This window comes from Flammeovirga sp. EKP202, assembly GCF_014534745.1.
Lineage (GTDB): Bacteria > Bacteroidota > Bacteroidia > Cytophagales > Flammeovirgaceae > Flammeovirga.
The window spans coordinates 57,672-173,014 of sequence record NZ_JACVVP010000012.1; the positions used below are offsets into that span (position 1 = coordinate 57,672).

Genomic DNA, 115,343 nt, shown 5'->3' on the forward strand with positions numbered 1-115,343 from the left:
TCATACCTTCACCTTTCACGATTTCCGTGTCAGTAGTACGACGTCCTTTTGTCATATAATATAGACCTAATACCATATCCTGAGAAGGTACGGCGATAGGTTTACCATTGGCTGGGTTTAGGATGTTATGCGATGCTAACATCAATAGAGATGCCTCTAATACAGCTTCATGTCCAAGAGGAACGTGAACGGCCATCTGGTCACCATCGAAATCGGCGTTGAAGGCTGTTGTTACTAATGGGTGTAATTGGATCGCTTTACCTTCGATTAATTTCGGTTGGAAAGCTTGGATACCCAATCTGTGAAGTGTAGGGGCACGGTTTAGTAGTACTGGATGACCTTTCAATACGTTTTCAAGGATATCCCAAACTACTGGATCTTTACGGTCAACGATTTTCTTCGCTGATTTTACCGTTTTTACGATACCACGCTCGATCAACTTACGAATAATGAACGGCTTGAATAATTCAGCTGCCATATTCTTAGGAAGACCACACTCGTGTAATTTAAGCTCTGGACCTACTACAATTACAGAACGACCTGAGTAGTCCACACGCTTACCTAATAAGTTTTGACGGAAACGACCTTGCTTACCTTTCAACATATCTGAAAGTGATTTCAACGGACGGTTACCATCAGAACGCACTGCATTAACTTTACGTGAGTTGTCAAATAATGAATCAACTGCTTCTTGAAGCATACGCTTCTCGTTACGTAAGATAACTTCTGGTGCTTTAATATCGATCAGACGCTTCAGACGGTTGTTACGGATGATTACTCTTCTGTACAAGTCGTTCAAGTCTGACGTTGCAAAACGGCCACCATCTAGAGGTACCAATGGACGTAATTCTGGTGGAATTACAGGAACCATACGGATTACCATCCATTCAGGGCGGTTTTCAATTCTAGTTTTCGCATCACGGAATGCTTCCACTACACGAAGACGTTTTAATGCTTCAGCTTTACGTTGTTGCGAAGTATCGTTGTTCGCTTGGTCACGTAATGCAGCCGCCATGTCTTCCAGTTTAGTACGAGCTAAAAGCATTTCTAATGCCTCAGCACCCATCTTAGCGATGAACTTATCTGGATGATCGTCTTCTAATTGTCGGTTTTCGCTTGGTAGCTTATCCATGATGTCAAGATATTCATCCTCTGTAAGGAAGTCCATCTTTGCGATGCCGTCGGCTTCTTTTACACCTGCTTGGATTACTACATAGCGCTCGTAGTAAATGATTTGATCAAGTTTCTTCGTTGGTAAACCTAATAGGTAACCAATCTTGTTCGGTAACGAACGGAAGTACCAGATGTGAGCAACAGGAACAACTAATTGGATGTGTCCCATTCTTTCACGACGCACCTTCTTTTCTGTTACCTCAACACCACAACGGTCACAGATAATACCTTTATAACGGATACGTTTGTATTTACCACAGTGGCATTCCCAGTCCTTTACAGGTCCGAAGATACGCTCACAGAACAAACCTCCCATTTCCGGCTTATACGTACGGTAGTTGATGGTTTCTGGTTGAGTCACTTCACCGTGAGAGCTTTCCAAAATTGATTCTGGAGAGGCCAAACTCACTGTTACTGAAGTGAAATCGTTATTGATCTTTTTGTTTTTTCTAAACGACATTTGCAATTTGCGGTTTTCTTGAATCTGCAAATATAGAAACTAATAAGCAAAAATTCCATTATACACAAAGAAAATAGCTCTAATTTTTAAATAAATAAAAATTAAAATTACAACATACTGAAAATCAATCAATTTCAAGGTGAGTGTAAATTCATAATTTTCTTTAACAGAAAAAGTTTGGGTTGGGTTTTACTTATTACTTTATTACAGTTCTATGAAAATAACTCTTTTATTGTCAAGTATTAATCAATTTGCAGATTATTATTTCTGACTTTTGTCAATAAAAAAGGGCCTTCTAAAAAGTAACCACCAACTCTTCTTTCAAACTCAAATTGATTCTTTCCTTTCCTTCCGCCATTAATACTGCTGTAAAATTTTGTTCATCGACTTGATGACGGTCTTGAAAAGCATTAAGCGAATCTGTATTCGTAAAAAACTCTACAGCAGCCATTACGCCTATATCATGATTCGAAAAGAAAAAGAATTGCGTTCTTCCTTGAGGTGTTTTTGTTTTTGAAACTATGGTAAAGTCTTTTTTCAAATCCTTGTTACTACTTTTAAAAAACCTCTCATCTCCAGTAACTTTGTTAGTATATAACAATTTCTTATCGTCTATTTTAAAGTATGGGTTGAATTGATTGAATAAGTACACGAAATCATTTTGGTTATAAAATCGACCTACATAAATGAGATTGCCATTTTTAATATTGGTAAAAGAAGTATTCGTTGCATATTTAATAAAGAGTTCTTTATCCCACTTCTGAAAATACCTTCCCAAATCATAAGTCGCATGTTCTGCCATTCGTGTCGAATAATAAAGGTCTGTAATTCGGGTTTTGTCTTTCAATTCAGGATGTTCTTCAATTACTTGTAAATACTCTTCTATATTATTGATATTAAAATCTCGTGTCCAACCTTCATTTCCAGAAATAGTTTTTCCTCTATATCCAAAAGCATCACCTATATATAGATGTGTAGGCTGTTGGCTATCCATAAATTCCTGCCACAATGGAGAAATTGCTTCAGGTCTATTCCACCAAAAACTAAAAAATAACACCAACACCATAACACCATAAGGCAAGTATTTTGACACCAGCACAAGTTGTTTTTGCAAGTGGTCATTTGGTGATTGATTGTGAGTGTTTTTTTCAAAGTGTACTCCATACTGCCCTTTTTCAATTAATAACTTCCATTCGTCATTGACTCCATCAGAATCATAATAAGTAGCTAACTTCTTTCTAAGGTTATACACATTTACTCTTACCCTTGAATTACTTTTCGCTTCGGGATCACCTCTAAAAAATTCTATTTCAATCACTCCTTCCTTTAGTGGAGTATTCTTGAATGTCGCTTCAGAAAGGTATTTCAATAATGCGATCGATGTCGGTGCATTTTTAAAAGTATTACTCTGAAGTATATGATCTACAATTTGTTGTTGTTGCTCTTTGGTTGGTATTTGTTGCCTCATAAAAAAAGGATAAAAATGATGAAAAAATAGGGGCAAATCATGTTTTTAACGATCACTTTAACCGTTATAGTGACCGTTATGGTACTACTGAAGGTATAGTTTCTCTTCCAATAGTCTGTTATTTGAAATCAAATCACAAAGTATTATGAAGATAGAACAACAAATTAATTTCAAACGACAGATAGTACCTTTTTTCGGTCTATTTGTAATTTACTCCCTATTTTTTTTAGCATCTACGACTGCTCAAAATACTCAGCTAACAGAAATTAGATATTTAACAGGAACGGATAAAGATCATACGACACCTTGGGATTTCTACTGTTCATCGGGTCAAAACAGTAAAAAGTGGACGACTATTGAAACGCCTTCGTGTTGGGAACTCCAAGGATTTGGACATTACAATTACGGTCACGATCCTTTTGAGAAAAGAGTCAATGAATATGGTTTATATAAACATCAATTCTCTGTCCCGAAATCTTGGAAAAATAAAACAGTCAAGATTGTATTTGAAGGAGTGATGACAGACGCTGAGGTTAAAATCAATGGAAAGTTAGCCGGTGCAATTCATCAAGGAGCATTTTATGAATTCAAATATGATATTACGAATCTGCTTAAATATGGAAATGAAAACCTCATTGAAGTCAAAGTAAACAAAGCCTCTAGTAATGAATCCATCAATCATGCAGAACGTAAAGCAGACTTCTGGATTTTTGGCGGCATCTATCGACCTGTATATTTAGAAGTGTTACCTCAAAAGCACATCAACCGAGTAGCTATCGATGCAAAAGCAAATGGACAGATTACTGCTGATGTGTTTTTAGGGAAAAATACAGAAGGTGATCTAAAGGCTAGCCTATTGGATATAAAAGGTAATCTTGTCCAAAAACTTGACCTTGACCTTTCAACATCAGATCAGAAATGGCAAATAAAAACGCTTGCAAGTAACATTAAAACATGGAATCCTGAATCTCCCCACCTCTATCAATTAGAATTGTCATTATTCAATAAAAAAGGGCAACTACAACATCAAATCAAACAACGCATTGGCTTCAGAACAGTAAAACTCTATGAAGGTGATGGTATTTATGTGAATGGTCAACGTATTAAATTTAAAGGAGTCAATCGACATTCTTTTTATCCCTCTTCAGGAAGGACTACAAGTAAGGCATTAAGTATTGAACATGTTGAAATGATGAAAGACATGAATATGAATGCGGTTCGTATGTCACATTATCCTCCTGATGTTCATTTTTTAGATGTATGTGACTCCTTAGGACTTTTTGTCATTAATGAAGTTTGTACATGGCATTCTCCCTCATTAGATACAGAGGTAGGTGAAAAGATTGTAAAAGAAACAGTAGTCAGAGATGTCAATCACCCTTCCATTTTGCTTTGGGCAAATGGTAATGAATCGGGTTGGAACACTGAATTAGATGATGACTATGCACTATGGGATATTCAACAACGTGAGGTGATTCACCCTTGGAACATTTTTAATAAGACCAATACCCTTCATTATTTTCATTTCCATGGCTTAGCAAATGATGGTCCTGCAACTGACAAGATCTTTTTCCCTACCGAGTTTTTACATGGGCTGTATGATGGTGGGCATGGAGCTGGCTTGGAAGATTATTGGGAAAAGATGTGGAATATGCCCAACAATGCAGGTGGGTTCCTTTGGGATTTTGCAGATGAAGCTGTCGTCAGAACAGATAAAAATGGTGTTTTAGATACAGACGGTAATCACGCTGCAGATGGAATTATTGGACCTTATGGAGAGAAGGAAGCGAGTTATTTTACCATCAAAGAAATATGGTCTCCTATTTTCATTGAGGACCGTACAATCAAAAATGATTTCAATGGAATTTTTAGAATTGAAAATCGATATCATTATACTTCCCTAGCGTCTTGCAAAATGACAGCAAAATTGATCAGTTTCAAAGGAAACAAGAACAAGGTAATCGAAGAAAAAGCTATCCAACTTCCATCACTAGAGCCTAGTGAAAAAGGTGCTTTCAAAGTCGAAAAAACGGATTCATGGAATAAAGCTGATGCACTTCATCTTACCGCTTATGATCCTAATGGTAAAGAAATATTTACTTGGTCTTACCCAATTAATGCACCTGAAAATATCAATCAAAAACTAATTGAGGAAAAAGGTGACAATTCAAAAAAGGCCTTAAAAGTAAAACAGGAACAAGATAAAATCGTCATCACTTCAAGCTCATGTGAGTTCACTTTCTCCAACCAAACTGGCAAATTAAAAAAAGTCACTAAAAATAATCAAGTTATTCCTTTATCAAACGGCCCTATTCTTTTAGGCAAAAAAGATAAGGTAGACACTGTTAAGGTTATTCCAACAGAAAACTACGTTGATATTATTGCTGTTTTCGAACCAAAAAATAAAATGCCAGAGTGGACCAAAATTGTGGTATTAAGTTCTGATAGTATTAAGTGGAGAGTTCATCAAAATGGATTACTCGACCTTGAAGTTGAAATGAAAGGAAAGAAAAGAACAAAAGAGGTGTTAGGCATTTCTTTTAATTATAAAGAAGAAGATGTAGCGGGGATGAAATGGCTTGGAGATGGTCCTTACAGAGTTTGGAGAAATAGAACAAAAGGTACTCGTTTTCAAGTTTGGGAAAATGACTACAACAATACAATTACAGGAGAATCGGGTTTTGTGTACCCAGAGTTTAAAGGTTACTTCTCTCATTTCTATTGGGCTGAACTGAAAAGTAAATCAACGAATGGCTTTAAAGTGTACTGTCATTCGCCTAATGTATTTCTAAGAATGCTTACGCCTGAAAACCCAAGTGGAGATCCAAAAGGTAGAGTGAGTCCATTTTTCCCTAAAGGCGATCTCTCTTTTGTCTATAATATCCCTGCCATTGGTACTAAATTTCAAGAATCGAGTAGTACCGGACCTCATGGCAATGAAGAAATCTATTATGGAAATAGTGACGATCCATTAAGAATTAAACTGACTTTTGAATTTTAAAAAATGATATTGAAATGAATCAACTAACAAAATTTTCGTGGTTACTTATCCTTTTAGGAATAACTATAGGTTGTAAAAAAACGACTCCTAAGGCATCTGAAGAATACAAACCAACATGGGAATCCCTATCGAAACATGATGCTACTCCCGAATGGTTTCAAGACGCAAAATTTGGTATTTACTTTCACTGGGGGCCTTACAGTGTTCCTGCTTATGGTAGTGCATGGTATCCCTGTAATATGTATATCAAAGGATCCAAAGTCAATAAATTTCACGAAGAGCATTTTGGAAACATCAATGAGTTTGGGTATGAAGATTTCATCCCACTATTCACTGCTGAATATTTCGACCCAGAAGATTGGGCTGAATTATTTTTACAAGCGGGAGCCAAGTTTGCTGGTCCTGTAGCACAACATCATGATGGTTTTGCAATGTGGAAAAGTGAAGTCAATCCTTGGAATGCTCAAGAAATGGGGCCAAAAAGAGATATTTTAGGTGATATGTTTCATTCACTGAAAAAAAGAAATATCAAAACACTGGCTACTTTCCACCATGCACGTAATGGTCAAAGAAATGCATTAACTCCTGAAAATTGGGGTAGAAATGGCTTCAACTCCCACTATCCTTACCACCCTGATTTACCTACTTCCACCAAAGATCCTAAATTGAAAATGTTGTTTGGGAATTTTGATACCGAGAAAGAGTTCAATCAATATTGGTTAGACCAAGTCAATGAAGTAGTGGATCAATACCAGCCCGACATGATTTGGTTTGACTCTTGGCTCAACTTTATTCCTTCTTCTTACAGAAAAGAAATGTTAGCTCATTTTTTCAATGAAGGAGCAAAAAATGGTCAAGAAGTAGTCAGTTGTCACAAGCAAAATGATTTACCGATGGAATGTAGCGTTTTAGACTTTGAACAAGGTGGAAGGCGAGATATCTACCCTACTCCTTGGATGACGGATATTACATTGGGTGAACATAAATGGATATATGTTGAAGGGCACCCTTACAAATCCTCTGCTTTGGTGCTAAGAAATATGATTGATGTATGGAGTAAAAATGGCATTGTGCTGCTGAACGTATCCCCTAAAGCCAATGGAGTGATCAATCAGGAACAAAGAAGTATTTTAAAGGACATTGGGGATTGGTTCAAAATTTACGGAGAAGCCGTGTACGGTACTCGCCCCTATTATGTTTTTGGTTATGGTAATGCAAAACCCTCACAAAGCTCTCATGATGGTCAATCTGCAAAAGTAAAGTATACTGCCAATGATGTCCGTTTTACTATCTCTAAAGACAACAAATCAGTGTACTTGTTTGTATTAGGCAAACCCAAAACAGGAAAAAGAATGAAAGTAAGGCCACTTGGTCTACATCGAAACTGTACACCTACACCTATCAAAAAGATGATTGATTTAGGAACAGGTAAAGAAGTCGAATGGGAAATGAAAACGGATAATTTTTATTTCACGATTCCTGATGCACAACATCATGCGATTGCCAACGTGTACAAACTGGAATTAGAATAAAGATGAAAATTGATTTTTTTTAAAAGATTTTGTCAATCTCTAGATTTCAGTTTTCTATAAAATAACTCTTTTATCAATATGATTTTTTCCTAACTTCTCATATTGGTCTATATTTGAATAGAAAATTAAAATGTGTCTTTTTAATTAATCAATTACAAAATGAAAAAAATCAATCTCTTTTTCTGTTTCTTACTTTTTAGTTTATGTTCCTTTGGACAAAAAATACCAGGAAACTTCTATTTAGACTTTGGAGCAACAATGTGGCAAGATGATAAGGGACTTGAATTAGAAACCCAATCCAGATCTATCTCTTTGGCCTATATGTATGAATTAGTATTGGATCAAAATGGGCAATTTACTTTCAACCCAGGAGTTGGTTATACTGCCGATAATTACTTTTTAAAAAATGGTGTGACGCTTTACAACAATGGTAGTCATACAGAACCTGTTGGTGCTATTGACAGCAATCAAAAATTACGCAAAAGTAAGCTTGTTGGTAATTATGTAGACGTACCCTTAGAATTTAGATTTAGAAATCACCCCGGTAGAAATGCTTTCCGATTAGCTGTTGGAGCAAGATTAAGTCTTTTAGTCGATGGTCATACCAAAGTAAAATATGAAGATGAATTTGGAAATGTTCGTGTCTCTAAAGACAAGGGAAATTTTAATTTAAATCGTTTCAAAGCAGGTTTAGTCGGAAGAATTGGTTACGGGTGGATTAACTTCTTCTGTTATTATGGCCTCACAAACACTTTTGAAAGTGATAAATTATTAAATACAGATGGAAATGCGTTCACCGGTACTGACAGACCTATTACTATTGGTATTACTGTTTCGAATTTCTAGATTAAAATACCTTTACTGGAAAGGCTACTTCGACAAAATTAGGGTCGAAGTAGCCTTTTTTATTTCTGTATTCTATAATTATCATAAGATTATAACCACAAAAAGAATAATTTAAATAAATTCGTCACTGAACCTGTATTATAAAACCGTCAAATGATTTATATTTACTAAACATGAGTTCTAAAGAGTTGGTAATCAAAACGAACAGCATAGATGATTTAGCATCGGCAGCTCAACAAGTAATTGACTTTACTAAAGGCGAATCCAATGTCTGGCTTTTTCATGGTGAAATGGGAGCTGGAAAAACGACTTTCATAAAAAGCATTTGTAATATACTTGGTGTTTTAGACCACGTAAACAGCCCTACATTTGCACTAGTCAATGAATACATGACAGATAATGCCGATACTATCTACCACTTTGATATGTATAGAATCAAAGATGAAACAGAAGCATTTGATATAGGTTTTGAGGAGTATATTTACAGTAAAAACCTTTGCTTGATTGAGTGGCCTTCAAAAGTAGAGCGACTATTGCCAGAAGACTGCATTGATATTGATATCAAAGTAGTGGATGAACACTCAAGAGAAATTACAATTAGATTAAATTAAACTTTCTTCTCTAGATAACATATGGGAAAGCAACGTGAAGGCTTCGAGAAAGCTACTGAGAGTTATTCTCAATTCCACCCTCAAGAGGTGATGGAAGGGCCTGTATCCAAAAAAGGGAATCCCCTTAAAATTGGTTTACCAAAAGAACTAAATCCAGATGAAAAAAGGTGTGCTTTGCGACCTGGAGCTGTTTCTATATTAGTCAACAACGGAGTTGAAGTTTTAGTTGAATCCAAAACTGGCCAGCACGTCAATCACCTCGATCAAGAATATGCTGATGCAGGTGCTACTATTGTGTATACGCATAAAGAAGCCATGGAAGCTGACCTTGTCATTAAAATTGCTTCTCCCACTGTAGAAGAAATTTCTTATATGAAGAAAAATAAAGCCATCATTTCGGCCATTCATATGAGGGATATTCAAAAAAGCGTACTCACGGCTTTAAACGCTAAAAAGATCACTGCATTGGGTTTTGAGCTTTTAGAAGACAAAGTAGGTGGTTTACCTTTAGTAAGAGCGATGAGTGAAATTGCAGGAAGTACAGTCATGCTGATTGCTGCCGAATATTTAAGTAGCTACAATGGCGGTAAAGGTATTATTTTAGGAGGAATTACAGGTGTACCTCCATCAAAAGTAGTTATACTTGGTGCCGGTACAGTTGCTGAATATGCTGCAAGAAATGCCATAGGTATGGGAGCTGAAGTGAAAGTTTTTGATAATGCCATCTACAAGCTTAGAAGACTAAAAAAAGAACTCAATCTTCCTCATTTATTCACCTCTGCTTTTGATAGTACTTCTATTCAAGAAGCTTTAAGCAGAGCAGATATTGTCATCGGAGCCGTGCATACACATGGCACCAGAACCCCTTCGATTGTAACCGAAGAAATGGTGGCAAGTATGAGAGAAAATTCGATTATTATTGATGTCTGCATTGATCAGGGAGGGTGTTTTGAAACGTCTGAACCTACCAATCATAGACATCCTGTTTATAAAAAACATGGAGTTATCCACTATTGTGTCCCTAACATTGCATCTAGGGTATCAAGAACGGCGACTGCTGCAATCAGTAATATCTTCACAACTACCTTGATGAAACTCAATGATGAAGGAAGTGTAGACACAATGATGCGAAGACATTCTTGGTTTACCAAAGGGGTTTACACCTACAAAGGGTGTGTGACTAATCAAATGATTGCAGAAAAATTTGATCTCCCACTTAAGAATTTAGATTTAATTCTTGCTGCTGGAATTTAAAACCCTTCAATTTGAACAGTTTCACAACTGCTTATATAATTCCATTTTGTATTAAAAAATTAGATAAAAAATAAGGTAAGAGGAAGTAATACATCTTCACTCTTACCTTATTTTTTATTCCTGATTCAAAGTTGTTTTTCCATTCGCACAAAAAGAATTCCTTTTCTGACGAATGAAGTATCTGTTTGGTGTAAGCCCTCTCGTTCATACAAGATTGTTGCTGTAGCTCTAGCATTACACCATAATAAATTTGCTCCACCTTCTTTGGCTACTTTCATCACATGTTTCAACAACATGCTACCATAACCTTTTCCTTGCTCCTCTTTTAAGGTTGCAAATTTTCGGAACTGTACATTCTTATCTGGATCCATAAATAGGGAAATCACTGATGTCAGTACCTCATTTACAAACAATCCCAAATGTTGTCCCCTTTCATCATCTGGAATTTTCACATAGGATAGAGGCTCATTGGGCCACATTACCTTATGTCTTAACGCCCAAGTCTGAGGGGCGGTTATTTCTTTAATTTCGATTTTCATACGGTTAAAAAAAGCGACTGAAGAGCCGCTTATCCTCTTCTATATTTTGTTGCTTAGAAAGCGACTTCAACTCTAATGACCCATGGAGAATTAGTATAAGAAGTTTTTTCATCATAAGAGAAGTCATAAAGTGCAATAATATTCACACCGCCTTTTCTACCAATGCCTTGTGAAATACCGCCACCCAATAAAAACTGATCTCTCCAAATACTATCTTTTACTGTCTCTCCTTTATTATCCCTATATTCTCTATTATTACTAAAACCATAATATTCTGCTTGAGGGAAAATCCTTAACCCATCTTTTAACGGGATCATATATCTCATAAATGGTCGAATACCATAATTGTTTTCTTTATAGGAAACATCTTTTCTCTCAAAGTACTCATAAACAAAGCCCATACCTACTTGAAAGTTTGGTGTCACCATGTATCCAACCATAGGTAAAATAGCAACCTGTGTATGTATATTAGAAAAACCTAATCCCAATCCACCTCCAAAGAAGATTTTATCTTTTAAAGGAAGGTCTTTATGGCTTTTGTCTTTAAAAGCATCCACGTCTGATTCTGTTGGTTTCTTGTATTCTGACGATGGTTTTGCCGTTTCTGTAGAATCTTCAACATAATTATATACTTGAGCTGATGCTGAAGTATAAATTAACATAGAGAGCAAAAGTGCTAGGGTAGTTATAATGTTTTTCATATCAAGTATTTCTATTTTTACTCAAATTAATTAAAATTTTAGCCAATTTCATGAAGTGATCCACCAATTTCTGTAGATTACTAAGATAAAATAAATGATCTCCACCATGAAGACAAATACAACTCCACAATATACTCAAGATCCTTCTTTTAAAACGTTAAAAAAAATCAGTACTGTGATGGATGAAGCGATCAGAGTTCCAGGAACCAAATTCAGAATTGGCTTGGATCCTTTTATTGGTATTATTCCAGGTGTTGGAGATACTTTGTCCATTATAATTTCTGGTATTTCTTTGTATACTGTGGCCCGAAATGGCGTTCCCCCAAGACTCATCATGGCCATGACATTTAATTTGATCATCGATTATTTGATTGGGTTAGTACCCGGCATAGGTGATTTTATTGATATTTTTTACAAGGCCAACAGAAATAATACACAGATGCTCATCAACTATTATGAGAAAAATCCAGAAGCCATTGATCAAGTACAAAAAGGTTCTTCCGGATTAATTGTCTTTGCAGGGTTAATGTTTCTCCTCATTGTTGGAGTAGTCGGAATCTGTTTCTACTTTATTCGTCTGGTTATTTTTCAATCTATGGGTTGGGAATAAAATTACATTTCCAAAAGATACTCTACCAATTGATACACATTGGTGTAGGGTTCTCTTTCATAAAATTTATAATGGGTGTTTACGCCATGAGTATAAGATTCTTCTAACTTTTTAGCCCGTTGAATTGCCAAGGGAGTTAAATCCTTTATACTTTGATAGTTTTTACCATTTTTATGATAACGAGCAACATGATTTTGTTGAATATACTTGATAAGCATTCCACACTTTGCAAAATGTTGATTTACGTCCAAGTCTTCATAATGCAGTAAAAACCAAAGTTCAAAGCAGATATTAGAAATAATAATTTCGATGTCATGCTCATTGGCTAACTTAATGACGTCTTCAATATGCTTATGAAAATCCCGATCGAATACCAACCAAATTGTCTCATAGGGGTTACCTTTGACCAATGCTCTTTTTTTCTTGATGATAGCCTCCCGAACAAGGCCAAGCGGGCTATGACTTTTAGGTTGATAAACCTCTACATCAACAGCTGTCAATGCTCTTCTTTTCTGACCGTCGTGCTTTAATCCATTAAAATAATTAGGTTCTGTTTTCGCTCCCTCACATAATATAAGGACTCTTTTTCGAAGTGATCTAGTTTTATCTTTTCTTCTATTCCTCATCATCTGTAGGGTTAAAGTCAAAATCCAAAGCCATTTGATTAATGGAAGGTGTACCTCCAAATTTCCCCGTCAGGTACCATTCCTCTAATGGTAATTCTCTTTTGAGATTTGGAATATCAGAAACAGAAGAAATTTCGGTAATACCATCCTCTGACCTTTCAGAAATAAAAATCTGATCAAAACGGAAGAGTTGATCATTTAATAGTGATGCATCGTGCGTTGAAAAAATGAGTTGTGCCCTATGAGGATTTGTCTTAGGATTATGAAATAGTTTGATTAATGCTCTCGTTAAATGAGGGTGCATACTCTGATCCAATTCATCAATAGCCAAGGTGTCTCCGGCCTCTAACACTCTTAATATTAGTCCACCTAAAGCCACTAATTTTCGTGTTCCAATCGATTCTTCCTTCAAGTCAAATGAAATAGGAGGATCATCCGAATAAGGCAGCTTATGAATGGTTTTGATTTGATACCTTCTTCTCCCCTCAAAAAGTCCCATCAATTCACTGTCTTCTTGAAAAACCTCAATGCCACTCACTCCTGTATCTGCATGACTTACTAGTTGACAGAGATTTTTCAAAAACCTTTGAGAATCATCATTGACAATATGCTTTGCAATACCTTGCAATAAAGCATCGTCATACACTGAACGGTATAAAATATAAGCCCTTAAATGATTCTTGAAAAATTGCCAAGGTGCTACCAATTGTTCTAAACCTAATTGAGCCCCTTTGGAAAGAAAAAGTTGATAGGGTAAAACATGTCTTGCAATGGTCTGCTTATCGCCTTTTAATTTCTTACCGAAACTAGTCAACTCCCCCTCATTCCTCTCAAAAAACTTTACCCTTCTAGAATTTGGATAAGCATACAATGCCTCATGAGTCACTTGATCCACATCCCTTGACATTTCATATTCGTATTGAATACCGTCATTCGCAATAAAGCGAATATAAAAATCAGTGGGAAGTTCTCTTGATAATCGATCTAGACGGAAGGGAACATAGGCTTTTGCACCTTCTCCAATGGCACTGTCATGTCCCTCTTGTACCATCACTGTCAACGCTTCTAATGCTCTTAATAAATTACTCTTTCCTGAAGCATTGGCACCAAAAACAACTGCTGTTGCCAAAGTCTCTGTCTGTTTGTAATTGGGATGGATAAATAAACGGTCTTCAGTTCCTGTTTTACGTACTCGCCCAGAAGGTAAAAGAGATAATACCTGCTCATCTTTGATAGACCTAAAGTTGGAAACAGAGAATTCTATTAGCATTGTTTTTTGAATGAATAATTATGGATTAAAAAGGAACAATTAGGCTTTGTTCCTCCGTTAATTTACAAAAAAATAAGGTATAACGCTTCAACATTAAAGCATTATACCTTACTCTTCTATTTTTGTGGTTCTGATTGTGGTGCGGTGGGTAGACACATAGGTCTGCCCCTACGGATTAATCAATGATTTCACCCAACAATGTACCACCTGTACAGTCGTGAATCTTCACTGTTGCATACTCACCCAGTTTTGCATTTCCTTTCGGGAATACAACCACTTTGTTGTGAGAGTTTCTTCCTTGGAAATGCTCTTTTGAACGTTTTGAGTAGCCATCAATCAATACCTTCTGTACTTCACCCACATTCAATGCGTTTCTTTCTGCTGAATGCTGTCTCTGTAAAGTAACAATTTCCTGAAGTCTACGCTTTTTGACATCCAATGGAATATCATCTTCGAATTTCTTTTCTGCTAAAGTACCTGGTCTTTCAGAGTAGAAGAACATATAGCTATAATCAAACTTCACATATTCCATCAATGATAATGTATCTTGATGTTCCTCTTCTGTTTCAGTACAGAAACCAGCAATCATATCTGAAGAAATACCACAATCATTACCAAATACCTCACGGATTTTATCAATTCTATTAATATACCACTCACGGTCATAGGTACGGTTCATGATATCCAATACTCTTGAGTTACCCGATTGTACTGGCAAGTGAATGAAGTTACAGATGTTTTCGTGCTTCTTCATTGTGTAAAGCACATCATCCGTAATATCTTTTGGATGTGACGTAGAGAAACGAATTCTTAATTCAGGAGAAACTCCGGCTACCATTTCCAATAGCTGAGCAAAGCTGACAATTTCAACGTCTTCCTCTTTAAGTTCTTTTTTCTCTAAACGAGCTTTATTGTTTTCCTCATCAGACCATTTGTAAGAATCTACGTTCTGACCTAATAAAGTCACTTCTTTGTATCCTTGATCGAATAGTTCTTGTGCTTCTTTTACAATAGAGTGTGGGTCTCTCGAACGCTCACGACCTCTAGTGAAAGGTACTACACAGAAAGAACACATGTTATCACAACCTCTCATAATAGAGATCATCGCTGAGATACCATTTGAGTTCAATCTTACAGGAGCAATATCTGCGTACGTCTCATCTCTTGACAAGAATACATTTACTCCTTTATCTCCTTCGTCAACATCGCCTACTAATTTTGGAAGATCACGGTAAGAATCGGGACCCGCCACGATATCTACCATTTTTTCTTCCTCAAGAAGCTGTGTTTTCAAACGCTCCGCCATGCAGCCAAGTACACCGATAATCATACCCGGCTTACTCTTTTTGACTCTATTGAATACTCTCAAACGTTGACGAACTGTTTGTTCTGCTTTTTCACGGATAGAACAAGTATTCAAGAATACAAGGTCAGCTTCTTCTACGTTAGAAGTCGTTCCGAAATTGTTTTTCTGCATAACAGAAGCTACAATCTCAGAATCCGAGAAATTCATTTGACAACCATAGCTCTCAATATAAAGCTTACGTTGTCCTTCATTTGCCGTATTTTCTGTGACTTTTACCTCACACGACACTGATTTTTCATCAACCTGCTCACCGACAAGGTTGATATCTTTAATCAAATCGCTCATTCTTTAGGAATTTAAGACAGAAGGTTGAGGATTTTCAGTCCTCCTATATTCTGAGCTTAATCTAATTGTTATTAAATATGAAAGTGATTGATTTACAAAACCTTAAAAGGCTCAAAAACCAACCCCTTATTTCTTAATCTCTTCAGCTTTAAATAAAGCCGAATGCAAAATTACTATTTGAAGTGAGAAGTGTCAATTATGTTTACAAATGATTGACTTTCAATGTAATTTAGAATTAATAAAAATAAACAACCCTTACTCATTTACCGAACGTGCTCATTGTTAATTTTATCATAATAAACCTTAATTGTTGAATAATTCTTCAAAAAAGGGGGGCATAATCATCATTATTATATTACCTCATTGTATTAAGGTATTATAATTGCGAAATTTATTTTAAATAAATATTTGAACTACTAGAGCACTTATACTATTAACGTGAAATCCTTTTCCTACCAACTTATCACTACCCTCTTCCTATGTATCTTCATTTCGACTTTATCACAAGCACAACATACTTTACATCGAATGAATATACATGCTTGGGCCGCAAGTGAATCACCAAAGATTGATGGCGATTTAGATGATGCCGTATGGTCTGACCCATTGCATATGAGTAACCTTACTGCAAGTGCGAACAATGTATTGTATAATGCAGATCCTGCTAAATATATATCTGAAGGTTATTTCACTCAGAATAGCCCTTACAATAATCAACCTTCCGCTTTTAAATCAAGAGTTCAAATCGCTTATGACGATTATGCTATTTATGTAGCTGCTCAATTGTATGATCCTGCCCCGGATTCAATTCGTACGAATATGGGTGCAAGAGATTCAGGAGGAAACGGAGCTGATGTTTTTGTTGTTTCATTTGATACTTACAACACACAACAAGATGCGTTTGAATTTGTCGTGACTGCTTCGGGAGTTCAAAGTGACCGAAAGAGAGGAACATCAGGTTGGGATGGAAATTGGAATGAGGTCTGGTCAAGTGCTGTACAAATAAATGATGAAGGTTGGGCTGTAGAAATGGCAATTCCTTACAGAGCATTAAGAATGCCCGATTCAAAAGAACAAATTTGGGGATTAAATTTCTCAAGAGGAATTTCTCGTAAAGGAGAGACTTCTTTTTGGAATCCTGTAGATGCTAATAAATCAGGTTATGTAAATCAATTTGGTACACTAAGAGGAATCTATGATGTAAAACCTCCTCTTCGCCTTACGCTTTCTCCTTATATCAGTAATGTAGTGGTAGGAAAACAAGGAAGCGACAAAATGGCCAATACATTTTCTGGAGGTGCTGATTTAAAATTAGGTTTGGGGCAAAGTTTCACATTGGATGTGAGTTTAGTACCTGACTTCTCTCAAGTGCAAGCGGACAATGATGTTCTAAATTTATCAGCTTTTGAAGTAAAGTTTGGTGAATTCAGGGACTTCTTTACACAAAATACTACAATTTTCAATAAATGGGGACAGTTCTATTCAAGAAGAATTGGACAAAGTCATCATTCTCCAAGCAATGATTTATTGGAGGAGCATGAACAATATATTTATAAGCCTTCTGATGCTCCATTGATCAATTCCATTAAACTGACGGGGATTACCGAAAAAGGATTAGGTGTAGGAGTATTAAACTCCATCACAAACGAGAGTTTTGCCATTATTGAAGATACACTTACTGATGGTCTTAGAGAGGTGAAAGTAGACCCTGTCACTAACTTCAATATGATTTCTTTGGAACAAAGTTTACCCAACAACTCCAAAGTAGGATTTATGAATACGAATGTGATGAGGGGTTCAGGGTATAAAAATTCCAATGTCACTTCTGGAGAATTCAGCCTATTTAATAGAACAAATACCTATAGAATTAGAGGTTTTGGATCGCTATCGCAAGAATACCTTCCAGTAGATGATGATCCATCAACAGAAGATCAAAAGTTAACAACACTTGGCCATCGTATCAATCTAAGTGGTGGAAAAGTGGCTGGAAAATGGAGATATTGGGGATCTACAAACATTGAATCTGATACTTATAATCCTAATGATTTGGGCTACAACAGTTCAAACAATCAGATTTATGCTTCGGCCAATGTTTCTTACAATATTTTTGAACCTAAAGGTTTTTATAGACGCTATTGGGTACGATTGAGTGCCAATGAAAACTGGCTGTATAATCCTCGTACTTTTATTTCAAGAAGAGCTTGGACTGATGGTTGGATGCAATTCAATAACTTATGGAGTGTTTACTATGACTTTTCTGTCCAACCAGGGTTGTCCTATGATTATTTTGGGCCTAGGGTAGAAGGTTATCGATTTAAACAATATCCTTCTAATTGGGGAGGTTTAACCATCAATACAGATGGTAGACAAAAGTACTCTGTAAGTCTCAGAACAAGCTACTGGCAGCGTCAAGAGTTTAATCAGTTTGATACTTACTATCGATACGGTCAAACTTTTAGAGCTTCTGATAAATGGGATATCAACCATTCCATTTCATGGAACAACAAACAGAATGAAAAAGGGTATGCTACCACAGTTCGTGATGAAAATGATGACGTAGAAAACGTGATTTATGGCGACCGTAATGTAACTACCTTAGAAAATAATTTCTGGACACAATACACTTTCTCTCCGAAGATGTTTGTGAAGTTCAGACTAAGACATTATTGGAGACAAGTAGCATACAGTGAATTTTTCAACCTTACGCAAGATGGAGACCTGTCTGAATCTGACTACTCGGATATCAATGAGGATGGCGAAAAAGAACACGATGCGAATTACAATACTTTCAACATGGAGTTATCTTACAGTTGGGAGTTTTTACCAGGAAGTTTCTTTACTGCCTTATGGAGAAATCAACTAGGTTCATCTTCTCATAATTCACATTACGGATTTAATGAAAACATCAACGAAATGTGGAAAGAGGCACAAGTGAACACTGTTTCTGTAAGAGTAATGTATTTCTTGGATTATCAACAGGTGAAAAAAGGATTTAGTAGAAATTAATTTTTCCTTCTATCATCATATAAGAAGCACTTGATTCCGTCAATATCAAGTGCTTTTTTATTAAAAAATAAACCCCTTAACTGCTTTTCACAATTAAGGGGCTTACCATAATTTCAATAGATGGTTTATTAAAATTTCATCTCAGCATTTAATGCATCTAGCATTCCTTTTGCTTTCAATAAACATTCTTCATACTCTAATTCTGCATTGGAGTCGATCGTAATCGCACTACCAATTTGGAAGGATAAGTATTTATTTCTTGCATTGTAAAAGGCACTTCTGATCACTACATTAAAATCAAAATCTCCTTCTGGAGTGATATAACCTATAGAACCAGAGTATAAACCTCGTTTCGTTCGCTCATACGTTTCAATCAATGCCATTGCCATCACCTTTGGTGCTCCGGTCATACTTCCCATTGGAAATGCATTTTTCAATACTTTCGCAAAAGGAATACCTTCCTTGATTTCTCCTTCAATTGTTGAAATCATTTGGAAGACGGATTTGAAACCATAGATTCCAAAAATCTCCGGTACTTTGATCGTTCCTGCCTTACAAGTTCTAGCTAAGTCATTTCTCACCAAATCCACAATCATCATATTTTCTGCCACTTCTTTTTCATCATTACGAAGCTGTACTTTCAATTGATGATCTTCTTCCTCAGTCTTTCCTCTTCGGATTGTTCCCTTAATAGGCTGAGAAATTACTTTATTGTCTTCTTTTTTCATGTAGCGTTCCGGAGAAGAACAAGCGACAAACTTGTTTTTCACTTTATGGAATGCTGAAAAAGGAGCAGGTGACAATGCTGAAATTCTTAAGTACAAATCAAACGGATCAATCTCCGCTTCTCTTGCCAAGAATTCCATACAGATATTGACCTCATAAACATCTCCTTCTACGATATGTTCCTGTATTCTTTCTACAGTATCGATATAGATTTTATGAGAGATTTTTGGACTCACTTCTCCACCCCAGCCATCAATTGAAGGTTGAGGTACTTCTTGTTGAGAAACTTGATAAAAAATAGCTTCAGCATCACCGTCTGAAACAATTTGAACTTCATTTCCTTCAAAAATGAATAATGTTTTAGGGATATAGAAAAAGGCATTTGCCATATCAATCCCATCTTGATGGTCAGAACATAACAGTTCTACCTCATTTTTAAGGTCATATCCCCAATGACCAAACAACCAACTTTTGTGTTGATTATGGAATTTTTGAACGCTTTCAAAAGAGTTTCCTTCCTCAATATCACAAACTTTTTTAGCCCCAACAGCTAATAGGTGCTTAAAACCTCCATTAGGGTAATCTATTCCGTGATCGTACAAGTAGGTGCAGTAAGTTTCATCCTTACCCCAATTCCATGCTTGCAGACGAAATGACTCCACATCTTCGACTTGAAAACGCATTCTTTTTTCTTCTATTTCTTCCAAAAACATCACAACACAAAATTAATCATTTATAATTGATCTTTACACAGTTTAATCAATTAAGAATCTGTTAACTGAAAATTGCTAATGCATTCGATCTCCTCGGACATCCATTGTTTTGAGTAGTTCCGCTTCAAATTTCAAAAACTCTTGCCAGCGAATGTCCACTTCCTCTCTTGGTTTGTACTTTCTTGCCAACTCAATAAATGTGACATAATGCCCTGCCTCGGATATCATCAATTCATAATAGAAACTCTTCAAGTCTTCATCATCCAAGCCTTTCCAAAGTAATTTGAATCGCTCACAAGATCTCGCCTCAATCAAAGCACTCACTAAAAGCTTATCCACCAATTGGTCCATTCTTGATCCTCCTTTTTTGGCAAACTTCACAATCGAATTCACATACTCATCTTTACGCATACGCCCCAAAGACAAACCACGTTTACGAAGTTGCTTTACCACTCTCTCAAAATGTTCCCATTCTTCTGCAACAATCGGCATCAAAGTATCCACCACATCATCTAATTCAGGATAGTTGACAATAATCGACATACTTGCTGTAGCCGCTTTCTGTTCACAGTATGCATGATCAACTAAAATTTCCTCAATATTGTTTTTCTCCACCATGCTTACCCACTTCGGATCAGTCGGTAATTTGAGGTGAAGCATGTGTCCTTGCCCTTTGAATTCTTCTTCCATCGGATCAATAAAATGTTAAGTGTGAGTATTAGAGCATGTTTGAAACATCTCTTTTAATAAAAATATATTCCAAACATGCTCTTAAAGTGCGAACTTACTTCTTTTTTAGAGTTTTATTGAATAGAAAGAGCTTTAAATAGTATCTACATATAAATGATAGTGTTCTCTTATTCCATATAATCAAGTTTTGTTAGTATAAACTTCGCTCTCAGCGAAATCAATACTATCACTTACCTCTGTAATTAGTTTCCTAAAACGTGACTTTCACCCACATTACTCCTTAAAAATCATTTATAACTAATTTTAAACTAGTCTTTTAATTTTTATTTATTAATTTTGCCACACTTTACACTTTAGGGGTGTTCGTTAAATCGAACTGAGAAATACCCTTTGAACCTGATGCGGTTAGTACCGACGAAGGGAAAAGTCATTTCTACTCTTGCACGCATTCCGTGCATTCCCTCCTAAGGTTTATTGATTGTATTGATTTTGAGTTTTCATCACTCATGATAACTCCTACATTTCAAATTTTATTGAAGAAATGAATATCACTGTAAACAATAAGTCTGTTTCACTTCCAAGTGCTTACTCTATAGCACAATTATTAGAGCACATGAACATTTCGGTGGCACGTGGTACTGTAGCGGTCGCCATTAATGATGAAATCATTTCCAAAGAGGCATGGGAAAACCACGCTATCTCTGAAAATGATCATGTAACCATAGTCGCTCCTGCACAGGGAGGATAATTTGATTGAAGAATAAAACTGAAGAATTAAGAACATTGGTGATCTTTCACTTCTATTCTTTACTGATTTCTCAAAACAAAATTGATTTTTTGGGATTGGTAAATCAGATGTTTTTATGAATTAAGCATAGGAAACACCCCGATTTTCTTAATTCTTCACTCGAATAAACACTTACGAAATAATGAAAAAGCAAGACAAAATCCCTAGTCAGGAAGTCATCAGCCGTGCTCCTTTCACTGGATCGAAAAAGATCTATGTAGACGGTGAGATTCACAACATCAAAGTAGCGATGCGTGAAATCGAGCAAGCGGACACGAACCACAAGTTCCTGAACAAAGTAGAGAAAAACCCACCAATCACAGTTTATGATACATCTGGACCATTTACTGATCCTGACATCGAGATTGATGTAAGAAAAGGTTTAGACAAACTTCGTAAGGATTGGATTCTTGACAGAGGTGATGTGGAGGAACTTCCAAAACTATCATCTGAGTATGGTATCGAGCGTCTAGAAAATTCTGAGTTAGATCACTTACGTTTTGAGCACATCAAAAAGCCTTTGAAAGCGAAAAAAGGTCAAAATGTTTCTCAAATGCACTATGCTCGTAAGGGTATCATCACTCCAGAAATGGAATACATTGCTATTCGTGAAAACCAAAGAATTGAAGAGCAAGAAGGTAAATTCGGTACGCAACACCCTGGTAATAGCTTCGGTGCAAACACTCCTGTAGGTAAAATCACTCCTGAGTTTGTTCGTGACGAAGTAGCAGCGGGTCGTGCTGTAATTCCTAACAACATCAACCACCCTGAGTCTGAGCCAATGATTATTGGTCGTAACTTCTTGGTGAAAATCAACGCTAACATTGGTAACTCTGCGGTTACATCTTCTATCGAGGAAGAAGTAGAAAAAACAGTTTGGGCTTGCCGTTGGGGAGCTGATACAATCATGGACCTTTCTACAGGTAAAAATATCCACGAAACACGTGAGTGGGTTATCCGTAACTCTCCAGTGCCAATCGGTACAGTGCCAATTTACCAAGCGTTAGAAAAAGTAAATGGTAAAGCAGAGGACTTAACTTGGGAGATTTTCCGTGATACGTTGATCGAACAAGCAGAGCAAGGTGTCGATTACTTCACAATTCACGCAGGTGTATTATTACGTTACGTTCCAATGACTGCGAAACGTGTGACAGGTATCGTATCTCGTGGTGGTTCAATCATGGCGAAATGGTGTTTAGCACATCACAAAGAAAACTTCTTGTACACTCACTTCGAAGAGATTTGTGAGATTATGAAAGCATATGACGTGGCCTTCTCATTAGGTGATGGTCTTCGTCCTGGTTCTATTGCTGACGCAAACGATGAGCCTCAACTTTCAGAATTGAAAACATTGGGTGAGTTGACTAAGATTGCTTGGAAGCATGACGTACAAACGATCATTGAAGGTCCTGGTCACGTTCCAATGCACATGATCAAAGAAAACATGGATGCTCAGTTGCAAGACTGCTACGAAGCTCCTTTCTATACATTAGGTCCATTGACTACGGATATCGCTCCTGGTTATGACCACATTACTTCAGCAATTGGTGCCGCTCAAATCGGTTGGTACGGTACAGCAATGCTTTGCTATGTAACACCAAAAGAGCACTTAGGTTTACCAAACAAAGCTGACGTAAAAGAAGGTGTAATCACTTATAAAATTGCAGCACACGCGGCGGACTTAGCAAAAGGTCACCCAGGTGCTCAATACCGTGATAACGCTATGTCAAAAGCTCGTTTTGAATTCCGTTGGGAAGATCAATTCAACTTATCGTTGGACCCAGATACTGCTCGTGAATATCATGATGAAACACTTCCTGCTGAAGGTGCAAAAGTTGCTCACTTCTGCTCAATGTGTGGACCAAACTTCTGTTCGATGAAGATTACTCAAGATGTTCGTGATTTTGCTGCGAAGCAAGAGAAAGAAGAAGGGTTGAAGCAGAAGTCTGAAGAGTTTAAAGAATTAGGAGGAGAAATCTATCACTAAAATGAGAGAAGAGGTTAGAGGGAAGAAGGAAGAGTTAAGAGAAGCTGAGGTGCGTGAAAACGACAATCACCTCTTACCTCATACTTTTTCCCTCAAACCTCCGATTATAGGTTTAACCAAAGAAAGTTTTTACGACTCTGAAGCGGATCAAATTGTTCGTTGGCTGAACAATGGCATTGACATTATTCACCTTCGAAAACCTAATGCCACTGAAGAGGAGATCAAAAACTTACTAGAAATTATCCCTGCTCATTTTCACTATAGAATAACTATTCACCAACATTATCATCTTACTAAAGAATATAATGTAGGTGGCATTCACTTTAAGGAATCTCAAAGGAAGGAATTAAAGTTAGAAGCGTTAAAAGATTGGAAAAAGAAAGGGTTACGATTGAGTTCCTCTGTACATCAGATGGACGAGATTTCAGAAATCCCGACACTTTTCAATTACTTGTTTCTGAGTCCGGTATTTGATAGCACTTCAAAAATCGGGTACAATTCCAACAAAGAGATTCTGAAAAGGATGAAAAAGGAACGTTTTCCGCATCATCAAATCATTGCATTAGGAGGTATCACTCCTAAAACTCTTTCAATGTTAGATGGGTCTTCATTTACAGGAGTAGCAATTTTGGGATACTTATGGAATGCTTCTTCAGCAGAAATCAAAAATAAAGCCTTCGAATTACAATCGTCATGGAAAACACTCGACCTAATGCCTTAATACTTGCAGGGTTTGATCCCTCAGCCGGAGCTGGCGTATTGTCAGATGTCAAAACTTTTGAAGCACATGATGTTCATGCCTTCGGAATTTGTACAGCCCTGACCTATCAGACCGGTGAAGATTTTATAGGGATGAACTGGGTAAGTGCTGATGTGATTACCGCACAGCTTTTACCGATTATAGAACGCTACCCTATTCATGTATTAAAAATCGGTATCGTTGAGAATTTCCAGTTGATGAGCCATTGGATTGACCTTATCAAAGGATTTTACCCGATGTGTAAAGTAGTACTCGATCCTGTATTGAGTGCGAGTGCAGGCTTTGATTTTCATAATGAAGCAACCATTCGTCAGTTGGACAAAGTTTTAAAGAAAGTGGACGTAATCACTCCCAATTGGAAAGAGATGCAACAGCTTTCTGACAACGATCCAATAGAAGAAGCCATCAAAATCAGTCAGTCAACTCACGTTCTTCTAAAAGGAGGACATCATCCCACAGAAAAAGGTACTGACTCACTGATTTACAAAGGTGAAATCACCAAAATTGAAGGTCGTGAAATGGAGATTTTCGAAAAACATGGTTCAGGTTGCGTATTGGCATCGTCCATCAGCAGTTACCTCGCCCATGGAAAATCTATTGAAGAAGCTTGCCGTTTAGGTAAAATTTATATCGAAGATTACCTAGCAAGTGACCTCAGTAAATTTGGACAGCATCATTTCATAACAATATCATGATACACAAACTACATTACATTTCGACTGAGAAAAAAGACAAAAACCACCTCGTACATATTCAAGAGGCGTGTGAGTCGGGTTGTCGCTGGATTCAATTAAGAGCCAAAGACATCAGTACTGAAGACTATATTACTCTAGCGAAAAAAGCGAAAGTAATCACAGATCTTCATAATGCTATTCTTCTCATCAACGATCGCCCCGATGTGGCCAAGGCTGTAAATGCAGATGGCGTACATGTAGGGAAAGAAGATATTTCTCCAGCGGAAGCAAGAGAAATTTTGGGAGAAGGAAAGATTGTAGGAGGTACAGCCAATACCATTGAAGACATTCAAAGGTTGTACGATTACGGTGTAGATTATATTGGATTGGGGCCGTTTCGTTTTACACAAACGAAGAAAAAATTGAGTCCAATCTTAGGTTTAGAAGGCTATCAGTCACTTTTAGACCAATGCAAAGAAAGAGGCATCGATACACCAATTATTGCGATTGGCGGTATTGAAGTGACAGATGTGGAAAGTATACTAAAAACGGGAGTTCACGGCATCGCTGTTTCAGGCGTCATTGCCAATGCCATCAATCCTGCTGGTGTAGTCACTGTTTTAAAAGATATTTTGAACAGAACTACCTCTCCTGTTTTATAAAAAAATCGAAAAAAAAATTATCCTCATGGATCAATTAAAAATAGCTGATAAAACTTTCAATTCTCGCCTTTTCACAGGTACAGGAAAGTTTATGTCAAATGATCTGATGGAGAAATCTTTAATTGCTTCAGGATCAGAATTAGTCACTGTTGCTCTAAAAAGAGTAGACGTTGACAATCCTGATGATGATGTATTAAAGCACCTTCAACACGATCAGTTCAATTTATTACCAAATACTTCTGGTGCTAGAACGGCCAAAGAAGCTGTCTTTGCAGCACAATTAGCACGTGAAGCACTAGGAACCAACTGGGTAAAATTAGAAATTCACCCCGATCCTAAATATTTAATGCCTGATCCGATTGAAACACTACAAGCGGCAGAGGAATTAAAGAAATTAGGTTTTGTGGTATTGCCTTATATCCATGCTGATCCGGTTTTATGTAAAAGATTGGAAGAAGTAGGATGTGATGCAGTAATGCCTTTAGGTGCTCCAATTGGAAGTAACAAAGGACTGAAAACATTAGATTTCTTAGAAATCATCATTGAACAAAGTAACGTTCCTGTTGTTGTTGATGCAGGTATCGGTGCCCCTTCTCATGCAGCACATGCCATGGAATTAGGAGCAGATGCAGTTTTAGTCAACACTGCCATTGCTGTTGCCGGAGACCCTGTTGCTATGGGTAAAGCATTCGGTCAAGCAGTAGAAGCAGGTAGAGCGGCACACTTAGCACAAGTTGCTCAACCAAGAGTAACTGCTGAAGCTAGTTCGCCATTAACAGGATTTTTGAACCAACTTTAATGTTGAGGTAAGAGGTAAGACGTTAGAGGTAAGAGGTAGAGATTCAGATTTCTCTCTCCTTTTCCCTGTTTCTCTTCCCTGTTCCCTCTTCCCTGACTTATGTATCAAGATTTATTTTATCAACATAATTGGGATGAAGTAAAGGCGAGTATCTACGCCAAAACCGCTCATGATGTGGAGCGTGCTTTGGGAAAAGAGAAAAGAAATTTAGAAGATTTCAAAGCCTTAATTTCTCCTGCGGCTGCTCCTTATTTAGAGCAGATGGCACAATTAAGTCATCAGTTGACGAAAAAGAGATTTGGCAACACGATTCAGATGTACACACCAATGTACCTTTCGAATGAGTGTCAAAACATCTGTACGTATTGTGGTTTTTCTTTGGACAATAAAGTAAGAAGAAGAACGCTTTCGGACGAAGAGATCATTCGCGAAGCAGAAGCTATTCGTGATATGGGTTTTGAGCACATTCTTTTGGTAACAGGTGAAGCCAACAGAACGGTGGGCGTAAAGTACATTAAGAACGCCATCAAACTGATGAAACCTTATTTTTCTCATATCTCAATGGAGGTACAACCAATGGACCAAGATGAATATGAAGAATTGATTGAGGCAGGTTTGAATACCGTTTTGGTATATCAAGAGACTTACCACAAGGAGGATTACAAAAAGCACCACCCGAAAGGAAAGAAATCTAACTTTGACTACAGAGTTGATACACCGGATCGTTTAGGTAAAGCCGGTATTCATAAGATTGGTGTCGGTGTTTTGATTGGTTTAGAAGACTGGAGAACAGATTCATTCTTTACCGCTTTGCATTTGGACTACCTTGAGCGTACCTATTGGCAAACGAAATACTCTATTTCATTTCCTAGATTAAGACCTTTCTCAGGAGGTTTGGAGCCTAAAGTGGAAATGAATGATAGAGAATTGGTACAGCTGATTTGTGCTTACCGCTTATTTGATGAAGAAGTTGAACTTTCTTTATCGACAAGAGAACACCCTATCTTCAGAGATAATATCATCAAGTTAGGTATTACTTCTGCTTCAGCAGGATCGAAAACAAACCCTGGAGGCTATGTAGTGGAGCCGGAATCATTGGAACAATTTGAAATTTCAGATGAAAGATCTGCTGAAGATTTTGCTGCCATGGTGAAAAGTCAAGGTTACGAAGTAGTTTGGAAGGATTGGGATTTAGCACTTCAGTAGTAACGTAGCCTGCTACGTTTAATACTTGGGAAAATCCACAGAAAATGAAGATTTAAGAACTTAATTATGTTGACGAAAGAAGAATACAAACGATACGACAGACATATCAGGTTAAAAGAGATTGGAGCAGAAGGACAGGAAAAGCTGAAAAATGCTTCTGTTTTGGTGATTGGTGGAGGTGGATTGGGATGTCCAGTATTACAATATCTTGCGGCAGCAGGAATTGGACATTTGATTATTGTTGATCATGATGTCGTTTCAGTTTCTAATCTTCAACGTCAAGTACTTTTTTCCACTTCTGACATTGGCAAACCCAAAGCAGAAGTGATCAAAGATCGCCTCATTGCAATGAACCCTGATTGCAATGTGGAGGTGATTCTTCAGCAGTTTTCTAAAGAAAATGCTTTATCCATCATCAAAAAAGCAGATGTGGTGGTAGATGGAACAGATAATTTTTCATCGAGATACCTTATCAACGACGCTTGTGTGATAGAAGACAAACCATTGGTTTCCGCCTCTATTCAGAGTTTTGATGGACAACTTTCTGTATTCAACTATAAAGGTGGTCCTACGTATCGCTGTATTTTCCCTAATCCTCCATCACAAGAAGAAGCTCCAAATTGTAATGAAATTGGAGTAGTTGGTTCTATGGTGGGCATTATGGGAACCATGCAAGCCACAGAAGTGATTAAGTTGGTCACAGGAGCAGGAAATGTATTAAGCGGACAACTTTTGTTGGTAAGTGGCTTAGATATGCAATTTCAAACATTGAAATTCAAGAAAAATCCAAAAGTTGCCAACATATCAACATTAGGTGATTATAATTTTGATTTTTGTGCGATTCCTGATGACGAAATTGAGATAAGTTATGAACAAGTGGAGCAACTACTCACCGACAATGTTGATAACTCAGTGTTAATTGATGTCCGCGAAGAATACGAAAGAGATATTGATGATATTGGCGGGATCAATATCCCATTAGCTGAACTGGAAGAAAGGATAGATGAAATTCCGGAGGTGGATCATATCATTTTCTATTGTCAATCGGGGAAAAGAAGTAGAAAGGCGATAGAGATATATCAATCTACATTGAATACTACTGCCCAACTTTTTAGCCTAAAAGGAGGAATGGAATTACTCTAAAAAGAACGGTTTTGTGCACCTAATATTAACAATAATACAAGTCCAAATAATATTTTCTGTTTAACGAAGATTAACCTTCCTTAGCTATTAAAAATTTTTATCTTTGCGGAGTGAAAGAAAATCTAGTAATAACACCGACTTACAACGAGATTGAAAACGTAGAACTAATCATACGTGCTGTTATGAATCTCGAAACTTCATTTGACATGCTGATTGTTGACGATGGATCACCCGATGGTACAGGTCAAAAAGTCAAAGAGTTAATCAAAGAATTTCCTAACCGCCTTTTTTTAGAAGAAAGAACGGAGAAAAATGGATTAGGAACGGCGTATATACATGGTTTCAAATGGGCATTAGAGAGAGATTATCAATTCATTTATGAAATGGATGCCGATTTTTCTCACAATCCAAATGATCTTGAAAAGCTGTATAAAGCCTGTAAAGAAGATGGTTTTGATATGTCGATTGGTTCTAGATACAAATCAGGTGTCAACGTGGTCAATTGGCCAATGGGAAGAGTACTGATGTCTTACTTTGCAAGTAAATACGTTCAGTTTGTGACGGGTCTTCCAATCAACGATACTACAGCCGGCTTCAAATGTTATACTAATAAAGTGCTAAATACCATCCTTACAAAGGACACGATTCACTTTGTAGGCTATGCTTTCCAAATTGAAATGAAGTTCAAAACGTGGATGTACGGTTACAAAATTAAAGAGGTACCCATTGTATTTACAGATAGAACAAGAGGCACTTCAAAAATGAGTACAAGTATTTTCAAAGAAGCATTTTTTGGTGTAATAACACTAAAAATCAGAAGCTACTTCAGAAAGTTTCAAGCGTAAATAAGAAGAATTATATACCTCTTAAAAGGTTATTATATATAGAAAACTCCCACTGAAATGAATGCATTTCGGTGGGAGTTTTTATTTGTCTAGAGACTTGATATTATTTATTCTTAAACTTGCCAATACCCAAAAACTTATAGACTTGAGCTTTGTATTTCCTTACGTGTTTGTCAAACTTATATTGAATCGCCAATCGTTGTTTCTCTTCTGGGTTCATCGTACGTCTATGCCACCCAATATGATCAACAATCTGATAATCAGTCAATAGAGAAGTAAATCCTAATTTTGAGTAAGCAGCAGAAATTGTCTGTTCGATAGGTCTTTCATAAGAAGAGTAAGGAGCCACTTTTTTGTAGTTTTCCAATTTTATCAAACTTGGAGAGAAAGATAACGGCTCTTCTTCAATGTGATAGTAACTCTTATTTTCAATCGTCACTTTTTTATTTTCATCGATAAGGCGCTCTACCTCTTCCTTATTTCTCAACCAAAGTGATAAATACTGGGGGTGCTCCACTAAAACTTTGACAGATTTTTCTATAAATCCTTTTTCCAAGAAGATCCAATCATCTTCCATATGGAAAACATAATCGCTTTTTACCGTAGCGTAAGCCTTATCAATACTATTGAGCTGACCTAGTCGCTTACCATTACAGATATATCTAAAGTAAGAGGGTTTATCTTCCAGTAATTTTTGAAGTTCCTTTTCTTTATTAGAGTCCTCAATAATGATGAATTCATCGATGGGATAAGTATTCATTTCAAGGAAACTATCTAAAGTCTCACTTAATAAATCCAGGCGTTCGCAACTTGTTAAAACAACGCTGACGGATACTTTTTCTTTATTACTCATAATATTTCTGTATTCCATTATCACAAAACGCTAATTTATTGTCGATTGCATTCTGTAATAATTCATCATTAACGCCTAAATTTCCTCTTGATCTTTCTTCATGATAGATATGATAAGCAACAGCTCCAAACCTGAAATTAATTCTCTTAATTCCTGAATTCAGCATTCTTACCACAAACTCACTGTCTTCTCTACCCCACCCTTTAAAATCTTCATTAAAGCCATTGATACGGTCAATATCTTCTTTCCAGAAACCCATATTGCACCCTTTGGTACCAATATCAGTTTTCTTTCTCTTAGAAAATAGTGACGATAAAAGTGGACTATTAATCGCATTAAGATGGTTTTTGATGCCTTTGCTAAAGAAGGACATCGAAGATTTATTTTCTTTCTTCAACGCTTCACTCGCCTCTTCGCTGATCATTACTCTACTACCTTGGTAATAGCGACCTTTCTTGACCTTAAGGATATAACTTTTAATAAAGTCTTTGCCAAGAATCATATCACCATCCACCATGATGATAAAATCCTTTGATGCTTTTGCTATGGCTTTATTTCTAATTTCAGCTAATCTAAAACCACTGTCTTCATGCCATACATGATGTATATTGAGTCTATCTCTGAAAGAATCGATCAGTTCTTTGGTCTCCGAAGTAGAACCGTCATCAGCAATGATCACTTCATCAGGAAGGACAGTTTGTGCGGCCACACTTTGAAGTACTAAATCTAACTCTTGTGTCTTATTATAAGTAGTGATGACTAAAGAGTTAGACACACTTTTATTTCTTTCAAACAGCTTAAAATATTTATAGAAAACGCCCATTGTATTGGACATTGAAATCAAAATACCTCTCCAACCATATAGAAAACCTCTCTTCAAGAAGTAATTATCCAAGAAAGAAACAAAGGTTTTGAATACAATCATCCATGGACCACTATTCTTTCTTCTGTAATGTTGGTCTGCATAGAGATCTGAATAGTATTGAAGTTTTTGCAATAATTCAGAAGCATTATCAAATGCATCATGCAAAAGTTTACCTTTCAGGTTGACTACTTTTACGTTTTCTAGATTAATAGACTCATGCACCTGTACATCGTGGTAGCGTGTCGCAGTTCTATTAAACAGTCTGATTATTTTATCATTATTCCAGTTACAGCCATTGACTATTTTGCCTTTATAAGCATTTAGTCTATGAACTTTTCCTACTTGATTGTCTTGCAATTTCAGATTCGAAAGTTCATTAATGAGCTGTTCTGTAGGATATTCATCACTGTCTATTGATAAAACCCAATCGTTTTTAGCATGTGATGCTGCCAGATTTTTTAATGGACCAAAACCAATAAATTCAGAATGATGAATTTTTACATTATCGAATTGTGCTGCTATCTCTAAAGTTTGATCAGTAGAGCCATTGTCAAGCAAAATAATTTCTTCAAATGCATCAAGGCTTTTCAGGCACTTTTCTATGGTCGGTTCTGCATTTTTTACAATGATAGCAACAGTAATATTTTTAATTTTCTTATCTGTCATACCCTTGCAGTTCTTGAAGCTTTCTATATTCTCCTCCTTCTTTTGCAATCAACTCCTTGTGCGTACCCTCTTCTACAATCTTACCTTTATTGATCACCACAATTTTGTCTGCTTCCATAATGGTACTCAATCTATGGGCAATCACTAGAGAAGTACGTCCTTTCATTAAGTGCTGAATGGCATCTTGTACTAACTTTTCAGATTCAGTATCCAAAGCTGAAGTTGCTTCATCCAAAATCAAAATATCCGGATTACTAACTACGGCCCTTGCTATACTTAACCTTTGTCTCTGACCACCTGAAAGACGGGATCCTCTATCACCAATGACCGTTTGATAGCCATCTTCCAATGCCATAATAAAGTCGTGTGCATTGGCAATTTTTGCTGCTTTGATAACGTCTTCCTCCGTAATAGAGTCCATACCGAAAGCAATGTTGCTATACACCGTATCATTAAATAAGATAGACTCTTGCGTCACTACACCCATATGAGAACGTAGTGAAGACAATGTATAATCTTTAATATTTAAGCCATCAATTTTTACAGCTCCTTTTTGAACATCATAAAAACGTGGAATGAAGTCAGCAATTGTAGATTTACCTCCACCGGAGCCACCTACAAGGGCTACTGTTTGTCCTTTCTCAATGCTAAAATTGATACCATGAATTACTTCTTTGTCTCCATAAGAAAAACGAACATCTTCTAACTCAATGTTTTTCTCAAATGACTTCAATTCCTTAGCATCTGCTTTATTTACAATCTCAGGTTTGGTATCAATCAATTCAAAAATTCTCTCTGTAGCCGCTACACCTCTTTGAATACGGCTAATATTACCCGTCAAACTTTTTACGGGGTTCAACACTTGAGTGAAAATACCTAAATAGGCTAAAAATTGACTGGCAGAAAGCGTAGGATCTTCTCCTAAAACTAACACACCACCATAGTACAACAACACGCCAATAAAGAATACCCCTAAAACTTCTGATGTTGGAGACGCTAATTCAATACGTCTTACCACTTTGAAGAAAGTATTGACATAATCATCATTGTGCTTTTTAAAAGCTTTGTTGACATAAGGTTCGGCATTGAATCCTTTGACAACGCGCATCCCTACAATAGATTCATCCAAAACGCCTAACAACTCACCATTTTTCTCTTGTAGTGAATGTGTTTTCTTTCTTAAAGATTTAGAAATCAATGCAATCATTCCACCTGAAATTGGTAAAATCAAGAACACGAATAAAGTCATCTGATAAGACAACATTATCAATGAAACGAAGAATATGATGAGGGCTACAGGATCTTTGATAAACGTAATCACAGAAGCCAAAGAGTTTTCGGTTTCTGTCATATCCGTTGTAGATCTTGCTATAATATCTGATTTTTTCTTATCGGTTAAGTAGCCAATATCCAGTGTTAATACTTTTTTAAACACTGAAGTTCTTAGATGAGAAATTGTATTTACTCTAAAGTTTTCAGCGATCATTTTTTCCACATATCGCATGATGTTCGTTAGTAACGATGCACCTACAGTCACTAAACAGATCATCATCAAAGCATATAGCTTTCCATTTTCATTCATCAACAAGCCAAATTCTTGATAGAAATAATCTTTCAAGAATTCTATTGAGCCATCAAAGTTCTTCAGCTCTAATAATACACCGTTTACTTTGAAGGATTCTTCACTTGTAAACAACATATCAAGTAAAGGAATTGCTAAACCAAAATTTGCTAAACTAAAAACACTTACTAAAACAGTCACAAAAAAATAGGGAATTAAAAAACCGGAAAGGCTCCCTGCATATGTCAGCAATCGCTTGTACGTTTTCATGTATTTTTATTACAATCTTTTTCAATAATAATTTCACACAAATGTAATGATTGTATTTCTATTAGTAAGTTAATTTTTGGGAGAATAGGAGGTGAAATGCCTGTTTCTTATATTTAAGTACTAAATCAAAATTATTTTGAGCTAATTCTCATTATTGTTGTGCGATGACTACCTTCAAAAAACTTGCAACAAACATTGTTATAAGGTTTTGCATTGTGATTATATCCACAAAAAATAATGCTTAATTGCCGTCAAATTCCTTTTGTTTTAGTTTCAAATGCAATTAATACAATAAAGATGAAAGAGAGAGTAGCACTCATTATTGGTAGTACAGGACTTATCGGGAGCCATACCTTACAAAACTTAATTCAAAATGATAGTTTCACACAAGTAATTTCAATATCGAGAAAGCCACTCAAGGTCAATCACAAAAAACTTAAAGAAATCATTATTGACTTTGACAAACTTGATACTGTTGAACTTAACACTCCTATTGATGCCGCTTTTTGCTGTTTAGGAACCACTATGAAAAAAGCAGGTAGTAAAGAGGCTTTTTATAAGGTAGATTTCACGTATTGTATTAATTTTGGGAAATTAGCGTTGCAAAATGGTGTAAAAAGTTTCCAAATTATTTCTTCGATGGGAGCTAACGCAGACTCTTTATTTTACTACAATCAGGTGAAAGGAAAAATGGAAAATGAATTGGCAAACATGAATTTTCCTACACTAAATATCCTTCAACCTTCGTTGTTATTAGGAGAAAGATCAGAAACTAGAGTTGGTGAAGACTTTGGCAAAATCATGAATCAAGTATTCTCTCCTTTTATCCCTAAAAAATATAAAGGTATAGAAGGTCGTAAGGTGGCTAATTTTATGATGCAAAAGGCTATGGATACAACATTGAGTGGAGTCAATAGATTCACCTCAGATCAAATGCAATAATTCTCATTTCAACTTCGCTATAATCTACGCTTCATTTTATAATATCTATTACTATCTGACAAATATGTACCCCAAGATTAAAGCCATTGGGTTAGGCATTTTTTTCTACGTATTGTGTTTTTTTCAACTCAACATACACTGCCTGGCTCAACACCACAAAGGGCTTGCACCTTCTACTGATAAACATTGGGCTTTATCTTTTCAAACAGGTGTCAGCAATTACTTTGGTGATCTTACAAAAAGTGCTTCTCCCACTGCCATTGACCCTAGCCTTTCGGGGATATATATAAGCGGTGCCTATGAGAAGAGATTTTCACACCGTTTCATTTTGAGAGGTGAAATCTCATGGTCCAGAATCAATGGTGATGACGCTCAAACTGCCGATATTGGCACTTTTGAATACAATAGAAATCTACATTTTAGAAACGATATTTTTCAACTTTCTGCTCTCGCACAAATTGACATTTTTCCTCACTTTGGGCATTATACGGAAAGAAAAAGAGTCACTCCATATGTACTGACCGGATTGACCGCATTCTTACATAATCCCAAAGGCAAAACGACCAACGACTTCGGTAGTACATGGGTAGATTTGGCCCCTTTAGGGACAGAAGGGCAAGGAGGTGAAATTTATAAACCAAAATACAATCAGGCGGGATTAGCAATTCCATTAGGGATTGGTGTCAACGTCAAAGTTACTGACCGTATCGATGTAGGAGTTGAATGGGTCAGCAAATATACATTTACGGATTATCTAGATGATGTAAGTTTACATTATGTTGGCGATGCCCATTTTGGAGATAATAAACTTGGCGCTGCAATGGCCGACCGCTCCCAGGAAAGTGTTGCCGTTTTGACTGGTGAACAACGACAAGTTCCAGATGAAAAATTCGGACCTGGGGAGAAAAGAAGTAGCAATAACAGTAATGATGGATTTTCAAATTTTTCAGTTCGTGTTCGCTATATTCTGTCAAAAAATAGACCTCCTAAATCATTATCCTGGTTACATAAAAACAATGAATTTTATAAACCGACGTTGCATGCAGAAAAATTAGAAAAAAGTACTCATGAGCCTTCTGAATTTATGAAATACAAGGATAGATATACTATTCAGAATTTAGCCATCAATACAGCTGGGTCTGAAAGGTCACCTTATTTTTACCAAGATGGTTTGATCTATACTACTGATAGAAACGACAGGAAGCATTTCAATAAACATTATAGAAAATCCTACTATAATTTTTACTTTGCTCCATTGCATGACCTTTATAGAAACGAACAAACAAGGCCAATTGCCATTGACAGTAGTGCTTTCCATCATCATCATCATCATTCTGCTTTTCAAATCGATGACCACCATATGATTGCTACGCTGTATGAGGCTGATGTTCCGCACTTAGAAGTCGCTCAACACAAACTCTTTTTAATTGATGTATTAGGCGAAAATATTTGGTCTAACATCAGAGAACTTCCTTTTAACAACGAGCATTATTCTATCTCTGAACCTTCTTTCTCTAGAGATGGCAATACGTTATATTTTGTCTCGGATATGGAAGGTGGCTACGGAGGCACTGATATTTATGTAAGTTATAAATACAACGGTCAATGGACTTATCCTATCAACTTAGGGGAAGTAGTCAACACTCCAGGCGATGAGGTTTCCCCTTACATTCATCCTGATGGTACTTTGTATTTTGCCTCTGATGGACATGATGGAATGGGCGGTCTTGATCTTTATGAAGCATATACCAAAAAAGGAATCATATTCGCCGTTGCTAATTTAGGTGCACCCATCAACTCTACACATGACGATTATGGATTGATTTTGAATTCCGTCAAAAGGACAGGTTATTTTACTTCCAATCGCTTAGGAGGTAAAGGTGGAAATGATATTTACCAATTAAATGTCAATGGTATTAACCTCTCAAGAATGTTGACAGATGAGCATGAAAACTTGTTTACTATTGAAGCTATGAAACTAAAAGGAAAAGTGGTTTCAAAAGATACAAAAGTCGCTTTACCTCGAATTCTTGTCAGTTTAAAAAATCTAGAAACCAATGCCTTGATAACGAAAAGAACGGATGAAAATGGTAATTATGATTTTGATATTTCTAATGAATCCAATTACGAAATCTTCCCTTCTGCTTTTGGTTACAAAAGAATGAAACCCACCAAAATTTCTACTGTTGGGGTTTTCGGTAAAGATGTTATTGAGAAAAAGTTGGTGATTGAACCTCTTGCTCAAAAAGTGAAATTATATGGTCAAGTAACCAATAAAACAACTGGTGAACTTCTGAAAAACATTGAACTTGTTTTTATCTCTCCTAATGAGGATGAAAATATTTATGTAAAATCAGATAATGAGGGGAATTACACAATGGAAATCGATAAGGATAAAAAGTATTATTTCTTTGTGGAAGAAAAAGGCTTTTTAGAAAAGAACTATCAGATTCCAGATTTATCAAAATATAGAACAGTTACTTCTATGAAATATAACATTAGGCTAGAACCTAAGGAATAATCATAGATCTTTAGAGCATAAAAAAGAGGGAAGAAATGGTTTGTTAATTAACCACTTCTTCCCTCTTGTTTTATTTTTTCTACTAATAATTTAATACCAAATTATCAATATCTAGTTTACTACCCACAGCACCTGTAAAAGTATCACCTAAAGCACTTGATGAGAAAACTATTAAAATATGCGTTGGAACATCATTAGGGTCAGCAAAACCGACTTCTTCTTCACCCGGATTTTGATTTAGTCCCATAAACGCTGGTGACCCTGCCGGAAGTTCACCATATTGCATCTCTAAAGTAAGCGTTGTCCAATCAGAAACAGTATCACCGCTTCTATGCCAAGCTGTTCCCAATCTATAGCGCTGTCCATCTACCCTTTTTTGGAGAATAATGTAGATATCACATTGATCATTTCCTGTTGAAGGGTTGCGGTTTTCATAATAATCAGTTCCTGGATTATATCTATAATCAACATTGACAGAAGAAGGTCTTCCACCGAATGTGATGCCGAATTTTGTATTACTCCTTGGGTTAGCAGCGTCAGGAGGAAGATCATCTGTAAAATAACCTGCAAACAGAGAACCTGCTGCAATATTATAAATAGGCACACTGATACTTTCCAACTGAGCATATTTTCCTCCATCTCTATCTTGAGGAGTAGTGTTACCACCATCAACAAATGAAGCAACAGCACCTCTATTGGCCGTATCCCAAATTCTTGAAGTTAACTCGTCTGATTGAGGCGTTGGTGTACTATAAGTATATTTATTGAAGAGCCAAGTTATTTCTGTTTCATACCAAGAATCAAAATTACTATTCTCTATTTGAACTTCAGCGGTTTGACGGAAAGCTTTCACTTTCCAGTTTACCTTAGTACCGTCTTCTGCAGTCACTACATAAATCACGGTGTCTGAAAAGTTTGCTATTTCCCCAACCATAGGGTTAACTGTTGCTAAAGAAGAAATATTAATGTTTGTCGTTTTAAGGCTATCAAGGTTGATAACTTCATTCACGGGTACTAATATTACTCTATTCGCTGAGTCTATTTGAGACGTTCCTGATTGTCCCTCTACTTCAAATGCTGTAATTTCAGCCTTTGGTGATAATCCAAAATAGTCCCAATCAATGCATGAGGAAAGAGAAAATGCTAAGGCACTAATTATTAATAATCGTAATATTTTCATCATTCAATGTTTAGAAATAGTAGGCTACAGCCAGTTTAATTTGTAATAAGTTCACTCTAAAATTGAGATCAAAATCAGTTCTTTGAGACTCCTCTGTATAATTTGTCACTGCTTTTCTATGTTCCATTTCTAACCCTAGTAGCCCCACTGAAGCTTCAAAAGCAAAACCATCTGCTATAAAAGCCGCAAGACCTGGCTGGATACCAATTCCAAGTAATACTTTATCGGTCATAGTTTTATTAAGGTCAGTTCCTGATTCTGTTTGTCTCATGGTTCTTGATGCTCCTACTTGTAGTGAGGTTTGATTGAAAATACTAAAACGTCTTGAACTTGAGAGAGGAATATAGTTTCTGATGAAAGGGGCAAAAAAGTAACCGTGTGAAATAGACTTCAATTGTGTTCTAACACTGTTAGAAGTATAAATCTCATTTTTATTTTGGCTTGAATAAGAAAACTCCATCCCTACCATAAAAAAGTCTTTAATAAAATATCCACCTTGAACACCTACTTCAAAGTCACCATTATCTTGTTTGTGCAGTTGTCTTATAAACTGATCTTCATTTTCAGCACTACTTGATGACAATTGTACAGTCAAGGAAGTATACCATTGACCTTTAGATTCGTTGTGGTTAAAGTCCATATCTCTTGGGTCTGGATCTTCTTTTATTTCACTTTGTGCATAAATAGATTGAATACTCATCAATAATATGAGTACAGTTAATATGTGTTTCATAAATTAGAAATAGATAAGAGTTATTAGAGCATGTCTAAAATCTAAATTTTAAGGAGTGAAGCACTTTATCTTTTTGAATAATAAGGAGATTAATTTCAAATAAAATAATGGTTTTACTTATGTTGGTGAAATAAATACACCCCTTACATAAGATAGGTCTTCACCGATAGAGAGCTTTATAAAGTGCAAGCTAAGCACTGTAGTTTTAATAAACGGTTTGCTACTTTAATATAATCAAAATTGAAGTATTTGTAAACAAAGCCGAGTTATTGTTTCTTCTTTATTCTTGGTTCAGTATAAATAGGCCAGAAAGGTATTCTGTAAAGCAATCTATACTGGAAATTTATCCTTGAGCGGTCGTCTTTATTATGATACCATCCTGGTATATGGGCTTTTGTAATTGCCGTTGCAGGAAAATCTTTTTTGATAACATAGGCGAAGCCGAAATCAGCAGTTAAGTTTTTGATCAATACTACTTTTATACTAACAGTGATTTCATACCAATCCACATTCACATTTTTCTCTGTTAAATGTTTTAGTGTAGCACCTTCATCCCAATACCCATTACCTGAGCTATAAAAATCTGCAGACTGATCAAAAGTGGAATTCGCATATTTAAAGCCAAATGATAATGCGTTATCAATCGACGACCTCTTCATTACGTTGTACTCTACACCAAATCGGTAAAATGCCCCGTTACTTCTGTACCTAAAAAAATCAGCATCAGGATTTTCTACTGTTCGATCCATTCTACCATATTCTCCAGTAATAAAGAAATCATTTCTGATCATCAAATCAGCATATAAAGTGTAAGCACTCATATTAGGTTCTGCCATGGACTGTACAAGTGGTCTCATGTCAGTACCCAATCGCATTCCTGACAACACTAAAAATTGAGACCCTTTGGGTTGTCCATTCTTATTCAACGGCCAAGGTTCCTTTATGATGCCTGTAGTATCTTGAGCATATTCAGAAGAATCTGACGTAGCATCTCCAGCTTCATTTTGAGCATAAAGCGTCAAAGTACCTCCTAGAAGGCATAGCGTTATCGTTAATATTTTAGATAAATAACTTAACATTCGGAATGTTTGGGTTAGTATTTACTGTTGTTCTATCTATTTGCATCTTCTTAAAGTGAGGGCCGGCTGGATAATTAAATTCCTTGCCTGTGGTACCTGCACTATCTAAAAGCACATCACCTACACCATCAAAAAAGATACAACCTGTTTCATCATCACTGATTGTGGTCGTAGTATTAAAAACTACCTTCAATTCTTGATCTGTATTCACGCCTTCGCCACTTTGTCTTCTAAAAACAAAGGTTGTGCTATCACTTCCTTCTAAGGGAAGGTAGATTGTACTAAAACGATCCGAACCATCATAGATAGGATCTTCAAATTCTTTTCCTTTTACAAAAATTGATGAAAAAACTTCTTCTCTTGCGTTACCTGTTACAAGGTCGAAATAAGTAACAATTAGGTTTTTGCTTGCTGATTTATCTTCTGAGTTACAAACATCTATCACAAATCGGATATTTTCCGTAATCGTATCAGCAATCACTGATGGCCAAGCAACGGTCACCGAATCAAACAATGCACCGAACTCTCCAACATAAGCATCTTGTCCCGCGCCTCCTTCAGTTGGAGATACTTTCAAGTTTGTGATCTGCTCAAAAGCACCACAATCAGGACCATTTACTTCAACAGATGTTTCATAACTTATATAGGTTGTATCTGCCAAGCCAGGCATTACAAATGAAAATCCTGTTTCCCTTGCCGTCACTTTCAATGGCAATAAATATTTACCATTTGCCATTTTTGTGATTTCAGAACCACCTATTCCATTTACAAACTCAAAATCTTGATCAAGGACTGTTGAGTAATCATTTTTATCATAAAAAGCTCCAACTGCATAAGATGATGGATTGGAATAAGCATCGCAATCTCTACAAGATGGGGTCGCTAAAAAAATTGATAGGGGTATTAAAGACCATAACCCTCTTTTGATTAATTTCATCAAGTTCATACAACAAATTTAAGGAGCAAAACGCAATTTAAAAGGATTTTCCAGTTAGGATTGTGTTTTCGTAGTACAAATCAATTAAAACTTAAGATTTGACAGTTATCTCTTTATTGTTGACACTTTAGTTCATAAAAAAAGCGACTCCGAAGAGCCGCCTAATCAATTTAGAACATGCTTGAACCTCCCAAAAAGAGGATAAGCATTTCTTTTATAACGTGAGAGTTACTGATTTATTTCAATAATTCATAAATACCTGCTACACCTTGTCCGCCACCAACACAAGCTGTTACCATACCGTATTTCTGATTACGTCTTCTCATTTCATTGAAAAGTTGCACTGAAAGTTTTGCACCTGTACACCCTAGTGGGTGACCTAATGCAATCGCTCCACCGTTTACATTCACAATACCTGGATCGATATCAATATTTTTCAATACTGCCAAAGATTGTGCTGCAAAAGCTTCATTCAATTCTACTTGCTCAATGTCTGACAATTTCAAACCTGCTTGAGCTACTGCTCTTGGAATAGCCTCTACCGGACCAATACCCATAATTCTTGGGTCTACCCCTGCCGATGCATAAGACACCATTCTTGCGATTGGCTCCAATTTCAGTTCCTTTACCATACGTTCAGACATTACCATCACGAATGCTGCTCCGTCTGAAGTTTGAGAAGAGTTACCGGCTGTTACTTGTCCTCCTTGTTTAAAGGCAGGCTTTAAGCGACCTAAGCCTGAAGCATCAGATTTACGTGGTCCTTCATCCGTATCCACTACAAATTCTCTTGTCTTTTTACGATCACCTTCCAAATACGTTTCTTTCACTGTAATTGGAACGATCTCATCTTTGAATTTTCCATCAGTAATCGCTGCCAAAGCTTTCTCATGTGATTTTACTGCAAATTCATCTGCTTCGTCACGGTCAATGCCGTAATCCTTCGCAACTTCTTCTGCCGTAAGACCCATGTTTAAATAATACTGAGGTGTTTCCGTGGCAATTTTGTAGTTCAACCCTGTCTTGTAGCCCATCATTGGTACCATAGACATGGATTCTGTACCACCTGCAATAATACAGTCCGCCATTCCTGCACGGATCTTGGCCGTTGCCATTGAGATCGTTTCTACACCGGAACCACAGTATCTGTTCACCGTTACACCTGGTACTTTTAAGTTATCTGGAGCAAAAGCAAGCAATGAAATCATTCTTGCCATTTGCATACCTTGTTCTGCTTCTGGAATTGCACAACCTACAATGAGGTCATCAATTCTTGTGGGGTCCAAAGCCGGTACGCTCTGAACGAGATGTTGGATGACATCTGCTGCTAAATCGTCAGGGCGTGTGAATCGAAATCCACCTTTTTTCGCTTTGCCAATCGCTGTTCTATATCCTGCTACTATGTAAGCTTCCATTGTTTTATGATCAGTTGTTTAATGGTGATTAGTAAAATTAGTTTCTTAAAGGTTTCCCTTTGAATAGAATACTTTGGATACGCTCCAATGTTTTCTTCTCGCCTGATAAACTCAAGAACGCTTCACGCTCTAAGTCCAATAAATATTGCTCAGAAACTAAAGTTGGAGCTGAAAGATCTCCACCATTGATCACATAATTTAATTTACGAGCAATCTTAGCATCGTGGTCTGAAGCCCAATGTGCGTATTGCATTCCTGCAACACCTGCCTCAAACAATGCCATACCGCCACGGCCTTGTACTTTAATATCTCTTCTAGGATTAGCTTGTGCATAACCTAAGGCTGACAATTCCAATACACGTGTTTTGGCATCTGCAATCACACGCTTACGGTTAAGAGTTACTCGAGATTGAGCATTCATAAAGCCCATGTTTCTCATTTCCTCTGCTGAAGTTGCCACTTTTGCTGTCGCAATGCTCATAAACGCATCTTGCAGACGGTTGTACTCCGGATCACCTTCTTTTAATGAATCCGATACTCGAAGTGCCATTTCTTTGGTTCCTCCACCTGCAGGAATCAAACCAACACCTACTTCTACTAATCCCATATAGGTTTCAGCATGTGCTTGAATAGCATCACAGTGCATTGATAACTCACAACCACCACCTAGTGCTAGACCAGAAGTTGCCGCCACAACAGGTACTGAAGAGTAACGAGCTCTCATCATTGTTTTCTGGAACTGAGCAATCATCAAGTTGATTTCATCATATTCCTGATCACAAGCAAACATAAATAGCATCGCTAGGTTGGCACCTGCTGAGAAGTTGGCCGATTCATTACCAATTACAAGGCCTTTCCAACCTTTCTCTTCCGCAATTGAGATTGCTGTATTTACCCCCTCAAGGTTTTCAGCACCTAAGGCATTCATTTTGGTATGGAACTCAAGGTTCAAAACGCCATCTCCAATATCAAATAATGTTGCTCCTGCATTACTCCATACTACATTTTCACCACGTAATGTTTCTAACATCACTAATGATTCTGTACCAGGAACAACTTTGTAAGATTTAGAAGGAATATCATAGTAGAAACGTTTGCGGTCTTCATTTTTATAGAATGAAGTATGGCCTGCTTCCAACATTTCATAGACCCAAGCTGCTGCCTTTTCACCTGCAGCTTCCATTTTCTCCACTGTTTCTTTCACGCCAAGAATATCCCAAGTCTCAAATGGACCTAATTCCCAAGCGAAACCAGCTGCAACTGCTTCATCAATTCTGAATAATTCGTCTGCAATTTCTGGAATACGGTTCGAGCAATAACGGAATACGTCATAGAAAGTCTTACGGTAGAAATCACCTGCTTTATCTTCAAAACCTAGTAAAATTGGAAGACGTTCTCTTAGGTTGTCAATGTCTTTTACCGCCTCAAGTGCTTTGAATTTCGCTCTAGTTTTTGGCTGGTATTCAAATGTTTCAAGATTCAATTCAAGAATAACTTTTTTGCCATTCTCGTCTTTTGTCTTTTTATAATAACCTTGTTTTGTCTTATCACCAAACCACTGACGGTCATTTAACTCGCTCACGATTTTTGGTAAAACAAAACGCTCTTTTGATTCATCTTCTGGCAAACCTGCATGCAAGTTGTTCGATACTTTCACCATTGTATCCAAACCAACCACATCACTTGTACGGAATGTTGCCGACTTCGCTCTACCAATCAAAGGACCTGTCAATTTATCTACTTCACCTACAGATAATCCCATTTCTTGAATAGTGTGCATACCCGACATAATTGCATAAACACCAATACGGTTGGCAATAAATGCAGGAGTATCTTTACACAATACCGTTTCTTTTCCTAGATGAACGTCACCGTAATGCATCAAGAAGTCAACAACATCTTGATCAGTGCTTGGTCCAGGAATAATTTCTAATAGACGTAGGTAACGTGGAGGGTTGAAAAAGTGAGTACCACAGAAGTTTTTCACGAAGTCCTCACTTCTACCATCGCACATAAACTTCATCGGAATACCTGATGTATTTGATGTTATTAATGTACCTGGTTTACGGTGTTGTTCTACTTGTTCAAATACTTTCTTTTTAATTTCAAGGTTTTCTACCACGACCTCAATCACCCAATCACATGAAGCGATTTTTGGCATATCATCCGTGAAGTTTCCAGTTGAAACTAAACGCTCAATCCCTTTTTTAAAAATAGGTGCAGGCTTAGATTTTAGAGCGGTTTTTAGAGCATCATCAACAATTCTATTACGAACTGATTTTGTTTCAAGGGTTAATCCTTGTGCTGCTTCTTTCTCTGATAATTCACGAGGCACTATGTCTAACAATAATACCTCTACGCCAATATTGGCAAAGTGACATGCAATTCTAGATCCCATAACTCCGGAACCCAGAACCGCCACTTTATTGATAGTTCTGTTTTTCATCGGTTTACCGATTGGTGTTGTTTATTGTATTTATTTTAATTGGGTGTAAACGCTTTGAAAGTAAAACTACTTTTTATTCACGTTTTCCTCAGTTATTCCAAAGCCTTTGAGTTGATCTCTGATCTCATCAAACATTTGCCCTTTCGGGTCTTTGATTACTTCGTTAATGCTATCCATCACATTAAAGAAGGTTCCTAGTTCTTCAGGAGTAATTTTTTCTTCTACTCTTCTTTGAAAAACTTTTACGGTCTGTTTCGACATCTCACGCTTCATCTGACCGTAATCTGTTAAACGAATAATTACTTTTCGTTTATCTGTTTTGTCTGCTACCCTCTCAATGAGTCCTTTTTCTTCAAAGTTTTTCAACATTCGAGTAAGGCTTCTTGCCTCCATACCCATCAAGGGAGCAATTTTTGTAGCAGGAGTTCCGTCAACAGGGTCAATATTTAAAAGCACAAAACCGATGGAGTGGGAAATTTCATAATCTGCACCTAATAAATTGTACATTTTTGAAATTGCTAACCAAGTTGCTTTAATGCTTAAATCGACCGACTTTTTCTTTTTTTCAGTTCTACGTAATTCGCCCATGCTTTCATAATAATTTTGTGATGTGTGTGTGTTTGTGTTATTGGTGAGATGCATAGGAATATTTTACGTCTAAAATACGCTTATCCTCTCCTTCAATTCCAAATATATAAATATTTAGTATGCAAGCATAACATTTTTAAAAAAGTTTTATTAAAATTTATTTAGAAATCTATTAATTATCACAAAAGATCTATTACAAAACATACAATTAAATAAAGGTTTCAGAGCTTGTTTAAAACAATTAGTTACATTTGTGTGCTATATTAGTTGTGACAACAACTTTTATCAAAAACATCGGAATAATTTCAATAGAAAGCTGAATGAAAGAACTCGCTTATCTTAATAAATATATCATACGCTATGGCTTTAGGTTAACATTGGGGATCATTTTTATGATTATCTCCAACATATTTGCTATTGCCCCGGCACAAGTGGTACGCTATGCATTAGACTTAGTTGTAGACACCTTAAAAACACAAACTTTACTGAAAGGAAGTGGCATTTATGACAGTTACATTAATGAATTTTTCCAAATCGTATTGCTTTATGGTGGTGTAATCGTAGGTATGGCGTTTATGAGAGGAATATTCTTATTCTTTGTTCGTCAGACTATCATTGTGATGTCTCGTTTAATTGAGTTTGACTTGAAGAATGACATTTTTGAACATTACCAAAAACTACCTTTAAGTTTTTACAGAAAAAATAATACGGGTGACTTGATGGCCAGAATTTCTGAAGATGTCAGTAAAGTAAGAATGTACCTGGGACCTGCCATTATGTATAGTATTAATATGGTGATCTCCTTCATATTGACTATTTCTATCATGGCAAGCATCAATGTGGAATTGACAATTTGGGCCTTATTTCCTCTTCCATTACTTTCTATCAGTATTTATTTTGTCAATAATATCATCAATAAAAAGTCTGAATTGATTCAACAGCAATTGTCTGCCATGTCAACTTTTGTACAAGAAGCATTTTCAGGTATTAGAGTATTAAAAGCCTTTGTCAGAGAGAAAGAATCACTCCACAACTTCACTGCTACTGCTGAAGAATACCAAGATCGTCAATTAGAATTAGCGAAAGTAAACTCTATGTTTTACCCGTTAATGCTCTTTTTGATTGGGTTAAGTACAATCTTAACTGTGTATGTAGGTGGTTTAGAAGTTGAAAAAGGAGCCATTACACCAGGCGTTATCGCTGAGTTCATCATGTATGTAACGCTTTTAACTTGGCCAGTGACATCATTAGGATGGGTAACTAGTATTGTACAAAGAGCTGCCGCCTCTCAGAAAAGAATCAATGAGTTTTTAAGTATAGAACCTGAAATCACTTCACCTACCAACAAACCTTTTGAAATTAAAGGTAAAATCACTTTCAAAGATGTTTCTTTAGTCTATCCTGACTCAGGGATCAAGGCATTAAATAAAGTATCGTTTGAAATAGAAACAGGTAAGACATTAGCAATTTTGGGGACAACAGGTTCAGGTAAAAGTACTGTAGCCAACTTAATTTCTAGATTATATGATCCTACAGAAGGAAAAATTTTGATAGATGATCATGACCTCAAAACATTGAATCTTCATGACATCCGTTCTCAAATCAATATGGCTCCTCAAGATGTATTTTTATTCTCTAATACATTGAGAAATAATATCGCTTTTGCCAAAGCAGATGCTACTGAGGAAGACATCATTAGAGCAACTAAAAATGCGGGGCTTTGGGACAACATCCAAAATATGGACAACGGTCTTGACACTATTGTAGGAGAAAGAGGAATTACGTTATCCGGAGGACAAAAACAAAGGGCTACCATAGCCAGAGCTATTTTGGGTACACCGAGTATTTTGATTTTAGATGATAGTTTATCTGCGGTTGACACCAATACAGAAAACGAGATTTTAAACAATTTACAAGAGGTGATGAAGGATAGAACTTCAGTAATTATCTCTCATAGGGTTTCATCTGTAAAATTGGCAGATAAAATTATTGTACTTCACGAAGGCAATATTATAGAGCAAGGAACTCATGATGAGCTACTTAAAATTGAAGGACACTATCAATCACTTTACCAACAACAATCAGAGAGCAATAATTAAAGAATATTTGCAAATTATTAATTAGATTTGTTTCGATTCATAAGACAAATTAAACATTGAGTACCTGAAAAATGGTGTTCTGATTTACCCGTTATAATGATTCAAATTTTTATAGTCTAATGATGGCTATAAGTAAAGACCTAATTTTAAATTAATTTTAGCTTACATCATGTAAAGTTGATTTTCAATTTGTAAATTATCTGACATATCCTGTAAGCCGACAACGCTATCTTTTTAAAATTTGAATACTCAAAACCAAATACATAAAATCTCTGAGAAAGAATTCAAAGAGCTCTTTGATAAATACTATGATAGTATAAGGAGTTTCATCTTCTATAAAATTGGCGATATCGACCTTTCTGAAGACATTGCTCAAGAAACTTTTGTGAAATTTTGGGAGTCAAGAGAAAAAGTAATTCTTGATACTGTAAAAACTTACCTCTATACCATTGCAAATAACTTAATGCTCAACCATATTAAACATGGAAAAGTTGTACTTCAATTTGAGCAAAAACAAAACAAAAAAGATGGGGAAGTAGAAACAAACCCTGAATACAAAATGGAACTTGATGAGTTCCAATCTACGTTAAATAAAACCATCTCCGAGATTCCTGACAAAAGTAGAACCGTTTTTTTAATGAATAGAATTGATGGACTTACCTATACTGAAATAAGCGAGAGGTTGGGGGTCAGTGTCAAGGCCATTGAAAAAAGAATGTCGAAAGCCTTAAGTATTCTTAGGAAGGAATTGGATATTAATATCTAAAACAAGAGTCCAATTTATGCTTAATAGTTCAATATAAACCGGTTGTAGAAAGTTTAGAAATCATAAATGAGAGTTAATTTCATTAGAAAACTTTAATTGATTTTTGTATGTTTGCCATTTCTGAGTAGAGTCCTCTTACTCAGAGTAATATTTAATAACAAATAAACAAACAATAATAATATGATCAATCTTGTATTATTTGGCCCTCCAGGTGCAGGAAAGGGAACACAAAGTGATATGATTAAAGAAAAGTATAATCTTGTTCACTTGTCAACTGGAGATCTTCTTCGTGGTGAAATCAAAGCAGGGACTCCTCTTGGAATCAAAGCGAAAGAATTGATGGATCAAGGTCAATTAGTGCCAGATGAGGTTGTGATCGGAATGATTGATTCTAAAATCAAAGCAAACAAAGAAGGTAACGGTTTCATCTTTGATGGTTTCCCTCGTACAGTTGCTCAAGCTGAAGCTTTAGATGGTTTAATGTCTGAAAATGGCATCGCTATCTCTGGTATGGTTGCTCTTGACGTTGATGAGGAAGAATTAACAAAGAGAATCTTGAAGCGTGGAGAAACTTCTGGTCGTACTGATGACCAAAACGAAGACTTGATCCGTAACCGTGTAAAAGAATACAACACGAAAACGGCTCCAGTAGCTAATTTCTACGAAGCACAAGGAAAATATAAAACAATTGGCGGTGTAGGTTCTATTGAAGAGATCTTCACAAACTTATGTGCAGCTATCGATAGCTTATAATCAATATATTTATATTGCAAAGAAGGGGTATTACGCAGGTAATACCTCTTTTTTATTGGCTTAAAAAATATTCTACTCTTATTTTATTATTTAATTCATTGGTTTTTATACTCTTATTCCAATCAGTTGTTAATAATAGTGATAGGATTTAAGTTCTTTCCCTACCTTTGCAGTTCGGCTTGAAAGTGAGTATTGCATCAATGCATTTTTGTCCTGTGCACTCCCCTCTCTTAAAAGCCTTATTATTCGACATTTAGTATAGAAAAAATGGCTTCATCAAATTTTATAGATTACGTAAAAATATTCACACGTTCAGGTTCAGGCGGATCTGGAGCAGTATCTTTTCGTAGAGAAAAACACGTACCGAAGGGTGGTCCTGACGGTGGTGATGGTGGACGAGGTGGACATATCATCTTAAAAGCTGATAAACAACTTTGGACTTTATTACACCTGAAATACCGTAAACATGTTCATGGTAACAATGGACAAAGTGGTCAAGGTACAGGTAAAAGTGGTTCTGAAGGGGAAGATATTATCCTTAATGTGCCTTTGGGAACAATCGCCAAAGATGCAGAAACGGGTGAAAAACTTTGTGAGTTAACAGAGGACGGTCAAGAAATCATCTTAATGAAAGGTGGTCGTGGCGGTTTGGGTAACAGAAACTTCAAAACGGCTACCAACCAAACTCCTCGTTATGCTCAGCCGGGTGAAGACTGCCAAGAAGCTTGGGTGATTCTTGAGTTAAAAGTATTGGCAGATGTGGGTCTAGTAGGATTCCCTAATGCGGGTAAATCTACTTTACTTTCTGTACTTTCAGCAGCAAAACCTGAAATCGCAGATTATCCATTTACGACCATGGTTCCTAACCTAGGTGTAATTTCTTACCGTGATAACCGTTCATTTGTTATGGCGGATATTCCTGGTATTATTGAAGGAGCCGCAGAAGGAAAAGGTTTGGGTATTCGATTCTTAAGACATATCGAACGTAATTCTGTTTTACTTTTCATGGTCCCTGCCGATAGTGAAGACGTAGCTCATGATTATCAGGTATTAGTCAATGAGTTGACGAAATACAACCCTGAGTTATTAGATAAAAACCGTCTTTTAGCCATCACGAAAAGTGATATGCTAGATGAGGAATTAGAGGAAATGATCTCTGAAACTTTACCTGAAGGCATACCTTATGTATTTATTTCTTCTCTTGTTCAGAAAGGTATTCCTGAACTAAAAGATATGCTCTGGGAAGCCATCAATGACGGCGTAGAAGAAGAGGTACAAGAGTTTGTAGAAGAAGATTACGAACCTCTCCCTGATGCAGACTACAATCCTTATCAAGATCGCATTGATTTGGAAAATGAGTCAGATGAAGAGGAGTAAAAATAATAAGAGGCAATTTCGAAAGAGATTGCCTTTTTTGTTCTAAAGATATTTTTGCTTTATCAACTCTTTACGCAACTGAGCAATCGCCAAACCCATATGATTCTCTACTGTTTTTACAGATATATTCAATTCCTCAGCAATCAATTTATAACTCTTCCCTTCATTTCTATTTAGTGTAAAAACTTTCCTTCTCATTTCTGGCATTGACCCGATCATGTTTTCCAAAATCAAGGCAAACTCATTATTAATTACAATATCTTCTGTAGAATTAGAAGTGGGATGTTGATGTTCTTCAAGACTTACATGGGAAAATTGTTCGTTGTTTTTCCTTGCATTTTTCTGATAATAATTGATGGAATTATTTTTAACTGTCTTTGTTATATAAGCCTCCACATTAATATCAAGAGGTAATTCCTTCCTTTTAGTCCATAATTTGATAAATGATAAATTAATAACATCTTCAGCATCTGCTTGAGGAAGTATTGATGATGCAACGCGAAGTAATTTGTGGTTTAGTTTTTCGTATATCTCTTTGAAAGCCCTTTCATCATCATTGATAAATGACCTCCAAAATGGTTCTAGCTGTAGTTTCATTATAATACAAAGCTACTGTTTTTTTATTCCAGCTATGGAAACCGTGCATTAAATCAATCCATTGTATCATTACCCTAATGTTACATGATTTACCCTTCTGTTAAATTGAAAAAAGTGATTGGGGGTAGCTGTTCTTTTTTCTTGTTCTATTAGTGAGAAGCAAAAAATATGATAGAAAACAGAGAAAATATATTAATAGCTAAAAGCCTTTCAGGAGAATTGAGTGAGGAAGAACAAAGAGAGTTTAATCAATTATTAGAAAATAACTTCACTTTGAAATGTGAGTATGACCTTCTGAAAAAAGCTTGGGGCACGTCAAATAACCAAGTTGTTTCCAAGGAAAAACAAAACAAAACCATCAATTGGAGATTTGTCGGTGGTATAGCCGCTTCCTTTTTAGTATTAGTAATGACTACTCTTCTTATCAATAAGAATGACAAAGAACAAGAGCAGATGATTACTTATCAAACGGGAATTGGGGAAACAAAAGAAATTATTTTAGAAGATAATTCTAAAGTGACCCTAAATGCGATGAGCAAGCTATCCGTTCCAGAAAAGTTTAAAGAAACAAGCAGAGAAATCTATCTTGAAGGAGAAGCATTTTTTGAAGTAACTAAAAATAAACATCAACCTTTTCGTGTAGCAACTGCCACTGTTAATGTTGAAGTGTTGGGTACCGTTTTTAATGTTAGGAGTTATCCTGAAAGTACTAACGATCAAGTTTATCTATCAAGTGGTAAAGTGGCTTTGACAAATGAGGCGTATCAATATGAAATGTCACCGAATCAACTTTACAACTTCAATAAAAACCAAAAATCCAACCTAATTAAAATTCAACCTAAAGGACATGAAATAGATTGGTTAAGTGGAGATATCAACTTTAATAGTTCGCCCATCACTGAGGTGATCAAAAGAATAAAGAGGAATTATAATATACAGGTGGATGTGAAAGGAGTTACTTCCGAGGATATTATAACAGCATCATTTAACAAGAAACAATCCGCGGAAGAAATTCTGCAATTGATTGGAATAATTACAGACAAAAATCTAATTAAATTATCTAACAATAGATACCAATTAAAATAAAAAAGGCCTTACTGCGCCAACAGTAAAAGCCTTATTCTAATTAATCTCGTCCATAAATTTATGTATTTTTTTACTAGAACCAAAAAAGCGGTAGGAGTATTTATTCTATCGGCAGGACTCTGTATTGCCCAAAATTCTGTGGCAAATGCAGAAAATCACTTAAAACTAAGTGCCCCTTTTCATTACCATAGTGATGAAACTACTTTAAAAGAAGTAGTCGTAAATCTTAAAGAAACGTATGGTGTGAATTTCGCTTATCCAGAGAAAATTGATGATAATCAGATGATTTCAATTTCTTTGGAAGGAACATCACTAGAAGAAGTGATTCAACAATTGACTCAACAAACGGGTTTAAAAATTCAAGTTGTTGGAAATACAGTCATCATTAAAAACAACACTTCTTCAAAAGTTGAACAACAAGAAGTTCAAACAAAAAAAATCAAAGGAGCTGTATTTGATGAACAAGGTGAACCAATTTTAGGGGCTACAGTTTCGGTTGTAGGAACCACTATTGGAGCCATCACTGATATTCATGGTGAATTTATGTTAGAAGTACCTAACGATGGAGAATTGAAAGTGAGTTACGTAGGTTTCCATGATCAAATCATCAGTATTGGTAATCAAACTTCGATCGAGATTTTCCTAAAAGAAAACTCTAAAGAACTGGAAGAAGTCGTTGTAATTGGTTACGGTGAAACGAAAAGAGGAGACCTTTCTTCTTCAATCACCACTGTGAAATTAGACGATATAGAAACTAACCTTTCACCATCACCAAATGAAATGTTACAAGGTCAAGTGGCCGGTGTAAATATTCAAGGTAACGGTGCTCCGGGTAGTGCATCAAGAGTTTCGATTCGTGGTGTATCTTCTATCAATGGAGCAAACGAACCTCTTTATGTTGTGGATGGTGTGCCTTTATCTAGTAATTCTGCTTCGACGCTTACAGTAGGTGATTATCGCCAAGATCCTTTATCGATGATCAACCCTAATGATATTGAGTCTATTGAAGTATTAAAAGATGCCGCAGCTTCTGCCATCTATGGTTCAAGAGCGACGAATGGTGTGATCTTGATTACTACGAAAAAAGGTAATGAAGGAAAAATCAAAGTAAACTTCTCAACAAAAACAGGTTTCCAAAACCTTCCAACTTCAATCGATATGTTGGATTCTGATTCTTATATCAGCCTTCAAAGAGAAGCTTCAAACAACTACAACAACGATATGGGCTTCAAGCCAGGTGATAATGGTTTTGTAGATGTCAACAATGTATTAGGTAATGTACCTGAAAACCCTCAAACATTGGATTGGTTGGGAATGGTGACTAATCAAAATGCTTTAATTACCGACAACAACATTTCCCTTTCAGGTGGTGGAGAAAATCATTTATTCTACATCTCAGCCAACTATTTCAATCAAGATGGTCTTTTACCTGGTACAAACTTAGAGCGTTTCTCACTAAGAGCTAACGTGGAAATGGATCTAAGCAAATGGTTAAAAGTGGGTGCTTTGATGAACATCTCTCAATCAACAGGTTATGCACAAGCCAATGGTAATGTTGGTACAGGTGTATTGAGAAGAGCTATCGAACAAAGACCTTATGACAGTCCTTATTTAGAAGATGGTTCTTATGCCATTGGTGGTCAGCATATCTTAAGACACAATGGTGTGCAAGTATTAGAAAATGAAGAGACGGTCAATAAGAATGTGATGAACTTGATGACTTTCTTTGCGGAAGCGAAATTAGCGGAAGGATTAAAATTCAGATCGACGGTAAACAGTGAGACTAGAAATGTCAATTCTTACAACCACCAAAGTATGTTGCACCCTTATGCATATGGCATGGGTAAAAGAACAGAGAGATCAGATGATATCCATAGTTTATTGATGGAGAATTTCATGACGTACAATAAAGAGATTTTCAGTAAAATGAATATGTCATTAATGGGCGGTCACTCTTTTAACTCTTACCAAAACAAATATGTGCAAGGATATGGTGAAAACTTCCCTTCTGATGATTTCACTAACTTAGGATCTGCAACACATACAACCTCAACGGCAGCTATTTCATACAACTACCTGAATTCATTTATCTCTAGAGCAAACTTCAACTACGATGACCGTTACTTATTAAACGCCAATGTAAGATATGATGGTTCATCAAAATTTGCTCAAGGTAATCGCTACGGTGTTTTCCCATCGGCATCAGTAGGTTGGGTACCGACAAACGAAAACTTTTTCCCCGAAGTTGAAGCAATCAGTTCTATGAAAATTAGATCAAGTTATGGTCTAACAGGTAACCAAGCAGGTATCGGAAACTTCAGTTATATCCCTACTGCTGTTGGTGGTTACAACTACAATGGAGGTACAGGTATGATGGTTACAAACATTGGTAACCCAGACTTGAAGTGGGAAACTGCGACACAATTCAACATTGGTACTGATCTAATGATGTTCAATGGTCGTTTAAAAGTGACTTATGATTACTTTATCAAGGATACTCATGATTTATTATTTGACCGTCCAACGTTGGCTACAAGTGGTTTCACTACTCAAACGGTAAATATTGGTTCAATGAGAAATACAGGTCATGAAATCAATATCTCAACGGTGAACATTGAAAACAAAGATTTCTCATGGACTTCAGACTTTAACATCTCTAGAATCAGAAATGAGGTGACTCAATTAGTTGATGATAGTCCTTACAGATACGGAAGCTGGAACGTATTAAAAGTAGGTGAGTCAATTGGATCATTCTACACTGTAAAAACGGATGGTATCTATCAAACAGTAGACGAAATTCCAGAGAAATTATATGCTCAAGGTGTACGTCCTGGTGATTTCAGATACGAGGATTTGAATGGTGATGGCATCATCAATGATGAAGACAGACAAGTGACAGGTTCTGCTTTGCCTGATTTCTATGGTGGTTTGACCAACACATTCAAATACAAAAACTTCTCATTATCGATTTTAGCTACATTCTCAGTAGGTAATGATGTGGTAGCAGACTGGAGAAGAGATTCAGATCACATGGGTGCAATGGATTACAATCAGCTAAGATCGAGCTATGAAAACAGATGGACTGGTCCAGGTACAAGCAACGACGTTCCAAGAGCAACAAAAGGTGGTCAGAACCACTTGTTCTCAGATTACTACATCGAGGACGGTTCTTACTTAAGAATTCAGAACGTCACTTTTGCTTACAACTTACCAAATCACATTGCTTCAAAAGTAGGATTAGGAGGAGCACAGATTTCAGTTTCAGGTCAAAACCTTTATACATTCACAAAGTATAGTGGATTTAGCCCAGACGCATCTTCTTCTTTAGATGCAAAGTCTTACGGAGTTGACTTCCTTCAAGTACCTAACCCAAGAAGTATCATTTTCGGATTGAACTTACAATTCTAAAAACGACCAATTAGAAAAAATGAAAAAGCTAATCAAATATATAACAATTGCCCTTTTTGCGGCAACTTCATTTTCTTGTGATCATTATCTAGATGTTAGTCCTCCTGATGCTGTTGCTCCGGATGAAATCTCAGATAGTAACTACCAGTTCTTCCTTAACGGTGCTTTTAGACAAGCAACGCCAGATAGAGATCAATTTTTCACTGCAGATGCTCGTGGTGGTAATTATGATTATACCAACTTATCGGGTATGAATTCTACTTGGGGTAAATTGATCCTTGGAGGAACAAACATTGACGATAACCTACCCACTGCGGATGGTATTTGGGCAAGACAATACAAAACGGTTTATAATGCTAATGTGATCATCAATGCCTTTTACAATGGTATGATTACAGATAATGAAACCAATAGAAGCATTAGAGCGGAAGCTTTATTCTTAAGAGCATTGTCTTATTATAATTTAATGGTGAATTTCAGTGGAGTACCTTTAATCAGAGAAAATACAACTGAAAACTTACCTAGAAATACAGAACAAGAGATCATTGAAGCTATTATCGAGGATTTAGAAGATGCTCAAGAAAGCCTTAACTCTTTTGATGGTGCGACACATTATGTTTCAGTTGAGGCCGTAAAAATGTTAAGAATGAGAATTGCACTTTGGGAAGGCGATCATACTACTGCTCACACTCTTGCTGAGCAAGTAATCAACAGTGATTTATTCCAATTAGATACTGATTACGGTAGAATTTTCAGAGCGGTTGAAAATAGTAACGAAGTCATTTTTGCATTCAGCAACAGAGTGGAAGAGCAAAATACTCGTTTCTCTCAATTGTTCTGGCCTTATGGTACGGATTGGAGTGGTTCTTACTTCGTCAGACCTTCTCAAGATGTTATCCAAAATCTTTTTGAAGAGGAGGACAAGCGAAAAGAGGTCAACATGCAGGTGATTGACAATGATACTCAAGATGATATTGTTTCTAAATACCACAGTGTTCAGCCCATTATCATTTTCAGAATTTCTGAAGCTATTCTAGCAAGTGCCGAAACTGCTTCAAGTACTTCTGAAGGGCTTGTAAGATTGAATCAAATCAGAGAAATCAGAGGGTTAAGTCCGCTAAATGCATCAGATATTGCAGGTAAAGAATGGGTTGATGTTGTATTAGAAGAACGTCAAAGAGAGTTCTATTCTGAAGGAATGCACCTTTATGATCTTATCAGAACGGACAAGGCAATCAACCTTCCTAACATTCAGAATAAGAACCAATATTTATTACCAATTCCTGCATCTCAAAGAAACTTATCTCAAGGTGTACTTGAGCAAAACCCTGGTTATTAATCATGAAAAAGTTAACAATATTCTTATTGAGTCTATTCCCCTTAGTGGGAATGGCTCAAATTCAAAGACATGCTATCACCCAAGAGGTGACTCCAACAAAATCACTGACTTGGGAAGAAAAAAATATAGCTGAGGGCATCGTGTTAAAATCCTTTTTAGGATATATCGATGATTTCAAAAGTCAACAATCCATCAATGTTTTGGAAATTGACCTTGATAAATCAGATAAAAAATTAGCCATTTCCCATGTCTATGATTTAGATCGGTATATGACTATTGATTCAATGAGTATGCGTGTAGATGCTATTGCCGGTATTAACGCCACTTACGCTGATGCATTTAGAGAGAAAGGTCACGACCGTACGATTAGTACTGTAAAAGTAGATGGAGAGGTATTACAAACTAATGTTCTTCCATTTGATCATATCTATTCTTGGAAAGAAGAAGGGTGTTTTTACTTTTCAAATGATAGAAAAAACATAGGTATTCTTAGAGGAAATAGAGCCGTATATCAAAACCTTCCTGTTGAAAATGTGATTTCAGGTTCACCGATGTTGATCGAACATGGAATTCCTGTAGGATATGATTTTGTACCGACTGATTTACCAGAAGTACCATCAACAATTGACTCTTTAAATACATTGGATTATGAAAATCCATATCGTCATCAAGGAGTTAGACATCCAAGAACTGCAATTGGTTTTGTGGGAGAAAATAAAATTGTGATGGTAACCATCGATGGTAGAGCACAACAAGCAGAAGGTATGTCTTGTGCTGAAGTCACAAAATTGATGTATGATTATTTAGGATGTGAAGATGCTTTGAATTTAGATGGAGGAGGTTCAACAACCATGTGGGTGAAAGATTTCCCTGGCAATGGTGTTGTCAATTATCCTTCAGGAAGTAAAAACGAGGATGGAACTATTAACCACGAAGGATTAAGACCGCTATTAAACGGTATTGCGATCCTTCCGTAAAGATTTCACTTAAATCGTTAGTGAATATGTAGACGATAATAAATTTTGAAAATTAAATTAGGAACAAAAAGCAGCTAAAATTTAGCTGCTTTTTTTGCTATTTAAAACTAATCTATTCTAATATCAATTTTATTTCAACCAAGCCGCCAACATCCAAATCGTCTTCTCTTGCTCGCTGATCAACTCAGAAAGTAATGCTACTGTACCTTCATCGCCAGCGTCTGACGCTTGTTCAATTACTTCTCTCTCTATTTTCAATAATGTTGATAAGTTGTTTACCACCAACTCTACTGATGCTATATCTGTTGTAATATTTTTACCTTGTGTAATTTCTGAAGCCTCTAAATAATCTGAGAATGTATGTAATGGCTGAACTCCTAATGTTAGAATTCTTTCCGCTATCTCATCCACACGATCATTTGCACCTGTATATAATTCTTCGAATTTAGCGTGTAACTCGAAAAAGTTTTTACCTTGAATATTCCAATGTAATCCTCTAAGGTTTTGGTAATACAATTGAAAGTTGGCTAATAATGTGTTTAATCCTTGTCCTAGTTCAGATGCTTTTTCTACATCAATTCCGATAATGTTTAACGCTGTTGTATTCATGTTTATATCTTTTTTTATTTGTTTCTGATTGATTACATTACAAAGGTGGCGGATTTAAGTTATAAATAAAAATAATATGTTTTTATATAGATATAATAAAAAACTATAAACATGAAAAGCACAAGTCCCCTAGCGCAAGTGTTAAGCGATAGCGACACTTGTGCTGACATCTGTAAAAAGTCTGAAGACTTTTAGATAATAAACTATTTCAAAGAAATAATGTAGAGCTTTGTCTAAATAAGCTCAACATCCAATACTTTCAAGGTTTTACCAGAATAATTTCCTGCACTTGAATACAGATATTCATCAGGTTCATTGACTATTCCCTCTTTTACAGGGTTATCATGAATATAATTTATCTTTTGAAAGAGTGACTCAGAACTCGTGAGCATTTTTGGGCAATTATGCTGTTGCCAAAATTGATACCTGGTATTATTTCTTTGACCTGTTTTTTCAAACATCCAAATCAACCATTTTTTCCTACTCTCACCAGGATTGTCTTTAATTGCATTGATGATTTTAAGAGACGTAAACTTCTTCATATCTCTAAGGATATATTCCAGCTTATTATCTTCATTATTCGATATGATAAGATGTATAGTCATGATCACGTATGCATGTAATGCTAAGCCTTTATTTTTTTGACAGTATTTCAAACTATCAATAATGATGTCTTTGTATTCTTTTCTTGTAAAAACATCAATCCAATGAACTACAGTTAGGGTCACAAAATAGCATTTAGTCTGATCTAGAATTTTGAATTTTCTACTCATTTTGAATCGTTATTGTAATAGTTAGTTTTTAATGTCACCACTTTGAGCATGTGAGCTTTTCTTGTGGAGCTATAAGTCTACAGACTTTTTAAAAATACCAGCACAAGTCTCGCCTGCGGCTTAAGACTTGCGCTAGTAAATTATTTATTGCGTTTATTTCTTATCGATCAATCGCCACCATCTGCTCAGGAGCTACAATAGCAAAGATTGTTGCATATTCAAATGCTACTTCCTTAAAACGTTGGAAACGGCCTGAAGCACCGCTATGTCCTGCCTCCATATTTGTTTTAAGCATAATGTAATTGTCACTTGTACTTTCTTCACGAAGTTTCGCTACCCATTTCGTAGGTTCCCAATATTGCACTTGAGAATCATGCAAGCCAGAAGTAACCAACATGTGTGGATAACCTTTTTTCTCTACTTGATCATAAGGAGAGTAAGAAAGCATATAATCGTAATATTTTTTCTCATTAGGATTTCCCCATTCATCATATTCACCTGTGGTCAATGGAATAGACTCATCCAACATCGTTGTCACTACATCTACAAACGGTACGTCTGAGATGACGAATTTGTAAAGATCAGGACGAGCATTAACAACAGCACCCATCAATAATCCACCGGCAGAACCACCGTTGATCACAAACTTTTCTGCAGATGTATATTTTTCTTCAATCAAGAATTCTGAACAAGCGATGAAATCGTTAAATGTGTTTTTCTTTTTCAACATTTTACCGTCTTCATACCAAGCTCTTCCTAAATCTTCTCCTCCTCTTATATGAGCAATTGCGAAAGCGAAACCTCTTTCCATCAAACTGATTCTTGATGGTGAAAAAGCAACATCATAAGAAATGCCATAAGATCCATAACCGGTCATGTACAGTGGGTTTTGGCCATTCAACTCAAAACCTTTTTTATACACTACAGAGATAGGCACTTTTACACCATCTTTTGCAGTAGCATACAAACGCTTTGCTTCGTAATCTTGTGGATCAAATTTGCCTAAAACCTTTTGTTGCTTTAATAAAACTCTTGATCTGTCCACCATATTATAGTCGTATTCTGAATAAGGTGTAGTCAAAGAATTATAGCCGAAACGTAAGATATCTGTGTTGAAATCAGGGTTGGCTCCAGACCATGCACTATACGTTTCTTCGCCGAAATCTAAATAGTGCTCTGATCCATCTTCCCACTTAATGATACGGATATGTACTAATCCATCTCTTCTTTCCTCAATTACATAAAAGTTCTTGAAGATATCCAAGCCTTCAAGAAGGGTGTCTGTTCTGTGAGCAATTACTTCTTCCCAATTGTTTTTATCAGTAGTATCCACATCTTCTGCCACTTTCATCAATCGGAAGTTTTTGGCCTCCCAGTTCGTCACGATATAAAAATGACCATTGAAATGAGATACGCTGTATTCGTGTTCTCTTTCTCTTGGAATAAAAGGTTTAAATTCTCCAAATGGGTCGTCTGCCTTTAAAATTCTTGTTTCAGTCGTTAGTGTTGAACCCGATTCAATGGCTAAATATTCTCTTGATTTTGTTCTTCTAACTCCAATCCAGAATGTATCATCTTTCTCTTCATAAACCACTACGTCTTCTGACTGAGGAGTACCTAAAGTGTGTCTCCATACTTTATCAGGACGTAATGTTTCTTTGTCTTGAGTCGTGTAGAAAACTGTTTTTCCATCAGCGGCCCAAACAGCATCACCTGTTGTTTCTTCTAAAACATCTTCTAGATTTTCACCTGTAGAAAGGTCTTTGAAACGAATCGTATATATTCTTCTTCCAACAATATCTTCTGCGTAGGCCACTTTATTTTGATCCTCACCTACAGTCATCCCTCCTATCTTATAATAAGATTGATCTTTTGCTTCAATATTAGCATCAATTAGAATTTCCTCTTCGGCTTCCAACGTCCCTTTTTTACGACAGTAAATCGGGTACTCCCCTCCTTCCACATAGCGTACATAATAATAGTAATCTCTTGCTTTATAAGGTACAGATTCATCTTTCTCTTGAATACGTCCTTTTAGCTCTTCGAACAAATCTTTCTCGAATTGCTTGTGTTCAAACATTACATCATCAATGTATTTATTTTCGGCATTGAGATAATCAATTACTTCTTGATTTTCTCTATCTCGCATCCAATAATAAGGGTCAACTCTTTGGTCACCATGCTTCTCTAATGTCTTAGGCTCCTTGCGAGCTATAGGGGGTTGGATATTTTTATTCATATTTATGTCTTTATCCTACAAAAATAATCAGATCTTAAAATAAGTAGGTCATTCGTGTAACCTTTTATGTTGTAAAACCTAAGTTTATTGAAAATGAACACTTTAGCTGTTCAAACAGTGTATTTACTGTTCGTTTTCGAACGTGATTTTAAATTAAAAAGTGACAATTACCAACATATTTAACTGACTTTCAGTTGCTTATATTTTTATGGCACAGATATAGAATAATTGTTAGTGTGTCAAATTAATTTCAAAAACATAATTCATAAACATCATGAAAACTATTTTCTTAACGCTTACAGTATTAATCTCAAGTTTTGTTTCAGTATTTGCAAATACATCAGATTTAGAAGCACCAAACGATGAAAAAAGTGCAATGCTTATAAAGAAGGTTCAAAAAGCAGATAAAAATGATTGGGTTACTTTAAAAGATGCAGCTTTATTTACAATCAACTGGAATGGTGATTTAGAAATGGCCAAACAATGGATTGATAAAGCAATCACAATAGATAAAAATGCTTTAACATTAGAAGTTTTAGGAGATTATTATGTTAGAACTCGCAATGTTGAAAAAGCAACTGAAACTTATTTTAAAGCTCTTGAAGAAGGAGTTACAAATTTAGGTAAAGAAGACATGGAACGTATACAACGTAAAGTATTAGTTTACGCTCGAATGAAATAAAAAAGATTTGGAATATCCGTATTCCGATGACTATCATATATTCATAACACTCATGAAGCCAAGGGGTTTGTTTGCCTCTTGGCTTTTTCTTTTTTATATTGATTGATAAGTACAGTGTAAACTAAATTTTCGAATATTTATGGTATCTAGAAATCAGGAGATTTCTGTTGATCTGTAGGGCACGAATGACGCTATCGCTTAACATTCGCGCCAGTGGACTTTCTACCCAATTCGTTTGGTACTGCTTTCCTTGGCCTTGAATTTTTTGCTTCGTTTTTGTTTCAAGACAAAAATGAAGAAGAAGGAAGCTTGAAAGTAGACCCTATAAATGCTTGTAGAAAGGTTAATGATAATTTCGTTTACGATGTAAGAAGTACTAAGACAAAATAAATAAGCATTAACGATGATGCTTTTTTTAGCTTAGTTCTTAGAAAAAAGTAAACTCAAATTATAACGATTCAAGCTAACGATTCTCTCATGAAAGAAGACTTTCTTTACTTCATCTGGAAATTCCAATATTTCAAGTCTATTCAGTTACGTACTGATCAAAATGAAAACCTTGAAATCATCTCTACGGGGTTACAAAACCATGATGCCGGCCCTGACTTTTTAAATGCCCATTTACGCATCAATGGTATAGAATGGCATGGCAATATTGAGATCCATGTAAAAGCTTCTGATTGGAAAAAGCATCAACATTCTCAAAATCGTGCTTATGATAATGTAGTCCTTCATGTTGTTTGGGAAAATGATTTTAATGTTTTCCGAAAAGATCACTCCTTGATACCAACGTTAAGCATTAAAAATTGTGTTGACCCAAAAATACAAGAAGGTTATGCTTCTTTTCGTCTCAATGATGATGTCATTGCATGTGGTCAACAATTGGAAAATGTTTCTCGTCTTCACAAACTTGCGATGTTGGATCGTGTTTTTTTAGAGAGAATCGAAAGAAAAGCAGGGAAAATACTTCAACAACTCCAGCTTTCAAATAGAGATTGGGAAGAATGTACCTACAGAACTTTGGCAGAATATTTCGGTTTCAAGGTAAATAATGATGCCTTTCAACGCTTGTCTTCGATTGTTCCTATCCGTTTATTAAAACTTCATGCGTATCAACCCATTCAAGTGGAAGCGTTTCTTTTTGGTAGTGCTGGCTTTTTATCTGATGAGGCTAATTCACCATATATGAAAAAACTTCATCGGGAATATAAGTTTCTGAGTCACAAGTATGCCATTAAGGAAAAGGAAATGTCTTTACATGAATGGAAATTTTTAAGATTACGTCCTGCTAATTTTCCAACTATCCGTATTGCTCAACTTTCTAGTATTATCATCAATATTCCGCATTTGTGTTCTGCATTTCTACATATTTCTTCCTTAGAAAGCTTTATCCGATTCATGCAGCATCCCACCTCAGAGTACTGGCACTCTCACTATCATTTTGGTAAAACTTCTCAAAAACCAATTAGTGCATTTATTGGCAAGTCTGCACTACAATCTTTATTGGTCAATGTCGTCGTTCCCTTACAATTTGCCTACGGAACAGATAGAAATGAAAGTCGATATAAAGAAAAAGCAATTCAACTCTTAGAAGCTATTCCCCCAGAAAACAATAAGTTCACGAAACTATGGAAAGGGTATTCCATTAAAAATAACTCCTCTTTAGATTCTCAAGGATTGATTGAGTTGTATACTCAGTATTGTCAAAAAAACAGGTGCTTAGAATGCAGCTTAGGCGTTCAGGTTTTGAACAGTAAAAATAAGCATTAACACTTCGATACATGAACATGTAATCATAAGTGCGTATATTTGTTTTTTCCATCATCCAAGTATTTACTTAATCGAATATATTATGGAACACGATAAGATAGAAAAAGCTGCTTTTATATTAAAAACTATTGCACACCCTGTAAGGCTTAGAATCTTAGAATTATTAGATTGTACGAATCGTTTATCAGTAAGTGAGATCTGTGCTAAATTAAATTGTGAGCAATCTTTAACCTCTCATCATTTATCAAATATGAAGTTGAAAGGCATTTTGTCTTCACAAAGAGAAGGGAAAAATATTTATTATTCTTTGAAAGAGAAGTCGGTTGTCAACATTATTTCATGCTTGGAAGATTGCGACTGTAATATGGGCTAAAGATCTACTAAATAATAAAGGTAGAATCCTCCTCCACGTCCATGTCTGTTGAATGAGTATTCAAGCTTTAAGACTGAACTATAAAAAGTAACGAAGTCCATTCCAAGACCATACCCAATTAAAGGTGTATTGGTTAAACTTTCGTTTGATGGATCTACTCCTGGATAATAAACATACCCTGCATCAATATATGCCTTAAAGAGAATATCAATTGGAATTCTTTTGGCATGCTTTGATTTTATGATGTTCTGAAAATTAAGTGCAGTAGATAAGGCTCTAAACTTTAAATCATTTTTAATAATTGCAGTGTTTTGCCCATCAATCACATAATTATCGTATCCCCTTATAAATAAGTTTTTGTAACCAATGGCCCTCATTTCATTGTAAGGTAGTTTCTCAGGGAATCCTAATTTACCCGCAAAACCAATAGAGTAATAGAACCTTTTTACTTTGTCGAGAGGCATAAATTTATAAGCCGACCATTCCATAATGACTGCGTTAAGGTCATCAAAGACTCCTAATCCCAACTTCTCTATACCGAGCTTCAAGTAATAGCCATTCAATGGATAACTTGTAATATCTCTTTTATCTCTAGTGTAAGTATACCCCAATGTAAAGTACCTCAACTTTGTTCTTCCCTCAAGGAAAAAGTCTGGATTAAGCATTGCAACGGTATCCGCTACTTGGTCTTGATCATAGCTCAATGAAAAATTATGATGATCATAAAAACCATATCGCTTTCCAAAGTTGATAATACCATTCCAAGATCTTCTTAAAACTTCAGTATCTTTTTCTACTTCCACAAAGATGTTGTCTTCTGTTTTATAAGCCACCGTAGTTTCTTCTTTAAAAGAACCTGCGAAAGACAAGCTTGTCTTTTGTTTTTTATCAATATAGGGGAAAGAGTAGCCAATACTGAACTGTCTTGAAAAGCCCAACTCAATCAAAATATCCAATGTTTCATTTCGCCCACGCATATTACGTTGTTTGAAATCCAACCCGTATTGTATCCTTCCTAAGTCTGCCCCTCTATTATTCCACCACTCATTAAAACTTCGATCTGCCAACTCAATAAGAGGCACCGGCCAAGTGTACCATCGCTCTACCATAATGAATTCAATATTGATAGAATCACTTTCCACTTCGATGACCATGACATCTACAGTTTCAAAAAGTTGAGTATTGAAAACTTTGTTCCTTTCAGAAGTGATATACTGTTTAATATTTTTTTTAGGAATAAGTCCACCTTCTTTGATATCAAGCTCCCTATTGATAATCTGAGGTTTGGTTTTATTTAGCCCTACAAAATTAATTTTATTGATATGTACATATCCAACCGTATCTACATCAAATTGGTCTAAACCCGTGAGTAGCAAGTCATTTTGTGCACATACAGGTTGAGTTAATGATAGCAAAAAAGTCAAAAAAATCACCTTAATGGACAGTGCAATAATGGGAGTTCTATATATATTTGTTTCTAATTTATTCACTATGGCTTGCTATAAAAAAATCAAGCATTTATATGTATGTTTAATATTGTCACTCTAAAGATAGAAAAAGCACAATTAGTCAATTATATTTGTATTAACTTCAGAGTGATTCTAGAAAAATTAAGTTCACTAATATAATATGCTTTTTAGAGGTAGGCACATATTATACCAAGTATTTTAAAATTTAAAAGACAGTTATTATTAACAAGGCAACAAAAATAAACGATATGTTCAATTACAAGAGCATCAAGCGTATCAGTACTATTGCTAGTATTGTGAGTTGGATACTCTTGTTGATGATTGGTGTACGTGAACAATACCTCACCGATTATAATATCGCACATGCTCCTTTCCCATCATTTGTAAAAGGATTAATACTCAATATATGGATTATTTCTTCTTACTTTCTGATTTGGCTTTATTTTCAGCCTAAAGAACGGGATTTTCAAGGACTATTGTGGCAGATTTTTGTCGTTGCATTATTGTCTACACTCCTTTCTATGGGAGTCAATTTATTGCTCACCTGGCTTAGGGATGAATTACAATATAACCTACCTTTTCTCTATGCCATCTTTTTCCATATTGAGTTTTCGCTTCTGATGACATTACTGATCAGTACTTTTGTCACCTGGAAAAAACTCATATTATTCGAACAAACACAATTCACGCATTATACATGGCTTGCATTTGAGATCTTTTTAGGATTAACAATGCTTGCTCACTTTATCAGAATTGGAACTATTGATGATATCTATTTTAAAATCCCGATTGCATTTTTAATCATTTGGATTCTAATGATTTCGATTAATGTAAGATGGGTTCCTCATCTCAATTTCCAACAAAAAGTTCAAGGTATTTTCAAGCTGGCATTTATCATGTTGGCTTTTAGTTATTTCGTTGCAAGTTTTAGATTTTACTTTTATGAGCAATCTTTAATTAGTGATGATTTAATCAAAAACTTATTCCCTGTTACACTTTTCCTCTTTGTTTTTGTTTATGCTGTATCAGCAGCTTTATTTATGCTGTTCAGTTTGCCTACTTCTTCTGTTTTTGAGAAAAAAGAACAAGAGATTAGCAGTTTCAGAGACCTAAGTTTAGCGGTAAGAGATGGGAAACAAGACACTGATGTTTATAAAGTATTATTGCATAGTTCACTGAAAAGTATTCAGGCTGATGCCGGATGGATTGTAGATAATGACTTCAATGTGAAAGTGATATATGGCATCGATAAAGAAGATATTCTTGTGGTCAACCAAGACCTAAAGGATGCCGAGTACAATGGTTCTCAACCCATCAAACTCAACTTCCAACCTTACTTCCGCAAGGAGAATGTCAATAGAAATTACCGTTCTATTATTGCACTTCCTATCATTGTTGACACAGAAGTCAAAAGTTCTCTAGTTTTAGTGAAGAGACTTCATAACGCCATTGACTCTGTAATGCAGTCTACGGTCAATACCTATGTTGCTCAAGCGGGCATTGCACTTTTCAACCTCGATCTATTATCCAATGCGGTCAAGAATGAGGTTTATAAAAACAGTATGCAAATTGCCAAACAAACGCAAGAAGCATTAATGCCGAAGAAGCAAGAAATCAATGAAAATATAGAAGTTTATGTTACTTGGGAACCTGCTATTGTGGTAGGAGGTGACTATTATGACATGCACCGATTAAACGACCATGAAGTAAGCTTTATCATTGCCGATGTATCTGGTAAAGGACCTAAAGCGGCTTTCAACATGGCTCAGATGAAAGGTATTTATCATTCATTGGCTCGTGAAGAAGGTATTAAACCTGATGAGTTCTTTACTAAAGCCAATGCAGCTCTAACAGGCTGTATTCAAAGGGATACTTTTATTACTGCCACTTATCTTCATATCAATACTGAATTACAAAAAGTAGATTATGCGAGAGCAGGTCACTGCCCTACATTATATTATAGTAATGCTACAAACGAAGCTACTTTCCTAGACAATAGAGGACTGGGACTTGGTATTGTGAGAAACAACTCCTACAAGAAATTCATCCACAATCACGAAATCCATTATCAGCCTGGAGATATTATGATTCTTTATACTGATGGTATTACTGAAGCGAGAAGTAAAAATGGAGTTGATGAATATGGCTATGATTATATGAAAGCTATCCTTGAAAAAAGCAAAGACGAACCACTAAAAATTATTGCTAATAAGATACTTTTAGACGTCTATAATTTTATGGGTAAAGAAGCAATGGATGACGATTTCACTTTATTGATCATCCGTCTATAAAAAGGCTTGGGACCTCATTTCTATTAAAATTTGCTCACTCAACACATTATAAACTAAAGTTTCGTTAATCATAGTGATCCCTTTTGTAAAGGATAAATGGTAGTGCATTGTGGTTCGCGAGGACGTTGCAATGCAACGACCCTACAGAACTGAATTTTAGAAGATAATTACAAAACCCTTTTCTTTTATAATCAGGTAATCATTTAGTAGTATCTAAACCGGTCTTGAAGGGAAAAGCGTTAAGAATTTCATGGAATGAGCCGGTCAAAATGATTTTGCTGTTTGAGCATCTCAAAACGATGAAGTTTTGATCGAGTTATCCTTTCAAAAAGCGAGAGGAATGAAATTTAGTTTTTGACTTCTAAGCCTAGATTTTTTGCTTCGTTTTTCATCAATGGAAAAATGAAGAAGAAGGAAGCTTGAAAGTAGGCCCTATAAAATCTAGTAGAAATACGGATTGAAAGTTAAAGAAAGTTTAGTCTACAATTTAGTACACAATGCAGCTTGGAAACTTAAAGCTATTTGCAAAAACACTTCTATCAATACTCCCCATTATTTACAACTTCCCTTTTCGTCTCTCCCTTTTTCATTGCGGTTTATACTTCAGTTACGGCTAACTAAATTAAAGCCCATAATAAATTTCTAAGTAAAATAACAGGTATAATTAGAGGTCAATTCAGTAGAAGAATAATAAAAATCATCATCATAATGAGGCTTATCATAGTATTATTTACACTCCTTTAGCTATTTTTGCAACCGATACCGATTACTTATAACTACACTTCGTTTTCCTATTTATTAATTTACTTTACTATTCAACATTATTACCATAAACTGTTTTAACTAACAAATACAGTTCGAAATGAAAAGATTAATTTGTTGATTGATGAGGTGAAATCGAAGAAATTGATAGTATATAATCTCGCAATTTTTATTTAAACCAATAGCTATGTCAATTCAGGACAAAAAACAGATCGTCTTAACATTAGATGCCGGTGGAACTAATTTTGTATTTTCTGCTATGCAAGGTGGAAAAATGATTGTAGATCCATACAGACTACCTTCAAATGGAGACAACCTAGAACAAAGTTTACAAAATATTTTAGAAGGTTTCAATCACGTGATCAAAGAATTGGGTGATCGTAAACCTGAGGCAATTAGTTTTGCATTCCCTGGTCCTGCTGATTACCCTAACGGTATTATTGGTGATTTAAATAACCTTCCGGGTTATAGAGGAGGGGTTGCCCTTGGACCAATGTTACAGCATCACTTTGGTATTCCTGCATTTATCAACAATGATGGCGACCTTTATGCTTACGGTGAAGCTATTGGCGGTTTATTGCCTGAAATGAACGCTATGCTTGAAGCAAATGGAAGCGAAAAAAGATATAAAAATATTATTGGAATCACTTTAGGTACTGGCCTTGGTGGAGGTATTGTAAGTAATGGCAACCTTCATATTGGTGACAACAGTATGGGTGGTGAAATTTGGTTGATGCCTTCAAAAGTATTGGACCATATCAATGCAGAAGAAGCTTCTTGTATCCGTGCCGTTCAAAAATTCTATAAAGAGTATTCAGGTGTTGACAATGCTGAATTGACACCAAAAGATATTTTTGAAATTGCAAAAGGTGAGCAAGAAGGTGATAAAGCAAGTGCTCAAAAAGCATTTGACACTTTAGGTGAAAACCTTGGTGATGTATTGTGTACTTTAGGAACTACAATTGATGCATTGGTTGTTATTGGTGGTGGTCTTTCTGGTGCTGCTGAATTATTTATGCCATCTGTATTGAAAGAGATGCGTTCTAAATACAACCATGGAGAAGATAGACTTGTGGCTGAAGTATTTGATCTTACAAACGAGGATGAAAAAGCAAGTTTCGTGAAAAACAATCAGCACGAAATCAAAGTACCTTTTACTGATCACGTAGTGATGTATGATGCTTCTCCTAAGATTGGTGTAGGTGTTTCTAAAATTGGAACGAGTGAAGCGATTTCATTAGGTGCTTATGCTTACGCTGTAAGTCAACTTGAACAATAAAAATACTAGGTCATAGGTTAAAATTTGTTTTCACTTATTTTATGATTTCATTTTAACCTGACGACCTAAACGTCTAATAACTAGATATATAATTACACTATTGTCATAACTAATTGTACTATCTCAACAAAGAGAAACTTTTAGATTGATGACAATAGTGTATTTTTTTGAACTTTAGTAAATTGCTAAAGAAGACAATAATCGGAGCTTGACAATTGCTCAAGACCTTAATAACCACAAAAAATTCAAAACAAAATCTTGTCCTTTACATTAAATAGATTGTCTTCATAAAACAATAACTAATTTTTATTTCAAACTCAATTAAATTATGGAATTACTTGCATGTGTTTTCGTGCTTTCAGTCTTATTTATGGGTTCTTACAGACTGTTAGCTAAATCGAATTAATTTTACCCTTAATTATTTATTCACTCCCTTAAACAGATTACATTTCTAGTTTGTACCTTTGCTGAAAAATTAAATTAAAGATACATCAATGCGTACAAGATTTGCTCCAACACCCAGCGGTTTCCTTCACATCGGAAACGCATTCTCTTTTATCCTTACTTGGATTCTAGCCCGACAAGAAGATGGAGAAATATTATTACGTATTGATGATATCGATAGTACAAGAACTAGAGACGAGTACATTGAAGATATTTTCAGGTCGATAGAATGGCTTGGATTAGACTATGACAATGGTCCTTTCAGTGTAGAAGATTTCCACAAAAACTGGTCACAAAAAATCAGAAATCACCGTTATACTTCTGCTTTTGAAAAGCTGAAAGAAAACGGTGATTTATTTGCATGTCAATGCTCTAGAAAACAAATACTTGAAACTTCACCTTCTGGAATTTACACTGGTACTTGCAGAGATTTGAGCCTACCCTTCGACACCCCTGAAACCGCTATTCGAGTAAAAACTTCTGATGTTCCTATCCTTTTGGAAGACCTTTTTATTGGAGACATCGCCGTCAATCTAAATGAGGTGATGAAGGATTTTGTACTCCGAAGAAAAGATGGAATTTATGCTTATCAATTGGCCTCTTTGATTGATGATATTGATGATAATATCGATTTTATTGTAAGAGGTGAAGACCTAGTTGAATCTACTATTGCTCAAACTTTCTTGGCCAACAAATTAGAAGTTGATTCATTTGAAGAAATTGAATTCCTACATCATCCTTTGCTTGTTGATGAGAACGGTAACAAATTATCAAAGTCTCAAGGTGCTGACTCCATCAAAAACTTAAGAGAAGAAGGCATGACTCCTCAAGAGATTTACAGTCAATTTGCAGAATTTTATTTAGGAGAAGAAACACATATTGAATCCTTAGATCAACTCTTAGAAATCAACTTTTTAGGATCTGAAGAGGATTTTGAAGAAGAATAAATCATTCCCACAACATTGAACATACTACTCAAGCAGAGAATAATAGTTATTGATTTTTAATAACGTTGGTCATCACATCTTTATCGAGATAAAAGTAATTTTGGAATATCAGTAAGTTACAATACCCTATTTAGCAATCACTAATATTAGGACCAATGAACCGTAATGTATTTACGGTAATGTAAGTGCCTGATCACTTCAAGATTTACTACCATAACAATTCATTAACATGAAAAACATTTTCAGTTCTCGAAAAGGAAATGTAGTTACCATCTACTTACCAAACCAATGCTTGAACGAACTATCAAATGATAATACCATGCAAATCATCAATGAAATCAATGTAATCAATGATGATACTTCTGTGGATATGGTAATCTTTAGGACGATTCAAGAAAACTTCTTCTTAAAGCAATCAAAAAGAGATGAAAATAAGTTAGTCATCGAAAGCGATTATTTTATTTCTCTAAAAGAAAAAGTCCAAAATATGAGACCAATGACGGTTTCTATTGTGGAAGGAACTACCAATATGATAGGGTCTGAGTTTATCAAAGCTAGTGACCTTTCTTATGCTACTGAAGAAGCTACATTTGCCAATGGATTTGACCTTCAGAATCAAAGTCTAGAACAATATTCTGCACAAAAAGCGGAAGATCTTGGCATAATTACACGGTACGTTCCTTCAGATAAAATTGATATTACCCTAGATTACCTCCTTCATACATATGAATAATTCAATTTATTTTTAGAAAAAGTATCTAAATCAGGGATTTATACTATCAATTTCTCAAAAAATACAGAAAAAATTTCAAATCCGTCAAAAGGATTTCTTAAATCGTTTTTTCCTCTACAAACTACTCCTTATTTTTGCAGTCGGTTTAGTGGCTTCTCATGTCTCATGATTTGATAAGTCCCTTTATTCAAGAGAATACAATATAAATAAAGACATAAAATGCTTAGAACGCATAACTGCGGAGAACTCCGTGAAGGCCATATTGGGCAAAAGGTGACATTAAGCGGATGGGCGCAAGCTGTCCGTGATAAAGGTGGTTTAATTTGGATCGACATTCGTGACCGTTATGGCATCACTCAGTTGTTGATCGAAGATGATGGTAATGCTGCTGCTGAACTATTAGAAACTGCTCGTAAAGTAGGTCGTGAGTTTGTATTGCAAGCTACAGGTGAAGTAATCGAAAGAGCGGCTAAAAACCCTAATATCCCAACTGGTAATATTGAGTTGCGTTTAAGCGATTTGGAAATTTTGAATGAGGCACAAACTCCTCCTTTCAAAATTGAAGATGAAACAGACGGTGGTGACGAGCTTCGTATGAAATACCGTTACTTAGACATCCGTCGTAATCCTGTTCGTGAAAAATTAGTTTTACGTCACAAGATTGCACAAGAGGTAAGAAGATATTTATCAGACCAAGACTTTATTGAAGTGGAAACTCCAGTATTGATCAAGTCTACTCCTGAAGGTGCTCGTGACTTCTTGGTACCATCAAGAATGAACCCAGGTGAGTTTTATGCTTTACCTCAATCACCTCAAACATTTAAGCAATTATTGATGGTCGGTGGTATGGACCGCTACTTCCAAATTGTAAAATGTTTCCGTGATGAAGATTTACGTGCTGACCGTCAACCTGAGTTTACTCAAATTGACTGCGAAATGGCATTCGTTGATCGTGAGGACATCATCAACAACTTCGAAGGAATGATGCGTCACCTTTTCAAAATGGTGAAAGGTATCGAACTTCCTGAATTCCCAAGAATGGAGTATGCTGACGCTATGCGTGACTACGGTTCGGATAAGCCTGATACTCGTTTTGATATGAAATTTGTAGACTTAAACGACGTTGCTCAAAACAAAGGCTTCAAAGTATTTGATTCTGCGGAGATCGTTTTAGGTATTTGTGCGAAAGGTTGTGCTTCATACACGCGTAAGCAAGTAGATGAGTTAACGAAGTGGGTACAACGTCCTCAAATCGGAGCAAAAGGTTTAGTATATGTGAAGTGCAACGAAGATGGGTCATTCAAATCTTCTGTTGACAAATTCTACTCACAAGATGACTTGAAAGCATGGGCTGAAAAAGCAGGTGCTGAAGCAGGTGACTTGTTATTAGTTTTATCAGGTGAGTTGGACACTACGCGTAAGCAAATGTGTGAACTTCGTTTAGAAATGGGTGAGCGTTTAGGTTTAAGAAACCGCCAAGAATTCTCTCCACTTTGGGTTGTGAACTTCCCAATGTTCGAAAAAGACGAAGAAACTGGTCATTACCACGCAATGCACCACCCATTCACATCAGTACTTCCTGAAGATGCTGAAATCTTGAAAACGGACCGTTACAATGCTCGTGCTAATGCATATGACATGGTCATCAACGGTGTTGAAGTTGGTGGTGGTTCTATCCGTATCCACGACAAGTCGGACCAAGCTGATATGTTCGATGCTTTAGGATTCACTCCTGAAGAAGCACAAGAGCAGTTTGGCTTCTTAATGAACGCTTTCGAATACGGTGCACCTCCTCACGGTGGTATCGCATTAGGTTTCGACCGTCTTTGCTCATTATTTGGTGGTGTGGATTCTATCCGTGACTTCATCGCATTCCCGAAAAACACTTCTGGTAGAGATGTAATGATCGAGTCGCCATCAGTTGCTGATGCTCAACAATTGAAAGACTTAAGTATCCAATTGGATATCAAAGAATAGATTTTTAAACGATACCGTTTAAAAGAATTAGCCAATCTGCATTATTGTAGGTTGGCTTTTTTTATCTTTAAGCTAAACTCCATTCATTATGACTTACCAACGCAACCGCCTGCTTTATTTTATTTATATCGTCATTGTAATCGGCTTAGGCCTTTTATCAAGAACACGCATTACTCCCGAATTTATCTACCCGTATTTAGGCGATTTTTTCTATGCGGTGATGTTCTATTTTATCATCGCATTTTTACTCAATAGAAGTCCTTCAAAAACGATACTTATCATCAGTGTATTGATTTGCTATCTTATCGAATTACAACAAATCTTGGATTATGATTGGCTGGTCGCCATCCGAAAAACGACTATTGGTAGTTTGACCTTGGGGCACGGATTCCTTTGGAGCGATATAGTGAGTTATACTTTTGGTGGGATCGTGGCTTATGGAATGGAGCATTATGTTTTGAGGAAGGTTTAATACTTACTTGTGTCACAAAGTGCCACTGGCGCAAGTGTTAAGCCGGAGGCGTCACTTGTGTCTATATTTTGAAGGAGTCTGTAGACTCCCTAACCCCCAAACCATAGGTTTATAAGGGAAAAGGTTTACAAAATTTGAACTTCCTCTCATATCTGTTCCTTCGTTATGTTGATTCGGAAGTCGGGAGACTTCTCCGATTGTTGGACACAAGTGACGCCTATCGGCTTAACACTTGCGCCAGGAGTGATTAGTTTAAAATCTCTTTCTCTAATATGTAAAGATCATCTAAATCATCATCTAACATTACTTTATATCTTTTCTTTTTTTTATCAATTAATAAGCAGGAATTAAAACTAATAGAACCATCATCATATAAAATTTCGATATTTAAATGAGATACTAAAAATTCGATTAAAGCTTGTAAAGCAAAAGAATCAATCCCTGTAAAATATAACTCTATATGCATTAAAAAATCTCCTGATTTATAATTCTCAGTATCATAAATCAATAGTACATCCGTTATAGGTGCGTCAATTTCATCCATATGCTTTATTTGATTGTCTTCTAATTCAAAAAAGCTTTTAAGAACTTCTACTACTTTATGATTTGAGATTACTTTGCTAAATATGATAGTTTCTGATTTAAACATTTCTTTTGTTTTTTAAAATACCACCATCCTATTGGCACAAGTATTAAGCCGAAGACATCACTTGCGCCAGAGAGGTAGCAAGCTATTATATATCAGCTAAAAAATGTACCTTTAAATAGAGCAAATAGTGTATCCAAAATAAACGACTTCAATGAAACTTAGTGTAAGCAGACTAGAACTATCCGCAAAAATCAATTGGGGTAGAAAACATCTTACTTCTATTCTCAAAAAAACATTGCCTCTTTTGGGGATTGGAACCGTTATCAGTTTTACGGCTATCCCTTATCCTATTTTTGAAACGTGGATCAAAGGTTTTACTTTTTTGGGGATTCCTTCTCTATTATATTTTGGTTCATCTGCAATTCTTTATTTAACAAAAGGTAAATCAAAAATACGATGTACAAATGAGGAGTTACATATTCAAAATGGTAAAACGGAATTTAGAATACCTACTCAACAAATTGCCCAGTTTTATTTAAAGTATAATTCTGACAAAACTAGAAATTCAGATCACGCGAAAGTAGATCTTATGTTGATTACTAAAGACCATCAAAAGTATGATTGTTTTAATGCAAAAGGACTGCCTGCAAAGGATGGAAGGGAACTAGAAGATACACTTCAACAATTTTTGGGAATAGAAGATTATTACGTGGAAGGTGAGTACCAAGTGGTAGGACATCAAAAAGAAAGTTTAATTGAAAGTGATCTCCCAAAAGGTGAAAGTGTTGGGCAAATACTTTCCTTTGGTACAGAAGAAGGCATCATCCTCAAAAAATTTCAATACAACTGGGATCAAAGTTTACCTGACCAATTGTTTTGGGTAGAAACAGGAAAAGACCTTTCTATTCTTTATAAAAAAGAAGAACACTTCTATAAAGAATCTAAAATTAATACTACTCTATTTTTCAGAGAAACAGGGTTTACAAGTAATATTTCATGGGAACATCTTCCAAACATTTTTCATTATAAAAATGAATTATTTGAGTTGATTGAAGAAACATCAGGTCTCTTCCTAAGTAGCTATGCAGAGAAGAAAGAAATTCCTGTTCAGCAACGATTCTATAAAAATCTGAATCAGAATAATTGGTTCAGAATTGTACTTTATTCCAATCTTACAATTGAAATTTCTAAAAGCTAAACGATGAATATTATAGAAACTAGAAATGGTGGATATTTATTTACCATAAAAGGAAAGCTATCGAAACCATTACAGGAAGAGTATAAAAGAAAAATCGGAAATGAAGATAAGAAAGGCGAATTGTTCCTTTTCATTTTTTCCTTTGTAGCTACTTTTCCGCTGACTTTATCAAACCCTGAGCTATTATTCCTTATCCCTACTGCTTTTATTACTTATTTTTTGGGGAAACGCTATTATCTAAAAAATAAAGAAGATACCATTAGGATCGTAATCTCAGAAGATAGTTTTGCCATTAATATCATTTTTGATGATGACCGTTATTCGAAGCATTTTGATCCTGAAAATATTGAACAACTTTACATCAGAAGAGTCGAGTTGAATAAGTATTGTCTATGTGCCATTACAAAATATCCTTTCAGACAACAAATTGCTTTAATCACTGGAAATGAAGATAAACTTGCAGAATTAGTCGATTTGAAGAATCAAATCCATGAGTATTTCAATATTCAAGAAGATGAATTAGAGGGAGAAATTACCTATCAACAAGCTGAATTACCCAAAAGAAAAAGACAGTACTTTAATCTCTTCCATCAAGATATCAATGATATTCGATTAAATAGTGTCATTCATTTGAAAGGAGATGATCATCATATCACAAAAATCAATCAGCTGGACTGGAACAACGGTATGGTCTCTTATCAATTTATGCTTGAGACAGAAGAGGCGTTATTTTATCATTCTTCTCCTGCGGAGCGACTTTTATTTCTAGAAAAAGAGATGACGGATAGTAGTGAAATTGGATTGAATCCTTATCAAACAGAACTTGATAAGTTCGAGAAAATACTCTACTATGAGAGTACTAACTTTTACCAAAGTGAACAAAATAAAGGAAAGCTCTTCGAAGGTAAAAAACTTACTCATAACAATGTGCTTCAACTCCTTTATGAAGATGAAGAAAAGAAACGATTCTTGAGAGTCTTTATATTGGGCAGTGGGATCAAAGTAATGTTGGGAGAAGTTATTGAAGAGCATCAATTACAAGAGATTTTACCTGAAGTGGAATAGTAATACACAACTACCACTTGCACTAGTCAATATCTTTGAGCGAGGTAATAAAAAAGCACATAGCATTTCTACTATGTGCTTCAATAGGAATTATTAGTCCTTATTTTTTAATAAACTTCTTCGTGATGATCTGATCTTTGACTTCAATTCTGATAAGGTGTAAACCAGAAGTAAGTCCTTCAGTATCCAATTTAAGTTGTTTATTTACAGCATTAAACTGAAGTTGTGCTGACGAAACTATTCTACCATTTAGGTCGAAAATCGTGACTATAGCACTTAATGCTTCTTGAGAATTTAGTGCAATTGTAAGCTGCTGTGTTACCTCAGTTGGATACACGTTTACTTTCAATTCTTCCACTAATGAATTACTCAAACGTGATACGCTCAACTCTGGATTTCTATCATGCCAGACTCCGTCTTTATACCATCCCTCATTCGTTCTGGATAAATCAGCAGTTTGTGTTCCGCTACCGTTATGAAAAAGTAGATTGGTAGATGTAGCACCCTCGATGGTGTACTTATACCAACCGCTTCCTTCATCTATCATGTTTTCTCCGGGCCAAGCTGATGATCCTCCGTTGGAGGCATTCCAATAGTGAATCATTGTGCTATTTCCCCATGAACTTTTGAAGTGGATGGTCAAACCTGTTGGATCGATCGGCTTTTGGTCGTACCACTGTCCATCTCTATACCAACCTGTTGAACTTCTTGATAAATCGGGAGATTGATACCCTGCATTATTATGGAACAATAGGTTGATCGAAGACACGCTTGATGGAAACTCAAAAAACCACCATCCATCTGTTCCTTCTGACAATGTTGCTCCCGGCCATGTTGTGCTTGCGATGCTTCCTGCTGGAGAGGCATTCCAATAATGTATCAATGGATTATCTACTCCTTGGAAGTACACTGTAAAACCACCTGTTGCTTCCGTTACTTCGTAAGTTGTGGATTGAGTGGTTGAAGTATTTCCTGATGCGTCTACTGCAAAAGCAGAAACTACGTGTGTTCCTACAGTGTTTAAAGCAATGGATACGCTACCTACTCCTGATGAAGATGAAGTGGTAGGCGTAGAACCGTCTACAGTGTAATAAATGGTAGGAGCAATTCCTGAATTATCCGAAGCTGTAATACTTACGGTACCTGATCCACTGAAGGTTGTTGAAGGTGTCATTCCTAATGTTGGATCGGTTTCATCAACTCCTGTATCTAACACTATCCATTGACCATTTTCGAATCCTTTACCTTCGTTGCCACAAGTACTTCTATCATCGGTTTGGCCTGCTCCTCCATTAGAGAAAATCACATTGGCACAAGTACCACCGGTTACTTCATATTTCATCCATCCGCTTCCAACTTCAGGGGCAGAAACCATTGCTATACCTGGCCATGAAACAGGATTTTCCTCAACCACAGTTCCATTTTGAGAAACCTCCCAATAATACACATGAGAATATCCTTTTGCGTAAATCGTAAATGACTGAACAGGGTTGAAAGTGTAAGTCGCTGTTTCAACAGTTGATGCTCCTACTTCATTGTAAGCAATCGCTTTTAAAGTGACCGATTGCCCTTCTGTTCCTTGAATAGAAATGCTACTTGAGTAGGGTGTTGAATTTTCGTCAGGAGTTGTCCCGTCTAATGTATAATAAATCACACCCTCATTTGTAGCTGTCAGTTGCACACTCACATTTCCGGTTGGGAAGTTTCCACCATTTGGAGAAATCATCACATCGGGTTTTTGTGGACCAGGGCAATTTCCAGGACAAGTATCCGTCCATTGACCGTCTTTGTACCAACCCGTTCTTTCTCTTGACAAATCATCTGACTGTGCTCCTCCATTGTCATTAAATACAATTCCTGTACTTAAAGCGGTAACGGAAGCTTCATACCAGCCACTGCCGATATCAGTCATTTGAACACCCGGCCAAACAGTATCATCCGTCACACCAACTGGCTCCGCATCATAGTGATGCATATGGGCAGAACCCCAATCTGATGGTTTGTAGAAATACACTGTGATTGGATCAATCTGACCAATAGAATATGATTTACTTGCCGAACCTGTACGTCCTTCGGCATTGATGCCTACGGCTTTTACAGTTGCTGATTCATTCAATGTGAAAGGTCCTGCATAAGCCGTCCAATTCATATAATCCGCTGGATCTGCAGTCTCATCCAAAGTGTAGTAAATACTAGGATTTGGATCGTCTGCATCTACTGCTGAGATAGAAACCGTGATGCTGTTTTCGTCATATCTTGTATCGGGTGAGATAGTGAGCACTGGTCTAGACACGAATGTATAGTTTTTACTGTATAATAGAACGATGCCCTCGCTGTCTGCATTAAATGAAACCTGACCACCTGCTACTACCTGCATAGCACCCGTGTAATGATCTACAATCGTATCACCTTCCTCATAATATTCAGAGACATTGAAAGTCACATTGCCTTGTGCACCCACTGCTACAATCACGCGGTCGGCAATTTCCAATTCTTGGTTATTGTAATCACGAACAAAAGTATACGGTGCATCTCCGATTTTTTGATGTGATCCTGCTCCTACTGCAGGGTGATCTCTACGGAATGTTCCTAACTTTTTCCATACTTCATGTTGGCTGGTATTGAAGTTACCCCAGTTCATATCTGAACGTGTATTTTGCTCTGCATCACTCCAATTTCCTTCCGGACGACCTGATTCATCACCGTAGAAAATTTGAATACCACCGGGTAACAATAAGAAACCGGGTGCGGCAGATTGTAAGCTATTTCTGTCAAACAATGGCACTACATCATGAGATGATAAGTAGCTTAATGAGTTCCAAGTTGGATCGTCGTTGATGGTTGCATATTCAGAATACAATGATTCCAATGAAGAAGCATCACGTGAAGAAACTCTTGCATCATTTTTCAGATTAAAGTTGATTACAGAATTAAACTGACCGTCTGTATGGTATTCCGATTTGTTTTTTCCGTGACCCCAAACTTCGGCTGTCATCCAAAACTCCAGATCATCCATTGCTTTTTCTGGGTTCTCCGCTTTCCAATCTTTTAATGCTTGAATGGCATATTGCTTCAGTCTTGACCAACGTTCCAACTCTACGTGTTTGGCTGTATCAATTCTAAACCCATCAATACCATATTTTCTTACCCAATCTGTCAACCAGAAAATCATGTAGTTGGAAACTACTCTAGGTAGTCCTGTCGCATTGAAAAAGGCATCTAATTCCGCTTTTTTCTGATCGAATTTTCCTTCTTGCGTCCACTTCGTCACTAAGATTGGAGGAATCCCCACTTCTCCTACATCTTCCGTTTTTAAGTCCGGTAAGAAACCTACACAGTTATCAATTCCTCCACCGGAAGAACACCCATCATAACCGTCAATATCTGGGTGACGCATCCAATCTGGCCCCCAATAATTCGAGATCCATGTTCCCCCACTATTGTAGTCTACAAACTTCTCGTGATAAGAATGCCATGATTCACTTCCAGAAGGTTGCCAAGACCTCCAAGCTGGATCAACAGAACCGTAGTTGTATTGTTCCATATCTTGCATGGTCACATAACCCGTGTGGTTCATTACTACATCCACCACGATACGGATTCCTCTGCTGTGGGCTTCGTCTACAAACTCTTGGAAGTCTGCTTCCGTACCCATGTTCTGATCAATTTCCGTCCAATCCATAGCATAGTAACCGTGGTAGCCGTAATGACGGAATGAACCATCAGAACTACCGCCTACCCATCCGTGCATTTGCTCTACGGGAGAAGTAATCCATATGGCATTGACACCGATAGACTCAAAATAACCTTCGCGAAGTTTGGCCGTCATCCCTTTCAAATCTCCCCCATGGAATTCACCCGCTGAAGAATCATCGGTATAGTCTTGACCATTTCCATTTTTGCCTCTGTTGTAAGGATTATTATTGGATGGATCCCCGTCATAAAAACGGTCCGTCATTGTAAAATAAACGGTGGCATTGTCCCATGTAAAGTTTGATTTCTTTGCTGGAACCGTAATGATAACATCATCTTCCTCTTTAGTATAAGTGGCTGAAACTTCTGTTGAAGAAGTACCCTCTAAAACTGCGATTGCTTTGACAGTAGTTGTGGCTGTAATTGTTAATTCACTTTGATATACATCAGAAGAAATAGTGGGTGTGCTACCATCTAAAGTGTAGTAAATTGTAGCATCCGTTGTCCCTGAAAGAGTAACAGAAATCTGATTTTCAAAATTGGTCGATTGAGGTGAAATACTCGCATTCACTTCTACAGGAATAACAATATCGGGACAATCCACCGTACAAGTGGAAGAAACGACCCCTTGATCGTACCATGCAGTGCCAGTTATCGTAATATCTTCATCTTGGTTGTTATCGTAATCATGAATTACAAAACTCGCTTCCTCAACTCCAGGTAAGGTAACTTTATACCAATCTTGTGTATCAGCAACTTTTTCCATTACAACACCTGGCCACTCTGTATCTGCACTCACTCCTGCTGGAACAGCATTCCAGTGATGAGCATATAATGTTCCCCAGCCTGCAGGTTTTCTGACATAAACCACCATCTCAGGAAGTGACTCTCCTATATAATATTTGTGCTCAGCATAACCTATTTTTCCACCGCTATCTACTGCAATTGCTTTCACTGTTGCCGTAGAAGATAATGTGAACTCACCGGTATAAAGTGTAGATGAAGTAGTAGGTGTTGAACCATCAATAGTATAATAAATCGGTAAATCAATATCTTGATCATCAACTACTGAAAGCGTTACTTGAACGGGAATATCTGATTGTAAAATAGAAGGGTCGATGCTCACTAATGGATTTTCGTTTACACCTTCACCTTTATCCCAAATAGAATAATTCAATCCATCAGCTTGTAATACCCAACCATTTCCACCTGGCGACCAAGAGGTATTACCAATACGAACAGCAACTTTATCATCAATAATCGCTGCATAGCCGTTTCCACCTGATTGTTGGATACTTACTGTACTGTTGTTATAGATGCCATTTGCTTTACGCAAAGCGACCATCTTGGCAATCTCATCGTAAATTCCATAATCGAATAAATGAGAATAAAAGACCATCGGTGATCCTGCATGGGTCAAAATGTAAGCATATCCTTGTAAAATTTGAGAGTTTGAACTTGGATCATTTGGGAATGCCGATCCAGGATGATCTCCTTGACGGACAGGTTCTGTATCATGATTCTCTAAGAAAGTCACTGAATTTTGTGGCCAAACACCTGCAACACCTGGCATTTTTCCTCCATTATTCAACGCTCCATAATTTCCATTTACAGCTTCATGCAAAGCAAATTTCAAAGGAAAATCGAAAGCTGTAGAGGTACCTTGTGTACCATCCATCCAATTGATGATGGTTTGTGTATCACCTGTCCAGTTTTCACCGATAGAGATATACGGATTGGTAGCATTGTTGTATTCTGCGAAGAATCCAGCTCCAAAGCCATGAACAAAATCGTATCTCCAACCAGAGTAACCAATATCCGATTTCAGCCAGTTCATCCAATCCTTAATGGCCTGTCTTGTCTCGAAATCATTGTGGTTGATGTCTCTTGCTGCACTGTAAGGTGTTCCTGTATCAAAATCACCACAGCCTTGACCAGGAAATTGTTGGTTTACCTCATCATCAGCCGTAATGGCATTACAGCCTAATTCAGGTTCGCAGAAATCTGCCCAACCTACACAACCCACTCTGTGATTGATCACAATATCAGCAATGGAAACAATGCCTTTACTGTTGAAGTGTGCAATAAGATCAATTAATTCTTGTTGAGTACCATAGTTAGAATTTAAGTCGTACCATTTACGTGGTAAGTAACCTGCCCTATCTGCAGCATCGGAAGATGGCGGTAACCATACCCCATCGATTTCTGCTGATTGAATAGCATTGACTTTGTCGTTTAGATTGATCCACCAATCCTTGGTAGTAGCATCAGCGGATTCCCAGTGAAAGCCTTGGAGGTAGACTTCTCTACCGTCAGCTTGTTGGGCGAATAGACTCAAGTTTGACCACAGAAGGCAGCCAATAAGCAAGAGCCATTGAGAGAGCAATAGTTTCATTTTCATTTCAAAAAAATTTGTACACAGTTCTGTAATGATGCCGGCCAATCATTACACTCATTTTATGCTAAATTAGAAAAGGTGTTATTCTAAATCGCACCGATGAGTTTTCGGGGAGGTTCAACGCTCAAAAGCACGTGCCATTATACAGATTGGTACTTGATAATAATGAGGCTCAAAGGATGTTTATGGGTTTTCTTATTTAGTAATGCAGATTAAAAAGGAGTTATAACTTTTATTTTTTGGTCTATTCGTGTATCAAATTTTATTGGGATAGAGTGACTTTGTGAGGAGGCATTTTTTTAATTGAGACGTTTTGGGGAGTGTATCTCTCTGTATGCATCCTCCCTTCACTGGCGCAAGTGTTATGCCGGAGGCGTCACTTGTGTCTATATTTTGAAGGAGTCTGTTGACTCCCTAACCTACAAACCATTAGGTTTACAAGAGAAAGGATTTAGAAAATTTGGTCTTTCTATCTTATTTGTTCCTTCGTTATATTGATTCGGAAGTCAGGAGACTTTTCCGATTGTAAGACACAAGTGACGCCTGTCGGCTTAACACTTGCACTAGGGGGAGAGTAGTTCAGTAAGGGAATTGAAGTAACTTATGCTTGACCTTCGGTTATTTTGTATAGAAACGATTCCTTATCTCATAAAGAACTCGATTAATTTTATCGCTATTGGGAGTAGATTGTAATGTTGAATTTTTGAATGCTTCTTTTAATTGTTTTTGTTTATCATTCGCTAATTCTATTAAATCATCATATTCATACTTTCCTGATTTTACCCCTAATAGAAATCCTCTATTGGGACGTTCAACCATGACCTTCTTGTTTTTTCCAATCTCAATAGCCATATCCAGTAATCGGAAAACATGCATCATATTTTTAGCATCATAATTTTTCCCATTACTTAATGTGGATTCATACCGGCTCTTATTTCTTTTCTCAACCCAATTCCAATACTCTTTATATTTCTTACAATAAGTCGAAAAACCTTCCTTATTACAATATAATAGACCTTCTTGTATTGCCTCTTTTGATACTGAACTTAGAGCCACTTCAGTGGATTGCTCATTTTGAATGATACCATTATAAATCCCTTTTTCTGCATGGTAAAGACCATAAATACCTTTCATATGAGGAATTTGAACTAACCCTATTTCCTCTTGCTTCCATCCTTTTTTATTCAAAAAATCCAAAACTGGAATAGAGTCCTTCTCTTCATTTACATAACAGAACGAAAGCAAGTTTTTTCTTTCTTTGGACATAGGATTCACTATTTTCTTTTTTAGTCCTTTTGCTTTTTTTATCTGTGACAAAGCATAGTTACCAAAAGTCTTTTCACATAGTTTTGAGAGGAAAATCGAAGGCTTTAAATCAGACAAATAGGGATGTTTATAAAGGACCTTAGAAGAAGGAGTATAAAGTAATTCCAGAATATTGGGATTATTGAGTGATAACAATTCTACAAAGCGACCTAATTCGTAAAATACAATATCGTTTGTTTCATTGCTGACCTGTGGAATGTACTGATTGGTATAATACATTTCTTTGGGTAAAATGAATACACCTTTGATATCTGTATCAGAATGTTCTGTCGCTAAACCGTATGCTCTGCTACCGCTAATACACTCCAGAATAATCAACTCCTTTCTTCTAAGCTCTTCAATTGTCATTGTATTGTTTTACTGTTGTTTTAAAAAAGCGTTCTAGTGATTCGTAATTACCATTAGATGCAGGAAGCGATTTTGCTTTTCCCTTAACGGAAAGGATTCTCTCTTCTATAAATCCAAGAAGGGCCTCCTCTCCAAAGTGTCTATACGATTCCTCTTTTTCCGTTTTCAAACGAAGAAGCTCAACAATCTTATTTTTCACCTCAACAGGTAATTCTAAGTCATTCAACATTACCTCAAATTTCATAGGAGGATAAACGTCCTTTTCAAGAACCCATAAACAAGCAAGTGTTGCTCTCAAAGCATAAAACAATTTCTTCAACTTGTACGCTTCGTGCTCTCTAAGCTCTTTCATTGCATTATTAGCCAAACCCAAATAATGATGAATAGACGCTATTTTGGAATAGTTCTCTTCAGACAACTTTAAGAATGACGCTCTAAAACCTTCAGCTTCTTTATAGACATAAGGAGAACCAATTCGTTCAAAAATGGAAGCATTTGATTTCGCTAAGAGTTGTAAGCTTTTCTTCAAATCCCATCCACAAATATCAATTTCTTTCTCTTGATAAAAAGCATCTATAAAATCTCTTTTTTCGCTTAAACCTAAGTACCAATCTGTTTTGTGTACATAGATTAACCGGACATCAAAATCACTATCTGGAGATGCAAATCCCCATGCTCTTGAACCCGTTTCACAAGCCAAAAGTATTTTTATATTATTCTCCTCTTCTAATTTATCGAGGTATTTTATGATTCTATTTCTCATGTTTTCTCTCTCTTTTTCTTCTCCAAGGTCTATCCCTTTCCCAATCACCAGCCATGATTGAGCCGTAAGGAAGCACTTCGTCAATCACTTCTCCCAAACCAAATTCATACATTTGATTTCTAACTTGAGAAGCATTTTTGTAGGCGGAAGGAAGTTCCGTCACATCAATTTTATCAAAGAAGAAACGAACATCTAGCCCTTCAGTTTCTTGTGCAAAAACTTCTTCATTGGTCATCGCTTCTTTGGTTTTTCGATGTGCCGATCTGCTGACATTTCTACCCGCACCGTGAGGAGCAAAACCAATATTAGTGTCGGTTGCTTTTCCTTTGACAATCAAAATTGGTTCTGCCATGTTCATTGGAATCAATCTTCTTTCATCCTGCTCTTTGGAAAAAGGCGTATGAATTGGCGTTGCTCCTTTGGCGTGGTAAAATTGGTCACCTTCTTTGAAAACGAAATTATGCTCGTTCCAAAAACGGTCTTGTACGTCCACTTTTAATTGCTCTGCTACTGCATCATGGATGCAGATGTGATTCTGTTTTGTCCATTTTCTAATCACTTTTAATGCATCCCAATAGGCTTGTCCTTCTTCTGTATCGAAAGGAATCCAAGCATTTTGCTTTAAAGTAGTTGGGGAAAGTGTTCTTCTGAAACGCTCGGCGGTTTGCATCGCTCTTTTGAAAAGTTTTGCTCCTACACCTCTTGACCCGTGGTGAGTCACTAACATGGTATTGCCGGTGGCTTTTGAAGTACCCACAAACAAGAAGTGATTCCCATCGCCTTGCGTTCCTAAATGTGCTCTCGCTGTTTTGATGATTTCTTCTCTGTTAGTAAAGAAATTACTTTCGAAAGCTTCTAGTAAATCAGTCGGAAACCTAAACTGCGTATCTCGATCTCTTCCGCCAGGACCAAAATGGGTAACGTTTTGTGCTACATCCAATACCTCTTTAGGACCTACTTTTCCTAAATCTGTCAACATCAAAGAACAGCAGATATCTGCACTGTGCATACCAGGGTGAATTGCATTTTTAGTGACTACAATTCCGCCAACTGGTATCGTTCCTTTACTTCCCGAAGGGCAAGCATCCGGCATTACTGCACCATTGACTACAGTAGGTGTTTTCATCACCAAATCCATCGTATTTTTCACCGACTGAACATTGCTTTCTTCCAATTCATTTTCAGCTTTTATGTTCATGGCATACGGAATAGACTCTTGATGTAATTCCATTTTGGGAGTGGTTTTGAATTGCTTCAAATAGTCCTTCATTTCTTCTTCTGACAACTCATTCGAATTGATGTACTCAAGGGCTTCTTTGAACCACTTTCCTGGGGTATAACCCATCGCTATTAAGGTATTTCCATTAATCATTTTGTGTTTTATTTTTTGATAGTTCAAAGGTGAAAAGCTACTACGCAATCATTTTGCGTAGTTGTAAATAATTTCTAATTTTATTTTATGGCACAAAATAAAAACGCTCTAATTCGCTATAAAACCATCGATAAATGTCTTCAGAATAAGTATAGGAAATGGACTTTGAATGACTTGATTGAAGAATGCTCGGAAGCTCTTTTTGAATACGAGGGAAGGGATATTAATGTGAGTAAAAGAAGTATTCAATTGGATATTCAAATGATGAGAAGTGATAAACTCGGTTATAATGCTCCTATTATAGTTTATGATCGAAAGTATTATAAATATGAAGATGAGGAGTATTCCATCACCAATATTCCTCTGACTGAAAATGATATGAGTGTACTTTCTGAATCGGTAGAAATGCTCAAACAGTTCAAAGACTTCTCTCTTTTTTCTGAATTAAATGGCATCATACAAAGACTAGAAGATAAAGTCTACAGTGAAAAAAGTGACCAAAATGCTATTATTCATTTAGATAAAAATGAAGGTTTAAAAGGGTTAGAACACCTAGATACTTTATATCAAGCGATTCTTAAAAAGGTTTGTCTTGTGATCGAATATAAATCTTTTAAATCAAGAGCATCTTCAGTAATTCACCTCACTCCTTTTATTTTAAAAGAATATAATAACAGGTGGTTTGTTGTTGGTAGAAAAAAAGGTCGGGAATTATTGACTTTAGCTTTAGATCGAATCATCAAGGTCGATTACGATTTAAATAGAGAATACTCTGATGAAAATTTCAATGGCGATGAATATTATAAACATACTGTTGGCGTTTCAGTACTTCCAATTAGTTACCTGAAAAAAATTCAATTAAAAATTGATGGAAAAAATGCTCCTTATGTTATCACAAAGCCTTTACACCACTCCCAACAAATTCTTAGTAAAGAAAAAGATGGAAGCATTACTATAGAAATTAATGTTCATATTAATTATGAGTTAGAACGTCTTCTTTTAGGATTTGGATCTTCTCTTGAAGTTATCAAACCTCAAGCATTAAGAAATAGAATTAAGACCATCTTCAAAAATGGATTAGAACTCTATCAAGATGAAGAAACTCAATAACTGGCGCAAGTGTTAAGCCGGAGGCATCACTTGTGTCTATATTTTGAAGGAGTCTGTTGACTCCCTACCCCACAAACAATTAGGTTTACAAGAGAAAGGATTTAGAAAATTTGATTTCCCTATAATATCTGTTCCTTCCTTATGTTGACTCGGAAGTCGGGAGACTTCTCCGATTATTAGACACAAGTGACGCCTATCGGCTTAACACTTGCGCCAGGGTGGTGGATTAGAACTCTATCAAGATGAAGAATCCCCATAAACTTCAAATCATTAAAACTTATGGGGATCTTAATTAACTTCTAAAGTCAAAACAAAAAATTTCACCTTCGAAATTTCGAATTCTTTTCTTTAAAAACTGTTCCTCTTGCCAAAACTGAGGCATTTCTTTTGTCTTCTTAAAACCAAACTTCTGAGGAAGCTTGGTATACAAAGATTTTGGAGGTGGACAGTCTTCTAATTTTTTAAAGTAATTTCCACTTTCAAAAGTGTGATAATAGATTTTATCGACACCAATCTCTTTCAAAAGAAATTGGATAGAACACATCAACATGGCTTCAGACCAATATTTATTATACTCTTTTAAAGTAGTGATATATTGATCTAAATCTTCCAAGGATACATAATCTGTAATCCAATGATTCTTCTGTTTTTTCTCTGGTGTTGATTTTATTTTTCGATGAGTACTTAACGCATCTCTTAACCAATCATTCTGAATTTCTTCAATAAAAGCTTCACCAGTATCAAGATTAAAATCAATTCTCGACCAAGCCATGGTGTTATTCTTTTTCGATATCGGATGAGAGTAACTTACGAAAGGATGCCACTTTTTTACTTTAAAATTTTTTCTGTAAAATAAGTCATGTTCAAAATCAAAATTCAGTTGTAACACCAAGTTTTCTCCCGGCAGAGAGGTTTGATACCAATCATCATTTCGATGTTTCTCAAACTCCCCCCAACGATCTAAAGTGACTTTAAACTGCTTTAAACTTTCTTGCTTTACTAAAGCTAAATTCTCTTTCGAATAATGAGTACTTCCACTTTGAGCAGTTAAGCGATTAAAAGCCGATTTATTCAATAAAAATTCAAAAGCACTTTTCTTCAATAACGATTTTGAATTGAGGTTTTGTGCAATGGCCATTTCTAAGAAATGACGTACGTATTCTTCTTTTTTATATGGAAAATAATATTGCTCCACATCAACAGATGCTAGAACAAGTTCTAAAATATCGGTTTGCATAACGATTTGTGATTGCAATTTGGACTTCATGTTTTATGCCCGTCAAGACATGGGAGTCCAAGCCTCACCAAATCAGTACTCTGCTTCCTGTTTAATGAGGGTATAGACTCAATTGAGTTATTTCTTTCCTATACTTCATTACTTTTTGATCATTTTTTTGAAAAACATAATTCTAAATTTTAATAGTTTTAATTGCTTTATTACTGCTTGAATTGAGTTCCTTTATAAACCTTTACCGCATTACCTCTTTCCAAGGCTAGATGATTCATCCATTGCTGTTCCAATTTTTCTTTGGTCTGCTCAAGGCGTAAAAGTTCAAATTTCTCTCTCATCTTCTCCAACGCTTTTTGCTTGTTCTGATGCTGAGATTTACCATCTGATACTTCCACACTGATACCACTTGGAACATGCGTTACTCGAACGGCTGTTTCTACTTTATTTCGATGCTGTCCTCCTGGACCTGATCCTCTAAAAGTTTGAAATTGCAGGTCTTTAGTATTCAATTTTTCGATTGTCTTTTCTTGAAAGAAATCAATAGCTACAAACCAATTCTTTCGCTTGTGAAACTTCCGAAATGGACTTTTCCCAATCCATTGAATGGTTCCTTTCCACTCCTTCAGTTCCTCTTCCAAATCATTTCCAGTGACTTTAATAAGTACTGAACTGATGGTATGATGCAATGGACCTTCTGACCTAGAAAGTACTTGATGATTGATATTTTTTGATTTCAAATCATCCAATACTTCTTTCAAAAGCTTAGCGACTACCCAACAACATTCCGCCGGACCTCTTCCTGAGGTGATCTGAATAAATAATTCTGAATTATACTTTCCCATCTTCACTATGCTTTATCCATTCGAACTATTTTAGGAGAAAATGTCCCCACTACATCTACCAAATTGGTTTGGCTTTGCATCACTTCTTCTATGTTTTTATAAGCGATAGGTGCTTCATCCAAACCTCCTCCAATCAATGTCACTTGTTCTTTTTGAAGATTTTTTTTGAGTTGACTGCCCGTTATTTTCTCTTTGGTTTTTGATCGAGAAAACTGACGCCCTGCACCATGGGAAGCGGATTGTAAAGATGCATTTTCACCTTTCCCTTGCACGATGTAACCATTAGCAGTCATAGAACCAGGAATAATTCCCAACACTCCTTTTCCTGCAGGTGTTGCTCCCTTACGGTGTACAATACATTCTGTACCATCAGCCTGCTTTTCTTTCCAAGCAAAATTGTGATGGTTTTCTACTTTCGCTACAGCTTTAATCCCTAAAGCTTTTGCCAAATGATAATGGATTTGATCATGACAAGCTTTTGCATAATCTCCTGCCAAATTCATCGAAAGCCAGTATTCTTGTCCTTCTTGTGTATTCAAATCTAACCATGCTAGATTTTGAGTCGGTGAAGGTAAAAGGCATTTTTCTTTGGCGATGGAAGTGTAGTGATTGGCAACCGTTGCTCCTAATCCCCTTGAGCCAGAGTGAGCAAGTAAACCTACATATTCACCACTTTCCAAATCAAAAGGATTATCAGCAGGAAGCATTACTGTACCGAATTCCACGAAGTGATTTCCAGAACCCGAAGTTCCCAATTGTCTCCCCGCTCTTCCATGCAATTGTCGCAATAATGAAGTGGCTAAAAATTCTTCTCGATCTAAAACCTCATGTTCTTGAGCAATTCCCAACTCACCGCCAGTACCAAAATTGGTGTATTCCTTTAAGGCTTTTTTGATTTGGAATTCATATCGCTTCAAGAAATTAGTAGGAAGAGGATAAATCGTCAAACTCATACGGCAACCAATATCTACTCCCACACCGTATGGAATGACTACATTATTGGTCGCTAAAACACCTCCGATAGGAAGTCCATATCCTTGGTGAGCATCGGGCATCATGGCTCCGCTATGCACTACCGGTAATTTCATTGCCCATCGCATTTGTTGGTAGGCATTGCTACTGATATGTTGGCGTCCAAAAACGTTAAAGTCTTTGGCTTCCGGTAAGAGTTCTACTTGCTTTCGCTTAACATTAATTTCTGGTTGAAATACCTTGGCAATTGGTGATAGTACTACATCTTCCAAGTATTTCGAATAATTGTTTTTGACGTCCTCAAGCAACGATAATTGATCTTGCATTGAGGTATGTTTATAATGCTTCGCCATTATTTGAACAGCAAGACTAATGGCTTTATTCGAAGCATATTGAATGGCACGAAGGTGTTTACCCTTCAGTTTCTGTTGGCCCATAATTTTTGATATACAAATCAACCCACTGTAAATAATATTGTATTACTTTTTATGTAAAAACAATAGTATACAGTGGCTCAGGATTGAAAATTCAACCTGATAGAAAAAATTAAATTAAAATGGTGATAGACTGATATAGAGATTAGGCCATGCTTTTTGATAAAGATGGCGGAATTCAAAACATCAAGAAATTTTGAATTTCAGTCTACGATTCGATATGTAAATTAAAGACCAACATAATGATACCCCCTTTTTTAGTTTTAGAGTAAATTGTGTTATTACGATCACAAAGGTAATTGAAAAAAAGTCAGCAATGCAAATTTCCCTCTCAAGTTAGCTCTTGAAAATCTGCCTTTCACAAAAAATGAATAGCTAAAATAAAAACTAAAAAATCACCTAAATGACCCTTCTAGCTTCAATTTTAGCTATTTTTTCAATCCTTCGTTTTTTCTATAAATAAATTTCAAAAAAAGACTCAACAAGGACTGTTTTATATCTCAAAAACACTAATAATAGATGAGTATAAGTATCTATAGAAAAGCTGTATTATCAAATAAAAGGCATAAAAATAAGGCTAACTCAATGGAGATTGAACTAGCCTTAAACCTTACTATTTTCAATTTATCATTCTTCAATTTCTAATTATAGAACTTCAATTTCTGAGTAATAAACAGTTGAAACCTATGTTCATTAGGATGACCATTTTTTGATAAATACATGTAACCTGACTGTAGGTTTAATGTAGGTGTCAATTGATATCCTAACATGGCATAAGCTCGGTTCTGATTTAATTGTGCACTTGGTGTTACATCCACTAGAATTTCATTACCAAAAGTGGTAAAGATAACTCCTTTCTCAATGACTTTACTGGTTAATGGAATACCCATCTGTAGTCTATATCGGGCTCTTGTTTTAAAGTCACCTTCAATAGACCTTAACTCATATCTGTAACGATGCTGAAGGTGCACCCTGCCGAATGCTTGTTTACTGATCACCTGCAAGGTAGTTCTATACTCACTACTATTGATTTTTGATTGGCCATCAAATGGCTCAGACCAATTGGAATGATATTCCTGACTTAATCCAATTTGTAAATTTTTATCCACGGAATAACTCAAAAATGGACGTACAAAAAAACTTTGTGCATCTGATGCAAATTCATACGTTCTCACTTGGCTTTCAAAGAATAATTCCCATTTAGGGTTTAATTGATAAAAGCCATTGTAGACATACCACGACCCTAATGAGGGATTGTCTTGTGCGAAGGAAAATTGACTGATAAATAGAGTTAAGATAAAAATTAGTTTTTTCTTCATTTCTGTAAATTATAAATAGGTTTAGCTTAAACTCAAATCAAATTTAACCTAAAATTCATATTATATTCATATTGTGTAATATGAAAGATGATAATAATAGCATTTATCAATAAACATTTACAATAAGTACTATACTTACTTGAATTAAGAGCATGTTCGAAACAGCTCTAAAAGAAATAAAAAAGCTACTCCAATCTAAACGATTAAAGTAGCTTCATTTGAATCAAGAATTTAAATCCCTTATTCGTTATATAATACTTGGAGTAAAGTTACCCCAACAGCATTCAATGATTCTTTGCTGATTGCATCCATATTATCTTGATGCGTGTGCCAGTGCTTGAAGAATGTTCTCTGTCCCGTAGGGTCAAGGTCGATAATATCAATCATTGGGATTCTTGCGATGCGATTTACATACACGTGATCGTCCATTAATTGAGGGCCGTCTTGATTGACAAACAACCCGCCGAAACCTTTTCTCTCTGCAGTTTTCCAAACTTTTCTTACAATTCTTGGAGCATATTGTCTTGATTCACCTTCTTTTAAGAAAGTAGGATTTTTACCACCCACCATATCTAAAAGAATTCCATAATAGGCTTGGTAACCTTCTACGTGAGGGTTTTCTGCCCAGTATTTAGAACCTAAGCAATATCCAGAATCTCCCGACTGATCTTCTGCAAATGCCGGTCTACCATAATCTTCTACATCAAAGAAAATGATATCAATACCTACTTCAGGCTTTAAGTTCGAAGAACCTAACTGACGTGCAAGTTCTAATAAAACACCAACACCACTGCCGCCATCATTTGCACCCAAAATAGGTTCATGTTGGCCGACTGTATCTTGATCGGCAACAGGGCGAGTATCCCAGTGAGCTGCTAATAAAATTCTTGTTTTTTGTTCAGGGAAAAAGCTTCCGATAATGTTTTTACCATTCAGTGTTGTTCCATCATAGGCAGGAACAAATACTGGCTGTTCGATCACTGTTGCCCCATGGCGGATTAATTCACTTGCTAAATAAGAACCACACATATCATGAGCCATTGTGTTAGGTACTCTTGGGCCAAAATCTACTTGCGCTTGAACATATTGATAAGCAGAGTCTGCATTGAAAGTTGGAATAGGTTTATCTTTTACTGTTGACGTCGTTGAAGAAGTGCTTTCGTTATTTCCACATGAAAATAATGATAAACAACTCAACACGGCAATAATTATTTTTTGCTTAAACATGCTAATAAATTATACACTAAAAAATTTTAATTTTTCTTGATTCTCAAAGGTAATATAAATCCTGAAAGAGCCCTTATTCAAATCACATCAGTTAAAAATTAGGTATAAAAAAACTGCTTTGATCTCACAACCAAAGCAGTTTTTCTTTTTAAGCCGTTGCTTATTTTTCTTTGAATACAATACCCATTGGTACACCTTCAAAACCGAAATGCTCTCTAATTTTATTCTCTATGAAAGATTTGTAAGGACCTTTCACATGTTTAGGATAGTTAGAGAAGAATGCAAATACCGGTGTGTGAATTGGCAATTGCGTAATGTATTTGATCTGAATGTGATGCCCTCTATGTGATGGAGGTGGTCTACGTTCGATCTCTTTTCCTAATACCTCGTTCAATACAGAAGTCATTACCTTCATCTTACGGTTTTCGTATACCTCAATCGCTTTGTCGATCACTTTGGCAATACGTTGTTTTTCATGTACCGAAGTAAAGATAATTGGTAAGTAAGCCGCACCACCTAAACGCTGACGGATCTCTTCTGCAAATTCCTTGGCTGTGTTTGTTTCTTTTTCGATCAAATCCCACTTGTTGACCATGATTACCACACCCTTCTTGTTTTTCAAAGCAAGGTTGATAATACTTAAGTCTTGAGATTCAATACCTCTTGTAGCGTCCAAGATAGCGATACAGACATCTGATCTTTCAATCGCCTTGATGGTACGCATTACAGAGTAGAATTCAATATTTTCATTTACTTTCGTCTTTCTTCTAAGACCGGCCGTATCTGTTAAGATGAATTCTTTATTATATGCTTTATATACTGCATCTACAGCATCTCTTGTAGTACCGGCAACATCAGTTACAATACTTCTTTCTTTTTGAAGTAATAAGTTAACTAATGATGATTTTCCAACGTTAGGTCTACCAATTACTGATATTCTTGGAATTTCTTCTTCCTCTTCTTCCTCCGTTTCTTCAGGGAAATGAGAAACTACGTCATCTAAAAGATCACCCGTTCCAAAACCTGAAGCTGATGCAATAGCCATAGGCTCACCCATTCCTAGTTCATAGAATTCAAAAGCATGTAATACTTTCTCTGAAGTATCTGCTTTATTCGCCACCAAGTAAATTGGCTTATCACTTTTACGTAATAAATCAGCGAAATCACGGTCTAAGTCTGTTAAACCTGTTTCCACATCTACTACAAAAAGTAATACAGAAGCTTCATCAATAGCGATTTGAACTTGCTCACGAATGGCACCTTCAAATGTATCTTCTGAACCTACTACATATCCACCTGTATCAATTACAGTGAAATTTTTCCCCGTCCATTCGGCCTTTCCGTAATGTCTATCACGTGTCACACCACTTTCATTATCCATGATAGCGTCACGACGTTCAACAAGACGGTTAAATAAAGTAGATTTACCAACATTTGGTCTACCTACAATTGCGACAATATTTGTATTCTTCTTCATTGAGAATTTACCTTTTTCAAAACTTCGAATTACCCTAACACTTTCGGTAGCGTAATGATATATGTTTTTCCACGTTTGATCGTCAACTTATTTGACCTCAACCATGGATTATAGCGTTTTAAGATCTTATAATTTATTCCTTGCTCTTTTGCAAAAGAAGCTAGATCAGGAATAGATGTATCTATTTTCATAGTTTTGATGGCTTCCTCAGTATATAACTGATGTGTCGAAAGCTCAAAACTATATTTATCCGGTTCCAACATGATTTCTTTCAAGGCTAGTATACGGAACATGTACCTTGAAGTCTCTTCATTTAATAACAGATCATAGTAACTGCTTACTTTCTGATCTTTGAGGGCTTTTGCGATACCGCTCGGTCCTCTGTTATACGCCGCCGCTGCTAATGTCCAAGTACCTAGCTTTTCTTTGGCTTTTTTGAGGTAAACACATGCTGCTCTTGTTGCCTTCTCAACATTGTAGCGTTCGTCTACTTCTTTGTTGACCGTTAATCCGTATTCCCTTGCAGTTGAAGGCATAAACTGCCAGAAACCTGCTGCTCCTGCTGAAGAGCGAGCATTCAGCATCAGATCACTTTCTATAATGCAAAGATATTTAAAGTCATCCGGAATACCTTCCTCTTTCAAGATTTCTTCAATTCTTGGAATCCATCTCTCCGCTCTTTTCAGTACCAAAATCGTATGCGAATGCCAATACGAGTTCACATACAACTCTCTATCGAACCTTTCATAAACGTCCGGATCACTAAGAGGTACTTTTTCATCACAAAAAGAAAAAGATTCAGGCATTGGCAACTCATAACTGTTGGCTTCCAACTCCTTCACAATCACTTTTTCAGTAACTACCTCTGATTTCGGACTTACAAATTGTGGAGCATACGTTAACAGTGCTACGGAAATTGCTCCTAAAAGGAACCATAAAAATGATTTCATATTGACTTAAGAAACACGATAATGGATACTAACTCACAAAGGTCGAATTATTCTGTTTAAGTTCTGAATATAAATGCATTAGTTAACAAATATTCTTTAGAGAATCCTTCTTTTTATCAAACTTTGCAAGTCTTTATTTGAAATAAATATCCTGTTTGGGTATTACAATATTCACTGATCTTTTCCCAAAAGAGGTGCAAAGGTAAAAAAAATAAGGTTGCCATACTTCATTTATTGTATAACAACCTCATTATTATTTTGTTGGATGATTTTTTAGAAATTCGGAGACAATAGATATTTCCCGTAGAAGTCTTCAATTATTTTCACCGCTTCTTGTGGTGTATCCACTAATTGAATCAGGTCTAAATCCTCTGGGCTTACATTCTTTTCTTTCTCAAGTAATGTTGACTTGATCCAATCCATCAAGCCCTGCCAGTAATCTACTCCTACTAATACGATCGGGAAGCGTCCAATCTTCTTCGTTTGAATTAAAGTATAAGCTTCAAACAGCTCATCCAAAGTTCCCAATCCACCCGGCATTACAATAAAGCCTTGAGAGTATTTTACAAACATTACTTTTCTTACAAAGAAGTAATCAAAGTTCAGCATCTTATCTCTATCGATATAAGGGTTGCCGTCTTGTTCAAATGGCAATACGATATTCAAACCTACTGATTTACCATTGGCTTCTGAAGCACCTTTATTACCAGCTTCCATAATACCAGGTCCACCGCCAGTAATTACACCATAGCCATGTTTCACTAAAAGTCCGGCTACTTCTTCTGCCATTTTATAGTATTTGTGATCAGGGGCAGTTCTTGCTGATCCGAAAATAGAAACACAAGGGCCAATTTTCGCCAGCTTGTCAAATCCATCTACAAATTCAGCCATTACTTTAAAGATCACCCATGAGTTGGCACTTTTTATTTCAGACCAATCCTTTTTGATAAAGGCTTCTCTGATCCTCTCTTCTTCATTTTTATTCTCTTCTGACATAAGCTAATTTTTTTCGGTTTCTGTATTTAATTGAAATTTTATCATATTGTCTTCATCACTTTTCTGTGGAGAAGCAATTTTAAACGCTTTTTGATGCTCCATTTTCACTCCATCCAAATAAGCTTCGTACTTCTTGCCATCAATTGCTTGAAATTCTCTTAATCGCTTGGTCAAGGCTACTTTTTCTTGTGCTGCATCTCCGTATTTCAGATTCAAATAAGAAGCACCGTGATATTTTGCTCTTGGCAAGAAAACCATCTCAAAGCTTTGAACACTGCTGAACATTGGCTGATAGCTTTTCATTTTTGAAAGACCATCTTGATCTATCCAAAGTGGTAAATCTTGATATAAAGCTCCGCCATTACCCCAGATATACATGGCTGATTTCGGGATTTTCGTTTCTTCCAAATTGATTGTTCTCTGATCTAATTTAGCATCAATCATTCGTTTCAGAGATTTAGGATGATTAGAGAAAGCAACCGCATTTCCAAGCACTGTATAGTAAGGTCTTTTTATTCTATCAAAAGCATCTCCATACACTCTTGGCAGTAATTCTTCCACCCCAATATACCCAATAGCAAATCCTCTATATTTTAATTCCGAAAATCGCTCTAAAGTAAAACCTTCTACTTTTTCGTTTAATGCTCTCAATTTTTCAGAAGCTAGCGCGGGATTATTTGTTTTCAAAAGCATTACTTCTCCGTCTCTTCCTTTCAACTCACTTGGCATTAATTTGACCCAAGCGGCTTCATCTCCTACCCAGCTATCAAAATCTTCTTCAATAGAAATGGATAATCTATTTTCAATTGCTCTCCAAGGAGCAATATTGGCACGCATCAATGCATCTCTTCTCTCTTTTACTTTAGTAGACATTCCCCAATGAGAAGCTACTGAAATGTGAGTGGGTATTACATTCAACAATTCTTTACTGGAAGACGTTCCTGACCACATCCACCATACAGGTTCTAACTTAAAGCCTTTTTCTTTGGTATCAATTTGAGCTCTCAAAGACAAACCTTCATCTGTCCACATCCAATGCTGATCCCCCAATAGTCGTCCAATCCCTTTTAATGATAGTTGAGGTTCCACAAAATTTGATTCTGATAAAGTATAAATCGCATCAGGGTTCATCCATACTTCAGCTAATTTTCCTTCTTCAAAAGCTCCTACTTCCAATTCTGTCATTTCACCCCCCTGTTCCAAGGCTTCATAAGCCCTTTTGGCAAGTGTCTCATGCGTTGAGAAAATAAGTAAATTGTTATAAACAAAGTAGATTCCTAGTTTGGATGTTCCTCTCTTCAAAACAGTCGCTTCACCATTTTCTCCCAACTGCTTTTGTTCCAATGTAAATTTCTTACCAATGATAAAACGAAGATGATCTGTCAATTTGGATTGCCAACCTAAATCTATAGCCAAAAGCTGAGCTCTTCCCTCTTTCTCCGTTTTGTAAATGGCACCAATACTTGGATAATCCGATAAAAAATAGGGAAGAAAACTGTTGTTCAATATTCCATTGTTCCAAATCTTTTTTCGATTGGCAGTTAAACTCTCTTCAATAGCACTACTCCACTCCGAAGCATGCAATCCCTGCCACAAATGCAAAACATCTGAAGTACCTATAATCACACCAGCACCAGCAGGCAACGTTTTCCATAATTGAGTTTTAGGTAATGATTGCGTCCACCATCCAAAAATTCCAAACAATAAAATAAGTATGCTCAGGAATATTATTCCCTTGTTACTTTTTTTGGGTTTCTTTTCTTCAATGTGTGAGGGTTCCTCATGCAATTCTTCCACTGTATTGTCTTGCTCTTCCACGTTTTTTTTAGGTTTAGTTGTGCTGAAAATATGTGCTCCAAAAGGTATTTAAAGCTAACTAGATAGTTCACTATCTAAGAATCTATTTTTCGTAATAATAAATTTACTACTATCTCCTCATCCTTAAAAGGAAATAGGTGTCCTTTCTTCTCTAAAACCATAGTATCGACCTTAATTGACCAATTATCGACAACATACTGAAGGTTTTCGAAGGGAACTAACCCGTCTTCAGTACCGTGTACAATGGTCGTTGGTACTTTTACTTTATTCCAATCACCTTCTATTTTCTTTAAACTTTCAGCATGATTAGCTTTCTCGTCAGTTGCTACTTTAAGTCCAGAAGGTAATATAGCATAGATGACTTTGCTTTGTGCCCACCTTGAATACCATTTCATCAGCTCTAACTCAGAAGACATTGCCGGAGCTAATAAAATCACTTGAGCAATAGCACTACTATCCTGTACACTTGTATAAGCAGCAATAGGCCCACCGTAGGAATGCCCAACAAGTATATAATGTTGTGGCTTACCTATTACTTTTTCCCAATCATTCAATACGCTTCTTACTGCTTTTCCATGAAGACCAATAGCATCTTCTTCATTTCCTTTTTCGCTCCCATACCCCAGTCTTTCAACAGATAGGACGTTTGCTTTCTCTAAAAGTGTTTTGTTCTTAAGATAGCTTCCAAAATTGTCTGCTCTCCCGGGTGCTCCATGAATAAAAACTATGGTAGTAGAAGGATTATTTTCTCCTTTTACCGATAAATAATTAATGGTTTTATGCTCAAGTTTTGTATGTCTGACTTTCATCTCCACACCATCCTTAGCATAAGATTTTTCTAATTTATTCCATTCATTATTTGCATTCATATCGGAAGCACATCCACCAAAGATCAAGAGTAAAATCAATAGGACGCTCTTATACTCTATCATTTTTGTAGGTTTTTATTTTGATAAGTGTTTAATTCGAAAAAAATTGAAGAGAATCGCTGAAACACTTTCATCAAAATAGTAGTTTTTGATGGTGAAAAGTTATCAGATGATTTGAAAAGATTTTACATTCATACGACCCTAAATTAAAAATACTATAAATATGGATAAGAAGAAAAAATATGGCTTCTCAACTATAGCAATTCACGCTGGACAAGAACCTGATCCAACGACAGGAGCCGTTATCCCTCCAATTTATGCTACCTCTACTTATGCTCAAACTGCACCGGGTGAGCATAAAGGATTTGAATATACTCGTAGCCACAATCCCACTCGTTACGCTTACGAAGATGCAGTTGCAGCTTTAGAAGGAGGTGTAAAAGGATATGCTTTTGCAAGTGGATTGGCCGCTTCCGCTACTATTTTAGATATGCTGGAAGGTGGTTCACATGTCATTGCTATGAACGATTTATACGGTGGTACTTTCCGTCTTTTTGATAAAGTAAGAAAGTTCTCTTCAAAATTAGAGTTCTCATTTATCGACTTGAATGACATGGAAGCATTAGAAAATGCGATCCAACCGAACACTAAAATGATCTGGGCGGAAACACCTACCAACCCAATGCTTCGTTTAGTCGACTTGCAAAAAGTCGCTGAAGTAGCTAAAAAGCATGATATCATTACGGTTTGTGATAACACTTTCGCTACTCCATACCTTCAACAACCATTAGCATTAGGTTTTGATATTGTGGCACACTCTGCTACAAAATACATCAATGGTCACTCAGATGTAGTCGGTGGTGTAGTTGTAGTAGGTGAGAACAAAGAATTAGAAGAAAAACTGACGTTCTTACAAAATGCCGTTGGTTCTGTACAAGGACCTTTCGATTCTTTCTTGGTGAATAGAGGATTGAAAACATTAGGTGTAAGAATGGACAGACACTGTTCTAATGCAATGAGTATTGCAGAGTGGTTAGAAACTCATCCTTCCGTAGAAAAAGTTTATTATCCTCATTTACCATCACATCCTGATTTCGCTTTAGCTAAAAAGCAGATGAAAAAAGGTGGCGGTATGATTTCAGTGACTTTGAAAGCGGACCTTGAGCAAACAAAAGTATTCTTATCGAACTGTAAGCTGTTTACATTAGCCGAAAGTTTAGGTGGAGTAGAAAGTTTGATTGAGCACCCTGCCATCATGACGCACGCTTCAATTCCTGCTGAAACAAGAAAAGAATTGGGAATCGATGATGGTTTCATCAGAATTTCTGTTGGTATCGAAGACCTAGAAGATCTGAAAGAAGACCTAGAAAACGCATTCGCTGCTGCGGGACTTTAATCTTTTGAATTAAAATATTTATTCCTTTTATAAAAATGGCAAATCAACAACATCTTGAAATCGAACGTAAGTTCTTGGTAAAATCTTTTGATCCTTCTCTAGCCTCAAAATCGTTCCGTATAGTACAAGGCTACATTTGTGCTGAGGAAAATAAAGCAGTGCGCGTGAGAATTAAAGGAGAAAAAGGGTTTATCACTATCAAAGGTAAATCTCAAGATAAAGGTCTGTCACGCTATGAATGGGAAAAAGAAATCTCCATTGCAGAAGTCGAGCAATTGCTTCACTTATGCGATGGAGGTACTATTGATAAAATCAGGTATGAGGTTCCTGTAGGAAATCATACGTATGAAGTCGATGTTTTTGATGGAGACAACAAAGGCTTAACTATCGCTGAAGTTGAACTTTCTTCCACTGATGAGGCTTTTGAAAAGCCGAGTTGGTTAGGTGAAGAAGTAACTGGAGAAGCGAAGTATTATAATGCCATGTTGATGAAGGAACCTTTCAAAAATTGGTCATAAAAAAAATAGACTTCCATTATCAGGAAGTCTATTTTTTTGTCCTTTGATGAAATCAAATTAGAATAAACACTTCGTACAAAACTCATCAAAATACTGATTGAATTCATCGTCCTTGATTGCAGGATCTGTAATATCATATACCGTTGAGATACCTCTTTTATATCTTACCAAGTTGGAAATCGGTGAGTAGAAAAACTCCATTCCGCCAATACCTGCCAACTCTTTCAGCTTTTGATGTTCAACGGTCTGATCTTTTTTATTGACAATACCAAAAACCTCAAACTTGTAACCTTGCTTCTCCTTCATTTCCTTGATCATCGGCAATGTTTTCAGAAAACGGATTGTTGCTCTCATATCTAAAACACTTGCCACTACAGGCACTACAACAACATCTGAAACCAAGACACTAAAGTAGATTTCCTTTCCTTCAATACGTCCTGGTACATCCAAGAAAATCGCATCATACTTTTTCTCAGCCAATGCGAGCGTCTTATCAAAGTTTTCTTCGGCTCTAGGTTGTTTCCAATTGAAGGCAATCACATCATAAGAAGACTCCTTATCTGCGCCCTCTGTGGAATAAATATCTTTTACTGATTTTTGTGGATCACAATCGATCACCAAAACCTTTTTGTTTGTTCTATTATGTACAGCTGAGGCTGTTAACATCAGCAGGGTACTTTTACCAACGCCTCCTTTTTGAGTTGCGAAAGAAATTACTTTAGCCATACAAAATTTAAAAAATTGCTTCCTTATTTGGTGACCTTACTTCCTAAGAATGAACATAAACCCACCAAAATCTTTAATAATCCAATGAAAATACGATAAAAAACCGAATATTTCCCAATATAAACATAAGAGGAATAATCGGAACTACCCAAGCAAAAAAGGGATTTTGTATGTTTGCATTCTGAATTATAAAATTTTTGAAAGATGGGTCGCCATAAGTTAAAAAAATTCGCTCAAAACAAAGAGCGTGCATATATTATAGAAGAAGGAAAACCTTTGTATGATAACATCAAAGGAAACTGGAGAAAAGAGGTTTTCAAAAACGACAATCCAATTGTTTTAGAATTGGCTTGTGGTAGAGGTGAATACACTACAGGACTTGCTCAAGTTTATCCTGACAGAAACTTCATTGGTGTAGATATCAAAGGTGATAGAATCTGGAAAGGTGGTAACGTAGTGGATGAAAAAGGTCTGACAAATGCTGCTTTCTTAAGAATTCACATTCAAAACTTAGCCAACTATTTTGAAGCGGGCGAAGTGGATGAAATCTGGATCGTTCACCCTGATCCTCGTCCAAAAGACAGAGATGCTAAAAGAAGAATGACGCACCCTCGCTTCTTAAACATCTATAAAGAGTTAATCAAAGAAGGTGGTTTAGTTCGTTTTAAGACCGACAGTAAAGAGCTTTTTGAATACTCTGTAGAAACATTGGTTCAAGAAAAAGTACAATTAGAAGCGGTGACTTTTGACCTGTATGAATCGGACTTAATGAAAGATCATCATGGTATTGTAACACGCTACGAAAAGCAATTTACAGAGCTTGGTCACAAAGTACACTACTTAAAATTCAGATTCTAAAACACCTATTTTACTTCTCCAATGAAAGTACTAATCGATTTACATTATTTCCCTAACCTTGAATATTTCACTATTCTAGCTCACTGTGATACGGTTTATATTGAGAAATTTGAGACATTTCAGAAGCAAAGTTTTAGAAACAGATGCTTTATCAAAACAGCTCAAAAAGTAGATCGATTGAGTATTCCGGTGATTGGTGCCAACAAAGGAAAGCCCATGAGAAAGGTAAAAGTCAACCAAAATGACAACTGGGCGATCAAACATTGGAGAAGTATTCTTTCTGCTTATGGTCGATCTCCTTTCTATGAATATTATGAAGAAGCCATCAAGTCTACATTGTTAAGTGGTGAGGAATCTCTTTTTGAGCTAAACATTTCACTTTTAAAGTGTGTTATTAAACTATTAGGATTAAACACAAAGGTTGAAATCACTGAAAACTACAAAAAAGAGACTGAAGATGAGGTAGTTGACCTAAGGAACAAGATTACAGCTACTGATTCATCAACTTTTGTTAATGAGATTTCGTATATTCAAGTGTTTGGTGACACTTTTGATCGAAACCTGAGTATTCTCGATTTACTTTTTTGTGAAGGGCCTAATGCCATCAATATATTAAAATCACAGAATAGTCAATTAATCCATCATTAAGAGTTGTTTAATAAATATTATATGCTTTATTTTAAGAGACAGAATCCATTATTAAACGTATCCATTATCCTGATTTAAAAATTTTCACTCCTTTTTATTTCGTTAATGAATATTAATTCTGTATCTTATTCTATAGAACTAGAAATTATTTAATACATAAAATTCCCTAACCATGGAGGCAAAATTTTCGAATAGAGTCAAAGAAGTGATCTCTTTAAGTAGAGAGGAAGCTTTGCGCCTTGGCCATGATTATATTGGCACAGAGCATCTCTTGCTGGGTATGATTCGTGAAGGTGAGGGATATGCGATTACTTTATTGAAGAAGTTAAGCGTCAATCTTAACGATTTGAAGGACGCTATTGAGCAGTCTACAAAAAGTACTGCCAATTTCAACGTAAAAAATCTCGCAAACATCCCACTAACGAGACAATCCGAAAAAACGCTTAAAATAACATATTTAGAAGCTAAAATCTTTAAATCTAGCCTAATTGGTACTGAACATCTGTTATTATCAATACTTAGAGATGAAGATAACTTAGCTACCCAAATTTTGCAGCGTTATGATGTAAACTATGATGTAGTCAAAGAAATGATCGAATTCCAAGGAGAAAACCCAACAGCTTCATCAAGCACTGATGACGATGAACCTCAATCAAAAGGAGGAGGATCATGGAGCTCTCGTCCAGAATCATCAAAGAGTACAGAGAAATCTAAAACTCCTGTCTTGGATAATTTTGGTCGTGACCTTACTAGCTATGCCGAAGAGGGAAAACTAGACCCAATAGTCGGTAGAGACAAAGAGATCGAAAGAGTAGCTCAAGTGCTTTCGAGAAGAAAGAAAAACAACCCTATCCTAATAGGAGAGCCAGGGGTTGGTAAGACAGCAATTGCTGAAGGACTAGCTTTACGTATAGTTCAGAAAAAAGTATCAAGAGTGTTGTTCGGCAAGCGTGTCGTTACATTAGACCTTGCTTCTTTAGTGGCCGGTACTAAATACCGTGGTCAGTTTGAAGAACGCATGAAGGCTGTAATGAACGAGCTGGAAAAAGCACCAGAAGTAATTCTATTTATAGATGAAATTCACACGATTGTTGGAGCAGGTGGCGCTTCAGGATCGCTTGATGCTTCCAATATGTTTAAGCCAGCGTTAGCACGTGGCGATATACAATGTATTGGTGCCACTACTTTAGACGAGTACAGACAATATATTGAAAAAGATGGTGCATTAGCACGTCGTTTCCAAATGGTAATGGTAGACCCTACTTCTCCAGAAGAAACGATTGAAATCTTGAATAATATCAAAGGAAAATACGAGCAGCACCACCACGTAGATTATTCTGAAGAGGCGTTGCAGGCTTGTGTGAAATTCTCTGATAGATATATTAGTGACCGTTTCCTTCCAGATAAAGCGATTGACGTTTTAGATGAAGTGGGAGCACGTGTTCACATCAACAACATCCATGTTCCTGATAATATCTTGAAACTCGAGCAAGAGATTGAAGATATTAAAGAGGAGAAAAACAAGGTGGTCAAAAGACAGAAATACGAAGAAGCTGCAAAACTGCGTGATTCTGAAAAGAAATTGATCGAAAGCCTTGATACTGCTAAAGAAGCATGGGAAAAAGAGACAAATGAAACTATCTACCCTGTTACTGAAGATGATGTAGCAGCAGTTGTAGCAATGATGACAGGTATTCCTGTTAACCGTGTTGCAGAAAGCGAAGGCAAAAAACTGCTAAACATGTCTGAAGACCTTAAGGGTAAAGTAATTGGTCAGGATCAAGCAATTGAAAAATTAGCAAAGGCTATCCGTAGAACACGTGTAGGCTTGAAAGATCCTAAAAAACCAATCGGTTCATTTATCTTCTTAGGACCTACTGGTGTCGGTAAAACAGAGTTAACGAAAGTATTAGCTTCTCATTTATTCGACAAAGATGATTCATTAGTACGTATCGACATGTCGGAGTATATGGAGAAATTCTCTGTATCTCGATTAGTTGGAGCGCCTCCGGGCTACGTTGGATATGAAGAAGGTGGTCAGTTGACTGAAAAGATCAGACGTAAACCTTATAGCGTTATCTTATTAGATGAGATTGAGAAAGCACACCCAGATGTGTTCAATATCTTACTTCAAGTATTAGATGACGGTATCTTAACAGATGGTTTAGGTAGACGTGTTGATTTCAGAAACACAGTGATCATCATGACATCAAACATCGGTGTGAGAGATTTGAAAGATTTCGGAACAGGTATTGGTTTCAATACACAAACGAAATTAGATAATCAAGACGCTGAGATGCAAGGAACAATTCAAAAAGCATTGAAAAAGGCTTTTGCTCCTGAATTCTTAAACCGTTTGGATGATGTGATCATTTTCAACTCTTTAGAGAGACAACATATCCATCAAATCATCGATATTTCATTATCTAAATTATTCGAAAGAGTAATTGCAATGGGATATCAAATTGAAGTGACTGAAAAAGCGAAAGATTTCTTATCTGAAAAAGGTTATGATCCTCAGTACGGAGCGAGACCTCTTAACAGAGCAATCCAAAAGTACCTTGAAGATCCAATGGCTGAAGAGATCCTTGGTGGCGATATCGCTGAAGGTGATACTATTCTTGCAGATTATTCTGGAAAGGGTGAAGCTCTGACAGTTACGATCAAAAAGAATGTAACAAAAACAGAATCTGAAGAAGATTAATCTTCTTTAAGCATATTTAAAAAGGGTCGTTTCATTTTATGGAACGGCCCTTTTTGTCTATATTTTGAAGTATAGAATTGAGCCCATCTATCAAAACATGGTACTATTCGGTGAAAACAATCTAGGAGTAGGTCCTTTTTATTAAATTTGTGAATCATTAAATCAAAACACCCGTATTAAGGATTATTAAGCATTACTTTGTTACGTTTTATAATCCATCACTAAATTACTCTTTATTGCCATGAAATTAACTACTGAACGCTTATCTTCTTTACTCATCACAAGTGCCTTATTTGGCACTAATATAGAATTAAGCGAAAAAGACAAATCTATTATCACAATAGAATCACCTGTACCACAACATAATCTGTCTACTTTTGATGAACTAAAAGACAAAATCACTGGCATAGCCATAAGTGAATTGATGTCTGGCAAAGAAGTCTTAAACCAACTTGTTCCTTCCACTTTAGACCTATCCTTTGTAAGCACAGGTAACTACATCCTTTCAATTAAAATGAAAAGTGGTGAAATTTCCAGAAAAATGTGTGTTCAACAACTTGGAAATTATAACGTTGTTCGAGCTTAGTTGAAAAGTCATTACCTTTGTCATGAACTTTTTAAAATAAAGTCATGACAAAGAACTTCATTAAACATTTATTGTTTACCTGTATTTCACTTTTATCCATTTCTTCATACGGTCAAAACTTGATTCCTAACCCTAGTTTTGAAGACTACCATGAAGCTACCAGGGGCCATGCCCATTTGGATAACCTAAAAGAGTGGTACAATACCAATCAAAATAAACCTAAAACGTTATATGGTACGCCTGACCATATGTTCATCAATGAAAATCAGCCCTTAAATGGTATAAAAGATAACTTCTCTCCAAGAACTGGACAATCTGTTTTAGGCGTTATTACTTATATGCAGAGAGTAGTAAACTACAGAGAGTATGCATCTATTAAGCTAAATAAGGTATTGAGAAAAGGTGAAAAATATCAATTCACTGCATACATAAGTAGTGGAAATAAGGTAGCTTATGGGGGAATAGCAACAAACGGGTTGGGTTTTGCCTTTACCAATGAAAAACTAAAACAAAATATTTACGAACCCTTATTAAGCGCTTCTCCACAATATCAATTAGAAGATATTTTTTATGCTACAGGTTGGACCAAAGTCACTTTTTCATTTGTTGCCGAAGAAGCTATTAAGTATTTAACCATAGGAAACTTCAGGGATGACTTACAAACTGATTTAAAATACATCAATTACGATATAGACCCACAATGCTATATTTATGTCGATGACCTATCTTTAGTTCATATCCCAAGCGATACTCCCCCAGAAGAAGAGAAGGTACAAGAACCTGAAGTGGTCGTTGAAAAACATGAAATAGTGGTTGATGAAGAACCTGAAAAAGTTATAGAAGAGCAACCTAAAGTACCTGAAACTTTAGTTTATGAAGATCGACCTGTAGAAAATCAATCTTCCATTTACATCACAACTTACAGCATTACAATTCAAATCTGGGATGATAAAACCATAGATGGTGACATTGTTTCAATTTTTTGGAATGGAGAACATGTCGTTGAATATTACGAATTAACTGCCAAGAAAAAGAAGTTTAAAGTCACCTACGAACCTGGAAAGGAAAACCGCCTTATTTTATACGCTCACAACCTTGGAAAGATCCCTCCCAACACAATGGCAGTGGGTATAAAAGCAGGAAAAAAGAAGCGTGAATTAAAGATTAAATCAGACTTGGGAAAATGTGGCGCAATTCAGTTCAAACGATAGAAATTAGATCACTTTTTTCCTTTAAAAAACCCTCATTTTTTGTATCTTGCATTTCCTTAAAATGGAGATTTTTTCTTCATTTTTTCAGATGTGAAAACATATTCTAATAAATATACATGGCAGACGAAAATATCATCTCTATCAACATAGAGGACGAAATGAAAAGTGCCTACATTGACTACTCAATGTCGGTGATCGTTTCTCGTGCTCTTCCAGATGTAAGAGACGGTCTTAAGCCTGTTCACAGGCGTGTATTGTACGGTATGGCTGAGCTTGGACTTAGTTATAACCGTTCATATAAGAAATCAGCAAGAATCGTAGGTGAAGTACTTGGTAAGTACCACCCTCATGGTGATTCTTCTGTATACGAAACAATGGTACGTATGGCTCAACCTTGGTCATTACGATACATGTTAGTCGATGGACAGGGTAACTTCGGATCAATTGACGGCGATTCTCCTGCAGCAATGCGTTATACGGAGGCTCGTATGAAAGAGATCTCTGGAGAAATGCTTGCCGATATCAAAAAAGATACTGTCGATTTTGAACCTAACTTTGATGATTCCTTAAAAGAACCATCGGTTTTACCTGCAAGAATTCCTAACCTTCTTTTAAACGGAGCATCGGGTATTGCAGTAGGTATGGCAACAAACATGGCACCTCACAACCTTCATGAGGTGTGCGATGCGATCATTGCCTATGTCGACAACCCTGATGTGACAATGGATGAGTTAACGGATATCGTTAAAGGTCCAGACTTCCCTACAGGTGGTATCATTTACGGTTATGACGGTGTGAAAAAAGCATTGGAAACTGGCCGTGGTAGAGTAGTAATGAGAGCAGTAACTGAATTTGAGACACTTTCTTCGGGACGTGAGCAAATTGTAGTTTCTGAAATCCCATATATGGTCAACAAAGCAAATATGATTGAAAAAACTGCTGAGTTGGTCAATGAAAAGAAAATCGAAGGAATCTCTGCTATCCGTGATGAATCGGATAAAAGCGGTATCCGTATCGTATATGAATTGAAAAAAGATGCAGTGCCAGACGTAGTGTTAAACCACTTATTCAAGCAAACTGCTCTTCAAAGTTCTTTCAGTGTTAATAACATTGCTCTTGTAAAAGGAAGACCAAAACTTCTTAATCTACATGATATGATCAAGTATTATGTAGAGCACAGACATGATGTTATCATCCGTAGAACACAATTCGAATTAGCTGAAGCAGAAAGAAGACTTCATATCTTAGAAGGTTACTTAAAAGCTTTAGATAATCTTGATGAAGTAATTGCTTTAATTAGAGGTTCAAAAGATGCTGAAATCGCAAGAGCAGAATTAATTTCTCGCTTTGAATTCAGTGAACTTCAAGCAAAAGCAATCTTAGAAATGAGATTACAGCGTCTGACAGGTCTTGAAAGAGATAAAATCGTTCAAGAACACGCTGAAGTTACTGCATTAGTTGAAGATTTAAGAGATATTTTAGCTCGTAGAGAACGTCAGATGGATATCATCAAGACAGACTTAGTAGAGTTGAAAGATAAATATGGAGACGAAAGAAGATCGAACATTGTTTACAATGCTGACGATTTAGACATCGAAGACTTAATCGCTGACGAAGAAATGGTCATTACTATTTCTCACGAAGGTTACATTAAGCGTACTCCATTAAAGGAATACAAATCACAAGGACGTGGTGGTGTTGGATCAAGAGGTGCATCTACAAAATCAGATGACTTCACTGAACATATGTTTGTGGCTTCTAACCATAACTACTTGTTGTTATTCACTAATTTAGGTAGAGTATACTGGCAGAAAGTATTCCGTTTACCTGAAGGAAGTAAAACAGCGAAAGGTAGACCATTACAAAACCTATTGAATATTCAAGAAGGTGAAAAAGTACAGGCAGTAATTTGTACTAAGAACCTGAATGATCAAGATTACATCAATAATCATTACTTATTAATGGTTACTGAAAAAGGTATTGTGAAGAAAACGGTATTGGAAGCGTATTCAAGACCAAGAACAAATGGTATCAATGCCATCAACATCAATGAAGGTGATAAACTATTCAATGTGATGTTGACTAATGGTCAAAACGATATCATCATCGCCACTCGCATGGGTATGGCAACTCGTTTCAACGAAGACAAAGTTCGTTCGATGGGTAGAGGTGCTACTGGTGTGAAAGGTATTGTTCTTAACGGTGACGAAGATGCTGTTGTTGGTTTAGCGGCTATCGCTCAAGAAGAGTTAGAAGCGAAATCACTAATGGTTATCTCTGAGAATGGATACGGTAAGCGTACTTTATTAGAAGAATATCCATTACGTACCAATAGAGGTGGTAAAGGTGTGAAAGCGATGCAAATCACTGATAAAACAGGTAAGCTTTCAGCATTATTCTCTGTTGAAGAAACAGACGACCTTATCGTAATCACTAAAGAAGGTATCACAATCAGAACTGCTGTTAATAACTTCAGAACTATGGGTAGATCTACTCAAGGAGTGAAAGCAATTCGATTAAATGATAATGACGAAATCTCATCTGTAGAAATTGTTCCAACAATTGAAGAAGACGAAATTGTTTCTGATGAAGAAACAACAGAAAACCCTACAAATGAAGCAAGTAATGAAAACTCTGAAGACACAACATCGGAAGAATAAGACTTACTTTCATTGATTTCATAAGAAAGGTACTTGTGCACAACGAGTACCTTTTTTTGTTGAAATTATAGTATATTCGATATATGATCTTAAATTTCTATCATTATTGTTTTTGGGCATTTATCTTATTCCTTTTTAATTTCCACTCTAGTCATGCTCAGATAAAAAGAATTCAAGAAAAAAACTTGAGTATAGCTCGCCTTGCTATCAACAATAATGAACCCCACAAAGCTTTAGATCCCTTAAACGAACTTTTAACATACAATCTTACTCGTGAAGGTGAATTGGAAGTAATGACTCTTCTAGGGAAAACTTACTCTATCCTTTCTCTAGATGACTATTGTTCGGACCCAAGTAATAAGGACGATTGTAACGATTATGTTCATTCGGCAACAGATTGGTACAATAAAATTTTAAACAGAACCGACCGTAATGAAATTTTCAATTTATATACTAAAGCTGAATTAGACCGTTTTTATGATAATTTACTGACAAAGGGCGTTAATGCCTTTATCAATGAAGATTATATAGAAGCTGAATTCTATTTTGATCAAACTTACATAATGAATAGTAATGATAAAGTAAGTTGCCGATATGCAATGATTTGTAGTGAAGCATCACATCATTATGAAAAAGCACTTACCTACTCTGATAGACTTTTAGAATTAGGCTATGATAGTACAGATGTTTATGAAAGTAGAGCGTTTTTCTTTGAACAATTAAATCAACCTGAACTGGCCTTAAGTGAGGTGCAAAAAGGAATTAAAAAACACCCCTCACAACATTCATTAATTTATCGAGGAGTAGGTATCTGTATTCGGAAAGAATGGTACACACAAGCTCTTGATATCCTTAACAATTATATTAAAATTAATCCTTTTGATACTCATACTCTCGTCGCTATTGGAATGGTATACGAAGAGTTGGATGATTTTAATCGAGCTGTTCTAAATTATACCAAAGCGATTTATAGTAACCCCTACAGTTTCGATGCTTATTTTAATTTAGGACAAATTCAATTCAGAGAAGCAATTGAAAATCAAAAAATTCTCTATAACTGGGGTAAACTAAAAAAAACAGAGGATTTCAAACACATTCACAAAGGAGACATTCGTAAAACCGTCAAATTTCATCTTGATCAGAGTGTTTTAAACCTCAATGTAGCCTTTGACTTAGACCATGAAAATGAGGAAGTAATCTTAACATTACGTAACGCTTATGGTTTATTAAACAAAACAAAAGAACTAAAACGTATCGATGACACGTTAGATAATATGTAAGTGCAAAATTTATGTCACACATCATCAAAAATATGCTTGGAAAATACTATGTTTGCACTTTGAGGAATAAATAATTGTATTCTAAGCTATATAACATATAATATTTCTATGAAATTTACGAAAATCATAACTGTTCTTGCATTATCTGCTGCATTTTCTACTGCAGCGATGGCACAAGAAAAAGGTTCTGCTACTAAGGCGGCGTCTTATTTAGCAAAAGGTGAGGTTGATCAAGCAAAAACTGAGATTGAAAATGCAGTGGGCTATGAGAAATTCAAGCTTGAGTCTAAAGGCAAACCAGTTGTCGTAAAAGAAAAAACTCTTGAAATTCAAGGTGACGTATACAGTTTCATTGCTAGATCTGCTGATACTCCTGCGGAAGAGATTCCTACTGATATCGAAAAAGCAATGGGTGCTTTTGATGAAATCAAAGCTAGAAAAGAAGAATCAGGTAAAGAATCTGCTTCTTACAAAGCGGTTTGGGATAACCAAGGTGTAGATATTGCTACAGGTCAAATCAAACCTTCTAAAGTAGATGATCTTTGGGGACACTTCTTCAACATTGGTGCTGAAGCATTCAATGAGCAAGATTACAACAAAGCTATGAACAGCTTCAAATTAGCTTTACTTGTAAAAGGTGATACTACTACAGGTAAATATGGTTTCTATGCTTCTGCATTAGCGGAAGACGAAGCTGCTGACGAGGATGTTGCTGAAATCCGTAAAACTACGATGATGTTCATCAACAAGTTATTCGAAATGGATTACCACGATCCTCAACAATATTTCGCTTTATTACGTTATGCTCAAGCTGATGCTGAACCAGCTGAAATGAGAATTGACGAATTAAAATATGAAATCAGAGACGCTGAAACTGTAATTGAAAAAGCTACTAAAACTGCTGAACAATCAGGGGAGCGTTATGAATACTACACTAAAGGTGCTGGACGTAAGTATGGTTCTGCTCGTCAAAAAGCTGCTCAAGCTAAAGCTGAAGTAGATGAAGCAACTGCAGAATTAAACAAAGCTCAAGCAACTTTAGATGCTGCTAACAAAGAAACAAAAGAGTTAGAAGCAAAAACAATGGAAGTATACGAGGAGTGTTTAGCAATCACTACTAAAGGTGTAAAAAACAATCCTGGTAACCCTAGCTTAACTTCTCAAATGGTTTCTTACTATGTGAAGTTAGACAAATTGGATGAAGCAATCGCATCTGTAAAAGAAGCTATCGCTAAAGATCCATCAGACGAAGGAATGAACTTCAACTTAGCAGTTCTTTATGATCAAGCTTCTGAAAAAGCTAGATCTAACGACGATGATGCTAAAGCGGACGAATACTTTAACTTAGCAGCTGATCAATACAAAGCAGTTCTTGAAATCAACCCTGAAAGCAAAAACGGTTTATTTAACTTAGGTGCTTTATACTATAACCGTGCAGCTGCATTCAACAAAGATTTACAAGATCTTCCTATGAAAGGAATGAACTATGAGGATCCTGCAAAAGCTGAAGAGTTAAAAGGTAAAATGATGGAATATGCTAAGTTAGCTGCTCCTGCTGCTGAGAAAGTTTCTGAACTTGCTCCAGATGAAAGCAAATACTTAGTTCTTCTTTCAAGAATTTACTACATGACTAAAGAGAACGATAAATTAGAAGCTGTAAACAAAAAGTTAGAAGCAATGGAATAATTCCTTTCTAAAGCTTAACAGTTTTTTAATTTTACATAGAAAAGCCCGAACTTCG

88 protein-coding genes and 1 riboswitch (1 of these 89 only partly in view) are annotated in these 115,343 nt (G+C 36.2%); of the genes, 48 read left to right on the forward strand and 40 right to left on the reverse strand.

Going from position 1 to position 115,343, the window contains the following annotated elements; all coding sequences use genetic code 11:
* Together rpoC and IC221_RS09560 are read right to left on the reverse strand one after the other, a co-directional pair.
* Positions 1 to 1,633: the start of a DNA-directed RNA polymerase subunit beta' gene (gene rpoC, locus IC221_RS09555; protein WP_188168757.1), read on the reverse strand. 2,669 nt of this gene lie to the left of the window's left edge; 1,633 of the gene's 4,302 nt are visible here — the first part of the coding sequence; the start codon lies at positions 1,631 to 1,633; the stop codon falls past the left edge of the window.
* A gap of 295 nt (positions 1,634 to 1,928) precedes the next feature.
* Complete coding sequence (locus IC221_RS09560) at positions 1,929 to 3,101, reverse strand: hypothetical protein (protein WP_188168758.1); 1,173 nt, start codon at positions 3,099 to 3,101, stop codon at positions 1,929 to 1,931.
* 145 nt (positions 3,102 to 3,246) lie between these two features.
* Here IC221_RS09560 and IC221_RS09565 point away from each other — a divergent pair, with 145 nt between their 5' ends.
* The 5 genes from IC221_RS09565 (at position 3,247) to IC221_RS09585 (ending at position 10,345) form a co-directional block, all read left to right on the forward strand.
* Positions 3,247 to 6,102, forward strand: coding sequence for a glycoside hydrolase family 2 protein (locus IC221_RS09565; protein WP_188168759.1), 2,856 nt, complete (start codon positions 3,247 to 3,249; stop codon positions 6,100 to 6,102).
* Between the two features lie 14 nt (positions 6,103 to 6,116).
* Positions 6,117 to 7,634, forward strand: coding sequence for an alpha-L-fucosidase (locus IC221_RS09570; protein WP_188168760.1), 1,518 nt, complete (start codon positions 6,117 to 6,119; stop codon positions 7,632 to 7,634).
* A 159-nt stretch (positions 7,635 to 7,793) separates the two neighbouring features.
* Complete coding sequence (locus tag IC221_RS09575; protein ID WP_188168761.1) at positions 7,794 to 8,480, forward strand: outer membrane beta-barrel protein; 687 nt, start codon at positions 7,794 to 7,796, stop codon at positions 8,478 to 8,480.
* A gap of 173 nt (positions 8,481 to 8,653) precedes the next feature.
* Positions 8,654 to 9,091, forward strand: coding sequence for a tRNA (adenosine(37)-N6)-threonylcarbamoyltransferase complex ATPase subunit type 1 TsaE (tsaE, locus tag IC221_RS09580; protein ID WP_188168762.1), 438 nt, complete (start codon positions 8,654 to 8,656; stop codon positions 9,089 to 9,091).
* Positions 9,092 to 9,112: 21 nt separating this feature from the next.
* A complete protein-coding gene (locus tag IC221_RS09585; RefSeq protein WP_188168763.1) occupies positions 9,113 to 10,345 on the forward strand; it encodes an alanine dehydrogenase in 1,233 nt (410 codons plus the stop codon).
* 125 nt (positions 10,346 to 10,470) lie between these two features.
* Here IC221_RS09585 and IC221_RS09590 read toward each other — a convergent pair whose 3' ends face one another.
* Positions 10,471 to 10,884, reverse strand: a complete 414-nt coding sequence (locus IC221_RS09590) for a GNAT family N-acetyltransferase (protein WP_044204522.1) — start codon at positions 10,882 to 10,884, stop codon at positions 10,471 to 10,473.
* A gap of 53 nt (positions 10,885 to 10,937) precedes the next feature.
* Positions 10,938 to 11,585: a hypothetical protein gene (locus tag IC221_RS09595; protein ID WP_188168764.1), complete on the reverse strand. Its 648-nt coding sequence runs from the start codon at positions 11,583 to 11,585 to the stop codon at positions 10,938 to 10,940.
* Between the two features lie 106 nt (positions 11,586 to 11,691).
* On the opposite strand from IC221_RS09595, the gene IC221_RS09600 reads away from it, so the two are divergent.
* The gene (locus IC221_RS09600) at positions 11,692 to 12,195 is read left to right on the forward strand and encodes a DUF4112 domain-containing protein (RefSeq protein ID WP_188168765.1); all 504 of its coding nucleotides are present in this window, start codon (positions 11,692 to 11,694) and stop codon (positions 12,193 to 12,195) included.
* A 2-nt stretch (positions 12,196 to 12,197) separates the two neighbouring features.
* Here the strand turns inward: IC221_RS09600 and IC221_RS09605 are convergent, their stop codons facing one another.
* The 3 genes from IC221_RS09605 to miaB all read right to left on the reverse strand — a co-directional run bounded on the left by IC221_RS09605 (position 12,198) and on the right by miaB (position 15,742).
* Positions 12,198 to 12,821: an RloB family protein gene (locus IC221_RS09605; RefSeq protein WP_188168766.1), complete on the reverse strand. Its 624-nt coding sequence runs from the start codon at positions 12,819 to 12,821 to the stop codon at positions 12,198 to 12,200.
* The gene (locus IC221_RS09610; protein WP_188168767.1) at positions 12,811 to 14,091 is read right to left on the reverse strand and encodes an ATP/GTP-binding protein; all 1,281 of its coding nucleotides are present in this window, start codon (positions 14,089 to 14,091) and stop codon (positions 12,811 to 12,813) included. The genes IC221_RS09605 and IC221_RS09610 overlap by 11 nt, the downstream gene beginning before the upstream one ends.
* Positions 14,092 to 14,266: 175 nt before the next feature.
* Entirely contained in the window at positions 14,267 to 15,742 is a 1,476-nt protein-coding gene (miaB, locus tag IC221_RS09615) for a tRNA (N6-isopentenyl adenosine(37)-C2)-methylthiotransferase MiaB (protein ID WP_169658328.1), read from the reverse strand.
* Between the two features lie 438 nt (positions 15,743 to 16,180).
* Here miaB and IC221_RS09620 point away from each other — a divergent pair, with 438 nt between their 5' ends.
* On the forward strand, positions 16,181 to 18,748 hold the full coding sequence (locus IC221_RS09620; protein WP_188168768.1) for a carbohydrate binding family 9 domain-containing protein: 2,568 nt from the start codon (positions 16,181 to 16,183) through the stop codon (positions 18,746 to 18,748).
* Between the two features lie 128 nt (positions 18,749 to 18,876).
* On the opposite strand, the gene IC221_RS09625 is transcribed toward IC221_RS09620, so the two are convergent.
* Positions 18,877 to 20,187, reverse strand: a complete 1,311-nt coding sequence (locus tag IC221_RS09625) for an anthranilate synthase component I family protein (protein WP_223241345.1) — start codon at positions 20,185 to 20,187, stop codon at positions 18,877 to 18,879.
* Positions 20,188 to 20,262: 75 nt separating this feature from the next.
* Positions 20,263 to 20,877 carry a tRNA-(ms[2]io[6]A)-hydroxylase gene (locus IC221_RS09630; protein ID WP_223241346.1) on the reverse strand — a complete coding sequence of 205 codons (615 nt, stop codon included), beginning with the start codon at positions 20,875 to 20,877 and terminating at the stop codon, positions 20,263 to 20,265.
* Positions 20,878 to 21,222: 345 nt separating this feature from the next.
* Positions 21,223 to 21,317: riboswitch (TPP riboswitch) on the forward strand.
* 101 nt (positions 21,318 to 21,418) lie between these two features.
* Here IC221_RS09630 and thiS point away from each other — a divergent pair.
* The 9 genes from thiS (at position 21,419) to IC221_RS09675 (ending at position 29,740) form a co-directional block, all read left to right on the forward strand.
* On the forward strand, positions 21,419 to 21,625 hold the full coding sequence (thiS, locus tag IC221_RS09635) for a sulfur carrier protein ThiS (RefSeq protein ID WP_188168769.1): 207 nt from the start codon (positions 21,419 to 21,421) through the stop codon (positions 21,623 to 21,625).
* Positions 21,626 to 21,806: 181 nt separating this feature from the next.
* The gene (gene thiC / locus IC221_RS09640; protein WP_188168770.1) at positions 21,807 to 23,651 is read left to right on the forward strand and encodes a phosphomethylpyrimidine synthase ThiC; all 1,845 of its coding nucleotides are present in this window, start codon (positions 21,807 to 21,809) and stop codon (positions 23,649 to 23,651) included.
* 1 nt (position 23,652) lies between these two features.
* Entirely contained in the window at positions 23,653 to 24,372 is a 720-nt protein-coding gene (locus IC221_RS09645) for a thiamine phosphate synthase (RefSeq protein WP_188168771.1), read from the forward strand.
* Complete coding sequence (locus IC221_RS09650) at positions 24,345 to 25,106, forward strand: hydroxymethylpyrimidine/phosphomethylpyrimidine kinase (protein WP_188168772.1); 762 nt, start codon at positions 24,345 to 24,347, stop codon at positions 25,104 to 25,106. Before IC221_RS09645 ends, IC221_RS09650 begins: the two co-directional genes overlap by 28 nt.
* Positions 25,103 to 25,747, forward strand: a complete 645-nt coding sequence (locus IC221_RS09655; RefSeq protein WP_188168773.1) for a thiamine phosphate synthase — start codon at positions 25,103 to 25,105, stop codon at positions 25,745 to 25,747. The genes IC221_RS09650 and IC221_RS09655 overlap by 4 nt, the downstream gene beginning before the upstream one ends.
* A 25-nt stretch (positions 25,748 to 25,772) precedes the next feature.
* Entirely contained in the window at positions 25,773 to 26,546 is a 774-nt protein-coding gene (locus IC221_RS09660; RefSeq protein WP_044204544.1) for a thiazole synthase, read from the forward strand.
* Between the two features lie 99 nt (positions 26,547 to 26,645).
* Positions 26,646 to 27,752, forward strand: coding sequence for a 2-iminoacetate synthase ThiH (gene thiH / locus IC221_RS09665; protein WP_188168774.1), 1,107 nt, complete (start codon positions 26,646 to 26,648; stop codon positions 27,750 to 27,752).
* Between the two features lie 66 nt (positions 27,753 to 27,818).
* A complete protein-coding gene (moeB, locus tag IC221_RS09670; protein ID WP_188168775.1) occupies positions 27,819 to 28,895 on the forward strand; it encodes a molybdopterin-synthase adenylyltransferase MoeB in 1,077 nt (358 codons plus the stop codon).
* Between the two features lie 110 nt (positions 28,896 to 29,005).
* Complete coding sequence (locus IC221_RS09675; protein WP_044204549.1) at positions 29,006 to 29,740, forward strand: polyprenol monophosphomannose synthase; 735 nt, start codon at positions 29,006 to 29,008, stop codon at positions 29,738 to 29,740.
* A gap of 103 nt (positions 29,741 to 29,843) precedes the next feature.
* Here the strand turns inward: IC221_RS09675 and IC221_RS09680 are convergent, their stop codons facing one another.
* The 3 genes from IC221_RS09680 to IC221_RS09690 are packed head-to-tail and all read right to left on the reverse strand — an operon-like array spanning position 29,844 to position 33,955.
* The gene (locus tag IC221_RS09680) at positions 29,844 to 30,593 is read right to left on the reverse strand and encodes a glycosyltransferase family 2 protein (protein ID WP_188168776.1); all 750 of its coding nucleotides are present in this window, start codon (positions 30,591 to 30,593) and stop codon (positions 29,844 to 29,846) included.
* A complete protein-coding gene (locus IC221_RS09685) occupies positions 30,586 to 32,124 on the reverse strand; it encodes a glycosyltransferase (RefSeq protein ID WP_188168777.1) in 1,539 nt (512 codons plus the stop codon). The genes IC221_RS09680 and IC221_RS09685 overlap by 8 nt, the downstream gene beginning before the upstream one ends.
* Positions 32,114 to 33,955 carry an ABC transporter ATP-binding protein gene (locus tag IC221_RS09690; protein ID WP_188168778.1) on the reverse strand — a complete coding sequence of 614 codons (1,842 nt, stop codon included), beginning with the start codon at positions 33,953 to 33,955 and terminating at the stop codon, positions 32,114 to 32,116. Before IC221_RS09690 ends, IC221_RS09685 begins: the two co-directional genes overlap by 11 nt.
* A 297-nt stretch (positions 33,956 to 34,252) precedes the next feature.
* Between IC221_RS09690 and IC221_RS09695 the strand changes: the two genes are divergently transcribed.
* Both IC221_RS09695 and IC221_RS09700 read left to right on the forward strand, forming a co-directional pair.
* Positions 34,253 to 34,897: an NAD(P)H-binding protein gene (locus IC221_RS09695; RefSeq protein WP_188168779.1), complete on the forward strand. Its 645-nt coding sequence runs from the start codon at positions 34,253 to 34,255 to the stop codon at positions 34,895 to 34,897.
* Between the two features lie 64 nt (positions 34,898 to 34,961).
* Positions 34,962 to 37,418, forward strand: coding sequence for a DUF6089 family protein (locus IC221_RS09700; RefSeq protein WP_188168780.1), 2,457 nt, complete (start codon positions 34,962 to 34,964; stop codon positions 37,416 to 37,418).
* A gap of 82 nt (positions 37,419 to 37,500) precedes the next feature.
* On the opposite strand, the gene IC221_RS09705 is transcribed toward IC221_RS09700, so the two are convergent.
* From IC221_RS09705 to IC221_RS09735, 7 genes are all read right to left on the reverse strand, one after another.
* On the reverse strand, positions 37,501 to 38,601 hold the full coding sequence (locus IC221_RS09705; RefSeq protein WP_188168781.1) for a PCMD domain-containing protein: 1,101 nt from the start codon (positions 38,599 to 38,601) through the stop codon (positions 37,501 to 37,503).
* A gap of 7 nt (positions 38,602 to 38,608) precedes the next feature.
* The gene (locus IC221_RS09710; RefSeq protein ID WP_188168782.1) at positions 38,609 to 39,331 is read right to left on the reverse strand and encodes an outer membrane beta-barrel protein; all 723 of its coding nucleotides are present in this window, start codon (positions 39,329 to 39,331) and stop codon (positions 38,609 to 38,611) included.
* A 266-nt stretch (positions 39,332 to 39,597) separates the two neighbouring features.
* A complete protein-coding gene (locus IC221_RS09715; RefSeq protein ID WP_188168783.1) occupies positions 39,598 to 40,410 on the reverse strand; it encodes a DUF6048 family protein in 813 nt (270 codons plus the stop codon).
* Positions 40,391 to 41,347, reverse strand: coding sequence for a hypothetical protein (locus tag IC221_RS09720; RefSeq protein WP_188168784.1), 957 nt, complete (start codon positions 41,345 to 41,347; stop codon positions 40,391 to 40,393). Before IC221_RS09720 ends, IC221_RS09715 begins: the two co-directional genes overlap by 20 nt.
* Before the next feature lie 236 nt (positions 41,348 to 41,583).
* On the reverse strand, positions 41,584 to 42,762 hold the full coding sequence (locus IC221_RS09725) for an acetyl-CoA C-acyltransferase (RefSeq protein WP_188168785.1): 1,179 nt from the start codon (positions 42,760 to 42,762) through the stop codon (positions 41,584 to 41,586).
* Between the two features lie 37 nt (positions 42,763 to 42,799).
* Positions 42,800 to 45,208 carry a 3-hydroxyacyl-CoA dehydrogenase/enoyl-CoA hydratase family protein gene (locus tag IC221_RS09730; RefSeq protein WP_188168786.1) on the reverse strand — a complete coding sequence of 803 codons (2,409 nt, stop codon included), beginning with the start codon at positions 45,206 to 45,208 and terminating at the stop codon, positions 42,800 to 42,802.
* 66 nt (positions 45,209 to 45,274) lie between these two features.
* Positions 45,275 to 45,796 (reverse strand): MarR family winged helix-turn-helix transcriptional regulator, encoded by a 522-nt coding sequence (locus IC221_RS09735; RefSeq protein WP_188168787.1) that lies wholly within the window; start codon positions 45,794 to 45,796, stop codon positions 45,275 to 45,277.
* Positions 45,797 to 46,116: 320 nt separating this feature from the next.
* Here IC221_RS09735 and IC221_RS09740 point away from each other — a divergent pair, with 320 nt between their 5' ends.
* The 4 genes from IC221_RS09740 to obgE all read left to right on the forward strand — a co-directional run bounded on the left by IC221_RS09740 (position 46,117) and on the right by obgE (position 50,791).
* Complete coding sequence (locus IC221_RS09740) at positions 46,117 to 47,895, forward strand: ABC transporter ATP-binding protein (protein WP_188168788.1); 1,779 nt, start codon at positions 46,117 to 46,119, stop codon at positions 47,893 to 47,895.
* 241 nt (positions 47,896 to 48,136) lie between these two features.
* Positions 48,137 to 48,661, forward strand: a complete 525-nt coding sequence (locus IC221_RS09745; RefSeq protein WP_188168789.1) for an RNA polymerase sigma factor — start codon at positions 48,137 to 48,139, stop codon at positions 48,659 to 48,661.
* A 180-nt stretch (positions 48,662 to 48,841) separates the two neighbouring features.
* Positions 48,842 to 49,414, forward strand: a complete 573-nt coding sequence (locus tag IC221_RS09750; RefSeq protein WP_188168790.1) for an adenylate kinase — start codon at positions 48,842 to 48,844, stop codon at positions 49,412 to 49,414.
* Between the two features lie 267 nt (positions 49,415 to 49,681).
* Positions 49,682 to 50,791, forward strand: coding sequence for a GTPase ObgE (gene obgE, locus IC221_RS09755; protein ID WP_188168791.1), 1,110 nt, complete (start codon positions 49,682 to 49,684; stop codon positions 50,789 to 50,791).
* A 42-nt stretch (positions 50,792 to 50,833) separates the two neighbouring features.
* On the opposite strand, the gene IC221_RS09760 is transcribed toward obgE, so the two are convergent.
* Positions 50,834 to 51,388 (reverse strand): RNA polymerase sigma-70 factor, encoded by a 555-nt coding sequence (locus IC221_RS09760; protein ID WP_188168792.1) that lies wholly within the window; start codon positions 51,386 to 51,388, stop codon positions 50,834 to 50,836.
* A 168-nt stretch (positions 51,389 to 51,556) separates the two neighbouring features.
* Between IC221_RS09760 and IC221_RS09765 the strand changes: the two genes are divergently transcribed.
* The 4 genes from IC221_RS09765 to IC221_RS09780 are packed head-to-tail and all read left to right on the forward strand — an operon-like array spanning position 51,557 to position 58,198.
* Complete coding sequence (locus tag IC221_RS09765; RefSeq protein ID WP_188168793.1) at positions 51,557 to 52,474, forward strand: FecR family protein; 918 nt, start codon at positions 51,557 to 51,559, stop codon at positions 52,472 to 52,474.
* A gap of 60 nt (positions 52,475 to 52,534) precedes the next feature.
* Complete coding sequence (locus IC221_RS09770) at positions 52,535 to 55,882, forward strand: TonB-dependent receptor (protein ID WP_188168794.1); 3,348 nt, start codon at positions 52,535 to 52,537, stop codon at positions 55,880 to 55,882.
* 19 nt (positions 55,883 to 55,901) lie between these two features.
* Complete coding sequence (locus IC221_RS09775) at positions 55,902 to 57,221, forward strand: RagB/SusD family nutrient uptake outer membrane protein (RefSeq protein WP_188168795.1); 1,320 nt, start codon at positions 55,902 to 55,904, stop codon at positions 57,219 to 57,221.
* 2 nt (positions 57,222 to 57,223) lie between these two features.
* Entirely contained in the window at positions 57,224 to 58,198 is a 975-nt protein-coding gene (locus IC221_RS09780) for a phosphodiester glycosidase family protein (RefSeq protein WP_188168796.1), read from the forward strand.
* Positions 58,199 to 58,327: 129 nt separating this feature from the next.
* On the opposite strand, the gene IC221_RS09785 is transcribed toward IC221_RS09780, so the two are convergent.
* From IC221_RS09785 to IC221_RS09795, 3 genes are all read right to left on the reverse strand, one after another.
* The gene (locus IC221_RS09785) at positions 58,328 to 58,807 is read right to left on the reverse strand and encodes a Dps family protein (RefSeq protein WP_188168797.1); all 480 of its coding nucleotides are present in this window, start codon (positions 58,805 to 58,807) and stop codon (positions 58,328 to 58,330) included.
* Positions 58,808 to 59,040: 233 nt separating this feature from the next.
* Positions 59,041 to 59,580 carry a transposase gene (locus tag IC221_RS09790; RefSeq protein ID WP_188168798.1) on the reverse strand — a complete coding sequence of 180 codons (540 nt, stop codon included), beginning with the start codon at positions 59,578 to 59,580 and terminating at the stop codon, positions 59,041 to 59,043.
* 160 nt (positions 59,581 to 59,740) lie between these two features.
* Complete coding sequence (locus IC221_RS09795; protein ID WP_188168799.1) at positions 59,741 to 61,819, reverse strand: S9 family peptidase; 2,079 nt, start codon at positions 61,817 to 61,819, stop codon at positions 59,741 to 59,743.
* Between the two features lie 274 nt (positions 61,820 to 62,093).
* Here IC221_RS09795 and IC221_RS09800 point away from each other — a divergent pair, with 274 nt between their 5' ends.
* The 3 genes from IC221_RS09800 to IC221_RS09810 all read left to right on the forward strand — a co-directional run bounded on the left by IC221_RS09800 (position 62,094) and on the right by IC221_RS09810 (position 64,644).
* Positions 62,094 to 62,501, forward strand: a complete 408-nt coding sequence (locus IC221_RS09800; RefSeq protein ID WP_188168800.1) for a hypothetical protein — start codon at positions 62,094 to 62,096, stop codon at positions 62,499 to 62,501.
* A 477-nt stretch (positions 62,502 to 62,978) separates the two neighbouring features.
* Positions 62,979 to 64,271, forward strand: a complete 1,293-nt coding sequence (locus IC221_RS09805) for a DUF2851 family protein (protein ID WP_188168801.1) — start codon at positions 62,979 to 62,981, stop codon at positions 64,269 to 64,271.
* A gap of 82 nt (positions 64,272 to 64,353) precedes the next feature.
* Positions 64,354 to 64,644, forward strand: a complete 291-nt coding sequence (locus tag IC221_RS09810) for a helix-turn-helix transcriptional regulator (protein ID WP_044204578.1) — start codon at positions 64,354 to 64,356, stop codon at positions 64,642 to 64,644.
* Here IC221_RS09810 and IC221_RS09815 read toward each other — a convergent pair.
* Positions 64,641 to 66,134: a BamA/TamA family outer membrane protein gene (locus IC221_RS09815; RefSeq protein ID WP_044204580.1), complete on the reverse strand. Its 1,494-nt coding sequence runs from the start codon at positions 66,132 to 66,134 to the stop codon at positions 64,641 to 64,643. The two genes, IC221_RS09810 and IC221_RS09815, sit on opposite strands and share 4 nt — an antisense overlap.
* Before the next feature lie 227 nt (positions 66,135 to 66,361).
* On the opposite strand from IC221_RS09815, the gene IC221_RS09820 reads away from it, so the two are divergent.
* The 6 genes from IC221_RS09820 to IC221_RS09845 all read left to right on the forward strand — a co-directional run bounded on the left by IC221_RS09820 (position 66,362) and on the right by IC221_RS09845 (position 75,018).
* Positions 66,362 to 68,404 (forward strand): PP2C family protein-serine/threonine phosphatase, encoded by a 2,043-nt coding sequence (locus IC221_RS09820; protein ID WP_188168802.1) that lies wholly within the window; start codon positions 66,362 to 66,364, stop codon positions 68,402 to 68,404.
* Between the two features lie 949 nt (positions 68,405 to 69,353).
* On the forward strand, positions 69,354 to 70,445 hold the full coding sequence (locus IC221_RS09825; RefSeq protein ID WP_188168803.1) for an ROK family protein: 1,092 nt from the start codon (positions 69,354 to 69,356) through the stop codon (positions 70,443 to 70,445).
* A 494-nt stretch (positions 70,446 to 70,939) separates the two neighbouring features.
* Positions 70,940 to 71,836, forward strand: a complete 897-nt coding sequence (locus tag IC221_RS09830; RefSeq protein WP_188168804.1) for a glutamate--tRNA ligase family protein — start codon at positions 70,940 to 70,942, stop codon at positions 71,834 to 71,836.
* 229 nt (positions 71,837 to 72,065) lie between these two features.
* On the forward strand, positions 72,066 to 72,569 hold the full coding sequence (locus IC221_RS09835) for an enoyl-CoA hydratase/isomerase family protein (protein WP_188168805.1): 504 nt from the start codon (positions 72,066 to 72,068) through the stop codon (positions 72,567 to 72,569).
* 219 nt (positions 72,570 to 72,788) lie between these two features.
* Positions 72,789 to 74,546: an aspartate--tRNA ligase gene (gene aspS / locus IC221_RS09840; protein WP_188168806.1), complete on the forward strand. Its 1,758-nt coding sequence runs from the start codon at positions 72,789 to 72,791 to the stop codon at positions 74,544 to 74,546.
* 88 nt (positions 74,547 to 74,634) lie between these two features.
* Positions 74,635 to 75,018, forward strand: a complete 384-nt coding sequence (locus tag IC221_RS09845) for a DUF2809 domain-containing protein (RefSeq protein WP_223241347.1) — start codon at positions 74,635 to 74,637, stop codon at positions 75,016 to 75,018.
* A 247-nt stretch (positions 75,019 to 75,265) separates the two neighbouring features.
* On the opposite strand, the gene IC221_RS09850 is transcribed toward IC221_RS09845, so the two are convergent.
* The gene (locus tag IC221_RS09850) at positions 75,266 to 75,667 is read right to left on the reverse strand and encodes a hypothetical protein (protein ID WP_188168807.1); all 402 of its coding nucleotides are present in this window, start codon (positions 75,665 to 75,667) and stop codon (positions 75,266 to 75,268) included.
* A gap of 151 nt (positions 75,668 to 75,818) precedes the next feature.
* Between IC221_RS09850 and IC221_RS09855 the strand changes: the two genes are divergently transcribed.
* Both IC221_RS09855 and IC221_RS09860 read left to right on the forward strand, forming a co-directional pair.
* Positions 75,819 to 76,805 (forward strand): hypothetical protein, encoded by a 987-nt coding sequence (locus tag IC221_RS09855; protein WP_188168808.1) that lies wholly within the window; start codon positions 75,819 to 75,821, stop codon positions 76,803 to 76,805.
* A gap of 3 nt (positions 76,806 to 76,808) precedes the next feature.
* Positions 76,809 to 77,870: a hypothetical protein gene (locus tag IC221_RS09860; protein ID WP_188168809.1), complete on the forward strand. Its 1,062-nt coding sequence runs from the start codon at positions 76,809 to 76,811 to the stop codon at positions 77,868 to 77,870.
* A 100-nt stretch (positions 77,871 to 77,970) separates the two neighbouring features.
* On the opposite strand, the gene IC221_RS09865 is transcribed toward IC221_RS09860, so the two are convergent.
* The 4 genes from IC221_RS09865 to IC221_RS09880 form a co-directional block, all read right to left on the reverse strand.
* Complete coding sequence (locus IC221_RS09865; RefSeq protein ID WP_188168810.1) at positions 77,971 to 83,964, reverse strand: starch-binding protein; 5,994 nt, start codon at positions 83,962 to 83,964, stop codon at positions 77,971 to 77,973.
* Positions 83,965 to 84,579: 615 nt separating this feature from the next.
* Positions 84,580 to 85,635 carry a nucleotidyltransferase domain-containing protein gene (locus IC221_RS09870; protein WP_188168811.1) on the reverse strand — a complete coding sequence of 352 codons (1,056 nt, stop codon included), beginning with the start codon at positions 85,633 to 85,635 and terminating at the stop codon, positions 84,580 to 84,582.
* Positions 85,625 to 86,398, reverse strand: coding sequence for a nucleotidyltransferase domain-containing protein (locus tag IC221_RS09875; RefSeq protein ID WP_188168812.1), 774 nt, complete (start codon positions 86,396 to 86,398; stop codon positions 85,625 to 85,627). Before IC221_RS09875 ends, IC221_RS09870 begins: the two co-directional genes overlap by 11 nt.
* Positions 86,388 to 87,770, reverse strand: coding sequence for an RtcB family protein (locus IC221_RS09880; RefSeq protein WP_188168813.1), 1,383 nt, complete (start codon positions 87,768 to 87,770; stop codon positions 86,388 to 86,390). Before IC221_RS09880 ends, IC221_RS09875 begins: the two co-directional genes overlap by 11 nt.
* Positions 87,771 to 87,857: 87 nt before the next feature.
* On the opposite strand from IC221_RS09880, the gene IC221_RS09885 reads away from it, so the two are divergent.
* Complete coding sequence (locus IC221_RS09885; protein WP_188168814.1) at positions 87,858 to 88,880, forward strand: YafY family protein; 1,023 nt, start codon at positions 87,858 to 87,860, stop codon at positions 88,878 to 88,880.
* A 292-nt stretch (positions 88,881 to 89,172) separates the two neighbouring features.
* Here IC221_RS09885 and IC221_RS09890 read toward each other — a convergent pair whose 3' ends face one another.
* The 10 genes from IC221_RS09890 to IC221_RS09935 all read right to left on the reverse strand — a co-directional run bounded on the left by IC221_RS09890 (position 89,173) and on the right by IC221_RS09935 (position 101,078).
* Complete coding sequence (locus IC221_RS09890) at positions 89,173 to 90,117, reverse strand: hypothetical protein (RefSeq protein ID WP_188168815.1); 945 nt, start codon at positions 90,115 to 90,117, stop codon at positions 89,173 to 89,175.
* Between the two features lie 200 nt (positions 90,118 to 90,317).
* The gene (gene prfH / locus IC221_RS09895) at positions 90,318 to 90,953 is read right to left on the reverse strand and encodes a peptide chain release factor H (protein WP_188168816.1); all 636 of its coding nucleotides are present in this window, start codon (positions 90,951 to 90,953) and stop codon (positions 90,318 to 90,320) included.
* Between the two features lie 5 nt (positions 90,954 to 90,958).
* The gene (locus IC221_RS09900; RefSeq protein ID WP_188168817.1) at positions 90,959 to 92,362 is read right to left on the reverse strand and encodes an RtcB family protein; all 1,404 of its coding nucleotides are present in this window, start codon (positions 92,360 to 92,362) and stop codon (positions 90,959 to 90,961) included.
* A 638-nt stretch (positions 92,363 to 93,000) separates the two neighbouring features.
* The gene (locus IC221_RS09905) at positions 93,001 to 93,678 is read right to left on the reverse strand and encodes a DUF2490 domain-containing protein (protein WP_188168818.1); all 678 of its coding nucleotides are present in this window, start codon (positions 93,676 to 93,678) and stop codon (positions 93,001 to 93,003) included.
* A gap of 240 nt (positions 93,679 to 93,918) precedes the next feature.
* The gene (locus tag IC221_RS09910) at positions 93,919 to 94,905 is read right to left on the reverse strand and encodes a M28 family peptidase (protein WP_188168819.1); all 987 of its coding nucleotides are present in this window, start codon (positions 94,903 to 94,905) and stop codon (positions 93,919 to 93,921) included.
* A gap of 160 nt (positions 94,906 to 95,065) precedes the next feature.
* Positions 95,066 to 96,382 (reverse strand): ribosome biogenesis GTPase Der, encoded by a 1,317-nt coding sequence (gene der / locus IC221_RS09915; RefSeq protein WP_169659922.1) that lies wholly within the window; start codon positions 96,380 to 96,382, stop codon positions 95,066 to 95,068.
* A 29-nt stretch (positions 96,383 to 96,411) separates the two neighbouring features.
* A complete protein-coding gene (locus IC221_RS09920) occupies positions 96,412 to 97,332 on the reverse strand; it encodes a lytic transglycosylase domain-containing protein (RefSeq protein WP_188168820.1) in 921 nt (306 codons plus the stop codon).
* 273 nt (positions 97,333 to 97,605) lie between these two features.
* On the reverse strand, positions 97,606 to 98,328 hold the full coding sequence (locus IC221_RS09925; protein WP_188168821.1) for a TIGR00730 family Rossman fold protein: 723 nt from the start codon (positions 98,326 to 98,328) through the stop codon (positions 97,606 to 97,608).
* A gap of 3 nt (positions 98,329 to 98,331) precedes the next feature.
* A complete protein-coding gene (locus tag IC221_RS09930; RefSeq protein ID WP_188168822.1) occupies positions 98,332 to 100,146 on the reverse strand; it encodes a DUF3352 domain-containing protein in 1,815 nt (604 codons plus the stop codon).
* A gap of 74 nt (positions 100,147 to 100,220) precedes the next feature.
* Entirely contained in the window at positions 100,221 to 101,078 is an 858-nt protein-coding gene (locus IC221_RS09935; protein ID WP_188168823.1) for an alpha/beta fold hydrolase, read from the reverse strand.
* Between the two features lie 160 nt (positions 101,079 to 101,238).
* Between IC221_RS09935 and IC221_RS09940 the strand changes: the two genes are divergently transcribed.
* Positions 101,239 to 102,411: a PLP-dependent aspartate aminotransferase family protein gene (locus IC221_RS09940; RefSeq protein ID WP_188168824.1), complete on the forward strand. Its 1,173-nt coding sequence runs from the start codon at positions 101,239 to 101,241 to the stop codon at positions 102,409 to 102,411.
* A gap of 35 nt (positions 102,412 to 102,446) precedes the next feature.
* Positions 102,447 to 102,929 (forward strand): CYTH domain-containing protein, encoded by a 483-nt coding sequence (locus tag IC221_RS09945; protein ID WP_188168825.1) that lies wholly within the window; start codon positions 102,447 to 102,449, stop codon positions 102,927 to 102,929.
* A gap of 57 nt (positions 102,930 to 102,986) precedes the next feature.
* On the opposite strand, the gene IC221_RS09950 is transcribed toward IC221_RS09945, so the two are convergent.
* Positions 102,987 to 103,655, reverse strand: a complete 669-nt coding sequence (locus IC221_RS09950; RefSeq protein ID WP_044204637.1) for a ParA family protein — start codon at positions 103,653 to 103,655, stop codon at positions 102,987 to 102,989.
* Between the two features lie 204 nt (positions 103,656 to 103,859).
* Here IC221_RS09950 and trmB point away from each other — a divergent pair, with 204 nt between their 5' ends.
* The 8 genes from trmB to IC221_RS09990 all read left to right on the forward strand — a co-directional run bounded on the left by trmB (position 103,860) and on the right by IC221_RS09990 (position 115,288).
* Positions 103,860 to 104,513, forward strand: coding sequence for a tRNA (guanosine(46)-N7)-methyltransferase TrmB (trmB, locus tag IC221_RS09955; RefSeq protein ID WP_188168826.1), 654 nt, complete (start codon positions 103,860 to 103,862; stop codon positions 104,511 to 104,513).
* A gap of 21 nt (positions 104,514 to 104,534) precedes the next feature.
* On the forward strand, positions 104,535 to 105,161 hold the full coding sequence (locus IC221_RS09960) for a WbqC family protein (protein ID WP_188168827.1): 627 nt from the start codon (positions 104,535 to 104,537) through the stop codon (positions 105,159 to 105,161).
* 172 nt (positions 105,162 to 105,333) lie between these two features.
* Entirely contained in the window at positions 105,334 to 107,865 is a 2,532-nt protein-coding gene (locus tag IC221_RS09965) for an ATP-dependent Clp protease ATP-binding subunit (RefSeq protein WP_188168828.1), read from the forward strand.
* A gap of 241 nt (positions 107,866 to 108,106) precedes the next feature.
* Complete coding sequence (locus tag IC221_RS09970) at positions 108,107 to 108,451, forward strand: hypothetical protein (RefSeq protein ID WP_044204644.1); 345 nt, start codon at positions 108,107 to 108,109, stop codon at positions 108,449 to 108,451.
* Positions 108,452 to 108,495: 44 nt separating this feature from the next.
* The gene (locus IC221_RS09975) at positions 108,496 to 109,662 is read left to right on the forward strand and encodes a hypothetical protein (RefSeq protein ID WP_188168829.1); all 1,167 of its coding nucleotides are present in this window, start codon (positions 108,496 to 108,498) and stop codon (positions 109,660 to 109,662) included.
* A gap of 116 nt (positions 109,663 to 109,778) precedes the next feature.
* Entirely contained in the window at positions 109,779 to 112,322 is a 2,544-nt protein-coding gene (gene gyrA, locus IC221_RS09980; protein ID WP_188168830.1) for a DNA gyrase subunit A, read from the forward strand.
* Between the two features lie 83 nt (positions 112,323 to 112,405).
* On the forward strand, positions 112,406 to 113,602 hold the full coding sequence (locus IC221_RS09985; protein ID WP_188168831.1) for a lipopolysaccharide assembly protein LapB: 1,197 nt from the start codon (positions 112,406 to 112,408) through the stop codon (positions 113,600 to 113,602).
* A gap of 108 nt (positions 113,603 to 113,710) precedes the next feature.
* A complete protein-coding gene (locus tag IC221_RS09990; protein WP_188168832.1) occupies positions 113,711 to 115,288 on the forward strand; it encodes a hypothetical protein in 1,578 nt (525 codons plus the stop codon).
* The last annotated feature ends 55 nt before the right edge of the window (positions 115,289 to 115,343 follow it).

Coding starts and splice junctions, on each gene's coding strand:
- IC221_RS09750 (WP_188168790.1), top strand. CDS start 48,842: ATGATCAATCTTGTATTATTTGGCCCTCCAGGTGCAGGAAAGGGAACA.
- IC221_RS09660 (WP_044204544.1), top strand. CDS start 25,773: ATGGATCAATTAAAAATAGCTGATAAAACTTTCAATTCTCGCCTTTTC.
- IC221_RS09760 (WP_188168792.1), bottom strand. CDS start 51,388: ATGAAACTACAGCTAGAACCATTTTGGAGGTCATTTATCAATGATGAT.
- IC221_RS09785 (WP_188168797.1), bottom strand. CDS start 58,807: ATGAATACAACAGCGTTAAACATTATCGGAATTGATGTAGAAAAAGCA.
- IC221_RS09740 (WP_188168788.1), top strand. CDS start 46,117: ATGAAAGAACTCGCTTATCTTAATAAATATATCATACGCTATGGCTTT.
- IC221_RS09645 (WP_188168771.1), top strand. CDS start 23,653: ATGAGAGAAGAGGTTAGAGGGAAGAAGGAAGAGTTAAGAGAAGCTGAG.
- obgE (WP_188168791.1), top strand. CDS start 49,682: ATGGCTTCATCAAATTTTATAGATTACGTAAAAATATTCACACGTTCA.
- IC221_RS09795 (WP_188168799.1), bottom strand. CDS start 61,819: ATGAATAAAAATATCCAACCCCCTATAGCTCGCAAGGAGCCTAAGACA.
- IC221_RS09865 (WP_188168810.1), bottom strand. CDS start 83,964: ATGAAAATGAAACTATTGCTCTCTCAATGGCTCTTGCTTATTGGCTGC.
- IC221_RS09720 (WP_188168784.1), bottom strand. CDS start 41,347: ATGAAATTAATCAAAAGAGGGTTATGGTCTTTAATACCCCTATCAATT.
- trmB (WP_188168826.1), top strand. CDS start 103,860: ATGGGTCGCCATAAGTTAAAAAAATTCGCTCAAAACAAAGAGCGTGCA.
- IC221_RS09805 (WP_188168801.1), top strand. CDS start 62,979: ATGAAAGAAGACTTTCTTTACTTCATCTGGAAATTCCAATATTTCAAG.
- IC221_RS09710 (WP_188168782.1), bottom strand. CDS start 39,331: ATGAAACACATATTAACTGTACTCATATTATTGATGAGTATTCAATCT.
- IC221_RS09880 (WP_188168813.1), bottom strand. CDS start 87,770: ATGATTAATGGAAATACCTTAATAGCGATGGGTTATACCCCAGGAAAG.
- IC221_RS09945 (WP_188168825.1), top strand. CDS start 102,447: ATGGCAAATCAACAACATCTTGAAATCGAACGTAAGTTCTTGGTAAAA.
- IC221_RS09730 (WP_188168786.1), bottom strand. CDS start 45,208: ATGAAAAACAGAACTATCAATAAAGTGGCGGTTCTGGGTTCCGGAGTT.
- IC221_RS09985 (WP_188168831.1), top strand. CDS start 112,406: ATGATCTTAAATTTCTATCATTATTGTTTTTGGGCATTTATCTTATTC.
- IC221_RS09825 (WP_188168803.1), top strand. CDS start 69,354: ATGTCAATTCAGGACAAAAAACAGATCGTCTTAACATTAGATGCCGGT.
- IC221_RS09735 (WP_188168787.1), bottom strand. CDS start 45,796: ATGGGCGAATTACGTAGAACTGAAAAAAAGAAAAAGTCGGTCGATTTA.
- miaB (WP_169658328.1), bottom strand. CDS start 15,742: ATGAGCGATTTGATTAAAGATATCAACCTTGTCGGTGAGCAGGTTGAT.
- IC221_RS09940 (WP_188168824.1), top strand. CDS start 101,239: ATGGATAAGAAGAAAAAATATGGCTTCTCAACTATAGCAATTCACGCT.
- IC221_RS09605 (WP_188168766.1), bottom strand. CDS start 12,821: ATGAGGAATAGAAGAAAAGATAAAACTAGATCACTTCGAAAAAGAGTC.
- IC221_RS09870 (WP_188168811.1), bottom strand. CDS start 85,635: ATGACAATTGAAGAGCTTAGAAGAAAGGAGTTGATTATTCTGGAGTGT.
- IC221_RS09575 (WP_188168761.1), top strand. CDS start 7,794: ATGAAAAAAATCAATCTCTTTTTCTGTTTCTTACTTTTTAGTTTATGT.
- IC221_RS09890 (WP_188168815.1), bottom strand. CDS start 90,117: ATGCAAACCGATATTTTAGAACTTGTTCTAGCATCTGTTGATGTGGAG.
- IC221_RS09680 (WP_188168776.1), bottom strand. CDS start 30,593: ATGAGTAATAAAGAAAAAGTATCCGTCAGCGTTGTTTTAACAAGTTGC.
- IC221_RS09910 (WP_188168819.1), bottom strand. CDS start 94,905: ATGTTTAAGCAAAAAATAATTATTGCCGTGTTGAGTTGTTTATCATTA.
- thiS (WP_188168769.1), top strand. CDS start 21,419: ATGAATATCACTGTAAACAATAAGTCTGTTTCACTTCCAAGTGCTTAC.
- IC221_RS09775 (WP_188168795.1), top strand. CDS start 55,902: ATGAAAAAGCTAATCAAATATATAACAATTGCCCTTTTTGCGGCAACT.
- IC221_RS09925 (WP_188168821.1), bottom strand. CDS start 98,328: ATGTCAGAAGAGAATAAAAATGAAGAAGAGAGGATCAGAGAAGCCTTT.
- IC221_RS09590 (WP_044204522.1), bottom strand. CDS start 10,884: ATGAAAATCGAAATTAAAGAAATAACCGCCCCTCAGACTTGGGCGTTA.
- IC221_RS09820 (WP_188168802.1), top strand. CDS start 66,362: ATGTTCAATTACAAGAGCATCAAGCGTATCAGTACTATTGCTAGTATT.
- IC221_RS09685 (WP_188168777.1), bottom strand. CDS start 32,124: ATGACAGATAAGAAAATTAAAAATATTACTGTTGCTATCATTGTAAAA.
- aspS (WP_188168806.1), top strand. CDS start 72,789: ATGCTTAGAACGCATAACTGCGGAGAACTCCGTGAAGGCCATATTGGG.
- IC221_RS09655 (WP_188168773.1), top strand. CDS start 25,103: ATGATACACAAACTACATTACATTTCGACTGAGAAAAAAGACAAAAAC.
- IC221_RS09725 (WP_188168785.1), bottom strand. CDS start 42,762: ATGGAAGCTTACATAGTAGCAGGATATAGAACAGCGATTGGCAAAGCG.
- IC221_RS09595 (WP_188168764.1), bottom strand. CDS start 11,585: ATGAAAAACATTATAACTACCCTAGCACTTTTGCTCTCTATGTTAATT.
- IC221_RS09610 (WP_188168767.1), bottom strand. CDS start 14,091: ATGCTAATAGAATTCTCTGTTTCCAACTTTAGGTCTATCAAAGATGAG.
- IC221_RS09770 (WP_188168794.1), top strand. CDS start 52,535: ATGTATTTTTTTACTAGAACCAAAAAAGCGGTAGGAGTATTTATTCTA.
- IC221_RS09990 (WP_188168832.1), top strand. CDS start 113,711: ATGAAATTTACGAAAATCATAACTGTTCTTGCATTATCTGCTGCATTT.
- IC221_RS09850 (WP_188168807.1), bottom strand. CDS start 75,667: ATGTTTAAATCAGAAACTATCATATTTAGCAAAGTAATCTCAAATCAT.
- IC221_RS09800 (WP_188168800.1), top strand. CDS start 62,094: ATGAAAACTATTTTCTTAACGCTTACAGTATTAATCTCAAGTTTTGTT.
- IC221_RS09560 (WP_188168758.1), bottom strand. CDS start 3,101: ATGAGGCAACAAATACCAACCAAAGAGCAACAACAACAAATTGTAGAT.
- IC221_RS09920 (WP_188168820.1), bottom strand. CDS start 97,332: ATGAAATCATTTTTATGGTTCCTTTTAGGAGCAATTTCCGTAGCACTG.
- IC221_RS09810 (WP_044204578.1), top strand. CDS start 64,354: ATGGAACACGATAAGATAGAAAAAGCTGCTTTTATATTAAAAACTATT.
- IC221_RS09970 (WP_044204644.1), top strand. CDS start 108,107: ATGAAATTAACTACTGAACGCTTATCTTCTTTACTCATCACAAGTGCC.
- IC221_RS09975 (WP_188168829.1), top strand. CDS start 108,496: ATGACAAAGAACTTCATTAAACATTTATTGTTTACCTGTATTTCACTT.
- IC221_RS09790 (WP_188168798.1), bottom strand. CDS start 59,580: ATGAGTAGAAAATTCAAAATTCTAGATCAGACTAAATGCTATTTTGTG.
- IC221_RS09565 (WP_188168759.1), top strand. CDS start 3,247: ATGAAGATAGAACAACAAATTAATTTCAAACGACAGATAGTACCTTTT.
- thiH (WP_188168774.1), top strand. CDS start 26,646: ATGTATCAAGATTTATTTTATCAACATAATTGGGATGAAGTAAAGGCG.
- IC221_RS09600 (WP_188168765.1), top strand. CDS start 11,692: ATGAAGACAAATACAACTCCACAATATACTCAAGATCCTTCTTTTAAA.
- thiC (WP_188168770.1), top strand. CDS start 21,807: ATGAAAAAGCAAGACAAAATCCCTAGTCAGGAAGTCATCAGCCGTGCT.
- IC221_RS09960 (WP_188168827.1), top strand. CDS start 104,535: ATGAAAGTACTAATCGATTTACATTATTTCCCTAACCTTGAATATTTC.
- IC221_RS09695 (WP_188168779.1), top strand. CDS start 34,253: ATGAAAGAGAGAGTAGCACTCATTATTGGTAGTACAGGACTTATCGGG.
- IC221_RS09715 (WP_188168783.1), bottom strand. CDS start 40,410: ATGTTAAGTTATTTATCTAAAATATTAACGATAACGCTATGCCTTCTA.
- IC221_RS09690 (WP_188168778.1), bottom strand. CDS start 33,955: ATGAAAACGTACAAGCGATTGCTGACATATGCAGGGAGCCTTTCCGGT.
- IC221_RS09885 (WP_188168814.1), top strand. CDS start 87,858: ATGGCACAAAATAAAAACGCTCTAATTCGCTATAAAACCATCGATAAA.
- IC221_RS09835 (WP_188168805.1), top strand. CDS start 72,066: ATGAAAAACATTTTCAGTTCTCGAAAAGGAAATGTAGTTACCATCTAC.
- IC221_RS09845 (WP_223241347.1), top strand. CDS start 74,635: ATGACTTACCAACGCAACCGCCTGCTTTATTTTATTTATATCGTCATT.
- IC221_RS09830 (WP_188168804.1), top strand. CDS start 70,940: ATGCGTACAAGATTTGCTCCAACACCCAGCGGTTTCCTTCACATCGGA.
- IC221_RS09780 (WP_188168796.1), top strand. CDS start 57,224: ATGAAAAAGTTAACAATATTCTTATTGAGTCTATTCCCCTTAGTGGGA.
- moeB (WP_188168775.1), top strand. CDS start 27,819: ATGTTGACGAAAGAAGAATACAAACGATACGACAGACATATCAGGTTA.
- IC221_RS09625 (WP_223241345.1), bottom strand. CDS start 20,187: ATGTTTTTGGAAGAAATAGAAGAAAAAAGAATGCGTTTTCAAGTCGAA.
- IC221_RS09855 (WP_188168808.1), top strand. CDS start 75,819: ATGAAACTTAGTGTAAGCAGACTAGAACTATCCGCAAAAATCAATTGG.
- IC221_RS09700 (WP_188168780.1), top strand. CDS start 34,962: ATGTACCCCAAGATTAAAGCCATTGGGTTAGGCATTTTTTTCTACGTA.
- IC221_RS09765 (WP_188168793.1), top strand. CDS start 51,557: ATGATAGAAAACAGAGAAAATATATTAATAGCTAAAAGCCTTTCAGGA.
- IC221_RS09705 (WP_188168781.1), bottom strand. CDS start 38,601: ATGATGAAAATATTACGATTATTAATAATTAGTGCCTTAGCATTTTCT.
- IC221_RS09585 (WP_188168763.1), top strand. CDS start 9,113: ATGGGAAAGCAACGTGAAGGCTTCGAGAAAGCTACTGAGAGTTATTCT.
- der (WP_169659922.1), bottom strand. CDS start 96,382: ATGAAGAAGAATACAAATATTGTCGCAATTGTAGGTAGACCAAATGTT.
- IC221_RS09900 (WP_188168817.1), bottom strand. CDS start 92,362: ATGGGCCAACAGAAACTGAAGGGTAAACACCTTCGTGCCATTCAATAT.
- IC221_RS09950 (WP_044204637.1), bottom strand. CDS start 103,655: ATGGCTAAAGTAATTTCTTTCGCAACTCAAAAAGGAGGCGTTGGTAAA.
- IC221_RS09570 (WP_188168760.1), top strand. CDS start 6,117: ATGAATCAACTAACAAAATTTTCGTGGTTACTTATCCTTTTAGGAATA.
- gyrA (WP_188168830.1), top strand. CDS start 109,779: ATGGCAGACGAAAATATCATCTCTATCAACATAGAGGACGAAATGAAA.
- IC221_RS09905 (WP_188168818.1), bottom strand. CDS start 93,678: ATGAAGAAAAAACTAATTTTTATCTTAACTCTATTTATCAGTCAATTT.
- tsaE (WP_188168762.1), top strand. CDS start 8,654: ATGAGTTCTAAAGAGTTGGTAATCAAAACGAACAGCATAGATGATTTA.
- IC221_RS09630 (WP_223241346.1), bottom strand. CDS start 20,877: ATGGAAGAAGAATTCAAAGGGCAAGGACACATGCTTCACCTCAAATTA.
- IC221_RS09650 (WP_188168772.1), top strand. CDS start 24,345: ATGGAAAACACTCGACCTAATGCCTTAATACTTGCAGGGTTTGATCCC.
- prfH (WP_188168816.1), bottom strand. CDS start 90,953: ATGGGAAAGTATAATTCAGAATTATTTATTCAGATCACCTCAGGAAGA.
- IC221_RS09965 (WP_188168828.1), top strand. CDS start 105,334: ATGGAGGCAAAATTTTCGAATAGAGTCAAAGAAGTGATCTCTTTAAGT.
- IC221_RS09875 (WP_188168812.1), bottom strand. CDS start 86,398: ATGAGAAATAGAATCATAAAATACCTCGATAAATTAGAAGAGGAGAAT.
- IC221_RS09860 (WP_188168809.1), top strand. CDS start 76,809: ATGAATATTATAGAAACTAGAAATGGTGGATATTTATTTACCATAAAA.
- IC221_RS09935 (WP_188168823.1), bottom strand. CDS start 101,078: ATGATAGAGTATAAGAGCGTCCTATTGATTTTACTCTTGATCTTTGGT.